This window comes from Streptomyces sp. R35 (genome assembly GCF_041053035.1).
In the GTDB taxonomy this organism is placed as follows: Bacteria; Actinomycetota; Actinomycetes; order Streptomycetales; family Streptomycetaceae; genus Streptomyces; species Streptomyces lutosisoli.
The window spans coordinates 1,703,113-1,815,260 of record NZ_CP163440.1 but is presented as its reverse complement, the minus strand read 5'-3'; the positions used below and the strand labels follow the sequence as shown (position 1 = coordinate 1,815,260).

General features: G+C 70.9%; 104 protein-coding genes, 3 pseudogenes and 1 riboswitch (2 of these 108 only partly in view). Of the genes and pseudogenes, 45 read left to right on the top strand and 62 right to left on the bottom strand.

Annotated features, from left to right (window positions below; genetic code table 11):
• The 3 genes from AB5J50_RS08610 to AB5J50_RS08600 form a co-directional block, all read left to right on the top strand.
• Positions 1-1,895: the 3' portion of a beta-glucosidase gene (locus AB5J50_RS08610; RefSeq protein ID WP_369256446.1), read on the top strand. It extends 574 nt beyond the left edge of the window; 1,895 of the gene's 2,469 nt are visible here — the last part of the coding sequence; its start codon lies beyond the left edge, outside the window; the stop codon is at positions 1,893-1,895.
• A complete protein-coding gene (locus AB5J50_RS08605; RefSeq protein ID WP_369256444.1) occupies positions 1,892-3,466 on the top strand; it encodes a carboxylesterase/lipase family protein in 1,575 nt (524 codons plus the stop codon). Before AB5J50_RS08610 ends, AB5J50_RS08605 begins: the two co-directional genes overlap by 4 nt.
• A 109-nt stretch (positions 3,467-3,575) precedes the next feature.
• Positions 3,576-4,226 carry a DedA family protein gene (locus AB5J50_RS08600; RefSeq protein ID WP_369256442.1) on the top strand — a complete coding sequence of 217 codons (651 nt, stop codon included), beginning with the start codon at positions 3,576-3,578 and terminating at the stop codon, positions 4,224-4,226.
• 114 nt (positions 4,227-4,340) lie between these two features.
• On the opposite strand, the gene AB5J50_RS08595 is transcribed toward AB5J50_RS08600, so the two are convergent.
• The gene (locus tag AB5J50_RS08595; protein ID WP_369256440.1) at positions 4,341-4,868 is read right to left on the bottom strand and encodes a gamma carbonic anhydrase family protein; all 528 of its coding nucleotides are present in this window, start codon (positions 4,866-4,868) and stop codon (positions 4,341-4,343) included.
• Positions 4,869-4,962: 94 nt separating this feature from the next.
• Here AB5J50_RS08595 and AB5J50_RS08590 point away from each other — a divergent pair, with 94 nt between their 5' ends.
• A complete protein-coding gene (locus AB5J50_RS08590) occupies positions 4,963-5,793 on the top strand; it encodes an acyltransferase (protein ID WP_369265336.1) in 831 nt (276 codons plus the stop codon).
• 15 nt (positions 5,794-5,808) lie between these two features.
• On the opposite strand, the gene AB5J50_RS08585 is transcribed toward AB5J50_RS08590, so the two are convergent.
• Positions 5,809-6,666: an EamA family transporter gene (locus AB5J50_RS08585; protein WP_369256438.1), complete on the bottom strand. Its 858-nt coding sequence runs from the start codon at positions 6,664-6,666 to the stop codon at positions 5,809-5,811.
• A 93-nt stretch (positions 6,667-6,759) separates the two neighbouring features.
• Here AB5J50_RS08585 and AB5J50_RS08580 point away from each other — a divergent pair, with 93 nt between their 5' ends.
• Positions 6,760-7,332, top strand: coding sequence for a helix-turn-helix domain-containing protein (locus AB5J50_RS08580; RefSeq protein ID WP_369256436.1), 573 nt, complete (start codon positions 6,760-6,762; stop codon positions 7,330-7,332).
• Between the two features lie 44 nt (positions 7,333-7,376).
• On the top strand, positions 7,377-8,039 hold the full coding sequence (locus AB5J50_RS08575) for a YbaK/EbsC family protein (RefSeq protein WP_369256434.1): 663 nt from the start codon (positions 7,377-7,379) through the stop codon (positions 8,037-8,039).
• Between the two features lie 87 nt (positions 8,040-8,126).
• Here the strand turns inward: AB5J50_RS08575 and AB5J50_RS08570 are convergent, their stop codons facing one another.
• Positions 8,127-9,302 (bottom strand): cation diffusion facilitator family transporter, encoded by a 1,176-nt coding sequence (locus tag AB5J50_RS08570; protein ID WP_369256432.1) that lies wholly within the window; start codon positions 9,300-9,302, stop codon positions 8,127-8,129.
• 62 nt (positions 9,303-9,364) lie between these two features.
• On the opposite strand from AB5J50_RS08570, the gene AB5J50_RS08565 reads away from it, so the two are divergent.
• Positions 9,365-9,724 carry a metalloregulator ArsR/SmtB family transcription factor gene (locus AB5J50_RS08565; protein ID WP_327427070.1) on the top strand — a complete coding sequence of 120 codons (360 nt, stop codon included), beginning with the start codon at positions 9,365-9,367 and terminating at the stop codon, positions 9,722-9,724.
• 42 nt (positions 9,725-9,766) lie between these two features.
• On the opposite strand, the gene ppk2 is transcribed toward AB5J50_RS08565, so the two are convergent.
• Positions 9,767-10,651 carry a polyphosphate kinase 2 gene (ppk2, locus tag AB5J50_RS08560; RefSeq protein ID WP_327427069.1) on the bottom strand — a complete coding sequence of 295 codons (885 nt, stop codon included), beginning with the start codon at positions 10,649-10,651 and terminating at the stop codon, positions 9,767-9,769.
• Positions 10,652-10,949: 298 nt separating this feature from the next.
• Here ppk2 and AB5J50_RS08555 point away from each other — a divergent pair, with 298 nt between their 5' ends.
• Positions 10,950-11,798 (top strand): alpha/beta fold hydrolase, encoded by an 849-nt coding sequence (locus AB5J50_RS08555; RefSeq protein ID WP_369256429.1) that lies wholly within the window; start codon positions 10,950-10,952, stop codon positions 11,796-11,798.
• A gap of 47 nt (positions 11,799-11,845) precedes the next feature.
• Here the strand turns inward: AB5J50_RS08555 and AB5J50_RS08550 are convergent, their stop codons facing one another.
• The 3 genes from AB5J50_RS08550 to AB5J50_RS08540 all read right to left on the bottom strand — a co-directional run bounded on the left by AB5J50_RS08550 (position 11,846) and on the right by AB5J50_RS08540 (position 14,627).
• Positions 11,846-12,286 (bottom strand): GNAT family N-acetyltransferase, encoded by a 441-nt coding sequence (locus tag AB5J50_RS08550; RefSeq protein ID WP_369256427.1) that lies wholly within the window; start codon positions 12,284-12,286, stop codon positions 11,846-11,848.
• 65 nt (positions 12,287-12,351) lie between these two features.
• Positions 12,352-12,759, bottom strand: coding sequence for a CoA-binding protein (locus AB5J50_RS08545; protein WP_369256425.1), 408 nt, complete (start codon positions 12,757-12,759; stop codon positions 12,352-12,354).
• A 53-nt stretch (positions 12,760-12,812) separates the two neighbouring features.
• Positions 12,813-14,627 carry a TIGR03767 family metallophosphoesterase gene (locus AB5J50_RS08540; protein WP_369256423.1) on the bottom strand — a complete coding sequence of 605 codons (1,815 nt, stop codon included), beginning with the start codon at positions 14,625-14,627 and terminating at the stop codon, positions 12,813-12,815.
• 330 nt (positions 14,628-14,957) lie between these two features.
• Between AB5J50_RS08540 and AB5J50_RS08535 the strand changes: the two genes are divergently transcribed.
• Complete coding sequence (locus AB5J50_RS08535) at positions 14,958-15,683, top strand: hypothetical protein (protein WP_369256421.1); 726 nt, start codon at positions 14,958-14,960, stop codon at positions 15,681-15,683.
• Complete coding sequence (locus AB5J50_RS08530; protein WP_369256419.1) at positions 15,680-16,222, top strand: histidine phosphatase family protein; 543 nt, start codon at positions 15,680-15,682, stop codon at positions 16,220-16,222. The genes AB5J50_RS08535 and AB5J50_RS08530 overlap by 4 nt, the downstream gene beginning before the upstream one ends.
• A gap of 73 nt (positions 16,223-16,295) precedes the next feature.
• Here the strand turns inward: AB5J50_RS08530 and AB5J50_RS08525 are convergent, their stop codons facing one another.
• On the bottom strand, positions 16,296-18,281 hold the full coding sequence (locus AB5J50_RS08525; protein ID WP_369256417.1) for an amino acid transporter: 1,986 nt from the start codon (positions 18,279-18,281) through the stop codon (positions 16,296-16,298).
• 209 nt (positions 18,282-18,490) lie between these two features.
• On the opposite strand from AB5J50_RS08525, the gene AB5J50_RS08520 reads away from it, so the two are divergent.
• The 3 genes from AB5J50_RS08520 (at position 18,491) to AB5J50_RS08510 (ending at position 23,525) form a co-directional block, all read left to right on the top strand.
• On the top strand, positions 18,491-19,117 hold the full coding sequence (locus AB5J50_RS08520; protein WP_369256415.1) for a YigZ family protein: 627 nt from the start codon (positions 18,491-18,493) through the stop codon (positions 19,115-19,117).
• Positions 19,118-19,282: 165 nt separating this feature from the next.
• Positions 19,283-20,446: an exonuclease SbcCD subunit D gene (locus tag AB5J50_RS08515; protein ID WP_369256413.1), complete on the top strand. Its 1,164-nt coding sequence runs from the start codon at positions 19,283-19,285 to the stop codon at positions 20,444-20,446.
• Between the two features lie 76 nt (positions 20,447-20,522).
• Positions 20,523-23,525, top strand: a complete 3,003-nt coding sequence (locus AB5J50_RS08510; protein WP_369256411.1) for an AAA family ATPase — start codon at positions 20,523-20,525, stop codon at positions 23,523-23,525.
• A gap of 57 nt (positions 23,526-23,582) precedes the next feature.
• On the opposite strand, the gene AB5J50_RS08505 is transcribed toward AB5J50_RS08510, so the two are convergent.
• Entirely contained in the window at positions 23,583-24,029 is a 447-nt protein-coding gene (locus AB5J50_RS08505; protein ID WP_327427059.1) for an Lrp/AsnC family transcriptional regulator, read from the bottom strand.
• A 183-nt stretch (positions 24,030-24,212) separates the two neighbouring features.
• On the opposite strand from AB5J50_RS08505, the gene AB5J50_RS08500 reads away from it, so the two are divergent.
• Positions 24,213-24,719, top strand: coding sequence for a rhodanese-like domain-containing protein (locus AB5J50_RS08500; RefSeq protein WP_369256409.1), 507 nt, complete (start codon positions 24,213-24,215; stop codon positions 24,717-24,719).
• Positions 24,720-24,820: 101 nt separating this feature from the next.
• Entirely contained in the window at positions 24,821-25,336 is a 516-nt protein-coding gene (locus AB5J50_RS08495; RefSeq protein WP_327427057.1) for an immunity 21 family protein, read from the top strand.
• 117 nt (positions 25,337-25,453) lie between these two features.
• Here AB5J50_RS08495 and AB5J50_RS08490 read toward each other — a convergent pair whose 3' ends face one another.
• A complete protein-coding gene (locus AB5J50_RS08490) occupies positions 25,454-27,145 on the bottom strand; it encodes a DUF885 domain-containing protein (protein WP_369256407.1) in 1,692 nt (563 codons plus the stop codon).
• Positions 27,146-27,177: 32 nt separating this feature from the next.
• Entirely contained in the window at positions 27,178-27,672 is a 495-nt protein-coding gene (locus AB5J50_RS08485) for an Lrp/AsnC family transcriptional regulator (protein ID WP_369256405.1), read from the bottom strand.
• 144 nt (positions 27,673-27,816) lie between these two features.
• Between AB5J50_RS08485 and AB5J50_RS08480 the strand changes: the two genes are divergently transcribed.
• Complete coding sequence (locus tag AB5J50_RS08480) at positions 27,817-28,941, top strand: PLP-dependent aspartate aminotransferase family protein (protein ID WP_369265335.1); 1,125 nt, start codon at positions 27,817-27,819, stop codon at positions 28,939-28,941.
• A 102-nt stretch (positions 28,942-29,043) separates the two neighbouring features.
• Here AB5J50_RS08480 and AB5J50_RS08475 read toward each other — a convergent pair whose 3' ends face one another.
• From AB5J50_RS08475 to AB5J50_RS08455, 5 genes are all read right to left on the bottom strand, one after another.
• Positions 29,044-30,465 carry a GNAT family N-acetyltransferase gene (locus AB5J50_RS08475; RefSeq protein ID WP_369256403.1) on the bottom strand — a complete coding sequence of 474 codons (1,422 nt, stop codon included), beginning with the start codon at positions 30,463-30,465 and terminating at the stop codon, positions 29,044-29,046.
• 148 nt (positions 30,466-30,613) lie between these two features.
• Entirely contained in the window at positions 30,614-33,265 is a 2,652-nt protein-coding gene (locus AB5J50_RS08470; RefSeq protein ID WP_369256401.1) for a DUF6493 family protein, read from the bottom strand.
• On the bottom strand, positions 33,262-34,668 hold the full coding sequence (locus AB5J50_RS08465; protein ID WP_369256399.1) for an SWIM zinc finger family protein: 1,407 nt from the start codon (positions 34,666-34,668) through the stop codon (positions 33,262-33,264). Before AB5J50_RS08465 ends, AB5J50_RS08470 begins: the two co-directional genes overlap by 4 nt.
• A 236-nt stretch (positions 34,669-34,904) precedes the next feature.
• Complete coding sequence (locus AB5J50_RS08460) at positions 34,905-36,500, bottom strand: alkaline phosphatase (protein ID WP_369256397.1); 1,596 nt, start codon at positions 36,498-36,500, stop codon at positions 34,905-34,907.
• Positions 36,501-36,657: 157 nt separating this feature from the next.
• Positions 36,658-38,109, bottom strand: coding sequence for a PLP-dependent aminotransferase family protein (locus AB5J50_RS08455; RefSeq protein ID WP_369256395.1), 1,452 nt, complete (start codon positions 38,107-38,109; stop codon positions 36,658-36,660).
• Between AB5J50_RS08455 and AB5J50_RS08450 the strand changes: the two are divergent.
• Positions 38,100-38,993 (top strand): annotated as a pseudogene (locus tag AB5J50_RS08450) (DMT family transporter); the annotation flags it as partial. The gene AB5J50_RS08455 and the pseudogene AB5J50_RS08450 sit on opposite strands and share 10 nt — an antisense overlap.
• A gap of 45 nt (positions 38,994-39,038) precedes the next feature.
• Here the strand turns inward: AB5J50_RS08450 and AB5J50_RS08445 are convergent.
• Both AB5J50_RS08445 and AB5J50_RS08440 read right to left on the bottom strand, forming a co-directional pair.
• Complete coding sequence (locus tag AB5J50_RS08445; protein WP_327427049.1) at positions 39,039-39,869, bottom strand: alpha/beta fold hydrolase; 831 nt, start codon at positions 39,867-39,869, stop codon at positions 39,039-39,041.
• 166 nt (positions 39,870-40,035) lie between these two features.
• Positions 40,036-40,689, bottom strand: a complete 654-nt coding sequence (locus AB5J50_RS08440; protein WP_369256393.1) for an NADPH-dependent F420 reductase — start codon at positions 40,687-40,689, stop codon at positions 40,036-40,038.
• 113 nt (positions 40,690-40,802) lie between these two features.
• On the opposite strand from AB5J50_RS08440, the gene AB5J50_RS08435 reads away from it, so the two are divergent.
• Both AB5J50_RS08435 and AB5J50_RS08430 read left to right on the top strand, forming a co-directional pair.
• The gene (locus AB5J50_RS08435) at positions 40,803-41,687 is read left to right on the top strand and encodes an RNA polymerase sigma-70 factor (RefSeq protein ID WP_369256391.1); all 885 of its coding nucleotides are present in this window, start codon (positions 40,803-40,805) and stop codon (positions 41,685-41,687) included.
• Between the two features lie 292 nt (positions 41,688-41,979).
• Positions 41,980-42,741, top strand: a complete 762-nt coding sequence (locus tag AB5J50_RS08430) for a GntR family transcriptional regulator (protein ID WP_369256389.1) — start codon at positions 41,980-41,982, stop codon at positions 42,739-42,741.
• An 84-nt stretch (positions 42,742-42,825) separates the two neighbouring features.
• Here the strand turns inward: AB5J50_RS08430 and AB5J50_RS08425 are convergent, their stop codons facing one another.
• The 3 genes from AB5J50_RS08425 to AB5J50_RS08415 form a co-directional block, all read right to left on the bottom strand.
• Positions 42,826-43,983 carry an ROK family transcriptional regulator gene (locus tag AB5J50_RS08425; RefSeq protein ID WP_327427045.1) on the bottom strand — a complete coding sequence of 386 codons (1,158 nt, stop codon included), beginning with the start codon at positions 43,981-43,983 and terminating at the stop codon, positions 42,826-42,828.
• Between the two features lie 122 nt (positions 43,984-44,105).
• Positions 44,106-44,774, bottom strand: a complete 669-nt coding sequence (locus AB5J50_RS08420; RefSeq protein WP_327427044.1) for a response regulator transcription factor — start codon at positions 44,772-44,774, stop codon at positions 44,106-44,108.
• Between the two features lie 14 nt (positions 44,775-44,788).
• Entirely contained in the window at positions 44,789-45,955 is a 1,167-nt protein-coding gene (locus tag AB5J50_RS08415; RefSeq protein ID WP_369256387.1) for a sensor histidine kinase, read from the bottom strand.
• Positions 45,956-46,063: 108 nt separating this feature from the next.
• On the opposite strand from AB5J50_RS08415, the gene AB5J50_RS08410 reads away from it, so the two are divergent.
• The 3 genes from AB5J50_RS08410 to AB5J50_RS08400 all read left to right on the top strand — a co-directional run bounded on the left by AB5J50_RS08410 (position 46,064) and on the right by AB5J50_RS08400 (position 48,280).
• Positions 46,064-46,999, top strand: coding sequence for an ABC transporter ATP-binding protein (locus AB5J50_RS08410; protein ID WP_327427042.1), 936 nt, complete (start codon positions 46,064-46,066; stop codon positions 46,997-46,999).
• A gap of 2 nt (positions 47,000-47,001) precedes the next feature.
• The gene (locus AB5J50_RS08405; RefSeq protein WP_369256385.1) at positions 47,002-47,727 is read left to right on the top strand and encodes an ABC transporter permease subunit; all 726 of its coding nucleotides are present in this window, start codon (positions 47,002-47,004) and stop codon (positions 47,725-47,727) included.
• 109 nt (positions 47,728-47,836) lie between these two features.
• Positions 47,837-48,280 (top strand): hypothetical protein, encoded by a 444-nt coding sequence (locus tag AB5J50_RS08400; RefSeq protein WP_369256383.1) that lies wholly within the window; start codon positions 47,837-47,839, stop codon positions 48,278-48,280.
• 1 nt (position 48,281) lies between these two features.
• Here the strand turns inward: AB5J50_RS08400 and AB5J50_RS08395 are convergent, their stop codons facing one another.
• Complete coding sequence (locus AB5J50_RS08395; RefSeq protein WP_369265334.1) at positions 48,282-48,635, bottom strand: mismatch-specific DNA-glycosylase; 354 nt, start codon at positions 48,633-48,635, stop codon at positions 48,282-48,284.
• Positions 48,636-48,732: 97 nt separating this feature from the next.
• On the opposite strand from AB5J50_RS08395, the gene AB5J50_RS08390 reads away from it, so the two are divergent.
• Positions 48,733-49,929, top strand: a complete 1,197-nt coding sequence (locus AB5J50_RS08390; protein ID WP_369256381.1) for a tyrosine-type recombinase/integrase — start codon at positions 48,733-48,735, stop codon at positions 49,927-49,929.
• A 247-nt stretch (positions 49,930-50,176) separates the two neighbouring features.
• A complete protein-coding gene (locus tag AB5J50_RS08385; protein ID WP_369256379.1) occupies positions 50,177-52,372 on the top strand; it encodes a tyrosine-type recombinase/integrase in 2,196 nt (731 codons plus the stop codon).
• Between the two features lie 32 nt (positions 52,373-52,404).
• On the opposite strand, the gene AB5J50_RS08380 is transcribed toward AB5J50_RS08385, so the two are convergent.
• From AB5J50_RS08380 to AB5J50_RS08310, 15 genes and pseudogenes are all read right to left on the bottom strand, one after another.
• Entirely contained in the window at positions 52,405-53,223 is an 819-nt protein-coding gene (locus tag AB5J50_RS08380; RefSeq protein ID WP_369256377.1) for a barstar family protein, read from the bottom strand.
• Between the two features lie 156 nt (positions 53,224-53,379).
• Positions 53,380-53,547: pseudogene (locus AB5J50_RS08375) on the bottom strand (uracil-DNA glycosylase family protein); the annotation flags it as partial.
• Complete coding sequence (gene purB, locus AB5J50_RS08370; protein ID WP_369256375.1) at positions 53,544-54,986, bottom strand: adenylosuccinate lyase; 1,443 nt, start codon at positions 54,984-54,986, stop codon at positions 53,544-53,546. The gene purB and the pseudogene AB5J50_RS08375, both read right to left, overlap by 4 nt.
• 125 nt (positions 54,987-55,111) lie before the next feature.
• The gene (locus AB5J50_RS08365; protein ID WP_369256373.1) at positions 55,112-56,347 is read right to left on the bottom strand and encodes a cytochrome P450; all 1,236 of its coding nucleotides are present in this window, start codon (positions 56,345-56,347) and stop codon (positions 55,112-55,114) included.
• A gap of 24 nt (positions 56,348-56,371) precedes the next feature.
• Positions 56,372-57,766, bottom strand: a complete 1,395-nt coding sequence (locus AB5J50_RS08360) for an NAD(P)/FAD-dependent oxidoreductase (RefSeq protein ID WP_369256371.1) — start codon at positions 57,764-57,766, stop codon at positions 56,372-56,374.
• Positions 57,756-57,995, bottom strand: a complete 240-nt coding sequence (locus tag AB5J50_RS08355) for a ferredoxin (RefSeq protein ID WP_369256369.1) — start codon at positions 57,993-57,995, stop codon at positions 57,756-57,758. Before AB5J50_RS08355 ends, AB5J50_RS08360 begins: the two co-directional genes overlap by 11 nt.
• Before the next feature lie 100 nt (positions 57,996-58,095).
• Positions 58,096-58,728, bottom strand: a complete 633-nt coding sequence (locus tag AB5J50_RS08350) for a hypothetical protein (RefSeq protein WP_369256367.1) — start codon at positions 58,726-58,728, stop codon at positions 58,096-58,098.
• 117 nt (positions 58,729-58,845) lie between these two features.
• Positions 58,846-59,184, bottom strand: coding sequence for a DUF4326 domain-containing protein (locus AB5J50_RS08345; protein WP_369256365.1), 339 nt, complete (start codon positions 59,182-59,184; stop codon positions 58,846-58,848).
• Between the two features lie 59 nt (positions 59,185-59,243).
• Positions 59,244-60,026: an SGNH/GDSL hydrolase family protein gene (locus AB5J50_RS08340; RefSeq protein WP_369256363.1), complete on the bottom strand. Its 783-nt coding sequence runs from the start codon at positions 60,024-60,026 to the stop codon at positions 59,244-59,246.
• 102 nt (positions 60,027-60,128) lie between these two features.
• Complete coding sequence (locus tag AB5J50_RS08335; RefSeq protein ID WP_369256361.1) at positions 60,129-61,142, bottom strand: hemolysin family protein; 1,014 nt, start codon at positions 61,140-61,142, stop codon at positions 60,129-60,131.
• Positions 61,139-62,482: a hemolysin family protein gene (locus AB5J50_RS08330; protein ID WP_369256359.1), complete on the bottom strand. Its 1,344-nt coding sequence runs from the start codon at positions 62,480-62,482 to the stop codon at positions 61,139-61,141. The genes AB5J50_RS08335 and AB5J50_RS08330 overlap by 4 nt, the downstream gene beginning before the upstream one ends.
• 160 nt (positions 62,483-62,642) lie before the next feature.
• Entirely contained in the window at positions 62,643-63,068 is a 426-nt protein-coding gene (locus AB5J50_RS08325; protein WP_369256357.1) for a GNAT family N-acetyltransferase, read from the bottom strand.
• A 78-nt stretch (positions 63,069-63,146) separates the two neighbouring features.
• Entirely contained in the window at positions 63,147-64,073 is a 927-nt protein-coding gene (locus AB5J50_RS08320; RefSeq protein ID WP_369256355.1) for an LLM class F420-dependent oxidoreductase, read from the bottom strand.
• 80 nt (positions 64,074-64,153) lie between these two features.
• Complete coding sequence (locus AB5J50_RS08315) at positions 64,154-66,721, bottom strand: ABC transporter permease (RefSeq protein ID WP_369256353.1); 2,568 nt, start codon at positions 66,719-66,721, stop codon at positions 64,154-64,156.
• A 7-nt stretch (positions 66,722-66,728) separates the two neighbouring features.
• The gene (locus AB5J50_RS08310; protein ID WP_369256351.1) at positions 66,729-67,640 is read right to left on the bottom strand and encodes an ABC transporter ATP-binding protein; all 912 of its coding nucleotides are present in this window, start codon (positions 67,638-67,640) and stop codon (positions 66,729-66,731) included.
• Between the two features lie 218 nt (positions 67,641-67,858).
• Between AB5J50_RS08310 and AB5J50_RS08305 the strand changes: the two genes are divergently transcribed.
• Positions 67,859-68,098 (top strand): toxin-antitoxin system HicB family antitoxin, encoded by a 240-nt coding sequence (locus tag AB5J50_RS08305; protein ID WP_369256349.1) that lies wholly within the window; start codon positions 67,859-67,861, stop codon positions 68,096-68,098.
• A gap of 4 nt (positions 68,099-68,102) precedes the next feature.
• Positions 68,103-68,477 carry a fic family toxin-antitoxin system, toxin component gene (locus tag AB5J50_RS08300; protein WP_327427024.1) on the top strand — a complete coding sequence of 125 codons (375 nt, stop codon included), beginning with the start codon at positions 68,103-68,105 and terminating at the stop codon, positions 68,475-68,477.
• On the opposite strand, the gene AB5J50_RS08295 is transcribed toward AB5J50_RS08300, so the two are convergent.
• Both AB5J50_RS08295 and AB5J50_RS08290 read right to left on the bottom strand, forming a co-directional pair.
• The gene (locus AB5J50_RS08295) at positions 68,478-69,164 is read right to left on the bottom strand and encodes a class I SAM-dependent methyltransferase (protein WP_369265333.1); all 687 of its coding nucleotides are present in this window, start codon (positions 69,162-69,164) and stop codon (positions 68,478-68,480) included.
• A 79-nt stretch (positions 69,165-69,243) separates the two neighbouring features.
• Positions 69,244-69,930 carry an esterase/lipase family protein gene (locus AB5J50_RS08290; protein ID WP_369256347.1) on the bottom strand — a complete coding sequence of 229 codons (687 nt, stop codon included), beginning with the start codon at positions 69,928-69,930 and terminating at the stop codon, positions 69,244-69,246.
• A 243-nt stretch (positions 69,931-70,173) separates the two neighbouring features.
• On the opposite strand from AB5J50_RS08290, the gene AB5J50_RS08285 reads away from it, so the two are divergent.
• Positions 70,174-72,264, top strand: a complete 2,091-nt coding sequence (locus tag AB5J50_RS08285; RefSeq protein ID WP_369256345.1) for a LuxR C-terminal-related transcriptional regulator — start codon at positions 70,174-70,176, stop codon at positions 72,262-72,264.
• Between the two features lie 75 nt (positions 72,265-72,339).
• Here AB5J50_RS08285 and bioD read toward each other — a convergent pair whose 3' ends face one another.
• From bioD to bioB, 3 genes are read right to left on the bottom strand one after another with little or no spacing between them, the layout of a single operon-like run.
• Entirely contained in the window at positions 72,340-73,056 is a 717-nt protein-coding gene (gene bioD, locus AB5J50_RS08280; protein WP_369256343.1) for a dethiobiotin synthase, read from the bottom strand.
• 1 nt (position 73,057) lies between these two features.
• Positions 73,058-74,356: an adenosylmethionine--8-amino-7-oxononanoate transaminase gene (locus tag AB5J50_RS08275; RefSeq protein WP_369256341.1), complete on the bottom strand. Its 1,299-nt coding sequence runs from the start codon at positions 74,354-74,356 to the stop codon at positions 73,058-73,060.
• Positions 74,349-75,569, bottom strand: a complete 1,221-nt coding sequence (gene bioB, locus AB5J50_RS08270; protein WP_369256339.1) for a biotin synthase BioB — start codon at positions 75,567-75,569, stop codon at positions 74,349-74,351. The genes AB5J50_RS08275 and bioB overlap by 8 nt, the downstream gene beginning before the upstream one ends.
• A 160-nt stretch (positions 75,570-75,729) precedes the next feature.
• Between bioB and AB5J50_RS08265 the strand changes: the two genes are divergently transcribed.
• Complete coding sequence (locus tag AB5J50_RS08265; protein WP_369256337.1) at positions 75,730-76,854, top strand: 8-amino-7-oxononanoate synthase; 1,125 nt, start codon at positions 75,730-75,732, stop codon at positions 76,852-76,854.
• 12 nt (positions 76,855-76,866) lie between these two features.
• Here AB5J50_RS08265 and AB5J50_RS08260 read toward each other — a convergent pair whose 3' ends face one another.
• Positions 76,867-77,091: a DUF397 domain-containing protein gene (locus AB5J50_RS08260; RefSeq protein WP_327427017.1), complete on the bottom strand. Its 225-nt coding sequence runs from the start codon at positions 77,089-77,091 to the stop codon at positions 76,867-76,869.
• Between the two features lie 12 nt (positions 77,092-77,103).
• Entirely contained in the window at positions 77,104-77,961 is an 858-nt protein-coding gene (locus tag AB5J50_RS08255; RefSeq protein WP_369256335.1) for a helix-turn-helix domain-containing protein, read from the bottom strand.
• A 212-nt stretch (positions 77,962-78,173) separates the two neighbouring features.
• Here AB5J50_RS08255 and AB5J50_RS08250 point away from each other — a divergent pair, with 212 nt between their 5' ends.
• Positions 78,174-78,632 carry an ATP-binding protein gene (locus AB5J50_RS08250; RefSeq protein WP_327427015.1) on the top strand — a complete coding sequence of 153 codons (459 nt, stop codon included), beginning with the start codon at positions 78,174-78,176 and terminating at the stop codon, positions 78,630-78,632.
• 34 nt (positions 78,633-78,666) lie between these two features.
• On the opposite strand, the pseudogene AB5J50_RS08245 reads toward AB5J50_RS08250, so the two are convergent.
• The 5 genes and pseudogenes from AB5J50_RS08245 to AB5J50_RS08225 all read right to left on the bottom strand — a co-directional run.
• Positions 78,667-78,937 (bottom strand): annotated as a pseudogene (locus AB5J50_RS08245) (DUF6328 family protein); the annotation flags it as partial.
• A 13-nt stretch (positions 78,938-78,950) separates the two neighbouring features.
• Positions 78,951-79,424 (bottom strand): C40 family peptidase, encoded by a 474-nt coding sequence (locus AB5J50_RS08240; protein ID WP_369256333.1) that lies wholly within the window; start codon positions 79,422-79,424, stop codon positions 78,951-78,953.
• Positions 79,425-79,427: 3 nt separating this feature from the next.
• A riboswitch (cyclic di-AMP (ydaO/yuaA leader) is annotated at positions 79,428-79,613 on the bottom strand.
• Positions 79,614-79,960: 347 nt separating this feature from the next.
• Positions 79,961-80,266 (bottom strand): hypothetical protein, encoded by a 306-nt coding sequence (locus AB5J50_RS08235; protein WP_369256331.1) that lies wholly within the window; start codon positions 80,264-80,266, stop codon positions 79,961-79,963.
• Between the two features lie 7 nt (positions 80,267-80,273).
• Positions 80,274-80,909, bottom strand: coding sequence for an ATP-dependent Clp protease proteolytic subunit (locus tag AB5J50_RS08230; RefSeq protein ID WP_369256329.1), 636 nt, complete (start codon positions 80,907-80,909; stop codon positions 80,274-80,276).
• A gap of 132 nt (positions 80,910-81,041) precedes the next feature.
• Entirely contained in the window at positions 81,042-81,203 is a 162-nt protein-coding gene (locus AB5J50_RS08225) for a hypothetical protein (RefSeq protein ID WP_369256327.1), read from the bottom strand.
• Between the two features lie 112 nt (positions 81,204-81,315).
• Here AB5J50_RS08225 and AB5J50_RS08220 point away from each other — a divergent pair, with 112 nt between their 5' ends.
• Entirely contained in the window at positions 81,316-81,594 is a 279-nt protein-coding gene (locus AB5J50_RS08220) for a type II toxin-antitoxin system Phd/YefM family antitoxin (RefSeq protein WP_369256325.1), read from the top strand.
• A 213-nt stretch (positions 81,595-81,807) separates the two neighbouring features.
• Here the strand turns inward: AB5J50_RS08220 and AB5J50_RS08215 are convergent, their stop codons facing one another.
• Positions 81,808-82,836 carry an ABC transporter permease gene (locus AB5J50_RS08215; RefSeq protein ID WP_369256323.1) on the bottom strand — a complete coding sequence of 343 codons (1,029 nt, stop codon included), beginning with the start codon at positions 82,834-82,836 and terminating at the stop codon, positions 81,808-81,810.
• Between the two features lie 176 nt (positions 82,837-83,012).
• Between AB5J50_RS08215 and AB5J50_RS08210 the strand changes: the two genes are divergently transcribed.
• From AB5J50_RS08210 to AB5J50_RS08175, 8 genes are all read left to right on the top strand, one after another.
• Positions 83,013-83,642 (top strand): TetR/AcrR family transcriptional regulator, encoded by a 630-nt coding sequence (locus AB5J50_RS08210; RefSeq protein WP_369256321.1) that lies wholly within the window; start codon positions 83,013-83,015, stop codon positions 83,640-83,642.
• A 130-nt stretch (positions 83,643-83,772) separates the two neighbouring features.
• Positions 83,773-84,075, top strand: a complete 303-nt coding sequence (locus AB5J50_RS08205; RefSeq protein ID WP_121416835.1) for an urease subunit gamma — start codon at positions 83,773-83,775, stop codon at positions 84,073-84,075.
• Positions 84,076-84,091: 16 nt separating this feature from the next.
• Complete coding sequence (locus tag AB5J50_RS08200; RefSeq protein ID WP_054228979.1) at positions 84,092-84,403, top strand: urease subunit beta; 312 nt, start codon at positions 84,092-84,094, stop codon at positions 84,401-84,403.
• Positions 84,396-86,117, top strand: a complete 1,722-nt coding sequence (locus AB5J50_RS08195; protein ID WP_369256318.1) for an urease subunit alpha — start codon at positions 84,396-84,398, stop codon at positions 86,115-86,117. Before AB5J50_RS08200 ends, AB5J50_RS08195 begins: the two co-directional genes overlap by 8 nt.
• Positions 86,117-86,791 (top strand): urease accessory protein UreF, encoded by a 675-nt coding sequence (locus AB5J50_RS08190; RefSeq protein ID WP_369256316.1) that lies wholly within the window; start codon positions 86,117-86,119, stop codon positions 86,789-86,791. Before AB5J50_RS08195 ends, AB5J50_RS08190 begins: the two co-directional genes overlap by 1 nt.
• A 441-nt stretch (positions 86,792-87,232) precedes the next feature.
• Positions 87,233-87,916 (top strand): urease accessory protein UreG, encoded by a 684-nt coding sequence (ureG, locus tag AB5J50_RS08185; RefSeq protein WP_327427005.1) that lies wholly within the window; start codon positions 87,233-87,235, stop codon positions 87,914-87,916.
• Entirely contained in the window at positions 87,913-88,671 is a 759-nt protein-coding gene (locus tag AB5J50_RS08180) for an urease accessory protein UreD (protein WP_369256314.1), read from the top strand. The genes ureG and AB5J50_RS08180 overlap by 4 nt, the downstream gene beginning before the upstream one ends.
• A 138-nt stretch (positions 88,672-88,809) precedes the next feature.
• The gene (locus tag AB5J50_RS08175; RefSeq protein WP_369256312.1) at positions 88,810-90,405 is read left to right on the top strand and encodes an alpha/beta hydrolase; all 1,596 of its coding nucleotides are present in this window, start codon (positions 88,810-88,812) and stop codon (positions 90,403-90,405) included.
• 65 nt (positions 90,406-90,470) lie between these two features.
• Here AB5J50_RS08175 and AB5J50_RS08170 read toward each other — a convergent pair whose 3' ends face one another.
• Positions 90,471-91,196 (bottom strand): lysophospholipid acyltransferase family protein, encoded by a 726-nt coding sequence (locus AB5J50_RS08170; protein ID WP_369256310.1) that lies wholly within the window; start codon positions 91,194-91,196, stop codon positions 90,471-90,473.
• A gap of 469 nt (positions 91,197-91,665) precedes the next feature.
• Between AB5J50_RS08170 and AB5J50_RS08165 the strand changes: the two genes are divergently transcribed.
• Positions 91,666-92,406, top strand: coding sequence for a hypothetical protein (locus AB5J50_RS08165; protein ID WP_369256308.1), 741 nt, complete (start codon positions 91,666-91,668; stop codon positions 92,404-92,406).
• Here the strand turns inward: AB5J50_RS08165 and AB5J50_RS08160 are convergent.
• Positions 92,361-93,089 carry a hypothetical protein gene (locus AB5J50_RS08160; RefSeq protein WP_369256306.1) on the bottom strand — a complete coding sequence of 243 codons (729 nt, stop codon included), beginning with the start codon at positions 93,087-93,089 and terminating at the stop codon, positions 92,361-92,363. The genes AB5J50_RS08165 and AB5J50_RS08160 overlap by 46 nt on opposite strands.
• A gap of 752 nt (positions 93,090-93,841) precedes the next feature.
• On the opposite strand from AB5J50_RS08160, the gene fxsT reads away from it, so the two are divergent.
• Positions 93,842-96,127 carry an FxSxx-COOH system tetratricopeptide repeat protein gene (gene fxsT / locus AB5J50_RS08155; protein ID WP_369256304.1) on the top strand — a complete coding sequence of 762 codons (2,286 nt, stop codon included), beginning with the start codon at positions 93,842-93,844 and terminating at the stop codon, positions 96,125-96,127.
• Between the two features lie 126 nt (positions 96,128-96,253).
• Here the strand turns inward: fxsT and rocD are convergent, their stop codons facing one another.
• The 3 genes from rocD to AB5J50_RS08140 form a co-directional block, all read right to left on the bottom strand.
• A complete protein-coding gene (rocD, locus tag AB5J50_RS08150; RefSeq protein ID WP_369256302.1) occupies positions 96,254-97,480 on the bottom strand; it encodes an ornithine--oxo-acid transaminase in 1,227 nt (408 codons plus the stop codon).
• A complete protein-coding gene (gene ddaH / locus AB5J50_RS08145; RefSeq protein ID WP_369256300.1) occupies positions 97,477-98,298 on the bottom strand; it encodes a dimethylargininase in 822 nt (273 codons plus the stop codon). The genes rocD and ddaH overlap by 4 nt, the downstream gene beginning before the upstream one ends.
• A 124-nt stretch (positions 98,299-98,422) precedes the next feature.
• Positions 98,423-98,926 (bottom strand): Lrp/AsnC family transcriptional regulator, encoded by a 504-nt coding sequence (locus AB5J50_RS08140; protein WP_330302936.1) that lies wholly within the window; start codon positions 98,924-98,926, stop codon positions 98,423-98,425.
• 120 nt (positions 98,927-99,046) lie between these two features.
• On the opposite strand from AB5J50_RS08140, the gene AB5J50_RS08135 reads away from it, so the two are divergent.
• From AB5J50_RS08135 to AB5J50_RS08120, 4 genes are read left to right on the top strand one after another with little or no spacing between them, the layout of a single operon-like run.
• Positions 99,047-99,802 (top strand): LytR/AlgR family response regulator transcription factor, encoded by a 756-nt coding sequence (locus AB5J50_RS08135; RefSeq protein ID WP_369256298.1) that lies wholly within the window; start codon positions 99,047-99,049, stop codon positions 99,800-99,802.
• A gap of 11 nt (positions 99,803-99,813) precedes the next feature.
• Entirely contained in the window at positions 99,814-100,173 is a 360-nt protein-coding gene (locus AB5J50_RS08130) for a hypothetical protein (RefSeq protein ID WP_327426994.1), read from the top strand.
• A 45-nt stretch (positions 100,174-100,218) separates the two neighbouring features.
• Entirely contained in the window at positions 100,219-101,961 is a 1,743-nt protein-coding gene (locus AB5J50_RS08125) for a cation acetate symporter (RefSeq protein ID WP_369256296.1), read from the top strand.
• Positions 101,958-103,163 carry a sensor histidine kinase gene (locus AB5J50_RS08120; RefSeq protein WP_369256294.1) on the top strand — a complete coding sequence of 402 codons (1,206 nt, stop codon included), beginning with the start codon at positions 101,958-101,960 and terminating at the stop codon, positions 103,161-103,163. The genes AB5J50_RS08125 and AB5J50_RS08120 overlap by 4 nt, the downstream gene beginning before the upstream one ends.
• 13 nt (positions 103,164-103,176) lie before the next feature.
• On the opposite strand, the gene AB5J50_RS08115 is transcribed toward AB5J50_RS08120, so the two are convergent.
• From AB5J50_RS08115 to AB5J50_RS08085, 7 genes are all read right to left on the bottom strand, one after another.
• Positions 103,177-103,335, bottom strand: a complete 159-nt coding sequence (locus tag AB5J50_RS08115; protein WP_369256292.1) for a hypothetical protein — start codon at positions 103,333-103,335, stop codon at positions 103,177-103,179.
• A 130-nt stretch (positions 103,336-103,465) separates the two neighbouring features.
• The gene (locus AB5J50_RS08110) at positions 103,466-105,523 is read right to left on the bottom strand and encodes a protein kinase (RefSeq protein ID WP_369256290.1); all 2,058 of its coding nucleotides are present in this window, start codon (positions 105,521-105,523) and stop codon (positions 103,466-103,468) included.
• A 38-nt stretch (positions 105,524-105,561) separates the two neighbouring features.
• Positions 105,562-107,007: a DUF6777 domain-containing protein gene (locus AB5J50_RS08105; RefSeq protein ID WP_369256288.1), complete on the bottom strand. Its 1,446-nt coding sequence runs from the start codon at positions 107,005-107,007 to the stop codon at positions 105,562-105,564.
• Positions 107,008-107,316: 309 nt separating this feature from the next.
• Complete coding sequence (locus AB5J50_RS08100; RefSeq protein WP_327426988.1) at positions 107,317-108,270, bottom strand: cytochrome c oxidase assembly protein; 954 nt, start codon at positions 108,268-108,270, stop codon at positions 107,317-107,319.
• Positions 108,271-108,449: 179 nt separating this feature from the next.
• Positions 108,450-109,475 carry a 6-phosphofructokinase gene (locus AB5J50_RS08095; protein ID WP_369256286.1) on the bottom strand — a complete coding sequence of 342 codons (1,026 nt, stop codon included), beginning with the start codon at positions 109,473-109,475 and terminating at the stop codon, positions 108,450-108,452.
• 189 nt (positions 109,476-109,664) lie between these two features.
• The gene (locus tag AB5J50_RS08090) at positions 109,665-110,393 is read right to left on the bottom strand and encodes a glutamine amidotransferase (protein ID WP_327426986.1); all 729 of its coding nucleotides are present in this window, start codon (positions 110,391-110,393) and stop codon (positions 109,665-109,667) included.
• Positions 110,394-110,412: 19 nt separating this feature from the next.
• Positions 110,413-111,651, bottom strand: coding sequence for a MurT ligase domain-containing protein (locus AB5J50_RS08085; RefSeq protein ID WP_369256284.1), 1,239 nt, complete (start codon positions 111,649-111,651; stop codon positions 110,413-110,415).
• Positions 111,652-111,805: 154 nt separating this feature from the next.
• Here AB5J50_RS08085 and def point away from each other — a divergent pair, with 154 nt between their 5' ends.
• Positions 111,806-112,148: the 5' portion of a peptide deformylase gene (def, locus tag AB5J50_RS08080; RefSeq protein WP_369256282.1), read on the top strand. 197 nt of this gene lie beyond the right edge of the window; the window shows 343 of its 540 coding nt (coding positions 1-343); its start codon is at positions 111,806-111,808; its stop codon lies off the right edge, out of view.

The following is a 112,148-nucleotide window of genomic DNA, read 5'->3' as shown; positions in this document are numbered from 1 at the left end:
ACAACCAGGAGAAGGACCGCAACTCCATCGATGTGCGGGTCGGCGAACAGACCATGCACGAGGTCGAGCTGCGCGGTTTCGAGGCAGCCGTCGCCGCCCGCACCGGCGCCGTCATGGGCGCGTACAACAAGGTCAACGGCACCTTCGCCTGCGAGAACAAGACGCTCCTCACCGATGTCCTGCGTGACCAATGGGGCTTCGAGGGCTGGGTGATGACCGACTGGTTCGCCGCCCACAGCACCGACGCCGCGATCACCGCGGGCCTCGACATGGAGATGCCCGGCGGCACCTACTTCGGCGACGCCCTGAAGACTGCCGTCCAGAACGGCAGCGTCTCCGAGACGTACGTCGACCGTGCCGTGCGCCGCATCCTCGCGGTGATGGACCGCTTCGGGCTGCTCGACGGGAGCGTCCCGCCCCGCCCGGCCCGCGACCCCGAGGCGGGCGCCGCCGTCGCCCTGGAGGTGGCCAAGGCCGGGGCGACCCTGCTGCGCAACGAACACCACGCGCTGCCCCTGACCGGAGCCGCCGCCCGCAGCATCGCCGTCGTCGGACCCACCGGATCGCTTCCGTTCGTCAGCGGCGGCGGCAGCGCGCACGTCGTCCCCGACCACGCCGACAGCCCGCTCGACGCCATCAAGTCCCGCGCGGGACGCGGCGCTCACGTCTCGTACTCCCTCGGTGAGGACCTCTTCGGGAAGCCCATCCCCGCGAGCGCGCTGAGCCCGGCCTTCACCACCGAGGCCCAGGCCGTCGCCGCCGGGCAGACCTGGACCTACGAGGGGATGCTCACCGCCGCGGACGACGACGAGTGGACCTTCGTCATCCACTACTCGGGCGTGCGGCCCAAGGTGCTCCTCGACGGCGAGGACCTGTTCCCGGTGGCGCCCGGCTACGGCGAGTACTTCTCGGGCGGACTCGTCTCCGCCGCACCCGACGGCCTGTCCGTACGCCGCAAGGCGCTCAGCCTCACCACGGGTGCGCACAAGCTCCAGATCACCGCGCAGGGCGGCACCGGCGGGCAGCTGTTCCGGCTGCGGCGCATCACCGGGGCGACCCGCGCGCAGGACGTCGCCGAGGCGGTCGAGGCCGCGCGCGCCGCGCACAGCGTCGTCGTCTTCGCCTACGAGGACGCGACCGAGGGCCTGGACCGCACGACCATCGCGCTGCCCGGTCACCAGAGTGAGCTGATCGAGGCGGTCACGGCGGCGAATCCCCGTACGACCGTCGTCCTCAACACCTCCTCCTCGACCTCCATGCCGTGGCTGCGGAGCACGGGCGCCGTGCTCCAGATGTACTACCCGGGCCAGGAGGGCGCGGCCGCCACCGCCGCCGTCCTGTTCGGGGACTGCGATCCCGGCGGCCGGCTCACCCAGTCCTTCGCGGTCGACGACGACCACCACCCGGTCGCCGGGGACCCACGCCGCTACCCGGGCGTCGACGGCACCGAGGAGTACTCGGAGGGCATCCACGCCGGCTACCGCTGGTACGACGCCGAGGATGTGCGCCCGCTGTTCCCCTTCGGTCACGGATTGTCATACACCTCCTTCACGTACGACGATCTGCGTGTCCGCCGGGCCCGCCAAGGCCTCGAAGTGAGCTTCACCGTGCGCAACACCGGGCGGCGCGACGGCATCGAGGTCGCGCAGGTCTACGTCGGTCCGTCACCGGATCTCCGACTCGACCAGGCCGTACGGGTGTTGGGCGGCTACCGGCGGCTCGCGCTGCGCGCGGGGGAGCGGCGCCGGGTCACCGTGGTCGTCGAGAAGGGCACGCTCTCCTCCTGGGACGCGAAGCGGCACGACTGGGTGCTCGGCACCGGGCGCCGCACGGTGTGGGCGGGTGCGTCCTCGCGAGATCTGCGACTGCGGACGACCGCGGAGGTGAGCGCGTGATACGCCGCCTGGCCATCGGGCTCACCGCCCTCGCCACCTTCCTCGTCGCCCCGGCGCCGGCCCAGTCCGCGTCCGAATCCACCGCCCAGCACACCCTCGTGCGTACGGAGGCGGGCTGGGTCCGCGGCGAAACCACCACCGAGGGACGACAGTTCCTCGGCATCCCGTACGCCGAGCCGCCCGTCGGCGACCTCCGCTGGAAGAACCCGCAGCCCGTCGAACCCTGGAGAGGTGTACGCATCGCACAGGACTTCGGCAACCGTTGTGTACAGACGGCGAGTTGGGACCCGGGGTACGAACAGCCCACCCACACCGAGGACTGCCTCGACCTCAATGTGTACGTCCCCGACGGCGCCGGACGGCGACCGGTGATGGTCTGGCTGCACGGTGGCGGGCTCACCGCGGGCGCGGGCGCGGACATCGTGCCCGACACTTTCGCCCGGCAGACCGGCGCGGTCGTCGTGACCGTCAACTACCGCCTGGGCGCGATGGGTTTCCTCGCCACGGCCGGACTCGACGGCGAGGCGCGCGACGGGGTCTCCGGCAACTTCGGGATGCTCGACCAGCAGGCCGCGCTGCGCTGGGTGCGCGCCAACATCGGCCGCTTCGGCGGCGATCCGGGCCGCGTCACCATCGCGGGCGAGTCGGCGGGCGGCCGTTCGGTCTGCACCCAGATGGCGTCGCCGACCTCAAAGGGCCTGTACCGGGCGGGAATTGTCGAGAGCGGCGCGTACGGGAACTGTGCGGCACGCACGCACGAAACGGCCGTCGCGGCCGGTGCGGCCTTCGCGAAGAAGGCGGGCTGCGCCGATCTCTCACTCGCCTGTCTGCGGGGCAAGTCCTCCGAGGAGATCCTCGCGGCCCAGGCCGGCTTCGACTGGGGGCCCGTCGTGGGCGGTGACTTCCTGCCCGTGCAGCCCTTCGAGGCGTACGCGAAGGGGGCTGCCGCCCGGGTCCCCGTGCTGAACGGGGCGAACCAGGACGAGGGGCGTCTCTTCGCCTTCGGGCAGTTCGACGCGAGTGGCACGCCGCTCACCGCCGAGCTGTATCCGGTGGTCGTGAAGGCCGTCTTCGGCGCGGACCAGGGCGAGCGGGTGCTCGCGCGCTACCCGCTGTCGGACTACCCCTCCCCGACCATCGCCTATGGCACCGCCTTCGGCGACTACCTGATGGCCTGCCCGGCGCTCCGGCTCGACGGCGCGCTCGCGACCCGGGGTCCTGTCTACTCGTACGAGTTCGCCGACCGCACCTCACCGCCGTTCGCCTCGCTGCGCAATCTGCACACGGACTTCGACTTCGGCGCGACCCACGTCAACGAGGTGCAGTACCTCTTCAAGCACTTCGGGCTGGAAACACCGCTGAACGCGGAGCAGCGGGTGCTCTCGCGGCAGATGGTGCGGTACTGGGGATCCTTCATCCGCGGCGGTGTGCCGCGGGCGGACGGTCAGCCCGCGGTGCCCGCGGGCACCGGGCGGGTGCTCTCGCTGCGGACGGCCTCCGCGGGCGGGAACATCCTCAGCACCACCGTCCACAGCGAGCACCGGTGTGACCTCTGGGACTCCGCCACGTGAGGCCGACCAGGTAGGCTGCCCGGCGTGCGCTCAGGGGGGAGCGCACGCCGGGTGATCATGCGCAGCGCAGGTGCCCGGGTCAGGCACAGCGAAACGGGAGGAACTGGCGTTGCACGTCCAGGAGTGGCTCGAGACGGTGCCCGCGGTCAGCATCTACGCGCTGGTGGCCCTGGTCATCGGCCTGGAGAGCCTGGGCATCCCGTTGCCCGGCGAGATCATCCTGATCTCGGCGGCGCTGCTCTCCTCCCAGCACGACGGCATCAACCCGGTCGTCCTCGGCGCCTGCGCCAGCGTCGGCGCGATCGTCGGCGACTCCATCGGCTATGCCATCGGCCGCAAGGGCGGACGCCCGCTCCTCGCCTGGCTCGGCGGGAAGTTCCCCAAGCACTTCAGCGAGGGCCACATCGCCACGGCTGAGCGCTCCTTCGAGAAGTGGGGCATGTGGGCCGTCTTCTTCGGCCGCTTCGTCGCCCTGCTGCGGATCTTCGCGGGGCCGCTCGCGGGTGTGCTGAGGATGCCGTACTGGAAGTTCCTGATCGCCAACGTGCTCGGCGGGATCATCTGGGCCGGGGGTACGACCGCGGTCATCTACTACGTGGGTGTGGTCGCCGAGTCGTGGCTCAAGCGGTTCTCGTACCTCGGCCTCGTGGCGGCGCTGCTCATCGGGCTCGCTTCGATGCTGATCGTCAGGCGGAAGGCGAAGAGGGTCTCGGCCGAGCGGGAGACGGCGGAGCGAGAGCCCGTTGCAGCCGCCGAGTAAGTTCCGTCGGATCGGAAACTGCGGGACGTTTGTGGCTGGTCGCGCCCACGCGGCGGAGCCGCACAATGTCACAGCCTCGCGCCCCTGAGAGGGGCGCGTTTCCCTCCCGCCGGGTTACTCGTGGGCCTCTTTGTGGGCCTTTGCCAGGTCCACGTACAAGGTGCCGTTGAGGGAGATGCCCTCGCGTTCCTCGGCCGTCAGCCGGCGCTTGACCTTGGCCGGGACACCCGCGACGAGGGAGCCCGGAGGGACCTGCATGCCCTGGGGGACCAGGGCCTGGGCGGCCACCAGTGAGCCGGCGCCGATCACCGCGCCGTTGAGCACCGTGGCGCCCATGCCGATCAGGCAGTCGTCCTCGACGGTGGCGCCGTGCAGCACGGCGTTGTGGCCGATGGAGACGCGCTCGCCGACGGTGATGGGGAAGCCGGGGTCCACATGAAGGCTGCAATTGTCCTGGACATTGCTGCTGGCGCCGATGACGATCGGACCGCAGTCGGCGCGCAGCACCGCGCCGTACCAGACGCTCGCGCCCTCGTGCAGCGTGACGTCCCCGATGACCACGGACGTGGGCGCCGCGAAGGCCTCCGGGTCCACCTGCGGTTCCTTGCCGCCGATCCCCATGATCAGCGCCTGATGCGTCATCACCGTCTCCGTGTCTCGTCGTAGTGCGGTACACGGGCACCGTATGCCATCGTTCCCTGCCCCGGTGGGGTGAAGATCACAGCCGTACGAGCTCATCGGCGCACCTCGCGCTGAGTACCGTGAGCGGGTGCCCAAGAGCAAGAACACGTTCTCATCATGGCGGCGCCGCCTCGCGCAGCGCGCCGTCCACGCGGGCTGGGCTTGGGTGCAGCGCACGGGGGCGGTCACGGCCGAGCACCCGGGACGGCTCCGCTTCGGGGCCATAGGAACACATACCAGGCTGGCCTTCCCGCTGGGCACGGTCTTCGGCGAACCCTGGATCCACCTCGGCTCCCACTGCATCGTCGCCGAACAGGTCACGCTGACCGCCGGTCTGATGCCCGACCTCGACCTCGGCGCCGACCCGATCCTGCGCATCGGCGACGGCGTCGTGCTCGGCCGCGGCAGCCACGTCATCGCCGACACGACGGTCACCATCGGCAGCGACTGCTACTTCGGGCCGTACGTCTACGTCACGTCGACGAACCACTCGTACGACGATCCGCACCAGCCCATCGGCAAGCAGTGGCCCCGGATGGAACCGGTGGAGATCGGGCCGGGCTGCTGGATCGGGACCGGGGCCGTGATCCTGCCGGGGGCGCGGATCGGGCGGAACGTCGTGGTGGCGGCCGGTGCGGTGGTACGCGGTGCGGTGCCGGACCACTCGGTCGTGGCGGGCGCTCCCGCGCGCGTCGTGCGGCGCTGGGACCCGGTGGAGGGATGGCAGCCGCCGTTGCGGACCCCGGCGCCGGTGCCGATTCCCGACGGGGTGACGCCGGAGCAGTTGCTGGCGCTGTCGGGGCTGGATGAGGAGGCCGCGGCGCGGCTGGCGGAGCTGGACCTCGATGCCGAGGGCTCCTCCGGGGACGTACGCGCGGAGTCCTGAGCGGGTCGCCCCGCCTCAGCCCGTCGCCAACAGCACTGTGCCGACCAGGGCCAGACCCGCTCCCGCCGCCTGCACTCCGCGCAGCCGTTCGCTGAGGATGCCGCGCGCCGCCAGGGCCGTGACCACCGGATAGAGCGAGGCGAGGACGGCGGCCACGGTGACCGGGCCGTGCTGGGCGGCGACCGAGTACGTGCCGTTGGCCGCGACATCGGCGAGGCCGACGAAGGCGAGCGCGGGCAGGGAGCTCCAGGGGAAACCGCCTTCGGGGACGGCCCGGGCGCCCCGCTTCACCGAGACGTAGAGGGCCGTGCCGCCCACCGCCACGTTGGTCACGCGCTGGACGAACAGCGCGAGGAACAGCCCGGTGACCGACGACGACGCCTCCGCGATCAGCGCGAACACCGTGCCGAAGCCGAGCGCCGCGAGCAGCGTGAGGAGGATCGCCTGCCGCTGCACGGGGGCGCCCCGCAGTTGGGGCCCGCCCGCGAGGACGACACCCGCGACGGCGACCGCGATGCCCGCGATCTGCAGCAGCCCAGGACGCTCGCCCAGGACGAGTCCCACGGTGATCGGGACGGCCACGGCGAGCGAACCGAGCGGGGAGACGACTCCCATCGAGCCCAGGGCGAGCGCCTTGTAGAAGGAGAGCAGGGCGACCGGGCCCACCAGCCCGGCGGCGAACGCGAACCACAGCTGCGGTCCGGCCGCGCTCCAGCCGCCGGTGGCGACCACGATGGCGCCAAGGACCGCCGCCGCGATCGCCTGGGAGACGACGACCACCGTGAGAGCGGGCGTACGCCGGGTCAGCAGTCCTCCGCCGAAGTCGGCCAGGCCCCACAGGAGGCTGGTGGCCAGGGCGAAGAGTGCTGTCACGGGATGCCTCGCAGTACAGTTCGGTGAACGATCAGGTGCACCACACCATAGTTCACCTGATTGAACTCTGTCATCCAGAATATTGGACGGAATGTGTCGGATCTCGACCTGCTGACTCAGTCCCTGGCGCGCAACGTGAAGCGCTGGCGCACCGAGCGCGGCTTCACCCTGGACGCACTCGCCGCGCGCGCCGGAGTCAGCCGCGGCATGCTCATCCAGATCGAGCAGGCCAGGACCAACCCCAGCATCGGCACCATCGTCAAGATCGGTGACGCGCTCGGCGTCAGCATCACCACCCTCCTCGACTACGAGCAGGGCCCCAAGGTCCGGATCGTCCCGGCCGACCAGGCCGTACGGCTGTGGCACACCGACGCGGGCAGCTACAACCGGCTGCTCGCGGGCACCGAGGCACCCGGCCCGCTGGAGATGTGGGACTGGCGGCTCATGCCCGGCGACGGCAGCCCCTCGGACCCGCACCCCGCCGGCACCGTCGAACTCGTCCATGTCATGGCGGGCGAGATGACCCTCACGGTCGACGGGGTCGAGTACCTCGTGCCCGAGGGTGCGAGCGTGTCGTTCGAGGCCAACACCCCTCACACGTACGCCAACAAGGGCGATGCGCCGGTGGAGATGATCATGGCCGTGTCGGTCCCACTCGTGCACTGAGACACCCGACGGGCGCGCACGGACGCGGCTGTTAGCGTGCCGTCATGCGCGCACCCCTCGGACACTTCGGCCACGCCATGCCCGCCCCCGACTGCCTCGGTGAACTCATCCGCCCGGTCGCCGACGCCGTACGCGACTGGCGGGGCAGCATCCCCGCCGACCAGATCGTCTACGTCGACACGGACCCCGAGTGGGCCGACACGGCCACCTTCGTCGAGCACTACGGTCAGGAACTGCTCGACCAGTCCGCCAACTGCGTGGTCGTCGCGGGCAGGCGCGGCGGCGACACCACGCTCGCCGCGTGCGTCGTCCTGTCCACCACCCGCGTCGATGTCAACGGCGCCGTGCGTCGCCAACTGGGCGCCCGCAAGGCCTCGTTCGCGCCGATGGACGCGGCGCTCGCCGCGTGCGTCGTCCTGTCCACCACCCGCGTCGATGTCAACGGCGCCGTGCGTCGCCAACTGGGCGCCCGCAAGGCCTCGTTCGCGCCGATGGACGCGGCGACCGGCGAGACCGGCATGGAGTACGGCGGCATCACTCCGCTCGGACTCCCCGGCGACTGGCCCGTGTTGGTGGACTCGGCCGTGGTGGAGTTGCCGTATGTACTGGTGGGCAGTGGCCGGCGGCGCGGGAAGCTGCTGGTCCCGGGGAAGGTGTTCGCGGAGCTGCCGAACGTGGTCGTGCTGGAGGGGCTGGGGATTGCCTGAGCCCCTTCGCGGACAGGGAAGTTGGCTGTACGCCCGGTCTCCCTGTCGTGTCGCGGGGAGGCCGGGCGTCCGCCTCGCGGGCCCTGATCAGGCGGCCGTGTGATGGGCCAGAGCCAGGTGTGGGTCCGTTTCCCCGGGCGCGGGTGTCGGATCGGCGTGCACCAGGGCCGCGGTGAGCTTCGGTACGGCGTGCAGCAGCGCGTGTTCCGCCTCGACCGCGATGTGGTGGGCCTGACGCACGCTCACCTCGCCGTCGACGACGACCGCCACCTCGGCGCGCAGCCGGTGCCCGATCCAGCGCAGCCGCAGTTCCCCCACCTCGCGTACGCCGGGCACCTCCCGCAGCGCCTGCTCGGCCCGGTCCACCAACTCCGGGTCCACGGCGTCCATCACGCGCCGGAACACCTCGCGCGTGGCATCGCGCAGCACCAACAGGATCGCGGCCGTGATCGCCAACCCCACCAGCGGGTCGGCGAGTTGCCAGCCGAGCGCCGCGCCGCCCGCGCCCACCAGTACGGCAAGTGAGGTGAACCCGTCCGTACGCGCGTGGAGTCCGTCCGCGACGAGCGCGGCGGAGCCGATCTCGCGGCCGACGCGGATGCGGTGCCGGGCGACCCACTCGTTGCCGAGGAAGCCGATGAGCGCGGCCGCCGCGACGACCGGGACGTGCCGCATGGGCTGCGGGTCGAGCAGCCGCTCGACCGCCGTCCAGGCCGCGAAGGTCCCGGAAGCGGCGATCGTCAGCACGATCACGATGCCCGCGAGGTCCTCCGCCCGCCCGTAGCCGTAGGTGAAGCGTCGCGTCGCCGCGCGCCGGCCCAGCACGAAGGCGATCCCGAGCGGTACGGCGGTCAGTGCGTCGGCGGCGTTGTGCACGGTGTCGCCGAGCAGTGCGACCGAGCCCGAGACCACGACAACGACCGCCTGCGCCAAGGCCGTTGCGCCGAGGACGGCCAGGGAGAGCCGGAGCGCCCGCATGCCCCGGGCCGACGACTCCAGGGCGGAGTCGAGTTTGTCGGCGGTTTCGTGGGAGTGCGGGGTGATGAGGTGGCGCAGGCGACTCGCGAGGGTGTGGGGATGGGGATGGGCGTGCGGGTGCTTGTGTGTGCGGTCGTGACCCTGCGGGTGGGTGTGACCGTGCTGATGGGCGTCGCCGTGCGCGTCGCGGCCGTGCTCGTGACCGTACGAGTGGTCGTGGCCGTGCTGGTGACCCTCCGCGTGGTCGTTTTCCAGGCCGTGCTCGTGGTGGTGCCGGTCGCTCACGGGGGACCCCTTCCGGTGCGCGGGAGTGGACGTGTCGGCGTCCACAGGGCCATTATGTGCGTATGAGCGCACGCATGCACCTGTCATCTGCGCATGATGCGCACCCGCGCACCCCCGGCGAGGAACAGTTCGCGCTCGCCGCCGAACTCCTCGCCCTCCTGGGCGACCGCACCCGTCTCGCGCTGCTCCATGCCCTGACCGGCGGCGAGGCCGACGTCACCACCCTCACGGAGGCGTGCGGCGCCGCACGCCCGGCCGTCAGTCAGCATCTGGCGCGGCTCCGTCTCGCCGGGCTCGTGAACACCCGGAAGGAAGGCCGCCGGGTGATCTACTCGCTCGGCGACGGCCATCTGCGCCGGGTGGTCGACGAGGCGCTGAGCCTGGCCGACCACCGCATCAGCGACCGGCCCGCGCACGACTGAGGGCGACCAGGAGGCCGTACGCCCCCACGGTCGTCGTACCCCTCAGTCGTCGCTGTCGTCCTCGCCCGCCTCCAGCAGGTTCGCCGCCGCGCCCACGACGCTCGGGTCCGGGCTGCCGACGACCTCCTCGTCCTTGTCGGCGTAGTCGAACCGGGCCAGGACGCTGCGCATGGCCTCGACGCGGGCCCGCTTCTTGTCGTTGCTCTTCACCACGGTCCAGGGCGCCTGTTCGGTGTCCGTCTCGCGGAACATGGCGACCTTGGCCGCCGTGTAGTCGTCCCAGCGGTCCAGCGAGGCCAGGTCCATCGGGCTCAGCTTCCACTGCCGCACGGGATCGACCTGGCGGATCGTGAAGCGCGTGCGCTGCTCGCCCTGCGACACCGAGAACCAGTACTTGATCAGATCCACCCCGTCGTCCACGAGCATCCGCTCGAAGGCGGGCGCCTGCCGCATGAAGCGCCGGTACTCGTCGTCCGTGCAGAAGCCCATCACGCGCTCCACGCCCGCGCGGTTGTACCAGGACCGGTCGAACATCACGATCTCGCCCGCGGTCGGCAGATGCTCCACATACCGCTGGAAGTACCACTGGCCGCGCTCGCGTTCGGTCGGCTTCTCCAGGGCCACCACCCGGGCGCCGCGCGGGTTGAGGTGCTCGGTGAACCGTTTGATCGTGCCGCCCTTGCCGGCCGCGTCCCGCCCCTCGAAGACGATGACGAGACGCCGGCCGGTCTGCTTGATCCAGCTCTGCAGCTTCAGCAGCTCGATCTGCTGGAGCCGCTTGTGCCACTCGTATTCCTTGCGCTCCATACGCTGCGGGTACGGGTAGTTCTCCCGCCAGGTCTCCACCGGGCTGCCGTCCGGCCGGATCAGCACCGGGTCGTCATGATCGCTGTAGTCGACCCGCATGCCTGTCAGCAGTTCCGTCATCCGGCACTCCCCTTCCCCGCGATGCCCGTGTCCGTGCCCGAGTCCCTGCCCGAGTCCGCCCGTCTACGTATACGTGCTCGTGACGGTGACACTGGAACTGGGGCACGATCAGCGAAGGTCCGTCTCCCGATGGAAGCAATCGGAGGTGTACACGCGGCGAACCTGAGGCGAAGGACACCCGTGCCGGAGCAGAGGTGAACATGTGTTGCGGGCGTATCGGACGGAGTCCAGGTAGCCAAGGGATGCGGCGCGCGTAAACCGCTTGCCGTGATCGTCGCGCGGTCGTCAGCATGGCGTCATGCCGACCTTCACCGCACCTGACGGGACCCAACTCGCCTACCACGTACGGGGCGAGGGCGAGCCGCTGCTCTGCCTGCCCGGTGGGCCGATGCGCGCCTCCGCCTACCTCGGCGATCTCGGCGGGCTGGCGCGGCACCGCCGGCTGATCCTGCTCGACCTGCGGGGCACCGGCGACTCCGGCGTCCCGGCCGACCCGGCGACCTACCGCTGCGACCGACAGGCCGGCGACGTCGAGGCACTCCGCGCGCACCTCGGCCTGGAACGCGTCGATCTGCTCGCCCACTCGGCGGGCGGCGACCTCGCCCTCCTGTACGCGGCCCGGCATCCGCGGCGCATCCGCTCCCTCACCCTGGTCACCAGCCGGGCGAGGGCCCTCGGCGTCGACTTCACCGAGGAACACCGCAGAGAGGCTGCCGACCTGCGCAAGGCCGAGCCGTGGTTCGAGACCGCGTACGAGGCCTACGAACGTGTCTGGGCGGGTTCCGCGAGCGACGCCGACTGGGACGCCATCACCCCGTTCTTCTACGGCCGTTGGGACGCGGCCGCACAGGCGCATGCCTCGACCGACGCCGAGCAGAGCAATGAGGCCGCGGCGGAGCTCTATCCGGCCCCCGGAGCCTTCGATCCCGCCCAGGCCCGCGCGGCCGTCGCCTCGTGGGACGCGCGGGTGCTGCTCCTCGCGGGCGCGCTGGACAGCGGCCCGCTGCCACGCGTCGCCGCCGCCGTCGCGGAACTGTTTCCCCGGGCCGAGCTGACCGTGCAGCCGGGCGCCGGACACTTCCCGTGGCTCGACGACCCACGTGCCTTCAGTGAGACCGTCGCCGACTACCTCGACCGGGGGAAGTGACCGGCTCGGGTGGGCCGCGGGCCGCGGGCCGACCCGTCCGGACCGGCTCAGGCCAGCCGCAGGTCGACCCACTCGGCGGTCTCGCCCGGCAGCACATAGCGTTCGATCTCGATGAACCCGTGCTTCCGCGCGAACCGCAGTCCGTCCTCGTTGGCGGCCAGCACGACGGTCTCGATCGCCTCGGCGCCCAGCTCGCGCGCCTGCTTCAGCCCCCGTACGTACAGCTCCTCGCCGAACCCCTGACCGCGGTGCTCGGCGAGGACGCGCGCGATCACCGTTGCCGTGGCGGTGTCGTCCGTGGGCGGACGCACGGTCGTGCAGCCCACCAGGACGTCGCCGAGATACGCGACCTCCAGGTGGTTGCGCCGGACACGCTCGCGCACGTCGTCGAGCGACATGGCGGCGGGCGGGACGATCACATTGTGGACATCCTGCCAGTCCTTGAGACGGGCTTCGTTGTCCGGCTGTTCGATACGAAGAGTGGGCACCGGAGCAGGAAACCGGTCAGGTCCACGGGACGTCAACCGCATTTGGACGCACGGCAGTTCGAGGGTCAGCCGAGCCGGGGGATCTCGATGGCCGGGCAGAAGTCCATGACCATGTCGAGTCCGGTGGCCCGGGTCCGGTCGTACGCGGCCTCGTCGATGACGTCGAGCTGGAACCAGACGGCCTTGGCGCCCTTGGCGACCGCCTCGTCGGCGACGGGTCCCGCGAGATCGCTGTTCACGAAGACGTCGACGACATCGATCTCGAAGGGGATGTCCGCCAAGGAGGCGTATCCCTTCTCCCCGTGGACGGTCTCGGCCTTCGGGTGCACCGGAACGATGCGCTTGCCGTAGCGCTGGAGGACGTCGGCGACGCCGTATGCCGCGCGGCGCTGGTTCGAGGAGAGGCCGACGATCGCCCAGGTGTCACCGAGCTCGGTGAGGATCTTGCGGATCGTTGCCGGGTCGCCGTACATGGTCGGCCTCCTAAGGGTCCCTGTCATGGCTGCTCAGGGAGAAACAGCGGGCGTCACGGACTGATTCCCACCAGCTCCGTGTTGCGGTCGCCCGCCCCGCCCGCCCAGGCCTCCTGAACGCCGGCCCGCGCGCCGGCGGCCAGGCCCGGAGCGTTGTACGCCAGCTCCCGGTACAGGGAGGCGAGGCCCACCGCCGAGAGGTCGTCGAAGCCGGGGGCGGTGCGGTGCGGGGCGGCCGACTCGATGAGTGTGGTGAACAGGGACACCGTGCCGTCTCCGTTGTCGACCAGTTCGAACAGCCGGGCGTGGTGCGGATAGTCCACGTGGGAGGCGGTGTTGACCTCCCAGAAGGAGCGGGCGGGCGTCGCGTGCGCGTGGGGAGTGATCCGGTTGACGTGACTGTGGCCGTTGATCCAGGCGACCACGTTCGGGAACCGGCCGAGCAGGGCGATGACCTCGGCGCCGTCGTGGCGCGGTTCGTCCGTGCGGGCGGCGTCGGGGCGGCGGGTCATGCTCGGGCTGTGGTGGTGGCTGAAGACCAGGATGCGGGCGTCGTCGGCGCTCGTATTGCGTACGAGACGGCCGTCCGCGTCGTAGGACCGGGAACTGTGCGCGGCAAGTGTCTGTTCCAGCCAGCGGAGTTGGCCGGTGCCGAGCGAACCCTCGTAGTGGCCGCTGCGGTACGTCGTGTCGATGCTGATGCCGATGACGTTCTCGGCGATCCGGAAGCTGTAGTACATCCGCTCGCCGTCGAGATGGTCCTCGGTATAGCCGTGGCCGACCGGCCCGGCGCCCGCGTGGGCGGGGTCGAGATGCGCGGCCAGGTAGTCGTGCGGGGTGCACAGCCGTCGTCGCGCGTCGGCCGTCACGGTCCGGGCCGAGGCCGCGTGTCTGCTCAGGATCGCCTTGAGCACCTCGCTCTTGGGGTCGTCGCCCGACCCGAGAGCCCTGGCGTAGGCGGCCGCGTCCGCGGCGGGCACCGACAGCAGCTTGCGGGAGCCGACCGCGAAGTCGCCGAGCGTGAGGGAGAGACACCCGCCGGGCAGATCGTCGTGGTTGCCGACCGTGGAGTACCAGGGGATACGGAGTCCCGGGCTGCTCACCGGCCGGGTCACGGCGTCGAGGAAACCCGGGATCAGGGGCAGCCCGCGCCGCTTGTCCAGGTCGCGCAGGGCCGAATCGCCGGGGTGCCAGTACAGGGGAAGCCCGGAGTTCTGGACGCCTTCGTACGCCGTCGGGTCACCGGTGTTGGGGGTGATCCGGCCGCCGCTCATCAGCGTGAGGAACCACTCCAGCTCGATCGCGGAGTTGTTGTCGACGTTGTCGCCCGTGGTCATCACGAACGCGGGCGGCAGATTGGTGTGCGGGCCCCCGCCGAGCGCGTTCACCTGCTCCACGAGCGCGACCGCGCCCGCGACGGTCAGCGCCTCCTGCGCCCGCCACGCGGTGGCCGTGCGGGACCGCAGGAACTCCGTGCGCAGCGGGTTCTGCACGTCGGCGAGGTGCAGGTCGGTGAACTGCACGAAGCACGCGAGCGCCGTACGCCGGTCCTCGCGGCCGGCCCGGGGAGGGGCGAGTTCTCCCCGTACGACGAGGGGCCAGCCGGGGCCCGGGACCAGCCGCCGGTAGGTGCCGGTGTGCGGGGCGCCGCCGAGGCGGGCCGTCGTCTCCAGGGTGGTCGTCCCGTACGGCGCGGGGCGCCTGGTGGTGCGGGCCTGCATGCGGGAGCCATCCCTTGCAGAGGGATGTGCGCGCTGCCTGGGCAGGAGCGCCCCCGCCGTACCGTGCGCCCCGGCTGCCACGGCGGCGGCCGAGGCGAGCAGGAAACGACGGCGGTTGATCGCGGACGCGGGTTCGGTCCCGGTCATGGGGCAGCCCTCCGGTGCCTCCGAGTGACGCACTGAGCGGAACCACTCATTCAGGCGCCGGGGGCACATGCGTGGCCTTGCCATGAACGCCGCGTGATGGCTTGCCGAAGCCAGTCGAACCCCTGTACGTGGGGCAGGGAATCCGGTGCACATCCGGAGCTGATCGCCGAGGTGTACGGGGTACGGGCCGCCGTCGCCCGCTCCGGGCCGGAAGACCGCCCGTACGTGCGGTACTTGGGGAGCATCGCCTGAGGCCGCCGTGCGTGTACGCGTGACCGGAATGGGTCCCACCTCCCTGCGCCCGGCCTCCGGTCCGCCTACGCTCACCTCGTGCTCCGTATCATCGACGCCCGAACGGGCGAGCCCACTGACGCCGCCCGCGCCCGCCGGAGTCTGGTCCGCGTCCACGCACGCGTGTCCGGGTCCGACACCACGGGTCTACGGGTGCTCCTCGTCGCCGACGTCCTCGTACGGGCCCTGGAAATCGGCGGAACACCGGTCTGGGCGACCTTGAGCGGCCCGGCGGACCAGGCGGAACTCCTGGCGAGTGCCGCGACGCTCGGTATCCGGCCGTTCGAGGACCACCACGACACCGCGCCCGGGCCGGGGGACGCGCGGACCATCCATGTGGTGGGCCCGGACCGGGACGCGGCAGTCGGCGCGCCGGCCGGCGACGTCCGCGTCCAGGTCGCCCCCGTGGAATCCGGCAGCGGTTCCGTGGATCCCACCGTCCTGCGCCTCGCCCTGCTCGCGCACCGCAGGGACGCCCCCCTGCGGCTCGACGCGGCCGTCCTGGACGACGCCGACGACACACTCACGCGGTGGCGCGCCGCGGTCGCCGGGTGGGCGACCCGGCCGTCCCGTCCCGTCCCCGATGACGTACGCCAACGGCTGCGCGCGGCCTGGGAGGACGACCTGGACGTACCCGGAGTCCTGAGCGTGCTGCGGTGGGTGGAGACGTCCGACGTGCCGGAGGGCGCCCGCTTCGAGACGTACGCCTACGCGGACCGGCTCCTCGGGCTCGAACTCACCCGGGAGATCGGGGCGGCGCTGTGATGGCGCGCGCCGGAGCCGGCCCGCTGCGCAGACTCGTCGTCCTGCGGCACGCCAAGTCCGCCTGGCCCACGGGCGTGCCCGACCACGAGCGGCCGCTCGCGCCGCGCGGCCGCCGCGACGCCCCGGCGGCCGGGCGCGCCCTCGCCGAGGCCGACTGTCTGCCGGACCTCGCCTTGTGCTCCACCGCCGTACGCGCCCGCCAGACCTGGGAGCTGGCCGCCGAGCAGTGGGGCACCCCGCCACCCGTACGGTTCGACGAGCGGCTGTACGGGGCGGACGTACCGGAGTTGCTGGAGGCCGTGCGCGAAGTCCCGGACCAGGTGCTGACGTTGCTGCTGATCGGGCACAACCCGGGCCTTGAGGAGCTGGTCCTCGAACTGGCGGGGGACGGCCTCGACGACGCGCTGGACGAGGTACGGACGAAGTTCCCGACCTCGGCCGTCGCGATCCTCGCCTGGCACGGCAACAGCTGGCAGGAACTCGCCCCCGGCACAGCCCTGTTGACGGACGTGACGGTGCCGCGAGGCAAGAAGCACTGACCTGCCGTGCGGTGTCGTGCCGCGACGCACAAGGCGCTGACCTGCCGTGCCCAGGGGCACGAAGGCCGGCCGGTCAGCCGACGTGGACCCGGGGCCTGCGATCGGGGTCGGGCTCGGCGCGGCGGAGCACCTCGCGGGTGACCGGAGCGACCTCGCCCTCGCCGAAGACGAGGAACCGCACGAGGTGGCTCAGCGGATTGCCCTCGGTCCAGTTGAAGTAGGCGTTCGGGACCTGGCCGGTGCGGTCGCGCAGCTGCATGAGGACGGCGGCGATGGTGTTGGGCACCGTCGCGCCTCCCACCCGCAGCCTGCGCACACCGTGCTTCTCGTCGCCGTGCACCGCGAGGTCGGCCGTGAAGTCCGAGGAATCCGTCACGAAGACCTCCAGGAACAGCACGGGGCGGCCGTCGGGGATGTGAGTGTGCTCGCGCTGGTTGTACTCCTTGGCGCGGTACGCCGTGGTGCTGTGCTCCTGCGGCTCGTTGGCGATCAGCTGCAGTGGTCCGCTCGCCGCGGCCTCGTCGATGAACCGGGCCGCCGCGTCGTCGAACGTGACGGCCGCGGCACGCAGCTCGAAGGCACGATGGACGCGCGAGGCGAACGACGTGATCAGGATCGCGAGGATGAAGATCAGCGCGATCTTGATGCCGTCGGGGCGCTCGATGACATTGGCGACCAGCGTGTACCCGAAGACCGCGGTGATCACGCCGAAGCCGAGCGCGGCGGCGCGACGGCCCTTCCTGTGCACGGCGACCGTCGAGGCGAAGGACGCGGAGAACATCAGGACCAGCACACCGGTCGCGTACGCGCCGCTCTGGTCGTCGACGTTCGCGTTGAACCACAGCGTGATGAGGACCGCGGCCGCCATGAAGACCAGGACCAGCGGGCGCACCGCACGGGTCCACTCCGGGGCCATGCCGTAGCGGGGCAGATAGCGCGGTACGAGGTTGAGCAGCCCGGCGAGCGCGGAGGCGCCCGCGAACCAGAGGATGGCGATGGTCGAGATGTCGTAGACCGTGCCGAAGGCCTCGCCCAGGTGCTCGTGCGCGAGATACGCGAGCGCGCGCCCGTTCGCCGGGCCGCCGCTCTTGAACGCGTCCTGCGGGATCAGGATCGTCGTCGCGAGGCTGGACAGCAGCAGGAAGCCGCTCATGATCACGGCGGCCGTGGTGAGCAGCCTGCGGGTCTCCCGGATCCGGCCCGTCGGCTTCGCGTACGTGTCCGTCGGGTCGCCCTCGACCTGCGGCATCACCGCCACACCCGTCTCGAAGCCGGACATGCCGAGCGCCAGCTTGGGGAAGACGAGGAGTGCCACGGCGATCATCGCGAGCGGCGAGGAGTGCTCGGCGGTCATCGCGTCGGTCCAGTCGCCGATCCTGACCGGGTGGCTCAGCACCTCCCAGGCGGCGACGGCCAGAACGACGACATTAAGTGTGAGATACGTCGCCACGAGCGCCACCGCGATGCCGATGGCCTCCTTGAAGCCTTTCAGGAAGACCGCACCCAGCGCGGCGACCAGGACGAGGGTGATCCAGGTGTTCCCGCCGTGCATCCAGTGCGGAGCGAACGGGTTCTCCACGACGTGCGCGGAGGCGTCCGCCGCCGACAGGGTGATCGTGATCAGGAAGTCGGTGGCCGCGAAGCCGAGCAGCACGAGAACGAAGATCTTCCCCGACCACCAGGGCAGCAGCCGCTCCAGCATCGCGATCGAACCCTCGCCGTGCGGGCTCTCGTGCGCGACCCGGCGGTAGACCGGGAGCGCGCCGAGCAGGGTCAGCGCGATCAGCACGAGTGTCGCGAGCGGGGAGAGCAGTCCGGCGGCGAGCGCGGCGATCCCCGGCTGGTAGCCGAGCGTGGAGAAGTAGTCCACGCCGGTGAGGCACATGACCCGCCACCACTTGTGGCCCCGGTGCTCGGCGTCCGGGGTGGCGTGCGGGCCCGGGTGACGGGCCGACTGCTCGCTCAGGCCCTCCAGTAGCCACGCCCGCCAGCGGGGCGTGGAAACGGAGGGCTCCGGATGGTCGGGCGTGTCCGCGCTCTCCACCTGAGTGCCGGTCATGCTGCGATCTCCCTGCGATCGGTCGGGCCACGGACGGGCCGTCGGCAAGGCCCGCGGTCCTCGGTGCGGCCTGGGGCTTTTGGTGTCGCCCAGGGGCTCCGGGCAACGAGGAGCGAGTATCCACCACCTCGCTGTCCGCCCCGCCCCCGGGGCGACCGCGTGGGGACGGGGCGTGCTGCACGCGCGCGTGCAGCACATACGCTGGCGTGATGCAGGACGAGTACCGCACAGTGGCCCGCGCGGGCGTGCACGAGACCGAGGTCAACCGCTCCCGGTTCCTGTGCGCTCTCGCCCCGGCCGCCACCGAGCAGGAGGCCCAGGACTTCATCGCCGGAGTCCGCAAGGAGCACGCCGACGCCACGCACAACTGCTACGCGTACGTCATCGGTGCCGACGCGTCCGTGCAGAAGGCGAGCGACGACGGCGAACCGGGCGGCACCGCGGGCGTCCCCATGCTCCAGATGCTGCTGCGCCGCGACATGCGGTACGTCGTCGCCGTCGTCACCCGCTACTACGGCGGGGTCAAGCTGGGCGCGGGCGGACTGATCAGGGCGTACGGCGGCTCGGTGGGCGAGGCGCTGGACACGCTGGGCACCCTCACGCGCCGGAGGTTCCGGCTGGCCACGGTGACGGTCGACCATCAGCGCGCCGGCAAGGTGCAGAACGACCTGCGGTCCACCGGGCGCGAGGTGCGTGACGTGCGGTACGGCGAGGGGGTCACCATCGAGATCGGGCTGCCCGACTCCGACGTGGAGGCCTTCCGGGCGTGGCTCGCGGACGCGACAGCGGGCACGGCGGGGTTCGAACTCGGGGGAGAGGCGTACGGGGACGCGTGAGCGGGGGCGGCGGTCCGACCGTCCTGCGGCGTGACGTGGGGCACGCGCGCGAGGGCAGGGACGCATGAGGTACGCGCGCGTGGAGCATGCGCGGCGTGACCTGCCGATGGCCGATACGGGAGTAGCCGCCCGTGATGTCCGACCCGCCCGTTAGTCTCGGGGATCATGAGGCTTCTGCACACTTCCGACTGGCATCTCGGCCGGGCGTTCCACCGGGTGAACATGCTCGGCGCCCAGGCCGAGTTCATCGGCCATCTCGTCACGACCGCGCGCGAGCGCGACGTGGACGCGGTGGTCGTGTCGGGGGATGTGTACGACCGGGCGGTGCCGCCGCTCGCCGCCGTCGAGCTCTTCGACGACGCCCTGCACCGGCTGGCCGACCTCGGTGTGCCCACGGTGATGATCTCGGGGAACCACGACTCGGCGCGCCGCCTCGGAGTCGGCGCGGGCCTCATCGGGCGCGCCGGCGTCCACCTGCGCACCGAGGCCTCGGCGTGCGGCACCCCCGTGGTGCTCCCCGACGCCCACGGCGACGTCGCCTTCTATGGCCTGCCGTATCTCGAACCGGCGTTGGTGAAGGACGAGTTCGGGGTCGAGAAGGCCGGGCACGAGGCGGTGCTCGCCGCCGCCATGGACCGGGTCCGCGCCGACCTCGCCACGCGCGCGCCGGGCACCCGGTCCGTCGTCCTCGCCCACGCCTTCGTCACCGGCGGCGAGGCCAGCGACAGCGAGCGGGACATCACCGTCGGCGGTGTCGCCTCCGTGCCCGCAGGGGTCTTCGACGGCGTCGACTACACCGCGCTCGGACATCTGCACGGCAGCCAGACCATCACCGAGCGCGTGCGCTACTCGGGCTCCCCGCTGCCGTACTCGTTCTCGGAGACCGACCACCGCAAGAGCATGTGGCTCGTGGACCTGGGCCCCGAGGGCTCCGTGACCGCCGAGCGGATCGACTGCCCCGTCCCCCGGGCGCTCGCCCGCATCCGGGGGCACCTGGAGGACCTGCTCGCCGATCCGGAGCTGGAGCGCCACGAGGAGGCGTGGGTCGAGGCGACCCTCACCGACCCGGTCCGCCCGGCCGATCCCATGGCGCGGCTGACCGAGCGCTTCCCGCACACGCTCAGCCTGGCCTTCGACCCGGAGCGGGCCCCCGAGGACCCGGACATCTCCTACGCCCGGCGGCTGGCCGGCCGCAGCGAACAGCAGATCGCGGAGGACTTCGTGGCCCATGTGCGCGGCGCGGGCCCCGATGTCGACGAACAGGTCGTGCTGCGGGACGCGTTCGACGCCGTCCGCGCCGACGAGGCCGTACGGGAGGTCGCCCGGTGAGGACACACCCGCTGGACATCAAGGCAGCCCCGGACGCCGGGCGGCCTGCGCACCGACTCGACTCCGAGGTGGCCCGATGAGGCTGCACCGCCTGGACATCACCGCCTTCGGGCCCTTCGGCGGCGCCCAGAAGGTCGACTTCGACGACCTCTCGGCCGCCGGGCTCTTCCTGCTGCACGGGCCGACGGGCGCGGGCAAGACGTCCGTCCTGGACGCCGTCTGCTACGCGCTGTACGGAGCGGTGCCCGGCGCCCGCCAGAGCGGCCAGGGCCTCGGCCTGCGCAGCGACCACGCGGAACCCGCCACGCGCACCGAGATCCGCCTCGAACTCACCGTCGCCGGACGCCGGTTGGAGATCACCCGGCAGCCGCCCTGGGAACGCCCCAAGAAGCGCGGTGCCGGCACGACGACCGAAAAGGCACAGAGCTGGCTGCGCGAGTACGACGCGTCGGCGGGCTCCTGGAAGGACCTCAGCCGCTCCCACCAGGAGATAGGCGAGGAGATCACCCAGCTGCTCGGCATGAGCCGCGAGCAGTTCTGCCAGGTCGTGCTGTTGCCCCAGGGCGACTTCGCGCGCTTCCTGCGGGCCGACGCCGAGGCCCGCGGCAAGCTGCTCGGCCGCCTCTTCGACACCCACCGCTTCGCCGAGGTCGAGAAGCGCCTGGCCGAGCGACGGCGCGCGGCCGAGGCCGAAGCGCGCGCCGGCGACACGGCCCTGCTGGCCGACGCGCACCGGATGCAGCAGGAAGCCGGTGACAGCGTCGACACACCGCTACCCGACCTGGCACCCGGCGATCCGGGCCTCGCCGAGTCCGTCCTGGCCTGGGCCGCCGTCGCCCGCAGCACCGCCCGCGAACGCCTCACGATCGCCCACTGCGCGCGCGTGGCCGCCGAATCCGCGCAGGCCGCGGCGGACCGCGTACTCGGCGAGGTACGGGAAGTGGCCCGGCTGCAACGCCGGTTCACGGAGGCGCGGGAACGCGCCGCGCGCCTGGACGAGCGGGCCGACGCTCACCGGGACGCCCAGGCGCGGATGGAGCGGGCCCGCAAGGCCGAGGCGGTGGCCCCCGCGCTCGACCTGCGCGAAGCCGCCGAGGCCGAGCACCGGCGCGCCGCCGCCCAGGAGACACGCGCGTGTGCCGCCCTGCCGGAGACCTTCGCCGGCGCCGGCGCACCCGGGCTCGCGGCAGCGGCCCGCAAGGCGGCCGAGGAGCTCGGCGGCCTGGAATCGGCACGCAGGGCCGAACGCCGACTGGCCGAACTCGCCAAGGAACGCGCCGACCTGGACCGGCAGGAGCGCGCCGACGATGACGTCCTCCAGGAGGCCGAGAGCTGGCTGGCCACATGGGAGGCGACCCGCACCGGCATCGAGGCACGGATCGAGTCCGCGCAGGAGGCCACGACACGCGCCGAACAGCTCGCCGTCCAACGCGAACCGGCGCTCAAGCGGCTGGGCGCGGCCCGACAGCGCGACCACCTCGCCCAGGACACCGACGACGCCCACGCACAGGCCCTCGCCTCACGCGAACGCGCCACGGAGGCCCGCGACCGCTGGCTCGACCTGAAGGAACAGCGCCTCAAGGGCATCGCCGCGGAACTCGCCGCGGGCCTCGTCGACGGCGAGCCCTGCGCCGTCTGCGGCGCCTGCGAACACCCCGCTCCCGCACGGAAGATCGCCGGACACGTCGACCGGGACGCGGAGGAGCGGGCCCTCGCCGCCCATCGGCGCGCCGACGAGCAGCGCACCGAGGACGAGCGGCGGCTCGGCGTCGTCCGCGAGGCGCTGGCCGCCGCGACCGCGGAGGCGGGCGACACGCCCACGGCACAACTCGCCGAGCAGGCCGAGGCGTTGGAGCGGCAACACGCCGAGGCCCGCGCCATGGCGTCCGGGCTGCACGCCGCGCGTGAGGCGCGGGAACAGGCCGAGCGCGAGCACCAGCGGCGGCTGGCCGCCCAGCAGGAGGCCGCCCGCAGCGTCGCGTCACGCGCCTCGACCAGAGATGCCCTGGACCGCGAAAAGGCCGGTCTGGAGGGGGAGTTGGAGCAGGCGCGGGGCGCCACCGGGAGCGTATCGGCGCGCGCCGCTCAGCTGGAGCGGCAGGTCGCGCTGCTCACCGACGCCGCGGACGCCGTGCGCGGGGCCGAGGACACCGCGCAGCGCCTCAAGGACGCCGACGCGCGACTCGCCGACGCGGCCTTCCGTGCCGGGTTCGACACACCGCAGGCGGCGGCCGCCGCGCTGCTCGACGACGCGGCCCACCGGGAACTCCAACGGCGGCTCGACGCCTGGCAGTCGGAGGAGGCCGCGGTGCGTGCCGTACTCGCCGAGGCCGACACGGCTGCCGCCGCCCAGCAGCCGCCCGCCGATCTGCGGGCCGCGGAACAGGCCGCCGAGTCCGCCGCCCGGGGCCTGCGGCACGCCGCCTCCGCGCAGGACGCGGCCGCGCGGCGCTGCGCGCAGCTCGACGGGCTCTCCGCGCGCGCGACCAGAGGCGTACGCCGTCTGGCGCCGTTGCGCGAGGAGTACGACCGGGTGGCCCGACTGGCCGGCCTCGCGGCGGGCACATCGGCGGACAACGAGCGCAAGATGCGCCTGGAGGCGTACGTCCTCGCCGCACGCCTGGAGCAGGTCGCCGCCGCCGCGACCGTACGGCTGGAGCGGATGTCCTCCGGGCGCTACACCCTCGTGCACTCCGACGACCGCGCAGGACGTGGCCGCAGCGGGCTCGGACTGCATGTCGTCGACGCCTGGACCGGGCGGGAGCGCGACACGGCGACGCTCTCCGGCGGTGAGACGTTCTTCGCCTCCCTCGCCCTGGCCCTCGGCCTCGCGGACGTCGTCACGGACGAGGCCGGCGGGGTGCGGCTCGACACGCTCTTCATCGACGAGGGCTTCGGCAGCCTCGACGACCAGACCCTCGACGAGGTCCTCGATGTGCTCGACTCGCTGCGGGAGCGCGACCGCAGCGTCGGCATCGTCAGCCACGTCGCGGACCTGCGGCGGCGCATCCACGCCCAGCTGGAAGTGGTGAAGGGGAGAACGGGGTCGGTCGTACGGCAGCGGGGCGCCCAGGACTGAGGCGGTGGCCAGGTGGCCCGGCGCTCTCACGGCCCGGTGGACGGGTGTGCTCCTGGGTCAGTGGCCGAGCGGGCGCCGCGGCAGCGGTGAGGAGTAGACGACGCTCGTGGTCACCGAGCCGAGGGTGCCGATCTTGCCCGACACCTCCTCCAGGTGGCTCATCGAGCGCGCCGCGACCTTGATCACGAAGCAGTCGTCGCCCGTGACATGGTGCGCCTCCAGGATCTCCGGGGTCGCCTCGACGAGGTCATGGAACGGCTTGTAGTTGCCGTTGGGGTACCTGAGCCGGACGAACGCGAGGATCGGCAGGCCCAGGCTCTCCGGGTCGACGACGGCCGAGTACCCCCGGATGACGCCGGCCTCCTCCAGGCGGCGCACCCGCTCGGTGACCGCGCTCGCGGACATGGAGACGGCCCGGGCCAGCTCGGCGAAGCTGGACCGGCCCTCGCGCTGGAGGACATCGAGGATGCGCCAGTCGGTGGCGTCCGGGGAATACGCGGTCATCTGCGATGGATAGCAGGGAAAACCCCGGCCGATCAAGAGTGATGCCGTGGATCGCCACTTCAGGAAGTGGATCACGCGACGTAGATTTTTGGCCAGGAAGTCCCGCGGGGCCGGTGCGGAGGAAGCACCGGGGGTGCCGGAATCGGCACCGGTTCGACGGGACTCGGGAGGGAAGGCCAGACCATGACTGTGACCGCTGACACCACGGTGACCGGCACCGCGACCGCGACGAACCCCGTTCTGCGCGTGGCGCCGGCGTCCCCGGCCGCGGCCGCCGCCTACTTCGGCGCGAGCCTCGCCTTTCACGCCGACGTGTCCGACGTCGCCGCCGCCCTCGCCGCCGGCGGCGACCCCGGCTTCGTCGTCCTCGACTCCCGCTCCACCGAATCCTGGGACCAGGGACACATCCCCGGCGCGATCCACCTGCCCACCGCGCTCATCCCCGAGCAGGCCGAGCAGCTCCTCGACAAGTCGGTGCCCGTCGTCACCTACTGCTGGGGCCCCGGCTGCAACGGCGCGACCCGCGCCGCCCTCGCCCTCGCCGAACTCGGCTTCCAGGTCAAGGAGATGCTCGGCGGCTTCGAGTACTGGGCGCGCGAGGGCTTCGAGTTCGAGACCTGGGAGGGCCGCGAGCGGCGCGACGCGGACCCGCTGACGGCGCCGCTGGACGCGGAGAACTGCGGCTGCTGAGCCGGCTCGGGCAGTGCTGCTCATCGGGGGCGAGGGCCGCGTATCGGACAGGGGAGGGGACACCGGATTTCGCACGGATCCCTGCCGTGTAGCTTCTGCGCATGGCCAGATACGCGGACCCAGGTGCGGTCGAGTGGGTGGAGTCGGGCGGCGGGCCGCTCATAGCGATCCCGGAAGTCGTGCTGCCGTTCTGGGCGGGCGCGGACGGCGACGACATGTCCTCCGACTACGACCGTGCCTGTGACGTGGACGGGTTCATCGGCCTCGTGCCCGTGGGCGACACCAGGGCCCTGGTCCTCGGCGACGAACCCGCCTCGACCTCCTACCTCCCCGAACACGGCACCTTCGTACGGTGGTGCGCCGCCGAGTCCGAGGAGGAGCTCCTCGCAGGCGTCCCGGCGGCGCTCGAAGCGGCCGTGTGGGAACCGGAGGTGCAGTGGAGCGTGCCCGGTCCTGTGGTCCTCTTCGACGCGGCCTGGCCGGGAACCGCGACGGGCCGCACGGACCACCTGAGGGTCCCGCTGGAGCCGGGGCGGTACGCGGTGCGCGCGGCCTACGCGGAGCCGGGGCCCGAGACGTGGCTCGGCCTCGTGCAGCTGCGCCGGCTCACGCAGTAGGCCGCGGGCCGGCGGCCTGACACGCCGGGGGCGCGTCGCCCGGCGGCCGGGCTCGGACTCGCGCTGTCTCGCACAGTCTCGCGCTGTGAGTCCAAGCCCGGCCGCCGTCGCCGGCCGTCAGAGCTGGGACAGCTCGTCCACCAGGTCGTCCAGGCCCAGGGAACCCTGCGAGAGGGCCGCCATGTGCCAGGCCTTCGCGTCGAAGGCATCGCCGTGCCGCTTCTTCGCGTTCTCGCGGCCCAGCAGCCAGGCACGCTCACCGAGCTTGTAGCCGATGGCCTGACCGGGGATGGTGAGGTAGCGGGTGAGCTCGCTCTCCACGAAGTCGGCCGGACGGCTGCTGTGCGCGCCGAAGAACTCCTGCGCCAGCTCAGGGGTCCACCGCTCGCCCGGGTGGAAGGGCGAGTCGGCCGGAATCTCCAGTTCCAGGTGCATGCCGATATCCACGATGACCCGGGCGGCACGCATCATCTGCGCGTCGAGGTAACCGAGCCGCTGCTCGGCGTCGGTGAGGAAGCCCAACTCGTCCATCAGGCGCTCCGCGTACAGCGCCCAGCCCTCGCAGTTGGCGCTGACCCGGCCGACGGTGGCCTGGTAGCGGGAGAGGTCGTCGACGACGTACACCCACTGTGCGAGCTGGAGGTGATGACCGGGGACGCCCTCGTGGTACCAGGTCGAGACGAGGTCGTAGACGGGGAAACGGGTCTGCCCCATCGTCGGCAGCCACGTACGTCCCGGCCGTGAGAAGTCCGCCGACGGCGAGGTGTAGTACGGGGCCGCCGCGCTGCCCGGCGGAGCGATGCGGGACTCCACCTTCCGTACCGGTTCGGCGAGTTCGAAGTGGGTGCCGTCCAGGGTCTCGATCGCCTCGTCCATCAGACCCTGGAGCCAGGCCTGGACCTCGTCGACGCCCTCGATGTGCTTGCCGTGCTCGTCGAGGTGCGCGAGCGCCACCCACGGGGTCTCGGCGCCGGGCAGGATCTTCTCGGCCTCGGCCTTCATCTCGGCCAGCAGCCGGTGGTACTCGGCCCAGCCGTACGCGTACGCCTCGTCGAGATCCAGATCCGTACCGTTGAAGTAGCGCGCCAGACGCGCGTACCGCTCGCGGCCCACCGTGTTGGGCGCGCCCTCGATCGTCGGCGCGTACACATCGCGCATCCAGTCCCGCAGCGCGACGAGTGCCCCGGTGGCGGCGCGGGCCGCCGCATCCAGCTCCTCGCGCAGCGCGTCCGGGCCCGTCGACGCGAAGTCCTCGAACCAGCCGCGGCCCTGCCCGTCCGCGTCCGACCACTCGGTGAGCTGCCCGACGAAGGTCTCGGTCGGGCGCGGGGCCGCGTACAGCTTGCGCTCCAGGCCCTCGGCGAGGGACGCGCGGTACCCCTCCAGCGCGGCCGGCACCGCGCGCAGTCGCTCGGCGACCGCGGCCCAGTCCTCGTCCGTCTCGGTCGGCGTGAGGGTGAACACCTGGCGCACCGCATGCGCGGCCGTGTGCAGATTGCCGACCGACCGCAGCCCCTCGCCGGACTCGTGGACGGCGAGTTCCGCGGTGAGGCGCTCACGCAGCAGCCGGGTACAGCGGCGCTCGATGTCGTGGTCCGCGCCGGGCTGCCGCTCCGCCTCGTCCAGCCGGGCGAGCGTCGTCCGCGCCAGCTCCGCGACGGCCTCCTGGCCGGCGGGCGAGGTGTCGGGGAGCCTGCTGTAACTCTCCTTCACACCGAGGTACGTACCGAGGACCGGGTCGAGGGCGATGAGGTCGTCGACATAGGCGTCGGCGACCTCGCGGGGCAGCGGGCTTTTCGTCTCTGACATGCGGACATCCTCATACGGGGATGCGGTCGGCGTCAGCAGGATTCCGCTGAGGGCTTGGCCGGTGGCAGCAACGGGCCGCAGTCCCACTGCTGGAAGATCAACCGCGTCTCGACCCGCGCCACTTCACGCTGCGAGGTGAACTCGTCGAGCACCAGTCGCTGCAGATCCGCCATGTCCGCGACCGCCACATGAACGAGGTAGTCGTCGGGCCCGGTGAGATGGAAGACGGTACGGGACTCCGGCAGCACCCTGATCCGCTCCACGAAGGGCCCCACCAACTCCCGCCGATGCGGCCTGACCTGCACGGACAGCAATGCTTCGAGGCCTCGTCCCAGCTTCGCCGGGTCCAGCCGCAGCTGATGGCCGAGAATCACTCCCGCCCGGCGCAGCCTCGTCACCCGGTCCAGGCAGGTCGAGGGCGCGACACCGACCTGCGCCGCGAGATCGCGGTACGTGGTCCGTGCGTCGTTCTGCAACAGCCGCAGCAGATGGAGATCCACCGGATCGAGTACGACAGAATCGGCCATGGCGCGAACGTAACACGGGATTCGGCGCTCGGACCCCGGTCGGTGTTCAGGCTTCCGGCCATGGATTCCGTTGTGTACGACACGTACGACGCCTACGAGGCTCAGGACCGACTGAACAGAACCGGCCAGGTCGCGCTCGCGCCCATGACCCGGACGCTCGCCACCGAGGCGGTGCACGCCGGGCGGGAGGATCTCGCCGGGCAGGGGCTGCACGCGGTGCCGATCGATCTGTCCACCACCTATCCCTCGTACGACAGCCGCGGTGAGGCCGCCCGGATCGACGCGTTCGCGACCGACGGCGCCGAACCGGAGGGCCCGCCCGTCTACGGCCGTCTCGGCAACCCGACCGTCGCCCGTTTCGAGACCGCCCTCGCCCGCCTCGAAGGCACCGAGAGCGCGGTCGCGTTCGCGAGCGGCATGGCCGCGCTGAGCGCCGTACTGCTCGTACGGAACGCGATGGGTCTGCGCCATGTCGTCGCCGTTCGTCCCCTGTACGGCTGCAGCGACCATCTGCTGACCGCCGGGCTGCTGGGCTCCGAGGTGACCTGGGTCGACCCGGCGGGCATCGCGGACGCCCTGCGCCCCGACACGGGCCTGGTGATGGTGGAGTCCCCGGCCAATCCGACGCTCGCCGAACTCGACCTCCGGGCCGTCGCGCACGCCTGCGGCTCCGTTCCGCTCCTCGCCGACAACACCTTCGCGACACCCGTACTGCAACGCCCCGCCGAACAAGGTGCGCGCCTGATCCTGCACAGCGCGACCAAGTACCTGGGCGGGCACGGCGATGTGATGGCCGGAGTGGTGGCCTGCGACGAGGAGTTCGCCCGGCGGCTGCGCCAAGTGCGGTTCGCGACGGGCGGTGTCCTGCATCCGCTGGCCGGCTATCTGCTGCTGCGCGGCCTGTCGACCTTGCCGATACGGGTCCGGGCCGCATCCTCGAACGCCGCGGAACTGGCCCGCCGTCTCGCCGCCGACCCGCGCGTCGACCGCGTCCACTATCCGCGCATCGGCGGCGCCATGATCGCCTTCGAGGTCCACGGCGATCCGCACGATGTCATCGCCGCGGTCCGCCTGATCACCCCCGCCGTGAGCCTCGGCAGCGTCGACACCCTCATCCAGCACCCGGCTTCCATCAGCCACCGCATCGTGCCCGCGGAGGACCGCCACGACGCGGGGGTCGGCGACCGGCTGCTCCGGCTGTCGGTGGGGCTGGAGGACGTGGAGGACCTTTGGGCCGACCTGGACGGGGCGTTGGGGATCGCGGGCTAGGGGGAAGGGCGGGTTCGACGGCGGTCGAGGGGCAGCGGAGGCCGGGCTCGACGGCGGTCGGGGGCGGGTGGCCCCCGTCGCCCGGCCCCGCCCCCTCCCGAATTAGTCCCGCACCACCCGCTGCCCCTCGTCATACGGCAGCCGTGAAGCAACCGGAGTCGCGTCCAGGCGGGCGGTGATCACCAGCGTGCCTTCCTCGATCTGGTAGTCGAGGGGGAGGCTGAGGCCGCGCATGGCGGCGACCATGCCCGTGTTGGAGGCCTGCGTGACGGCGTACACGCTCTCGCAGCCGGCCTCGACGGCCATCGTCACAAGGCGGCCGAGCAGTTCGCTGCCGACGCCGCGCCGCTGCCAGTCGTCCTCGACGAGAAGCGCGATCTCTGTCTCGTCGCCGTCCCAGAGCAGGTGGCCGAGCCCGACGATCCGTCCGGATGCCGTCTGCACGGCGAGAGTCCGTCCGAAGCGGGGGCTGAGCAGGTGGTTGAGGTAGCGGTCCGCGTCGCCGACCGGGCCGTGGTAGCGCATGCTCAGCGTGCGGGACGAGCAGCGCTCGTGCATCGCCTTGGCGGCCTCGACGTCCGAGACGTCGGCGCGCCGCACCGTGATGGCGTTGCCCTGCGGCAGCGTCAACATGTCCTGGCCGTGCGGGATCCGCGGACCGAGCCGCGTGTCCAGCTCCACCAGCGCCCGCGCCCGCGCGAACTCGGTCGGCGTGAACGGCAGATACGGCCGCTCCACCGTGATCACCCCACCCTCCGGCGCCCGCAGCCGCATCACTGTGTCCTCCAGCGCGCCCTCCACGGGAGCACCCTCCTCCGCCCGCCCGGAACCCGGGGACTTGGCGGGCAGTGAGCGGATGGTGCAGCGGCCGAGCAACTGGCGTAGCGCGAGCGGCAGTTCCGCGGCGTCCAGGGCCGTGCGGGTCGCCAGGCCCAGCACTCGGGTCGGCGCGTCCACCAGGTCGTGGGCGTCGGCCCGCTCGATCCAGGTCTCGGTGCCGCCCGCCTGTGCCACCGCACGGGTGATCTCGGACGCCTCCAGCTCCGCGGGGGCGCGCAGCAGGAACTCGTCCACCGTGCCCTCGGCCAGCGGGTGTGTCTGCAGGCTCAGGATGTCGACCTGCCGCTGCGCCAGCGCCGTGCACAGCGCGGCCAGCGAACCCGGCGTGTCCTTCACCGTCGTCCGCATCCGCCAGAGCACGGTCGCCCCGGCGACGGCCTCCGGCATCGCGGCGGAATCCTCGGAGGGCCCGGCCCGTCGCCCGTCGGCGAGCGGCCGGGCGCCGGTATCGTCCGCCGGCGGTGCGTGACCGTGGCGGCGTGCCCACCATGTGTGGAATCCGGCCGTGGCGACCAGGATCATCGCCGAGATCACCAGCAGGGCGGACCCGTCCGGGCCGTGCCCGATCAGGTTGGCCACGGCGTCCGCGACCGCGACGGCCGTGAACAGCGCGGCGAGTTCGACGACGTCCCGCCGCCAGTGGTGGACGGGGCGACCGTGCCTCGCACGCGTCACATCAGTCATGTCTGGAGTCATGCAGCCCACTGTGGCGGAAGGGTGTTGCGTGATCACGAACGGTTTGTGACTGATCGGTTAAGTGTCCTTCTGCCCCTTTTGTAGTTCTTTTTACGGGCCTTTTGCTTCGAACGGACGGGATGAGTCAAACCCCTGATCAGGCGGCCACCCCCTGGGTCAGCGCCGTCCGCAGCCGACGGGCCTGAGTCACCAATTTGGACGAGCCGCGCCGCTCGGCAGCCTGCGCGAGATGCGAGAGGTCGCCTCGCGCCCCGGACCGTTCGGCGCAGTCGGCGGCGACCGCGAGCAGATCCCCCAGCCCGCGCGCGGGCGTACCGCTCGACGCGTCCGTCGCGAGATCGGCCAGCAGGATCGGCAGCGCGTCGCGGAGCACCGACCAGACGGTGGCGTACGCGCCCGTGGCCGCCGCCGTCCGTATCGCCTCGGCGAGCCGCAGCGGCTTCACGGCCCCCCGGCGCACCAACTGCCCGAGGTCGCCGCCGAGCCGCTCCGCGTCCAGCTGTCCGCGCGCGGCCAGGACCAGCAGCGCGTCCACGGCGGAGAGCCGGTCCTCCGTATGCCGTGCCCCGAGCCCGTACGCCACGCACAGGTGCACAGCCTCGCCCGCCTCACCGTCCGCTTCGGCGAGGAACGGCAGAATCGCGGCGCCTCTGCGGCTGTCGTCCACGGCGACCGAGGAGAGGTCACCCAGCACACGGGCCGCCACCAGCTCCCGCCGTCCGGGCACGACGGCCGACCAGTGCTGCCGATCCGCCTCGTCCCAGTGCGGGCAGTACCAGCGGTCCTTGAAGACGGACAGCGGACGCCCCAGCCGGCGGAAATCCTGCGGGAACTGCCCCTGTATCTCTTCGAGTTCGCCGAGCTCCAGCAGGATGCGGACGCCCGAGGTCCGCCGCCGGCTCGTGGGCAGGTCCGGCCCCTCGGCGGTGAGCCACTGGGCCAGCCGGTACCCCTCGGGAGAGCCGAGGGTGCGGGCCCGCACCGCCGCTGCCGCCGCCGTTGCGCGGCCGTCGCGCCTGACCCGAAGCAGCGCCTGCGCGAAGTCGGCCGTCCCCGGCCGGGCTTCGAGTCGTCGGTACGCGGTGAGGCGGTCCACCAACTCCTCCGGCTCCAGCAGCCCCGTGTCCCAGGTGGGTGTGGCCAGCAGGAATGGCAGCGGCTCGGCCAGGACTCGGTAGGCCACCTCCCACAGGCGCGCGTCGAAGGCGCGCGAGAGGGCGCCGTGCTGGCAGTCGCCTCTTGTCGTGCCCTGCTGGACCGCCGCGTGAAGCGTGTCCATGGGCACATGCCCGAGCAGGGTCGCGAGGATGACCTCCACCCCGTACGGGGCCTCGCGGAAGTGCTCGGGCACGTGGGTGTATTCCGGATCCTCGTCGGCCCACCAGCGTCGGGCGACCACGGGCCGCAGGGCTTCCACCAGACCGTCGCGATCGCCGTACGCATGACGGACGAGACCGTCCAAGGTGCGCTCGAACGCGGCCACATCGCCGCCGGACGCCAGCAGGGCGCCGACCTCCTCCGCCAGCTCGGCCGCCGAAACCGGCGCCGGCGCGAGCCGCGTCCGCTCCGGCACGGGCGGCAGCACCTCTTGGAGGACCGCCGGCGCGGAGTCCAGCGCCCCGGCGCCGAGCAGCCGCTCCGCGCGGATCCGCACCCCTGGGCTCAACTCGGCCGCTGCCTCGACGAGTTGCTCGCGGACACCGTCCGACGCGCTGAGCGCGGCGACATGCCGCTCCACGAGCTTCAGCGCACGCTCCTGCACCTCGGTGTCCTCGTGTCCGAAGGCCTGCGCCACGGCGGGCAGCAGCTCGGCCGCGGTGGACGGATCGCGTTTGAGTACCTTGCCCAACAGGATGAGCTGCGCCCGGACGAGCTTCTTCTCGGTGCGGAAGAGCACCCCGGACGACATCTCGGCGAGCCGGCGCGGCGTCAACTCGTCGTCCAGCGCGAGGGAGGCGAGCACGGACTGGGCGTGCCACGCCACCGTCGATGTCGCCTCGCAGGCGAGCGCCGTCCAGTCGGCCGAGCGCTCCCGCTGCTCGTCCCGCGTCAGATCGAGGCACGTCAGCAGCTTCAGGAAAACCCGCTGATCGGCGGGAACGCCGCCGCGCAGCAGCCGGGCCACACAGGCGTCGACGATCACCTTGCGGTCCAGGGTTCCTTCCCCGGTCAGCTGCGCGAGCGCGTGGTACCAACTGCCCGGCCCGTCGCCGAACAACCAGGCGGCCCGGCCGGACACTTCCAACGAGTCGAAGAGTGCGGCGATCATCCGGTCCAGGTGCGGATCCTGACGAAGGCGCTCCACCACGGTTCCCCCGTGGTGCCCCGTACTGCCGATGTGCTCGAACCAGCCCTCCACATAGGCGTCGGTGGTGGGCACCTCACAACCGGCCAGTCGCACGAGCCCGGACAACAGCAGGTACGGGATCCGGGAGGTGACCGGCCGCTCGGCGAGCCGGTGTGCCACATCGCCGAGCCAGTCCGGCTCCCGGTCGCCCAGCACATGGAGGAACACACCGGGGGAGGCCTGGGACCAGCGCATGTCGGCTGCCGCGATCCAGTTCGCCGCCCCCGCGGCGCCCGTGTGACACGCGGCTCCTGCCGCGTGCAGCGCGGGACCGGCCATACGGGACGACGCGCTCCACCGCGCGGCGCGCAACTCCTTGCGGAGTTCCTTGAGCCCGGGCAGACAGGCCCGGCGTTCGGCATCGGTCATCCCGTCCAGGAGACCCGCGGCCTCGACGGTCTGCCCCGCCCGTACGGCCTTCAACAGCGCTTCACCGCTCATCGCACATCGCCCCCGTCGACCAGAACCTCTTCGTGTCGTGTCCGCGTTCCCCGCCGCACCATGCGCACCGCCAGCGCGTGCTTGCAGGGGCCGCGTCCTCCCCGGTACTTCGCCCACCACAGGCAGGAGCAGCTCAGCGGCCCCGCGTTGTCGCGGACCCGGTGCACATGCCCGTCATCGGCGGTCACCGTCCCCAAGGAGCCGTCCAGAGCGACCGCCCCCGCGGCGACCAGGGCGCGGGCGGAACGCAGCCGTGGATTGTGGCGCTCCACGCGCTCGGCGTCGTAGGGCAGTTCGCGGTGGAAGTAGGCCGCCTCCGCCGTGTCGTACCCCACGCGCCCCGACGTGCCCAGCCGGACCAGGGCGGCCCGTACCCGCTCGGTCGGCAGGCCGGAGGCGGCGGCCAGCTCGCCGACGTCGATGCGCGGCTCCCACGCCAGGAGCACGGCGATCAACTCCGCGTCCTCGGCGGCCTCGTCGGTGGCCAGTGCGTCCAGCACACCGCCCTCCCCGGAGAACCCGCGCGAGGCGTCCGGCGACAGCGTGAGCGTCAGCCGCATGCCGGGCAGGACGGCCTCCCAGGCGCCGGCGGCGGTGGCATCACCGGTGACCGCGGGGCCGTACACCCGCAGGGCCGTCGCATGGCGCAACACCCGTTGCAGGGCGATCAGCCGCTCCGGACCGGGCAGGCACACCGCCCCGGGCACCGGCCGGGTCGTCGGCCGCAAGCCGCGCCCGGCGGGCACCACCCACTGCGCGCCGCGCGAGGCCCCCCGCGCGGTGCCGCGCGGAAGCGAGCGCAGGAACCGCACGGCCTCGGCCGCCGGCAATTCGGCCCGCAGGTCGAAGCCCGCCGCTGTCACCTGGGCCTCGGCGAAACCGCGCAGCCAGCGGTCGGGCAACGGCACCTTCTTCTCCACCACCGAGCCGTCGAGGGTGGTCACGGCCATCTCGTCGGGGCCGACCCGGAGGTGCAGCGGATCGTCCGTGCCGATGCGCGAAAGCGCCTCGCGCAGAGGGTTGTTGACGTCGACGTTGGTCGTTCCGTGGCCCACCTCGCCGCCGTCGAGGCCCGCCGTCAGCACGTCCAGGCGCGCGTACACCCCGCCGCAGCCGGAGAAGGACTCGAAGCGGAGCCGGTCGCCGTTGCCCGTGACCACCGGGTCCAGCGAGGCGCGCAGCTGCCGCTGGTAGTAGCGGGCCGCCGCCACGTCCGCGACCGCGAGCAGCCCGGCGGCCGCGATCTGAGGTGACGTCAAAAAGCCCGCGAAGAACCGAGGATGGTCCTCGAACCCCGTGGGTGTCGCACCCCGCGAGGTCTCAAGTCCCAGGCGCCGTCCGCCCGGCGCGGATTCCAGCACGGAGGGTCGGGTGTAAGCCACGGCCTGCAAAGATCGCGTCATGGAAAAACCGTAGAGGCGACCACTGACAATCGGCTCTGACCTGCGGGAACTTGCTCGCGAGCCGGTTTTGGCGGACGGCGGACGGAGCCGCGCACCGGGGGATGACTCCGGTGCGCGGCCCAGCGCTTCGAGGGTACGGGAGTCGGACGGACGATACGGCCGCCCATGTCCTGCGCTACTGCCTCCACGCCCCTCGCTTCCGCCTCCCGGCCCCGCGCTGCCGCTCCCGCCCAGCGTTACTGCCCCACACGCCCCGGCTGCAGCACCTGCGTGAACAGCACGGTCCCGTCCTGCTCGCGCAGCCGCACCGTCAGCTCGCCGCTGTCGCCGTCGATGTCGACCTCGCCGAAGAACTGGTAGCCGCCGGCGGGGGAGACGTTCGCGGCGGTCGGCGCCTTCACGAACACCCGCTCCGGACCGAACGTGTTGTCCAGCGCGTTCGCCGGGAACGCGCCGGCGTTGAGCGGGCCCGAGACGAACTCCCAGAACGGCTCGAAGTCGGTGAAGGCGGCCCGCGACGGCTGGTAGTGCTGGGCCGAGGTGTGGTGCACATCGGCGGTCAGCCAGAGGGTGCCAGTGATCTTCCGGTGCTTGATGAACCGCAGCAGCTCGGCGATCTGCAGCTCGCGCCCGAGCGGCGCGCCCGGGTCGCCCTGCGCCACGGCCTCGATGTTCGGCTTCCCCTCGGTCGTGTCCGGGACGACCAGGCCGAGCGGCATGTCCGCGGCGATCACCTTCCAGACGGCACGCGACCGCGACAGTTCCCGCTTGAGCCACTCCAGCTGCTCCGCGCCGAGGATGCCCTGCGGGTCGGTGGTCTGGTCGTCGGGCGAGTTGGCATTGCGGTACGTGCGCATGTCGAGCACGAAGACGTCCAGCAGCGGGCCGTGACGCATGACCCGGTACACGCGGCCGTCCTCGCTGCCCGGCCGCAGCGTCGAGACGGGGAAGTACTCGCTGAACGCGCGACGGGCCCGGGAGGCCAGGACGTCGACGCTCTTCTCGGTGTACCGCGTGTCCGAAGACGCGATCACCTCGCCCGGGTACCAGTTGTTGCGCACCTCGTGGTCGTCCCACTGGATGATGGACGGCACCTGGGCGTTGAAGCGCTTCAGGTTCTCGTCCAGCAGGTTGTAGCGGAAGTTGCCGCGGAACTCGGCGAGCGTCTCGGCGACCTTGGACTTCTCCGCAGTCGTGATGTTCCGCCAGGTGCTGCCGTCGGGGAGCGCGGCGGTCGCCGCGATCGGCCCGTCGGCGTAGATGTTGTCACCGCTGCACAGGAAGAAGTCCGGGTCGAGCTTGGCCATGGCGTCGTAGATCCGGTAGCCGCCGATGTCCGGGTTGATGCCCCAGCCCTGCCCCGCCAGGTCGCCCGACCACAGGAAGCGCACTCCGTCGCGCCGCCCCGCCGGCGTCGTACGGAAGGTGCCGGTCACCGGTTCTCCGGTGCGCCGGGAATCGTCGGGGTCGGCGAGCAGCACGCGGTAGTGGATCTGCTCGCCCGCGGGCAGTCCGCGCAGCCGTGTCGTCCCCGTGAAGTCCGTGTCCGCGCCGAGCAGCGGACCGTGCCATCTGCGGGGATTGCGGAACGACTCCGTCGCGGACGTCTCGACGATCATCCGGGCCGGGCTGTCGGACCGGACCCATACCAGGCCGGAGTCGGCGGTCACGTCTCCGGCCTGGACACCCCACCCCGCCTTCGGCCGCCCGGACAGGGCGAACGCCGGCGCCGCGCCGAGGGCGGTGGGCAGGGCCAGCGCCGCGGACGCGGCGAGTGAGCCGCGCAGAACGCTGCGGCGACCGGGGAAGGGGCTCTGCGGACGGTGTGACATGAATGCGCCTCCGGGGACGGATCCGGCCAGTGTGCAATGCCACAACTACTGGTGCGCCGCAGCGCACACGGAAACCACAAGTGAACAACTGACCCCAGGGACAAGGGAACCGGTGTGCGACTCCGGCCGGGCGGCACCGGGACGTGAAGGGGGCGGCTCAGTCGCGGACGGCGTCCGCCATCAGCCGTACACCGTCGCGGATGCGCGCGGGCGACAGATGCGCGTACCCCAGTACCAGCCGTACGCCGTCCTCGACCGCCTCCCCGTAGTGCGCCAGCGGACGCACGGTCACCCCGGCCGCGGCGGTCCGTGCCAGGAAATGGTCCAGCGGCCCGAACCGGTCGGGCAGCGCGGCGATGACATGCAGACCCGCCGCGATTCCGGACACCTCCGTGCCCGGGAAGTGCTCCTCCAGCGCGGCCGCGAGGGCGTCGCGCCGTTCCCGGTAGGCGCGCTGGCAGCGGCGCAGCTGCCGGTCGTAGTCGCCCCGCTCCATGAAGCGGGCGAGGAGTGCCTGGTCGACGACCGGGTTCCCGAGATCCATGGTCCGCTTGCGCTCGACGACCTCCTCGGAGAGGGACGCGGGGACGAGCAGCCAGCCGAGCCGCAGTCCCGGTGCCAGGGACTTGCTGACCGACCCCGTGTAGGCGACGTGCTCGGGATCGAGACCTTGCAGGGCGCCCACCGGAGCACGGTCATAGCGGAAGTCCCCGTCGTAGTCGTCCTCGATCACCAGCCCGTCCACCGAGCGCGCCCAGTCGAGGAGTTCCGCGCGACGCCGCGCCGAGTACGCGATCCCGGACGGGAACTGGTGCGCGGGCGTCGTCACCACCGCGCGTACCCCAGACGCCTCCAGCGGACCGGTGGCCAGCCCTTCCTCGTCGAGGGGCAGCGGTACGGTGCCCACGCCGGCCGAGGCGTACAGGGCGCCGTGCTCGGGGCTTCCCGGATCCTCGACCCCGACATCGCGTACCCCGCGCGCGTGGAGCACGAATCCGAGCAGCGCCATCGCCTGCGCGACTCCGGAGACCACGACGATCCGCTCCGGGTCCGCGACCACGCCGCGGCGTCGGGAGAGCAGCTCGGCGAGGGCGGTACGCAGCCGGGGCAGCCCCCGCGGATCCGGGTAGCCCAGTGCGTGGTGGGGGAGTTCGGCCAGTACCCCGCGCTGCGCGGCGGCCCACGTGGAGCGCGGGAACAGCGACAGGTCCGGCGTCCCGGGAACGAAGTCGGCCCGGGCGCCGGCGGGCCGCGGGGCCAGATCACGCGCGCGCGGGCGCGCCGCCCGGGCCGCGCCCCCGACCCAGGTCCCGGCACCTCGGTCGCTGCGCAGATACCCCTCGGCCGTCAACTGCTCGTACGCCTCGGTGACCAGCCCCCGCGACACTCCGAGGTCTGCGGCGAGCTCACGGCTGGACGGCAGCCGGGTGCCCGGGGTGAGGCGCCCTGAGCGGACCGCCTCGCGCAGTGCCGCCTGAAGCGTGCGGCCACGCGCGCGTGCCGGGGCCGAGGCGGCCGGCAGGAGCAGCTCCCAGGCGGCGGCCCACGGCGCGGCGCCGGAGGGGGCGGGTCCCTGCGGCCGGTCGCGATTGGTCCCCGATGACGTCATGGAAGTGGACCTTAATCCGGGCCACGTTCCTTCATAGCGTCACCGTCATGAACGCCACCACCACCCGGGGCGCGCTGTTCGCCGCCCTCGCCTGCGTCCTCGTCGGAGGCTCCTTCACCGCCAACAGCCTGCTGGGCCACTATCCGTACGCGGGCGGCCAGTTCCTGCGCTACGGCCTCGCCTTCGTGCTGCTCCTGCCGCTGGTCGGCCGGGGTGGCGCGGCCCCGCTGCGGCGGCTCCTGGTGCGTCAGTGGGGGCGCCTCGCGCTGCTCGCGGCCGTCGGTATGGTCGGGTTCAACCTCGCGGTGATCGCCGCAGAACGCACGGCGGAACCGGCTGTTCCGGGCGTCTTCGTGGGCTGCGCCCCGGTCGTCGTGGCCGTTGTCGTACCCCTTCAGGAGGGCCGTCGTCCGCAACGCCGTGTCCTGTACGGGGCGTCGCTCGTCGCGCTGGGCGCGTTCACCGTCCAGGGGTGGGGGCGCACGGACGCGGCCGGGATCGGGTACTCCGTGTGCGCGCTGGCCGGAGAGGTCGGCTTCGCGGTTCTGGCCGTGCCCGTCCTGCGGCCCCTGGGACCACGGCTGCTGTCGGCCACCGTCTGCGGGATCGCCGCGGTCGAGTCGGCGGTGGCCGGCCTGCTCACCGGCGGCGCGGCGTGGCTGCGGATGCCGGACGCCACCGAGGCGACCGCGCTGCTGTGGCAGGCGGCGGTCGTCACGGTGGTCGGCTTCGTGTGCTGGTACATGGGCATGCAGCGCATCGGCGCGGAGCGCGCCACGCTCTTCTCCGGGCTCATCCCCGTCGCGGCCGCCTGCACCGCGCCGTTCGTCGGCACGGGCGCGTACGGTGCCGCGCAGGCCGTGGGGAGCGCCCTGGTCGGCGCGGGAGTCGCCCTCGGATCCGGTGCGTTGGGCCTGGTGACGCGCCGGTCAGCGGCTGCCGTCGAGGATGACGCGGGCGACGAGCGCCGGGTCGTCGTTCATCGGGACGTGCCCGCAGCCGGGCAGCCGCACCAGCCGCGCCCGGGGAATGATGTGCTTGGCGCGGATCCCCTGGCGGCGTACCAGCAGCCGGTCGCGGGTACCCCAGGCAACGGTGACGGGAAGCCCGGGGATGTCGTCCGTGAACTGGACGGAGGTGCCCGCCCGGAGGGTCTCGGTGAATCCCTCGGCGTGGGCCAGCGCAAGGGTCTCGGCGACGACGGCCTCGGGTGAACGGCGGCCGGGACGGGCGTAGATGGTGCTGGTCAGTACAGTCCGCCCGGCCGCCGTGCGGGAGAGCCGCTCGACCACCGGGAGCGGCAGCTGCCGCGCTGCCTGCCGCATGGCGATCAGCACCCCGAAGGCGTAGCGCCGCTCGACAGGCGACCAGAAACCGGCGGGCGAGAGCGCGGTGACGGACCGTACGAGCTTCTCGCGGCCCAGCTCCAGGGCCAGCAGCCCGCCCAGCGAGTTGCCGGCCACATGCGGCCGTTCGATCTCCAGGGCCTCGCACAGCGCGCCGAGCGCGGGCACCACCGTCGACAGGTCGTGCGTCAGCCCTTCGGGCAGTGCCGGTGACTCGCCGAACCCGGGAAGGTCGACCGCGATGACCTCGCGCTCGGCCGCCAGGATGTGGATGACCGGGTCCCAGGCCTGCCGGTGGTGGCCGATGCCGTGCAGCAGGAGCAGCGGCTCACCGGTGCCCACGCGCGCGTAGGACATGGTCACGGTCCTCGGGCCGCGCGAAGAGGGGAGGCTGAAGGAGACCGTGGCGGACATGGGGCTGCTCCTCGTCTGGGACACGCTGACGGACAGTCTTGTAGACAGCTTGTCAGCAACTGCTACCGACGGGTAGCCCCTGGCCGCCACGAGCCGCACGAGCCGCGCACGCCCGGCGTGGTACGCCCGCGCGCCCGGCGTCGTACTCCACGCGCGCGTGCGTTCCTCAACGCGCCCTGCGGATCTCCACGTTGAACTCCGGGTGCCCGACGTTCTGCATCAGGGTCAGCCACAGCGGCAGGTACATCTCCGTGGCACGCGCCGTCCGGATCCCGCCCAGGTCGAGCACGCGGTGCGACGGCCAGCCGAACTCGCCGAGCAGCTCCGTCACCTGCTCCTTCGCGCTCTGGTCCTCGCCGGAGACGAAGATCTGGTGCTCGCCCGGCACCAGCGCGGGGTCGACCATCAGATAGCAGTTGATGGTGTTGAGGCTCTTCACCACGCGCGCGTGCGGGAAGGTGCGCTGGATCTGCTCGCCCACGCTGTCCGACTCGACGGGCGAAAGACGCACCTGACCGTCCTCGAACGCGATGGGGTTGGAGACGTCGAGGACGACCTTGCCGTCCAGATTCTCCGCGCCCGCCGTTTGCAGCACGGTGACAGCCACCCGCCCGCCCACCGCGTTCACGACCACCTCACCGAACGCCGCCGCTTCCGCGAACGTACCGTGGCCCGCCCCGGGCCCCGCGCTGTCGGCCCACTCCACAGCGGCCGGATTGTCCTTCGTGCGCGAACCCAGCGACACCTCGTGACCCAGTTCGATCAGCTTGCCGCCGAGGGTGCGCCCTACTTCGCCCGTGCCCAGAACCGCGTACCGCATCGTCGCTCCTCCAGTGGTGAGGCCGCCGGCCACCGACGGCCCGATGGTCATTGTGCTCCGGCGGGCGCCCCTTCCGCCTGGACACGACGAGACGCGTCGGGTGGGATGGAACGGTGGCAATCGACACCGCAACCGACGTCTTTGAAGAGCACCGTCCCGTCCTGATGGGCGTCGCCTACCGCATGCTGGGGCGGGTGGCCGACGCGGAGGACGTGGTCCAGGAAGCCTGGCTGCGCTGGTCCGCCGCCGACCGGACCGACGTGCGTGAACCGCGCGGCTATCTGGTCCGCGTCACCACCCGCCTCGCCATCGACCGACTGCGCCAGGTGCAGTCGCGCAACGAGGCGTACGTAGGACCCTGGCTCCCCGAGCCGTACATCACCGACTTCGAGGAAACCGTCCCCGACACGGCGGAGCGCGCCGTGCTCGCCGACACCGTCTCGCTCGCCGTCCTTGTCGTCCTGGAATCCCTGTCACCCCTGGAGCGCGCGGTGTTCGTCCTCAGGGAGGCGTTCGGCTACCCGTACGCGGACATCGCCGCCGTCCTCGACCGGGGCGAGCCCGCGGTGCGCCAGCTCGCCGGGCGGGCGCGCAAGCACGTCGACGAACGGCGGCCGCGCTACGAGGTCGACCCGGCCCAACGCCGCGATCTGACCGAGCGGTTCCTCGCCGCGGCCGCCGAGGGCGACCTGGAGGGGCTCATGTCCCTGCTGGCGCCGGACGCACGGCTGGTCGGCGACAGCGGCGGCCTGTCCCAGGCGCCGCTGCGGGTCCTCGATTCCGCCGACAAGGTCGGACGGTTCCTCATCGGCGCGGCCAAGAAGGGTGTCCCCGACATCTCGTTCCGCTTCCTGGAGATCAACGGAGGCTTCGCGGTGCTCGCCCTCTCCGCGGGCAAGCCGGACAGCGTCTTCCAGTTGGACGTCGTGGACGGCCGCATCCAATGTGTCTACATCCTGCGCAACCCCGAGAAACTGGTGTCCCTGTCCGCCGGATAGCCACTGCGGCCGGCATCGGTTCCTCAGCCGTCCCTGCCGGCCGTCCCTGCCTGTACGACGCCGAAAGCCCCTGTCTTCTGGACGGGGGCTTTCGGCGTCGTGTCACGAACATCGCCCAGCACGAACGCCCTGTGAACGCTCTGCGGCAACACGCCTGTGCAATCCGTAAGGGATCGAGGATTGGTCTTGACCAAGGGTGGGGGCCGCCCTATGGTCGCAGGGATAGTGCAAGAACCTTTAATAAACAAGGGCGCTAAAACGCCGCCGGGCCACGGCGATTGCGGAGGACAGGGTGGGGACCACGCAGTTGGAATCGGTGCCGGAACCTAAGTACTGGCATCTCAAGACCGTGCTCAGTGAGGCACTGGACTCCGAGTTCTCCGTGGGCGAGATCCTGCCCAACGAACGCGACCTGGCGGCCAGGTTCGGCGTCGCCCGGGCCACGCTGCGCCAGGCTCTTGAGCAGCTTGAGCTGGAAGGACGCCTGCAGCGCCGCCGCGGAGTGGGCACCACCGTCGCCCCGCCGCGTATGGGTGTGGCAGTGGGATCCGAGCAGCACGTGTGGCCGGGCGCGGCCGGCGACGCCTGGCACCCCGCGGACTGCACGGTGGCGGTCCCGCCCGCATCGGTGGCCGACATCCTGGAGACCGTCCACGGCGAGCAGGTGCACACTGTGCGCCGCTCCCGCGTGACGCACGGTCAGCCGGTCGCCGCCGAGCTGCTCTACATTCCGGCGTCCTCGGTGCCCGACCTGTCCGCGATCGACGCGCCCTCGGGTGCGGCACGCGCGCGTGCGGTGCTGCGCGAGCTGCAGCGCCTGGAGTTGGAGGGACAGGACCGCGCCGTGGAGCTCGGCTCGGCCCGCGCGGACGACGCCAAGGAACTCGACCGGCTTCCCGGAGCGCCCGTCCTCGTCGTCACGACCCGCTTCTTCGCCGCGGGGCGCACCGCGGCGGTCTCCGTGGCCACGTACCGCGCCGACACCTGCCGGCTGACCTTCGGCGGCTCCGGCGGTGTGGAGATCCACCACGACCCGGAGCGCCGCGCTTCCTGAGCCACGCGCCAGGCAGTCCGCCGAACCGCACCCGTCGCGCCCCGGAGAACTCCGGGGCGCGACGTCGTCTCACGGTGCGCTCGCTCAGCGCCGCGCCGTCACGGTCCCCTCCACCGCGAACAGCTGCTCCTCGACATGGTCGAGAGCCAGCCGCAGCGCCCCCGTCGCCACCGCCGCCTCGCCCAGAAGCGAGAGCGTCACCTTGGGCGGGCGCAGACAGTAGCGCGCCAACTCGCGCCGCAGCGGCTCCAGTACGCCATCCAGGCCGGCCGCCCAGCCGCCGATGACGACCAGTTCGGGGTCAAGGGCGAGGACGAGTGCCGCGACGTCGTGCACGAGACGCTGGATGAAGCGGTCGACCGCCGCCCGGGCCCGCAGGTCGCCGCCTTTGGCGAACGCGAAGACCTCGGCGACGGCCTGCTCGTCGAGCGGGTGCAGCGGCTCGTCGGTGGTGGAGAGCAGCGTCTCGGGAGTGACCTCGCGGCCCAGCAGATGCAGTGCGCCGATCTCGCCGGCCGCGCCCCCGTAGCCACGGTGCAGCCGCCCGCCGATCAGGGAACCGGCGCCCGGGCTCAACCCCGCCAGCACGAACACGACGTCGTCGGACTCGGTGGCCGCGCCCTTCCAGTGCTCGGCGACCGCCGCCGCGTTGGCGTCGTTCTCGACCAGCACCGGGCACTTGAAGGAACGACTGAGCCGTTCGCCGAGCCGCAGGCCCGTCCACTCGGGCAGCGCCGTGCCCAGGCGTACGGTGCCGTCCGCCTCCACGATGCCGGGGCTGCCCACGCCGACCGCGCGCAGGGAGCTGCGGGCGACACCAGCCCTGCGCAGCAGCTCGGCGACCGCCATACGCAGCCGTTCCAGCCGCTCGTCCGCCGACGCCGTCTCGTCCACGTCCTTGGCCATGGCACCCATCACGCGGCCGTCCAGATCGGCCAGCAGCGCCGCGACGCGGTGCGGGCCGATCTCCAGGCCCAGCAGATGCCCCGCCTCGGCCCGGAACCGGAACCTGCGCGCCGGACGCCCCTGGCGCCGGGCGGCGCCCTCCTCGGCCGCCTTCTCGACGACGAGCCCGTTCTCGATCAGCCCTTCGACGACGCCCTCGACCGTAGGCCGGGACAACCCCGTCACCCGGGTGATCTCGGTGAGGGTCGCGCAGTCCGTGGCACGCAACGCGTGCAGCACCACCGCGGAATTGATCCTTCGCAGCAGAGAGGGGTCCCCGCCGGTCAACCGCCCCAACGTCCGTCCTCCCAGCTCGTGCGCGTGTTGGCCGGATCGTACTCGGCGCCGCGCACCCCGGCGAGTGCCGGGGACCCCCAACCTACCGACGGGTCGGAATCGTCACCTGCCGACGGGCCTGCTCAGCCGGGCGCCACGAACCCCGACTCGTACGCCGCGATGACCGCCTGCGTACGATCCCGGGCACCCAGCTTCGCCAGTACGGCGCTGACGTGGGACTTCACCGTCTCGGTCCCGACGATCAGCCGCGCGGCGATCTCCGCGTTCGACAGCCCCCGGGCCATCAGCCGCAGCACCTCCGCCTCCCGCTCGGTCAGCGCGGCCCGCTCCATGGCCGCCCGCGCCACTGGATTCCCGGCGCCGTCCCCGTCCCCGTACTCGGCGGCCAACTGCCGTACGGAGGCGGGAAACAGCAGCGACTCGCCCTCGGCGACCAGCCGCACCGCGTGCACGATCTCGGCGGGCCGCGCCCGCTTCAGCAGAAAACCGTCGGCACCCGCCCGCAGCGCCTCGTAGACGTACTCGTCGTTCTCGAACGTCGTCACCACGAGGATCTTCGGCGGATCGCTCACGGTGCGCAGCACCGCGCGCGTGGCCTCGATGCCGTCCAGGAGCGGCATGCGTACGTCCATGGCGACCACGTCGGGCCGCAGCTGCCGTACCAAGGGGATCACCGCCGCACCGTCGGCCGCCTCCCCGACGACCGTGATGTCGGGCTGCGCCTCCAGGACGGCGCGCAGACCCGCGCGTACGAGGGGTTCGTCGTCGACGAGGAGAACGGTGACCGGCATCTGGCCAGCGTAGATCAGCGCAACGGCAGCTCTACATGCACCTGCCAGTCACCTTGGTCGGGGCCCGTCCGCGCGCGACCGCCGAGCAGCGCTGCACGCTCCCGGATGCCGCGCAGACCGCTGCCCCGGCCGGGCCCAGGTATCTCCGCGGTCAGCGGATTGCGGACCTCCAGGCCGAGTGTCCCGTCCGCGACCTCGATGCGGACCCGGACCGGCACGCTCCCCGCATGCCGCAGCACATTGGTGAGTGACTCCTGGAGGATGCGGTAGCCCTCGCGGGACACCGGTCCCGGCACGGTCTCCACCGGACCCGTCACTTCTGCGTCGACCTTGGCACCGGAGGTGCGCGCCGAGTCCAGAAGCCGGTCGGCCTCGGTCAGTGTGGGGCGACTGCTCGCGGGGCGCTCCGCCTCGCGCAGGATGCCCAGCACCCGGTCCAGGTCTTCCAGGGCCGCCCGGCCGGTGTCCTCGATGGCCACCAGAGCACGGGCGGTGAACGCGGGGTCGCCGGCCGCTCGTGCCGCGCCCGCCTGTACCACCGCGACCGTCAGCGCGTGACCGATCGAGTCGTGCAGCTCACGGGCGAGGCGGCTGCGCTCCAGGAGTTGCTCGGTGCGCTCCTCCAGGGCGGCGAGCCGCTCGGCGGGGGAGGGGCCCAGGAGACGGCGCGCGATCGCCGTGATCAGCTCGCCCAGGCCGACCACCGTGCCATAGAGAGCGAGCAGCGGCAGCGGGACGAGCAGCGCGTAGGCCCAGTGCTGGTGCACCGTCACCGTCACGAGCGGGGTTTCGAGAGCTGCCGGGCCGAACGACGCCTGAACCAGGATGACGGACGAGGCCGGCAACCAGACGGTGAGGAAACCCGCCACCCACCCGAGGACCATCCGTACTTCCAGCCAGAGGACGGTCCGCAACCGGTCCCACCAGGTGACCGAAGGAACGACCGAGATCTCCGCGGCCGGGCCGCCTCCCTCGCCCGGCGCCAGCATGAACCGCGCCTGCACACCCTCGCCCCGCCGCACGGCCGGAATCAGCCCCAGCGGAATCAGCAGCACCGCGGGCACCCACGGCTTAGACATGTCGATGAACAGCCACACGCTTTCGAACAGCATCGGCACCCACAGGTGCAGCAAGCGTGTGTACGTCGTCCCCCGGACCAGCGGGCGCAGAAAGCGGGCCATTGCGTCATGGTGACAGGCGGCACTGACAACGGGCCTCCCCCGAGCGGGGGAGACGATCTCCACGCATGGGGGAGGTGACGACCCCCCAACGGCAGCCAGCCTGGGGACATGACCAGCATCGACGTCCAAGACCTGACCAAGGAGTACGGCAGCAAGCGCGCCGTGGACCACCTCACCTTCAGCGTCCTGCCCGGCCGTGTCACCGGCTTCCTGGGCCCCAACGGCGCCGGTAAGTCCACCACCATGCGGCTCGTGCTGGGCCTGGACCGGCCCACGTCCGGCACGGCCACCCTCGGCGGGCGCGCCTACGCCACCCTCCACGAACCGCTGCGCGAGGTGGGCGCGCTGCTCGACGCGGGGGCCGCGCACGGATCGCGGACCGCCCGCGACCATCTGCGGGCGCTCGCGGCGAGCAACCGCATCCCCGAACGCCGCGTGGACGAGGTGCTGGAGGAGGCGGGGCTCGCCTCCGTCGCGCGCCGCAGGGTGAAGACGTACTCCTTGGGCATGCGCCAGCGCCTGGGCATCGCGGCAGCGCTCCTCGGCGACCCACCCGTGGTGCTGCTCGACGAACCGTCGAACGGGCTCGACCCCGAAGGCATCATCTGGATCCGGGAGTTGATGCGTCGGCTGGCCCAGGAAGGCCGGACCGTCCTCGTCTCCAGCCACCTCATGAACGAGACCGCGTCCTTCGCCGACCACCTCGTCGTCCTCGGCAAGGGCCGACTCCTCGCCGACATGCCCATGCGGGAGTTCATCCACGCACGCGTGCAGCCCCGAGTACGGGTGCGCACCACGGACGGCGGCGCCCTGAGCGACCTGCTCACGCGGCACGGTGTCGAGGCCGTCGAGGGCGAGGACGGACGCTGGACCGCGCTCGACGCGCGCGTGGAGGACATCGGGCGCCTCACGTCCGCCGCGGGCCTGCCGATCCTCGAACTCGCCGCGGAGGAAGGCACCTTGGAGCAGGCCTATCTGGATCTGACCGCAACCGAGACCGAGTTCGCCGCCACGCCGGCCCCGACGCAGCCTCAGGAGGCCTGACCATGACGTTCGCACCCGCACTCCGCGCGGAGTGGATCAAGATCCGTACCCTGCGGTCGCTCATGTGGGGACTGCTCGCCGTCCTCCTCGCCACCGCGGCGTTCTCCGCGCTCGCCAGCCTCGACGACTCCGCGGATCCGGACTTCGACCCGCTGTTCTCGGCGTTCTTCGGCGTCAGCTTCGGACAGATCGCGGCGATCACCTTCGGAGCACAGGCGGTCTCGGCGGAGTTCCAGGGCGGCGCCCTGCGCGTCTCACTCACCGCGGTCCCCGACCGGATGCGGTGGTTCGCGGCCAAGGCGGTGGCGATCGGCGTACCGGCCTTCGCCGTCGGGCTGTTCACCGGAGGCGTGAGCCTGGTCGTCGGCAAGGCGGTCCTCGGGGACCGGGCCAGCGGGCTCACCTGGGGCGACGAGCTGTGCGCAGTGATCGGCTGCGGGATCTATCTGACGCTCATGGCCCTGCTCTCGGCAGGACTCGCAACTGTCCTGCGCAGCGGGGTCGCCACGCTGAGCATCTTGATCCCGTTCCTCCTGATCGTCTCCTTCGTCGTCGGGAACGCGTCGGGCACCGTGGCCGACTTCCTGCCGGACAAGGCGGGGCAAGTGGTGCTGCACGAGACCTGGGACGGCTCCCTGGGACCGTGGACGGGGCTCGCCGTGACCGCGGCCTGGGCGGCGGCGGCCCTGACGGCCGGTGCGTGGAGCCTGCGCCGCCGCGATGCCTGACGGCACAGAGCGGAATGCAACGGCATAGAGCGGCACGGAACGGCACCGACGGCACAGGACCGCACTGACGGCACGCCAATTGTCAGTGGCAGCCGCTTTACTGGATCTCATGACCAGCGCGCGACAACTCGCCACCATCCTGCGGCTGTGCTCCGAGGACTTTCCCCTGGAGCACGGCCGGTCGGGCGTCGGCGACGCGGGACCCGGCTATCACATCGCCGAGTTAGCGACGAGCGAGGAATTCTGGGAGGACGACGGCACGGCTCGGGAGGAGACGGAGGAGCAGTACGAGGCTGATCGGGACGGACTCTCGGAGCTGCTCAGCAACCGCTGGGGGCGTCCCCAGATCTTCAGTCTGGCGAGCACGTTCGAGCGGTCGGCGGACGGCGAGGACATACCCGAGCCGTGGGGCACCCTGAGTTCGCATGTGCCGGACCTGCACCTCTGGAGGGCGGACGGGCACGACCGATGGGTTGCCCTCGGCGTCTCGCAGTGGGACAAGGAACTGCCGTTCCAGCTGCTGGCCGTCGTCACGGAGATCGACCCGCCCTGACCTACTGAGCCTGCGCGGCCTCACGAAGCCGCCCGAACTCCTCGGCCATCGTCGCCGCCGTCCAATGCGCGTTGAGCCCACTGGGATTGGGCAGCGCCCACACCCGGCTCGCCCCGATCGTCCGCTCCTGCGGGCCGATTTGGGCCTTGCGGTCGCCGAACGCCGCCCGGTACGCGGTCACACCCACCACCGCCAGCCAGCGCGGCCGCAGCCGCTCCACCTTGGCGCTCAGCAGCCGCCCGCCCTCGACGTACTCCTCGGCGCTGAGCTCGTCGGCCCGAGCGGTCGCGCGCGCCACCACGTTCGTGATGCCGAGCCCGTACGAGAGCAACTCGCCCTGCTCCGACGGCTTCATCAGCCGGGGCGTGAACCCTGACAGGTGCACAGTTATCTGCACTACGTCTCCTCGTTGGTCTTGGTGCTGGTACCCGAGACCAACGAGGAGACTGCAAGTGGATCTGCGCCACGAACTGATGGAAGGCCGAGCGGACGTTCCCCGAATTGGGACGGTAGTCCCTGCCAGGAGGGCGCATCCTCCGTACATTGTCCTCAACGGGTACGACGACGAGATCGAGCCGGTCACTGCGCACTTGCGGGACCTGGCCCTGAACGACAGCAGTCCGCTGACGGTCCGCAGCTACGGGTACGGGCTGCTGCGTTGGTTCCGCCTGTTGTGGCTGCTCGGGGTCGGTTGGGAGAAGGCGACTGAGGCGGAGACGGCGGTGCTGGCCGGGTGGCTGCGGACCGCGCCAAACCCCCAACGACAGCGCAAGTCCGCCGATGGCCCGGCCCCGGGGTCGGTGAACCTGCGCACTGGGAAGCCGGTCCTGCGCGCCGGCTACGCGCCACGGACGATCAACCACGCCTTCTCTGTGGTCAGCGGGTTCTACGAGTTCCACGCTCACCAGGGCAACGGTCCGGTCACCAACCCCGTCCCTGTCTCCCCGCAGCGGCGCCGCGCCCTCGCCCATCGCAGCCCGCTGGAGCCGAGGCCGGTGCTCGGCCGGGCCCGGCTGCGGCAGAAGGTGGCGGACCGGCCGCCGCGGTCGATGCCCGATCATCTGTGGGACGAATTGTTCGAGCTCATGGGATGCGAACGCGACCGCGCCCTACTGGAGTTCTACGTCTCCAGCGGCGCCCGTGCCGAGGAATTGCTCGGCGTTGGCATCGGCGACCTTGATTGGGCTGGTCAGCGCGTCTATGTGACCTCGAAAGGCACGCGGGAGCGTCAGCCCGTCCCGGCTTCGCCGCAGGCATTCGTGCGGCTGGCCCGCTATCTCGATGAGATCACCATCCCGCCCCCTGACGAGCCGTTGTGGCGAGCTCGCCGAGGTGCAGACCGGCCCTTGTCCTACTGGGCGATGCGGCGCATCCTCCAGCGGGCCAACGAGGCGTTGGGCACCAACTGGACGCTTCACGACCTTCGGCACACTGCCGCGAGCCGAATGGCCAACGGCGGCAAGCTCACGCTGCCCGAGGTGCAGGCCATCCTGCGGCACGCCAACATCCAGACGACCAGCCGCTATCTGGCGGTGCGCGTCGAAGAGCTCTTCGACAAGCTCACCGAGCATTACAACACTCCGCGCGTTGAACGGAGCTACCCCACTGGCTACGACGCCGCCGACATCGCGGCGGTGTTCGGTGCCTAAGTCCCGGCTCAGCCCAACCACGGGAGCCAGCCGGCGCCACGGCCCGGTTGCAGAAGGTCTCGACTTCGCGAGCCGATTCGTTGGAGGGCCGATCAAGCCCGAACCAGCCGTCCCCGCGATCCCGCCCCGCCCGCATGGGGAGCTCTCCACGGCCTCGGTCGCTCACATCGCCCGGCTCGCCGCCACAGTCTGGATGGACGCAGCCCCGGCGACCCGGAATCAGCGAGCGCAGGCCACGCAATGTGTCTTGGAGTACTTGCTCGACTTCCCAGGTCAGACCTGGCAGGAGCGATGGGATGCCAGCCCTATCGGGCAAGGGCTGGTGGGCGCGAGCACGCTGGGCACCCGGCGCTCTACTGGCCTGGCCATTCCCCCCGGCGTTCGGGCGCTCTACTGCCTGCGCGTGATCCAGCCGTCCCTGCTCACCTTCCGGCGCAACGTCCTTCACAACTTCGCGCTGATGTTCGTCGCCGCCCAGGACGACCCGCTCCTGCACAAGTACGCCGCGCAGGTCCAAGCCCACCCACTACGGCACATCCACCGCCGGGAGGCGCTGGTCGAGCTGTGCGCTTTGCTCGCAGTTCAGGGGGTCGCCCTCAGCGATGTGACGCCCCCCGCTGTTCTGCACTTCACCCAGGAAAACCGCCGGGCTCGCAGCGTTCTCCAACCGGGGAACAAGGTGGCCAACCGGCTAGTCGGCCAGGGGATGTGGAACATCCTGCACGCCATGGGGCACTTCCCGCCCTCGACACCCGTCACGCTGAGGGCCGCCTTGATGCGCGGCCAGCGCACCGTCGAGGAATTGGTCGATCAGTACCCCATCCGCAGCCGATCAGTGCGGGGACTGTTGATTGAGTACTTCACACGCCGCCGGGTCGACACGGACTACTCCACACTGAAGCAACTTGTCCTGCTGGTCGCCCATCACTTCTGGGAGCGGATCGAGCGCGTCAACCCTGAACAGACCGATTTGCGGATCTCTCCCGAGCACTATGCCGCCTGGCGGCAGACCATCATGGTCAAAGAAAACGGCAAGCCTCGCGCCGGCCAGGACAGCATCATCATCGCGGTCCGCAGCTTCTATTACGACCTACACACCTGGGCCGCCGAAGAACCTGAACGCTGGGCCGCATGGGTCGCACCCTGCCCCGTCCCGCCGAGTGAACTCCACGGTCTGGGCACCCGCCGTCGCCGGATCAACGAACGCTCAGCCAACCGCACCCGCCAACGACAGCCGCTGCTGCCCGTCCTGGTCGAGCATGTCGAGACGCGCTACGACCGCGCCCGCTTGCTCTTGGAACGGGCCAACCAAGCAGTCGACGGCGAACTCTTCACTCACGAAGGAACCGAGTACCGGCGCATCACCACGGAGTCCGACCGCAAGCTCCTCCGCCACGGCGACGCGGTTCCGACACGCGTTATCGAGGAGGCCACCGGCCAGATCGTTCACATCGGGACCGAGGAGGAAGCAGCCTTCTGGGAGTGGGCCATGGTGGAGACCCTGAGGCACTCTGGAGTGCGAGTGGAAGAGCTCGTTGAACTCACGCACATGAGCGTTCGACAATACCAGCGGGCAAACGGCGAGGTCATCGCCTTGCTGGTGGTCGCCCCGTCGAAGACGGACCGTGAACGCGTGATCCCGATGTCTGCCGAGCTGTTCCATGTCGTCGCATCAGTCATTCGCCGGCACACCCGGACCGGCCGTCCGATCCCACTCGTCAGCCGGTATGACTCCCACGATAAAGAGTGGAGTGCCCCCCTGCCGTTCCTCTTCCAACGGCAGAACGGCACAACACCCGCCGTGTTCAGCACGGCCGCCGTCCAAGAGATGATCGGCCGGCGTGGCCAGGCTCTCGCCGAGGTCCACCCCGGCTTCCGCGGACTGAAGTTCACTCCGCACGACTTCCGCCGAATCTTCGCGACCGAGCTCGTCAATAGCGGTCTGCCAATCCACATCGGAGCGGCCTTGCTGGGCCACCTCAACATCCAGACCACCCGTGGTTACGTCGCCGTCTTTGACGAGGACGTCGTCCGCCACTACCAGGAGCATCTCCACCGCCGACGTCAGGTTCGGCCCGAGGGTGAGTACCGCGACGCGACGATCGCAGAGTGGTCCGAATTCGAAGAGCATTTCGACCGCCGCAAAGTCGAACTCGGCTCTTGCGGGCGCCCCTACGGCACCCCTTGCCAGCACGAACACGCCTGCATCCGCTGCCCAGTACTGCACATCAACCCGAAAATGCTCGGCCGTCTCGAAGAACTGGAAACCGACCTCCTGGCCCGTCTGCAGCGGGCCGAAGGGGAGAACTGGCTCGGGGAGATCGAAGGCATCAACCTCACACTCACATTCCTCCGCACCAAGCGGGAGGAGACCCAGCGACGGGCACGGAGGCCATCCGTCGACCTGGGAATCCCCACTCGTCGTCGCCCGGAGTCAACGTGAATCAGCCCGAGGCTGCTGCCAGCCACATGCAGTCACCGCAGGTGGACCCGGATGCCCTGCGCGCCGAAGATCTCCAGCAACAGGTCGAAGAGAGTGCCCGCACCATGGTCGGTGTTCCGGCTCTCCACCAAACGAGCCCTGGCCTCGGCCGAATGCTGCCAGTGCAGAGTGAAAGGCGGGGTGGCACCCCAACCACCTCTCAGGCAGTCGACCAGGGCGTCGAGGTTCCAGCCGAAGTAGCCGCCGGGGCCGTTGATGGCTTCGCCGAGTGCGCAGTAGAAGCTGTCAATGTCGGCGACGTGTCCGCCGTCCAGGGTGAACACCTGGTGGGCGGGAGCATCAGGTTTGCCTCCACGCCGGTACTCCCGAGACCACAGCGCCACCGACAGCCAGGCGTGTCGATCCTCGGGATCGAGTTCGTGCCACATGCCGGTGCGTTTCAGCCGGCCCGCGCGGATCAGGTCCCACAGTCTGTCCGCTCCGGGCAGGGCTTGGTCGCACCACAACGTCACCGTGAGGTCGACGAGGCCGGCTTCCCGGGTGGACGGCTGGACATCGACGACGGTGGCCTCGTTGACGAAGTAGGACCCCATGGAGGCACCGTCAGCGTCGAGGAGGTCCATCCAGGCGTTTCCCGCCACGGCGCGACGACTGCCGACGTGGTCAAGGCTCGTCAGGAGGCGCCCCTGCGGGAGACAACCCGCGAGGTGCACTCGACGTGCTCCCTCCCCTTCCGGCAGCGGGGCGAACAATCCCTCGGCCTCATGAGCGAAGCCCCAGAAGTCGGCGTCGTCCTCGTCAGAGGTCAGCGCGTACTTCTGTCCCTCGCTGCCCCGGCCTGATGTTCGCATCACCCTCCCCATGAGAGCGCTGATCGTATCGGCATCCCGTGACCTTCGGGGCCGTCGCTCGCCACCCTCATCCCGCTCGATTCAACCCACCGTTCTCGGAGGCCCTTTAACGAGCCACATACTCCCGTTCACCCGTGAGAGTGAAGTGCAGAGAAGCAGCACCGGCCAGAAGCGGTTGCCGGGCCGGGCGAAGTGATGCCCGGTCGCAGCCGTCATCAGACCCGGGTTGATGCCGCAGAACAGAACATGGAGGCCGTCCGCGACGACATCCGGCACGAGCCGGTCGCGGGCGGCCTCCAGGTCCGCGGAAGTCAGCCGCGTCAGAGGATCGCCCCCGGCGTGTAGCCGGCGGCCTCCGGGTGCTGCTTCGCGATCTCCTCGATGCGGCCGACGACGACGGCGACCTGGTCGGCCGCGGCACCGGTGAACGACAGCTTGTCGGCCATCAGCGCGTCGAGCTGGGCGCGGTCCAGCGGGATGCGCTCGTCCGCGGCGAGCTTGTCGAGCAGCTCGTTGCGCTCGGCGCCCTGCTCACGCATGGCGAGCGCGGAGGCGACGGCGTTCTCCTTGATGGCCTCGTGCGCGACCTCGCGGCCGACGCCCGCGCGCACCGCGCCCATCAGGACCTTGGTCGTCGCGAGGAACGGCAGGTAGCGGTCCAGCTCGCGCGCGACGACGGCCGGGAAGGCGCCGAACTCGTCGAGGACGGTCAGGAAGGTCTCCAGCAGACCGTCCAGCGCGAAGAACGCGTCCGGCAGTGCGACACGGCGGACGACCGAGCACGACACATCGCCCTCGTTCCACTGGTCGCCCGCCAGCTCGCCGGTCATCGAGGCGTAGCCGCGCAGGATGACCATCAGGCCGTTGACGCGCTCGCAGGAGCGGGTGTTCATCTTGTGCGGCATCGCGGAGGAGCCGACCTGACCGGGCTTGAAGCCCTCGGTGACGAGCTCGTGCCCGGCCATCAGCCGGATCGTCTTGGCCGTCGAGGACGGCGCGGCCGCCAGCTGCACCAGCGCGGTGACGACCTCGTAGTCCAGCGATCGCGGGTAGACCTGGCCGACCGAGGTGAAGGCCTGCGAGAAGCCGAGGTGCCCGGCGATGCGCTGCTCCAGCTCGGCGAGCTTCGCCGCGTCTCCGCCCAGCAGGTCCAGCATGTCCTGCGCCGTGCCGACCGGGCCCTTGATACCGCGCAGCGGGTAGCGGCCGAGCAGCTCCTCGACCCGGCCGTACGCGACGAGCAGTTCGTCGGCGGCGGTCGCGAAGCGCTTGCCGAGGGTGGTGGCCTGGGCGGCCACGTTGTGCGAGCGACCGGCCATGACGAGCTCGGCGTACTCACCCGCGAGCTTGCCGAGGCGCGCCAGGACGGCCACCGTGCGGTCGCGCATCAGCTCCAGCGAGAGCCGGATCTGCAGCTGCTCGACGTTCTCGGTGAGGTCCCGGGACGTCATGCCCTTGTGCACGTGCTCGTGCCCGGCGAGGTCGTTGAACTCCTCGATCCGCGCCTTCACATCGTGCCGCGTGACCTTCTCGCGCTCGGCGATCGAGGCCAGGTCGACCTGGTCGAGGACGCGCTCGTAGTCGGCGATGGCGGCGTCCGGCACCTCGATCCCGAGGTCCTTCTGGGCCCGCAGCACGGCGAGCCAGAGCTGACGCTCCAGCTTCACCTTCTGCTCGGGGGACCAGAGCGTGGCGAGCTCGGCGGAGGCGTAGCGTCCGGCGAGGACGTTGGGGATACGGGGCTTTGCAGGCGCGGCAGTCACGTGGACGGAGTTTACCCGCCGTGCGGAAGGGCTCCGGAACGCCCGCGCAGTCCGGAGCCCAGGTCAGCGGCGGTGGCTCCGGCCAGAAGCTCTGGCCGGAGGCTCTCAGGCGGATGCCGTCGGCTCTACGGGCGGATGCCGTCGCAGGTGATCGGCAGATGGCGCGGGCCGCGCAGGACCGCGTTCTGACGGTAGGGCGGCGGGTCCTCCAGCAGCCGGGGGTTCTCCAGTCTGCGGGCCAGCTCACTCAGTGCGAGCTGGGCTTCCAGCCGGGCCAGCGGGGCGCCGAAGCAGCTGTGGATGCCGCTGCCGAAGCCCAGGTGCTCGATGTTCTCGCGGTCCGGGTCGAACCGCTCCGGGTCCTTGAAGCGGTCGGGGTCGCGGTTCCCCGCCGCCAGCATCAGCCACAGCGACGCGCCCTTGGGGATGGTGACGCCGCGGACCTCGATGTCGGCGAGCGTGGTGCGCTGCGGCACCAGCTGCACCGGCGGCTCGAAACGCAGCAACTCCTCGACGATGGGGACGGCCAGCTTCGGGTCCTCGCGCAGCCGTCCGAGGACGTCGGGGTTGCGCAGCAGGGTCAGCATGCCGTTGGTGATGAGGTTGACCGTCGTCTCATGGCCGGCGATCAGCAGGAGTGCCGCGGTGCTCAGCACCTCCATCGTCGTCATCGCACCGTCCGGCCCCTGCGCGGTGGCCAGCTCCGACAGCATGTCGTCGCCGGGCGTCTTGCGGCGCTCCTCGATGAGCCCCGCCAGATACATGCCCAGCTCCGTGCGCGCGCTGTGCGACACCTTGGCGCGCTCCTCGGGATCGGCGCCCGGGTCCGGGTCCAGGCTGGCGGCGATGGTGTCCGCCCAGCTGTGGAAGCATGATTCGTCCTCGCGGGGCACCCCCAGCAGCCGGCAGATCACCGACACGGGGAAGGGGTACGAGAACTGGTCGACCAGATCGATCCGGTCCGGGGTGTCGATCCCGTCGATGAGCCCGGTGACGATGTCCCGCAGGTCGCCGTGCATGTCGTAGACACGCCGCGGGGAATGCGGGGGCCCGAAGGACCGGTTGGTCATGCGCCGCAGCCGGTCGTGCTCCGGAGGGTCGAGCCGCAGGAAGCTCGGCGGCAGGGCCGACTCCTCCTGCGTGTCGGCGGCCAGCGGATCGCCCGCAGTCGCCTTCAGATTGCGGGCGTCGGAACTGATCCGCGGATCGTGGAGAAGGCTCTGGATGTCGTAGTACCCGCTGACGACGTACGGCCCGTCCGCGTCGTGGTACACCGGCGTCTTACGGAGCTCCTCGTACAGCGGATACGGATTGGCACGGTGGGCGTAGTCGGTGATCTGCCGCAGGATGGCTTGCGTCATGAGTGCGTCCTCGTGAGCGTCGGATCAGTGCCTGGCGGGGGTGAACGTCAGCCGTCGGTCGTCCGGCGCATATCCGCTGAGCGTGACGGTCGGGCCGTGCGTGGGCACTGACGGGTCGGGGAATTCCGCGTCCACCGGTTGCTGCCCCTCGGGGCGGCGGTCCACGGTGGGGAAGGTCGGCGGGAACGGTGCCGTGGTCTCGATGAGCTGCTGGTAGAACTGCAGCCACTTCGACTGGTCGAAGGTGACGGCGCCGATGACGCGGTCCTGATATCCGTAGACGCCGGTGAATCTGCGCTCGCTGAGGGAGCCCTGCGCGATGACGATCTCCGTCCCCATCGTCGGCACCCCGACGGACTTGATGTTCACGCCGAACTGGGAGGACCAGAAGGCGGGCACCCAGATGTGGGGGCGGCGGTCCGTGCTCTCGCTCAGCATGTTGTGCGCCGCTGTCTCGGCCTGGGAGACGGCGTTGCCCCAGTGCTCCAGGGACAGGAACTGGTAGCCGAACAGCGGATGCGGCGATCGGGCGACATCGCCGGCGACATAGATGTCGTCGGTCACGATGCCCCGGATGTCGAAGGCCCGGCAGCCGGCGTCGCAGGCGATGCCCCGGGGGCCCGCGCCGAGTCCCGATCCGGCGAGCCATTCGGTGTTGCGCATGGCGCCGAGGGACACGATCACCACGTCGGTCTCGACGGTGTTCCCGTCGGAGAGATGGGCGGCGCGGACACGCCCCGAGGAGTCGCCCTCCAGGCTGGTCACCATGACACCGCAGCGCAGGTCGACGCCGTGCTCGCGGTGCATCTCGGCCGCGACCTCGCCGATGACTCCGCCGAGCGCTCCGACCAGGGGCGCGGCAGCCCGTTCGGCCACGGTGACCGCGATCCCGCGTTCACGGCAGGCGGAGGCGATCTCCGAGCCGGTGAACCCGGCGCCGATGACGAGCACACGGTGGGGGGCCTGCGCGAGCGAGCGCTCCAGCGCGTCGGCGTCGTCGCGGGTCCGCAGGACGAACACCCCGTCGAGCTCCGCCTCGTCCTCCATCGGCCAGGGTCTGGCCCGTACACCGGTGGCGATGAGCAACCGGTCGTACTCCACCTCGTCGCCGTCGGCCAGCCGTACCCGCCTGGCCGCCATGTCGAGCCCCGTGGCCGGGACCCCGAGGCGCCACTGCGCGTCGAGCGTCCGGCGCCGGGGGAGGTCGGTGCGGTCCGCCGTCGCCATGCCCAGCAGGACCTGCTTGGACAGCGGGGGCCGGTCGTACGGCTCGTACGGCTCGTCCCCGATCATCGTGAGCGAGCCGGCGAACCCCTCCTCGCGCAAGGTCTCCGCACCGCGGAGACCCGCCAGAGACGCGCCGACGACGACGATGCGCCCTTCGCGCTTGAGCCGGTCCAGAGATCCGTTAACGGTCACTGGTCGCCTCCCGGGCGGGTCCGGGGGCCTCTTCCGCGGCGTCCGCCTCCAGGAGGATGGCCTGGACGGGACACGCGGCGACGGCTCGCGCCACTTCGTCGCGCCGCTCCTGTGCGGCCTGCGGGTTGTAGAGCAGGGATTCGTCCCCGTGCATGGCGAAAACGTCGGGAGCGAGGAACGCGCACTGCGCGTATCCCTGGCAGCGGTTGAGATCGACGACAAGCCTCACCGAGGATCAGCCTTTCCGTGTGCCCCTCTCGCCCCCTCCTTGCCAGCATGCGCGTGAGGGCGTGGAGATGCGCGCCGAGCCGCCCGACGGGACGGCGAACTCACCCCGTGCCCCCGGAAGGGGGCGGCTGGCGCAGACCGACGCGGAGGATGTGGATGCTGACGACCAGAGCCCAGACCGGGAAGACCAGCTCGGACCAGGGCACGCTGGAGGCCAGGAAGAGCAGGACAAGGGCCGCGAGGTATCCGAAGAGGGTGAGCGGACGGGGGAAGACGCCGAGGCGGTGCCCGATGGTCGAGGTCGTGAGGATGAACACGGCTGCCATCCGGAGCCCGTACGTCGTCATCAGGGTGTACGCGAAGTGGCGGCCGAAGCCCGAGGGTTGAGTCTCGTTGAGTACGGTGCCGGCCGCGGCGCCGGCCCCGAACGTGGTGGAGACGAAGACCAGTCCGCTGCCCAGGAACACGGTGGCGACGAATCTGTCCTCGGCATCGCCGACGTGTGCGCGCAGGGCGCCCATGAACCACAGGAAGAAGATCCCCGCGAACGGGAGGACCTCCAGTGCCGTGCTCACCGCCCACCGCTCGTCCGGCTCGACCGCCGCGTCGGCGGCGTTCCCGGAGGGGATGGCGATCCGGATCAGCACGATGGCCAGCGCCAGCAGCACGGCGAACACCGCCCCCGCCATACCGGCGGCCCGCGGCGTCCGCAGCCGCTCTTCCCTCGGCTCCATCGATGCCCGCTCTCTGTCCCGATTCCCCTTTCGGTCCAGCAAGCAGGCACGGGCGTGCCCCCGCCACCGGGGACACCCACGGGGGTGACCTACGGGGGTGACCCCTGCGGGGGAGACCTACGAGGCGTCGGCCAGCTCCGCCAGGATGTCGCCGTGACACAGCTCGGGCGCGCACCAGCACGCCAGCGTCCTGCCGCGCAGGGCGGGCACCTGGGCGAGCAGCTCGGGGCGTTCGAGGAGATACGCCCGGTACTTGGCCATGACCTCGGCGCGGGTGCCGTCGCGTTTCTTGGTGGGCGTGTCGTAGGCGAACGGGTTGTAGAGCGCGTGCTGCGGGAGATCCCAGTGGCCCATGGTCCAGCGGCGGCCGATGTAGACGAGGTCCGCGGGCGCGCTCTCCAGCCGGGGGCCGAAGTCGTGGATGCGGCCCTTGAGGTTGATCACGGTGGTGGGCATGCGGCTCCCTTCAGCCCGAGGTCTCCTGTCTACCCCACCAGCCCTCCCAGTCGTCGTGCCTACCCCACGGGCCCCTCGTACGGCAGCAGTTCCGGCCGCTTGGCCGGGAGCCCGTCACCCGACGAGCGGCCCGTCAGCCGCCGTCCGATCCACGGCAGCAGGTGCTGCTTGGCGAACCGGGCGTCGGCGGTCCGGCGGGCGACCCAGCCGGGCGGCGCCGTGGCCGCGATCGGCGTACGCCACTCCGCGTCCTGCGGTTCGTAGCCGAGCGTCTGCCATACCGCCTCGGCGACGCGACGGTGCCCCTCCGGCGTCAGGTGCAGCCGGTCCACGTCCCACAGACGGGGGTCGGCGAGCGAGGGCGCTCCGTACAGGTCGACCACGAGCGCGCCGTGCCGCTCCGCGAGGGCGTCGACGACGGTGAAGAGCTCCTCCATGCGGGGCCTGAAGCGTTCGAGCACCGGGCCGTTGCGGCCCGGGCTGCGCATCAGGACGAGCTGCTCGCAGGCGGGGGCCAGCCGCTCCACGGCCTCTTCGAGGAGACCGCGGACGCGTCCCATGTCGACCTTGGGCCGCAGCGTGTCGTTGAGCCCGCCGACCAGCGTGATCACGTCGGGCCGCATCGCGGCCGCCACGTCCACCTGCTCGTCGACGATCTGCCCGATGAGCTTGCCGCGCACCGCGAGGTTGGCGTACCGGAATCCGGGTGTCCGCGCGGCCATCCGGCCCGCGAGGAGATCGGCCCAGCCGCGGTACGAGCCGTCGGGCAACAGGTCCGACATGCCCTCGGTGAAGGAGTCGCCGACCGCGACAAGACTGGTGTAGGTGGCATTCGTCTGCATGGCGGAAAAGATGGTAACCCGCACACATACTCGTCGGTCGGTCGGGCCACCGACTCCGGCCGGCGGCCGGCCGACTCAGGCCGACCGCCAACCCCAGGTTCCTCACACCGGCTGCCCGAACAGCTCCCTCAGCACGTCCTCCATCGTCACGAGCCCCGCCAGCCGCCCGTCGCTGCCCATGACGGCCGCCAGATGCGTACGGCTGCGCCGCATCGCCGTCAGCACGTCGTCCAGTGGAGTGCTCTCCCGGACGCGGGCGATGGGCCGCATGTCCTCCACCCGGAACGGCACGTCGCGCGGCATGGCGTCGAGCGCGTCCTTGACGTGCAGATAGCCGACGATCCGGCGGCCGTCGTCGACGACGGGGAAGCGCGAGAAGCCGGCCTCGGCGGACAGCCGCTCCAGCTCGTCAGGAGTGACGCCCACGCGCGCGTAGACGACGCTTTCGAGCGGCAGGACGACGTCCTGCACGGGCCGGCGGCCCAGCTCCAGCGCGTCGTGCAGCCGTTCCTGGGCGCGGACGTCGATGAGCCCGGCGGCGCCGGAGTCCTTCACCAGCCGGGCCAGTTCGTCGTCCGTGAAGGTCGCCGCGACCTCGTCCTTCACATCGACCTTGAGCAGCTTGAGCAGCCCGCTCGCGAAGGCGTTGATCGTGAAGATGACCGGACGCAGCGCGCGCGAGAGCGCGACCAGCGGCGGGCCGAGCAGCAGCGCGGTACGCACCGGCTCCGCGAGGGCGATGTTCTTCGGCACCATCTCGCCGAGCAGCATGTGCAGATACGTCGCCAGGGTGAGCGCGATGACGAACGAGACCGCGTGGCCCGCGTTCTGCGAGATGCCCACCGCGTGGAACACCGGCTCCAGAAGGTGCGCGATCGCGGGCTCGGCCACGATGCCGAGGACCAGGGTGCACAGGGTGATGCCCAGCTGCGCGGCCGCCAGCAGCGCGGACACGTGCTCCAGACCCCACAGCACGCTGCGCGCCCGCCGGTCGCCCTGCTCGGCGTGCGGCTCTATCTGGCTGCGGCGCACCGAGATCAGCGCGAACTCGGCGCCCACGAAGAAGGCGTTCACGACCAGGGTCGCGAGGCCGATCAGCAGTTGTACGGCGGTCATCGCGCCCTCTTCCCCTCGTCGCGCGGCTGCTCGTCCTCACGCGGCGCGTGCAGCAGCACCCGCGCGGCCCGCCGCCCCGAGGCGTCCACCACGTCGAGCCGCCATCCGGCGGCCTCGACGGTGTCCCCGACGGCGGGAATGCGGCCGAGCTCGGTCGCCATGAGACCGGCCAGCGTCTCGTACGGTCCGTCGGGCACCCGCAGCCCGACGCGTGCAAGCTGGTCGGTGCGGGCCGACCCGTCGGCCGAGTACAGCGCGCGGCCCTCGTCGTCCGTGCCGACCGGGGCCAGGTCGGGCGTCTCGTGCGGGTCGTGCTCGTCCCGCACCTCGCCGACGACCTCCTCGACGATGTCCTCCAGGGTGGCGACCCCGGCCGTACCGCCGTACTCGTCGATGACCACGGCCATCGTGCGCTTGCCGGCCAGCCGGTCGAGCAGCCGGTCGACGGTCAGGGACTCCGGGACGAGCAGCGGCTCGCGCAGGATCTGGGCGACGGATGTCTGGGCCCGGCGCTCGGCGGCCACGGTCAGCACGTCCTTGATGTGGGCGACGCCGACGACCGAGTCGAGATTGCCGCGGTAGACCGGGAAACGGGACAGTCCGGTGGCCCGCGTCGCGTTCGCCACGTCCTCGCAGGTCGCCTGGACGTCCAGCGCGATGACCTGCACGCGCGGGGTCATCACGTTCTCGGCGCTCAGGTCGGCGAGGTTCAGTGTGCGTACGAAGAGCTCGGCGGTGTCCGCCTCCAGGGCGCCCTCCTTGGCGGAGTGCCGGGCGAGGGCCACCAGTTCCTGGGGACCGCGCGCGGAGGCCAGCTCCTCGGCGGGTTCCAGGCCGAAGCGGCGTACGACATGGTTCGCCGTGTTGTTGAGATGCGTGATGAACGGGCGGAACGAGGCGCTGAACCAGCGCTGCGGCGCGGCCACGTGTTTGGCCACGGCGAGGGGTGAGGAGATCGCCCAGTTCTTGGGCACGAGCTCGCCGACCACCATCAGGAACACCGTCGACAGGCCCGTACCGATGACCAGCCCCACCGACCGCGACGCCGAGGGGGAGACGCCGATCGACTCCAGCGGGCCGGCGATCAGCTTGGCGATGGACGCCTCGGAGAGCATGCCGACGACAAGGTTGGTGACGGTGATGCCGAGCTGGGCCCCGGAGAGCTGGAAGGTCAGATTCCGTACGGCCTTGAGAGCGCCCGCCGCACCGCGCTCACCGCGTTCCACGGCGCGCTCCAGCTCGCTGCGCTCGACCGTGGTCAGCGAGAACTCCGCCGCGACGAAGCCGCCGCAGGCCAGTGAGAGCAGAACCGCCACCAGGAGGAGGAGCACTTCGGTCATCGGGTCACCTCCGTCCCATGATCGGCCAGGGGCGGGGGGATCGCGCGATGTCGGGTACTGGGAGGCTCGCCCATGGGTGGACGCTCACACCTTTCATTGGAGGATCGAATGATCCTCCAATAGTAAAGGGTCGGCAAAGGGTTCTTGTAGGTTGCGGGCCCTAGTCGGTGAGCGGCTTCACCCAGCGGCGCCACTGCTCCTCGGGCGCGTACCCGGCGGCCTGCCACGCGTGCTGCGCGGTCTCGTTGCGCTGGAGCACCATCGCATCCCCGCGACGCCCTCCCAGCGTTACGAAACGTTCCTCGGCGGCGGCGAGGAGCGCCGAGCCGATGCCGAGGCGCCGCCGCCCGGGGTGGACCGCGAGCCGGTAGAGATGGCACCGCCAGCCGTCGAAGCCGGCGATCACCGTGCCCACCAGCTCGCCGTCGTGCTCCGCGAGGATCAGCGCCTCGGGATCGCGGGCGACGAGCCGCTCCACGCCGTTCCGGTCGTCACTGATGCTCGTGCCCTCGGCGGCCACCTTCCAGAAAGCCAGCACGGTGTCGAGGTCGTCGGGCGTCGCGGCCCGTATGCGCAGGTCATTCATGTGCCGATCCCATCACTCGATCCGGATGGCGACACGGAATTCCACGATCCGGACGCCATCGCGGCGGGAGGCCGACGGTCACTCGCCGCGCAGTGCCTCGACGACGGGAGCGAACGTCTCCATGTTCGGTTCCAGGACGGTCAGATACGAGATTCCGTACCGCTCCCGCCGCGCCCGCAGCTGCTCCACGATCTGCTCCAACGTCCCCGCCAGGACGATGGGCAGCTCCAGGACCTGTTGTTCGGTCAGGTGGGGAATGCGGGGCAGCCATGGCTGGATGGCGGCACCGGGGTCGTCGGTGACGAGGACGATCTGGATCAGCAGGTTGAGCTCGGCGGGCTCCTTGCGTCCGGCGGCGAACTCCCGGTACAGGGCGATGCGTTGGTCGAGTTCCTCGGGGGCGATCGGTGCCAGTGTGCCGCTGTCCAGAGTGCGAGCGCCGGTGAACGCGGCGACGTCCGCGTGCTCGGCGGTGAGCCGCAGCATCCGGTCGCTGTTGGCGCCGATCAGCAACGGCACCCGAGGCCGCTGTACAGCTTGCGGCATGGGGGTCCCCCCGCTCGAGCGCAGTCGAGAGTGGGGGAGTTCGTCCGAGCCGAGCAGCCGCTCCAACTCCTCGACCGTACGCCGGAGATGGTCGACCCGCTCGCGTGGCGAACCCCAGGGCAGACCCGCCGTCTCGTGCTCCGCCTGTACGTAGCCGGTGCCCAGGCCGAGTTCGAGGCGGCCGCCCGTCAGGGCGTCCGTGGTGGCCACCTCGCGGGCCAGCAGCGCGGGGTTCCAGAAGCCCGCGTTGAGCACGAACGTGCCGAGGCGGGGCCGCTCGGTCGCCTCGGCGGCGGCGACCAGGGCGGGGAACGGGGCGGGCATGCCGAGATGGTCGGCCACGGTGATCACGTCGTAGCCGAGCTCCTCGGCCCGGCGGCACTTCGCACGCCACTCGTCGGCCGGCGCGGGGGTGAGCATGTTGACGCCGAAACGGAAGGGACGTGAGGGCTGCGGCATGAACTCTCCTTATTCACCAGCGACTTGCGCGCGAGGGGCGGACAGGGCGCGAGTGCATCGGCGGACCTGGCGCGAGTACATCACTCGTGCGCGATCGCCGCCAGCACATTCATGCGGGATGCACGCAACGCCGGCAGCAGCGCCGCCACGATGCCCACGACCGCCGAACCGACCACGACCGCGATGAGCGTCGTCCAGGGGATGGCGAACGCCTTCATGCCTTGCAGCGCCAGCACTTGCTGCACACACACGCCCCAGACCAACCCCAGCGCCAGGCCGAGGACCGCGCCGAACACGGCGATCACCACCGACTCCAGACGGATCATCCGGCGCAGCTGCCGCCGGGCGAGCCCGATGGCGCGCAGCAGCCCGATCTCCCTCGTGCGCTCGACGACCGACAGGGCGAGGGTGTTCACGACGCCGAGCACCGCGATGACGATCGCGAGCCCGAGCAGTGCGTACACGAGGTAGAGCAGCACGGCGATCTGATCGTGGATCAGCTTCTTGTAGTCGGCCTGGTCAAGGGCTTGCACCTGCGGATACGGGTCCAGCGTCTTCTTCAGCTGCGCGCGCAACTGGTCGGCGCTGGTGCCCGAGGCGGCGTTCACATACAGCGCGGAGTCCTGTCCGCCGGGCAGGTACTTCTCGATCGTGCCGAAGCCGAAGTACAGGCCGCCCTGCATGCCGAAGCCCTCGGCGGCGTCCTGATCGCTGAGCGCCCCCACGGTCAGCTCGGTCTTCCGCCCGGCGGGGAATTCGACGGGGATCGTGCTGCCGAGGCGCACGCCGTGCTTCCGCGCGAACTTCACGTCCATGGCGATGTGCCCGTCGGCGAGCGCCGCCGCCGTGTCCCCCTGGGCATACGTGATGTGGGCGACCTCGTCGAGCCGTGGATCGTAGGCGGCGGCGGTCGTCTCGATCCTCTTGCCGTCCGGCAGTCGCACGGCGACCGGCGTGAACCGCTGGCGGACCACGAGTCCGGCGCCCTCCGTGCCGCGCACCTTGTCGGTGAGCTCCTGGGTGAACGGCACGAAGTTGCTGTTCTGGATCACGAAGTCGGCGCCCAGCGTCTTGTCGATCTGCTGGTCGAAGGACTTGCTCATGGACGCGCTGGCCACGGACATCCCGCCGACCAGGGCGAGTCCCACCATCAGGGCGGCCGCGGTGGCGCCCGTGCGCCGTGGATTGCGCAGCGCGTTGCGCTGGCTCATCCGGCCGACCGAGCCGAAGAGTGCGGGGAAGGCCCCGCCCAGGACCCGGATCACCGGCCTGACCAGGAGCGGCCCCGCGATCACCGTCGCGATGAGCGTCAGGACGACCCCAAGTCCCAGCAGGGAGGCGGCCGTCGATGTCTTCGACGAGGCCACGCACCCCGCGAGCGCGGCGACGCCGGCCGCGCCGACGACCGAGCCCACCACGGCGCGCACCCGCAACGGCCGTCCCACACCGGCGACTTCGGCGTCCGCGAGGGCCGCCATGGGGGAGACGCCCGCCGCGCGCCTGGCCGGGAGGTACGCCGCCACGAAGGTGACGCCGACCCCGACGACGTACGCGGAGACGGGTGTCCCCCAGCCGATCACCATCTCGGTGGACTTGAGGTTCATGCCGAACGCGGTCATGAGCTTGATCAGCCCCACCGCGAGCCCGATTCCCGCGGCGAGTCCCAGCGTGGAACCGACCAGGCCGAGCAGCAGCGCCTCGGTCAGCACGGAGCGGCGCACCTGGCGCCGGTCGGCGCCGAGCGCCCGCAACAGGCCCAGTTCTCGCGTGCGTTGGGCGATGAGCATCGAGAAGGTGTTGACGATGAGGAAGACGCCGACGAGCACGGCGATCCCGGCGAAGCCGAGCATCACGTACTTGATCACGTCGAGGAATCCGCCGAGCTGGGCGGCGGCGGACTTGGCCTGCTCGGAGGCCGTCTTCAAGTCGTAGGTCTTCGTGTTGAGTTCGGCGGCGATGCGCTGCTTGAGCTGGGCATCGCTGACACCCGGCGCCGCGTCCACGGAAATACTCGTGGCGGCGTCCGGGCTGCCCAGCAGTCTGGTCTGTGCGGTCGGGGTGTCGAGGAAGATCAGCGCGGCGCCGGGGTTGGTGGTGGTGAAGGTGGCGATGCCGACGATCCGCACTGTGAACTGGCCGGGCTGCGCCTGCACCGTCAGGGTGTCACCGATACGGACGTGCTTCTTCTTGGCGGTGTCCGCGTCCAGGAGTGCCTCGCCGTCTCCCTGCGGCTCGTGCCCGGAGGTCAGCTTGACCGGACTGCGTTTGGTGACCTCCCAGTTGGTGACGATGGTCGGCGCGCCCGTCGTCGGTCCGACCGAGTGGTGCTCGCTGTCCACGACCGTGGCGTTCTCGACATCCACGTCCACATGGGTGGCGGCGACGCCGTCGACCTTCGTCAGCCGGTCCGCGAGCGCGGCGGGTACGGTCTGGGTGGCGCCGGTCGGGATCTGCGAGGTGAGGTCGTTCTTCGGCTCCACCGTCACATCGGCCGCGGTGGAGGCGAACAGCCGGTCGAAGGTGCGCGTCACTGTGTCCGAGAAGATGAGACTGCCCGCGACGAACGCCACCGAGAGCACGACGGCCAGCGCCGAGAGCAGGAGCCGCCCCTTGTGCGCGAGAAAGCTCCGCAGAGTCGCTTTGAGCACGACCGCCTCAGTCCTTGTCGAGGATGATGTCGCCGGCGCCGCCGTCGGGCGATACGGCACCGGACGCGCTGTCGGAAGCCGCCTCACCCGGGCCGCCCGCACCGTCGAAGGTCACCCGGATGGTGTCGAACCCGGGGGTCTGGGGGTGTCCCCCGGAAAAGAGGCGCATTCTCTCCAGCACCGCCTCCGCCGTGGGCCGCTCCATCTCGTCCACGATTCGCCCGTCCCCGAGGAAGAGCACCAGGTCGGAGTGGGCGGCCGCGCCGGGATCGTGCGTGACCATGACGACGGTCTGGCTCAGCGTGTCGACCGCCTCGCGCAGGAAGCCCAGGACTTCGAGCCCCGCGCGGGAGTCGAGGTTGCCGGTCGGCTCGTCGGCGAAGATCAGCTCGGGGCGCGAGGCGAGCGCCCGGGCGCAGGCGACGCGCTGCTGCTGGCCGCCGGACAGCTGCGAGGGCCGGTGCTTGAGTCGGTCGCGCAGACCGAGCGTGTCGATGACCTGGTCCAGCCACTTCTGGTCGGGTTTCTGGCCCGCGATGTCCATGGGCAGTGTGATGTTCTCGGCCGCGTTCAGCGTCGGGATCAGGTTGAACGACTGGAACATGAAGCCGATCCGGTCCCGCCGCAGCTGGGTCAGCTCGCGGTCCTTCAGTCCGGTGATCTCGGTGTCGCCCAGCCACACCTGTCCGGCCGAGACGGTGTCGAGTCCCGCCAGACAGTGCATGAGGGTGGATTTTCCCGAGCCCGACGGGCCCATGACCGCGGTGAAGCGGCCACGCGCGATGTCCACGTCGACCGAGTCGAGGGCGAGCACCGCCGTCTCGCCCGAGCCGTACGCCTTCGTCAGACCGCGGGCGCGGGCGGCGATTCCGTCCGCCTCCGCGCGGCCGACGGCGTGCTCCGCAGCAGGTGTGGACAAGGCCGCCTCCTTGGTCATGGACGTCCCGACTCCCTTGTCCCGGCCGAGCCTAATGTGATCCGGGGCACAGTTGGTATCCCCCCGAGGTGTCGGCCGGTCTCCGTCCCAGGTCGTGCCCCCGATACCCGTGTAAGGGGCACTCTCCACCGGCGCTCTCCACCCTCGCATCCACCGGGGTCCTCTTGTCGGTGCTAGCAATCCGGCGCTAGCTTGAAAGCATGGCGAAGACTCAGCTGAACGTACGGGTGGACGAGGGCACGGCCCGCGCCGCCCGCGAGCGAGCCCTGGAGCGCGGGATGAGTGTGAACCGCTACATCGAAGAGCTGGTCAGACAGGACACAGGGGAGGTGGGCCACACCTTCGTGGAGGCCGCCGCCGATTTCATGAAGCAGTACGAGAACGTCTTCGCCGAGGAATTCGGCGCGGACCGAGAAGGCGCGCGCGAAGGTCGTCGTTGATCCCTTGAGCAGTCTCAGAGTCGACCTTGCCTGGCTCCTCATGATCGCCGAACGGAACACGCCCGGAGATCCCCAGGTCACCGACTGGGGAGCCCTCGTCGCCGCCGTCAGCCGGCACGAGGCGGAGATATTCGGCATTCCCGTCTACGACAGCCCGCACGCCCGCGCCGCCGCGCTGCTCCAGCTCCTGTTGCACGTACCGGCGCTCGAACGCTCCAACGCGATGTTCGCCTCGGCCGTCGCGTACGCCTATCTCGTCGCCAGCGGCCTCAAGGTCGTCACCTCCCCCGAGCAGGTGCGCGAACTCGCCCGCCTGGTGAAGGGCGGCGAGGCCACGGTGCAGGACATCGCTCACGTCCTGCGGCAGTGGAGTCTGTGACTACGTGTCGGCCTCGGGGCGGCGCGCGGTGCCCAGTACGCAGTACGAGGTGGGCAGCCGAGGCCCCTTCTCCGGCATCAGCATCCGCCGGTACGGGCCGAGTTCGAACCCGGCGTCACGCAGTGCGGCGATCGGGTCGCGGGACAGATGGCAGCCGCCGTTCAGCCGCGGCCACACGGTGCGGTCCAGGCCGCGCTGCGTGTACGTCATCGCGCGCCCGCCGCCCTTGCCGTGCTCGAAGAACCGCAGGGTGCCGCCGGGTCGCAGCACGCGCCGCAGTTCGGCGAGGGCGCGCGGCACATCGCGGACGCTGCACAGGACCAGCGAGACCACGGCCGCGTCGAACGCCTCGCTCTTGACCGGCAGGGCCTCCGCCGCGCCCGGCACCACGTCGACGGGGACGCCGGAGCGGAGGGCGGCCTCCACCGCCAACTGCCGCAGCAGCCGCTCGGGTTCGATGGCGACGACCTCCGAGACGGTGCTCGGATAGTGCGCGAAGTTAAGACCGTTGCCCGCGCCGATCTCGATGACCCGCCCGGACAGCCCGGCGAGCAGTCGCTCGCGTACGTCGCCCACGCCCCACCGGGTCTCGGCGGTCACGCTGATGCGGGCGTAGTAGCGGGCGAACAGCGGATGGTGCACGGTGTCCCGCGTCACCTTGCCGGAGGCGGCTGATCCGAGCGGCATGAGCGGCATGGCGGACCTCCCGGGAGGACGGGCCTTACCGTGATTGTCCCCCCAGGACGCCCGCCGCACGCGTCGCGCGTCAGGCGATGAAGTCGCGCACCTGTTCGTAGACGCCGTAATCGTTGTTCATGTCGGTGTGCGAGATGCAGCCGACCTCCACATTGGTGGCGCCGGACAGGATCGCGGTGGTGTCCGGGGTGAGCGCGTCGTCGCAGTTCGACCAGTAGCTGGCGTAGGTGACGCTGCCCGGTGTCTCGTCACCGGAGTTCAGTGATGTCAGGAACGAGCTGCCGGTGTACATCTCGGCGCAGGATGTATACAGCCACTTGCACCACGAGGCGACGGTCGTCCCGTGGTTCACCCCCGCGGAGGAGACGAAGTCGTCGACGTACGACGTCCCGCCGAGGTTCTTGAGGTAGTAGCGCGCGCTGAGCGCGCCCATGGAGTGCACGACCAGGTCGACCTTCGAGGCACCGGTCTGCGCGAGCACGCTCTTGACCTCGGTGGCCAGTTGCTGGGCGGTGGTCACGTTCGACTGCGACCAGTCGTACGACCAGGCGAACAGCTCGGAAGAGGAGTAGCCGTCCGCCTCGAAGTCGGCGATCCAGTCGTCCCAGCTGCTCGACGAACTACTGAGGCCGTGCACGAAGACCACGGGGTTGTGGGTGGCGGCCTGGGCGGGCGCGGCGGACAGGGAGAGCGACAGAAGGAGCGCGGCGGCCACGGCGGAGAAGAACGTGGCCATACGGCGCATGCGGCGTTGCATGGTGCCTCCTGGAACGGGTGGGGTTGCCTGGAGTGTCAGGCGGGTCTACGCGCGCCGCATCGGTGAAATCGCCGGTCTTTACTTGCCAGTTAACTCGCCAGTAACGTCTTACGTGTGGTGACTTCGGTGAACCCCCCGCCTCTCCCGCACGCTTCGCCACCGCAGCTCCCGCGCGCGTGGCAGCGTGTCGGCACCCCACTTCCTGAAGGCGTACAACAACGCCCCGAAGGACTCCCGGAGGGTGTGCGCGTACGGATCCTGCGCGCCGCCCACGGAGACGCCCGTGCTGCCGCCGAGCTCGCCTCGGTGCTGACCGAGCGTCAACGCGCGGGCCTGGACCCGCTTCCCGCGCAGCCACCGGCGCTCCTGCGCAGCAGCCGGCAGGAAGTCCGCGCCCTGCCCGACGGCACCCGCCTCCTGCTGCTCCTCGCGGCGGCCGACCAGTACCCGGTCGCCACCCACGCCTTCCTGCGCGCCGTCACCGCGGCCCGGCTCGACACGCGGCCGCTCGACGTCGCCGATGTGGCCGGGCTCGCCCACACCACCGCCGGCGGACTCGTCTTCCGCGATCACTGGACCCGGATCGCCGCCTACGAGACCGCCTCCGCGACGGACCGGCGCGCCGTCCATCAACTGCTCGCCCGCGTCCTGCGCGGAGAGGGCGAGTCACCCCGGCGGTCCTGGCACCGGGGTGCCGCCGCGCTCGGCCCCAGCCGACGGCTCGCGGCGGAACTCCGCGCCGCCGCACACACGGCGCGCGGCGCGGGCGAACACGCCCTGGCCTGTGCCCTCGTCGAACGCGCCGCCACGCTGTCGCCCGACCCGCAGGAGCGGAGCCGGCTGCTGTCCCGCGCCGCCGCCGACGCCTGGCGGTCCGGCGACGGCGACCGAGCCCGCCGCCTCGCCGTATACACCCACGACGAGGCCCTGAGCGGCCTGCTCGCCCTGCGCGCGGGCGACGCGACCGAGGCGTTCGACGCGCTGCTCACGGCCGCGGTGCGGTACGCGAGCGGCGACGCGGGGGCGTCCCATGCCCCCGACGCCCCCGCCCACCTCCTCGCCCGGGCCACCGAAGCTGCCATCTACACCGGCGACTTGCGGCGCTGCCGGGAGGCGGCCGCCGTCGCCGACCGGCTCGGGATCGTGCCTCCGGGCACACTGGGCGGCCTCGCCGCCGCCTTCGAGGGCCGCTACGACGACGCGCGCGACGTGCTGAAGGCCGCCGCCGGACGGTGCGGACCCGGCGGCGACCCCACCCTGCTGATCCACTCCGGGATCGCGGCCCTGCTGCTCGGCGACCACACCGGAGCCGCCACCGCGACCGTCCGGGCAGCCGCCGCGGCCAAGGCCAGGGGAGAGTCGGCCACCGTGCCGCAGGCGATGGAGTTCCGTGCCTACGCCGACTTCTGGACCGGGCGCCCGCGGGCCGCCGAGGCCGCCGCCCTGGAGGCACTGCACCAGGCGTACGCCACCGGTCAGGACAACGGGGCCTGTCATCTCCAGGCCGCCCTCGCCATGTTCGCCGCCATCACCGGCGACGAGGACGTCTGCCGGGAGCGCGCCGAGGCCGCCCGCTCCTACGCCCTGGAGCGCGGGCTAGGCCTCCCCGCCGCGCTGGCCCTGTTCGCGCTCGCCCTCCTCGACCTCGGCGCCGGCCGCTTCGCCGCCTCCGCGGCCCGGCTGCGCGCCCTCGCCGGGTTCGGCCCCGGCCACGGACACCGGGCCATCCGGCACCTCGCGACCCCGCTCTACGTCGAGGCCGCCGTCCGCACCGGCGACACCCGGGTCGCCCGGGCCGCCCACGCCGACTACGACCACTGGGCGCGCACCATGCGCAGCGCGGACGAACTGGCCCTCAGCGCGCGCTGCGACGCCCTCCTCGCGGGTGGTGACGAGGCCGTGGAGTACTACCGCACCGCCCTCGACCTGCACGCCTCCGGAACGCGCGACTTCGAACGCGCCCGTACGGAGCTGCTGTTCGGCGGGGCGCTACGGCGGCTGCGGCGCCGTACGGAGGCGCGTGACCGGCTGCACAGCGCGCTCGAAGCGTTTGAGTACTTCGGGTCGCCGCGGTGGGCCGCGGAGGCGCGCGGCGAACTTCGGGTGCTGGGGGAGCCGGCCGGGCCCGCGGGGGGCGCCGGTGATCTGGCGGGACTGTTGACCGCGCAGCAGTTGATGGTGGCGCGGATGGCTGCGGACGGGGCGACCAACCGGGAGATCGCGGCTCGGCTCGCGTTGAGTCCGCGGACCATTGACCACCATCTGCGGGGAGTTTTCGCGCGGTTGGGGATTCGGTCGCGGATCGAGTTGGTCAGGTTGCTGGGGGAGGGGTGAGCGCTCTCCGGTTGTTGGCCGGCTGCGGGTCGGTGGGGGTTGCTCGCGCAGCTCCCCGCGCCCCTTACGGGGCGCTCAGACTGCCTGTGCCGAAGTGAACGTGTTCGCGTTCCAGGTGCCGCCCAGTTGGGGTGCGAGCCAACTCGGTGATCCTGCGCGGAAGTCGGCCGGGGTGTAGGCACCCGCGCCCGACGGCACCGCGCCGAGCAGGGGGGCGGCGGACACCTCCGGGAGGTCCGCGAGGTTGCAGCGGGACGCCAGGTCCGCCTCGTTGGGCCAGCTGCCGATGACTACGCCGACGAAGTCCAGCCCCCGGAACCGTAGTTCATGGGCCGTCAGTTCCGTCGTGTTCAGCGTGCCCAGGCCCGCCGACGCGACCACCAGTACGGGCGCGTCGAGGAGCCGCGCCGCGTCCGCCAGTGTGCCGCCCTCGTCGTCGAAGCGTACGAGCAGGCCGCCCGCGCCCTCGACCAGTACCAGGTCGTGCTCGGTGGCGAGCTTGGCCGCGGCCTCGGCCACCTGCTGCGGGCGCACGGCCGGCATACCCGCTCGGCGGGCAGCCGTCGCGGGGGCCAACGGCTCAGGATAGCGGGCGAGTTCGAGCGTGGTGACGGAGCCCGCGAGCCGGGCCACCTCGTCGGCGTCACCGCGCTCGTCCGGACGTACACCGGTCTGTGCGGGCTTGAGCACGGCCACGGACCGCCCGGCGGCGACAGCCACCGCGGCGACGGCGGCGGTCGTGACCGTCTTGCCGACCTCCGTGCCCGTCCCTGTGATCACCAGTACCGGCATGTCATCCCTCCCGCGCCGCCGCGCACACCGCGCGCGCGATCCGTGCGACGTCCGTGTCGCCCGTGACGTACGGCGGCATCGTGTAGACGAGGTCGCGGAACGGCCGCAGCCACACGCCCTCGCGCACGGCGGCCGCCGTTGCCGCCTTCATGTCCACCTCGTGGTCGAGCTGGACGACACCGATGGCGCCGAGAACGCGTACGTCCCGGACACCGGGCAGGGACGCGGCCTCCGCCAGTCCTTCCCGCAGCCCTGCCTCGATGCGCTTGACCTCGGCCTGCCAGTCCTGGCCGAGCAGCAGGTCGATCGAGGCGCAGGCCACCGCGGCGGCGAGCGGGTTGCCCATGAAGGTCGGGCCGTGAGCGAGGACCGGGACCTCGCCGCGCGAGATGCCGTCGGCCACACGCGAGGTGCACAGCGTCGCCGCCATCGTCATATAGCCGCCGGTCAGCGCCTTGCCCACGCACATCACGTCCGGCGTCACGCCCGCGTGGTCCGCCGCGAACAGCGCGCCCGTGCGGCCGAAGCCGGTCGCGATCTCGTCGAAGACCAGCAGCACGTCGTGCGCGTCGCACGCCTCGCGCAGCACCCGCAGGTAGTCGGGGGAGTGGAACCGCATCCCGCCCGCGCCCTGCACCACCGGCTCCACGATCACCGCGGCCAGTTCGTCGGCGTGCCGCTCGATCAGCTCGCGCAGCTGATCGGCGTACGACTCCTCGTACGCGGCCGGCGGCGCGTCGGCGAACACCTGCCGTTGCAGCACGCCCTGCCACAGCTCGTGCATCCCGCCCTCGGGGTCGCACACCGACATCGGCTGCCAGGTGTCGCCGTGGTAGCCGCCGCGCCAGGTCAGGAGCCGCTGCTTGCCGGGTCGGCCGAGCGAGCGCCAGTGCTGGAGGCACATCTTGACGGCGACCTCGACGGAGACCGAGCCGGAGTCGGCGAGGAAGACATGCTCCAGCCCGGCGGGTGACATGTCGACAAGACGCTTCGCCAGCTGAACGGCGGGCTCGTGCGTGAGCCCGCCGAACATCACATGGCTCATGCGCTCCAGCTGGCCGCGCGCCGCGTCGTTGAGCACCGGGTGGTTGTAGCCGTGGATGGCCGACCACCAGGACGACATGCCGTCCACGACCTCGTCCCCGGCTCCGTCCGCCGTGCGCAGCTTCAGACGTACGCCGCTCGCCGACTCCACGACGAGCGGCTCCTGGCGGCCGGGCATGGGGCCGTACGGATGCCAGACGTGCCGTCGGTCGAGGTCGAGCAGCTCAGGCACCGACAGCCCGGACGGCTCAGGCATTGGGCGCGAGATCCGTTCCGGCACCTCGGCGGCGTACGGCGACGAGGTCGGTGCGCGCGTCGGAGGGCTTCTCCGCGGGAGCCGCAGCAGCCGAGGCGGCCACCGAAGCTGAACCGCACACACCGCCCCCCGCGTGGGATCCGCATCCCGCACCCTCGTGCGAGCCGCACCCGGCCTCCGCGTGCGAGCCGCAGCCCCCGCCCACCGGAACTCGGTGCTCGGGCAGCGTCACCTCGCCCGCGCCCTCCACCTCGAAGCCGGCGTCCGCGATCATGTCGAGGTCCGCCTTGCCGGCCTGGCCCTCACTGGTGAGGTAGTCGCCGAGGAAGATCGAGTTGGCCAGGTTCAGGGCCAGCGGCTGCATGGTGCGCAGATGGACCTCGCGGCCGCCCGCGATGCGGACCTCGACGTCCGGGCAGACGAAACGGACCATCGCGAGGATGCGCAGACAGCGCTGCGGGGTGAGGTTCCACTCCTTGGCGAGCGGGGTGCCCTCGAAGGGGATCAGGAAGTTCACCGGGACGGAGTCGGGGTCGAGCTCGCGGAGCGAGTAGACGACGTCGACCAGGTCCTCGTCCGACTCGCCCATGCCCGCGATCAGACCCGAGCAGGCGGACAGACCCGCCGCGTGTGCCTTCTCGACCGTGTCCACCCGGTCAGCGTACGTGTGCGTGGTCGTAATGTCCCCGTACGTCCCCTCGGACGTGTTGAGGTTGTGGTTGTACGCGTCCGCGCCCGCCTCGCGCAGCCGCTCGGCCTGGCCGTCGGAGAGCAGGCCGAGGCAGGCGCACACCTCGACGTTCTCGTTCTGGTCCTTGATCGCCTTGATGGTGTCGGACACCCGGGCCACGTCACGGTCCGTCGGACCGCGGCCGCTGGCCACCAGGCAGACCCGCTTGGCGCCCCCGGCGAGCCCGGCCGCCGCGGCCTGCGAGGCCTCGTCCGGCTTGAGCCAGGTGTACTTCAGGATCTCGGCCTTGGAGCCGAGCCGCTGCGAACAGTACGAGCAGTCCTCGGGGCACAGGCCCGACTTCAGGTTGACGAGATAGTTCAGTTTCACCCGTCGGCCGAACCAGTGCCGGCGTACCTTGCCGGCCGCGGCCACCACGTCGAGCACGTCGTCGTCGGAGGTGGCCAGTACGGCCAGCGCCTCGTCGCGGGTCGGCAGCTCGCGCCGAAGCCCCTTGTCCACCAGCGTGTTCAGCAGGTCCATGAGATCCGATCCTTGCCTATGCGACCGCTCCCGGCCAAGGAGACTTTGCACAAGAGACACGGTTCGACGTGTGGGTATTGCCACATCCTGCCCGGCTGGCCCGGCCGCTAGGGTCTGTGCACTGCCTACAAAACACCCGTCACCACGGCCCGGAGGACACATGGCGTTCGGCTGGATCGACGAGCAGGCTGAGGCGCGTCGCCGGGCCGGACTCGTCCGCACTCTGCGCCCGCGCCCCGCCGACTCGCCGCTCCTCGATCTCGCGAGCAACGACTACCTCGGTCTCGCCCGTCATCCGGAGATCACCGGGGCAGCGGCTCAGGCCGCGCGCCGGTGGGGCGGCGGCGCGACCGGCTCCCGGCTCGTCACGGGCACCACTGAACTGCACGGCGAACTGGAACGCGAGCTGGCCGACTTCTGCGGCTTCGAGTCCGCGCTCGTCTTCTCCTCCGGATACGCGGCCAATCTCGCCGCCGTCACCGCGCTCGCGCCGCACGGCTCGCTCGTCGTCTCGGACGCGGGCAACCACGCCTCGCTGATCGACGGCTGCCGGCTGGCCCGCGGCACGACCCAGGTTGTCGCGCACGCCGACCCCGACGCCGTACGCAAGGCGCTCGGCACCCACGAGGGGCCCGCCGTCGCCGTGTCCGACACGGTCTTCTCGGTGGACGGGGACGCGGCGCCGCTGGCCGAACTGGCCGTCGCCTGCCGGGAGTACGGGGCAGGACTGATCGTCGACGACGCGCACGGACTCGGCGTGCTGGGCGACGGTGGCAGGGGCGCGCCGCACGCGGCGGGGCTCGCGGGCGCCCCGGACGTCGTCGTGACCGTCACGCTCTCCAAGTCGTTCGGCAGCCAGGGCGGCGCCGTCCTCGGCCCCGCTCCGGTCATCGACCACCTGGTCAACGCGGCGCGCACCTTCATCTTCGACACCGGTCTCGCGCCCGCGGCGGCGGGCGCGGCCCTGGCGGCGCTCAGGCTGCTGCGCCGCGAGCCGGAGCGTGCCGCACGGGCGCGCGCGGTGGCGACGGCGCTGCACACCCGCCTTACGGCCGAGGGCCTCGAAGCGGTACGACCGGACGCCGCCGTCGTCTCCGTGCGCGCGCCGTCCCCCGAGCGGGCCGTGCGGTGGGCGGCCGGCTGCCGTGAGGCGGGACTCGCCGTCGGCTGCTTCCGTCCCCCGTCGGTGCCCGACGGCATCTCGCGGCTGAGGCTGACCGCCCGCGCGGACCTCACCGACGCGCAGATCGAGCACGCCGTACGCGTGATCAGCCAGCAGCGGTGAGTGTGGCGGCGGTCAGCTCAGTCCGGCGATGAATCCCTCCCAGGCGGCAGGGGCGAAGAGCAGGGCGGGTCCCGCCGTGTTCTTGGAATCGCGCACGGCCACCAGTTCGGCCCAGGGTCCCGGGCCGGGGCGTGCTGTCTCGACGCAGTTGTTCATTCCCGTGCTGCGGCTGCTGCGCAGCCATCGCACGTCGTGCAGCGAAGTACTGGATGGTACGTACCGAGGCAGTGCAGACATGGGGGTGCCTCCTTACGCGCCGTCACCTATCCCGGCGATGTAGTCCAACGAGTCCTCGGGCGAAAGGGCGTGGAACTGAAGGGCGTTGAAAGCTTCGCTGTAGGCCTGCAGGTCTTCTTTCCGTTCGAGGTAGAGGCTACTCGTCAAGTGGTCGAGAACAACCACATCCAGATCAGTTGTGTTCGGAAATGAGAAGATAACGAAAGGCCCTGTGACTCCGATGTGTGCTCCGGCGGCGAACGGCAGGACCTGAAGCCGCACTTGAGGCAGGGCGGCGGCCTCTCGCAGACGCTCCAGCTGCCGTGCCATGACCTCCGGTCCGCCGACCTCACGCCGTAACACCGCTTCGTCCAGAACGGCGCTCAGTTCCAGCGGTGGATTCGAACGCAGCACGTCCTGGCGGGCGAGGCGCACCTCGACGAGCGCGTCCAGCTTGTCGTCCTCCAGCCCGTCCACGGCGGCCCGCGTCACCGCCCGGGCGTACTCGGGCGTCTGCAGCAGCCCCGGCACGACGGAGGTCTCCAGCGTGCGCATCCCGCTGGCCTGCGACTCCAGGCTGATGAAGTCGCGGTACGTCGACGGCAGCACCCCGCGATAGGCGTGCCACCAGTGGTGCCGCCCGTTGCCCTCGGAGCCCGCCAGCACGACCAGGAGATCTCGTAAGTCGGGGTCCTCGACGGCGTACGCGTCCAGCAGCCGTGCTACGTCCGAGGGCTTCACCCCGCTGGTGCCGGTCTCGATCCGGCTCACTTTCGACTGGTGCCAGCCCAAGCGGCGGGCCGCCTCACCACTGGTGAGGCCCGCATCGGCGCGCAGCGCGCGCAGTTCGGCACCGAGCTTGCGGCGGCGTACCGCGGGACCGTGCTGCATGGCCGTACTCCTTACTCCTTACGAGCCGCCCAAATACGGTCTGGGGTCGCAGAGTTCACCGCTTCGAGCGACAGATATATGCATATCTTGGTGGATCGCACCCGTGACCGGCCCGGTAATGGCAGTCTGGCGCGAAGCACCAGTCCGGGACCGTACTCGAACCATCCGCTCCGTGTCGGACTCCGGTCCCGTGGGAAAGGGACGACGTCGCCATGGCAGATCACCAGGAAGCATCCGTCACTCTGCCGAGCGATCCCGCCTCGGTTTCCGCGGCCCGGAAATTCGTCGCCGATGTGCTGGCCGAATGGGGCCTGCCGTGCGACTCCGAAGTCGCGGACACCGTACGCCTGATCGTGTCCGAACTAGCAACCAACGCCGTCCAGCACACTTTCGGGCAGTCGCCCACCTTCACGGTGGACGTCCGGCTCGACCGAGACGAACACCTGCGCCTCGGCGTCACCGACAGCCACCCGCGCTTTCCGAAACGGCTGCCCGCAGCCGTCCAACAGGACAACGGCCGCGGCATGGTGATCATCCGCTGGCTGACCGCGGAATGCGGCGGCAGACTCGCCGTCCGGCCCACCAGGGAAGGCGGCAAGACGGTTTCCATCGAACTGCCGTGGACGGCATCGGTCCAGCCGGTGGCGGCCGGGGGACCTCAAGAGCCGTAGGAGGCGGCTCAGTTGTCGTGTCCGTACGACTCCGCTCGACGTTCTGCCGGAACAGGGAACGGTGCAGCGCGGCGGAGGCCGTGAACAGGGCGGCGACCGGCATCGAGAGCAGCGGCGTGGTGACGTGGGCGGCGCGCCGCACGGTGTCGGGCGAGGGGAAGCGCTGGGTGAAGGCCAGGGGAAGCAGGAAGGCGAAGCGGATCCGCACCGCCGGTCTGGCTGAGGCGCGGCTCCTGGAGCAGCTCGCTGAAGTTGTGGCCGGCGCGTTCACGCCCCGAGGGGGTGACGGCGGTGTGCGCCGTCACCCCCTCGGGCGGGTCAGCTGACGCGGCCGTACCAGACGCTCTTCGTCCAGATCTTCTGGAGCTTCACGACCTCCCCGGTCTTCGGGGAGTGCCAGATCTTTCCCTTCCCGGCATAGATGCCGACGTGGTACACGCTCCGGCCCGAGTGGAAGAACACGAGGTCTCCGGCCTTGCGGTGCGTGGCGGAGACATGGTGCGTCTTGTTGTACTGCGCCGCGGCCGTACGAGGCAGCTCCTTGCCCGCCTTCTTGTACGAGTAGAGCGTGAACCCGGAGCAGTCGAAACGGCGCGGCCCCGTGGCGCCCCACTGGTACGGGGAGCCCTTCTTGGAAGCCGCGACCTGAAGTGCCTTCGTCGCAGGAGTGGCCGCCGCGGCGTCGGGCGCGACGCCCGGGACCACGAGGCTGCCGCCCACGGCGGCAATGGTGAGAGCCGAGGCCGTACCGGCCCTGGTCCACAGCGACGGGACACGATTGAGCGCAGTCATGCGCAACCCTTCGTCAGCCGCCTGTGAAGGATGACCTGTCGGATTCGGGCTGGCGAAGTAGCCCGGCCGCTTACGCGGCTTCACCCCAAGGACCGTCCGGATCTCTCCGGCGGCCCGTCGTGCTGGGTCCTCCACTCCTGCCGATGCACTTCTGTCGACCGGACATCCGGGCAGCGGCAGGACTCGGCGTCCGCCCGGACCGCCCCGCCGTTGTGGCGGGGGCTTGTCGTCGGAAGGGATCTTCACGCATGAGTGTCCGAAAAACCGAGTGGAACCGGTGATTTGTGGGGTTACTCACCACTCACCCGTTCGGGTGGACACCCCTCCGTTCGAGGGGGTGTTGAGGAAGCCGACCACGCCCGTACCTGCATTGGAACGTCTCGTTCCGCCTTTCCGCTACGCGCGTTGCGCAACTTCTCCGCGCTCCAGGAAGGAGCAGCGTCTACTCCATCGGGGGGTACACCATTTGGTCCGTTTGAAACCCGGGCCGGACGCTTCGCCGGCTCGGCGCGTGCCGCGGCCCGGGTGCGCCTGCGTCAACTGTGGGAGTCGGGCGGCAGGGTGACCCGGGCCGCCCGCCGCTCCCCGTCGAGGACGCGCAGGGCCTGTGCCAGGGTCGGCGCGTGCACCTCGCTCTCACCCCGCTGATGCATCAGCGTGAGGGCGTCACGCAGCGCCGTCGCCTTGCCGACCAGCGCCTGAGCGGCCCGCAGGCCGCGGTAGGTGTCCCCGGGGCGGGCCGGGTTGATGCGTCCGAGCAGATCGACCACGTCGAGGTAACGGTCGATCAACTCGGCCTCGGCGCGCGTCAGCGCGGGCAGCGGGGGCAGTTCGGGGACCATCGGGCGATCACCTCGCGCCGGGCGCGGTGCGCGAGGTCTTGCGGCTCGGGACGATCCGGTCGATCAGTCCGTACGCCAACGCCGCCGGCGCGTCCAGGATCTTGTCCCGCTCGATGTCCGCGGCGACTTGCTCCGGACTCTGCCCGGTGTGCCGTACGAGCATTTCCTCCAGCAGCTTCCGGGTGCGCACCAACTCCTCGGCCTGGATGGCCAGATCGCTCGCCTGACCCTGGATCGGCTCGGAGACCGACGGCTGGTGGATGAGCACACGGGCACCCGGCAGCGCGAACCGCTTGCCCGGCGTGCCCCCGGCCAGCAGCACGGCCGCGGCCGACGCCGCCTGCCCCAGGCAGATCGTCTCCACGTCGCACGTGACGAACTGCATCGTGTCGTAGACCGCCGACATCGCGCTGAACGAGCCGCCGGGGGAGTTGATGTACAGCGAGATGTCCCGGTCCGGTGCCAGGTACTCAAGGTGCATGAACTGCGCCATCACATCGTTCGCCGACGTGTCGTCGATCGGCGTCCCGAGGAACACGATCCGCTCTTCGAGCAGCTTCGAGTACGGATCCAGGGTCTGGTGCCCCGTGCTGGTCCGTTCCGTGAACGTGGGCAGGACATAGTGGGCGGACGGGCTGTGCATGGTGCGCGCCTCCTCGGATCGACGTCTGTAAAAAATGTACAGGACGTACGTTCGCGATGGGGGCTGCCTCGCTCACAGCGAAAAACCCCGCGGAGCGAACCGCTCCACGGGGTCTGCCGCTGTGCTCGACGATCAGGTGAGGGGCGCCTCGGCCGGAGCGCCGTAGAAGGTGAGCGTGGGCCAACCGCGGGAGGTGGCCGTCTCGTTGAGGGCGTTCGCGATTTCAGGGGGGGTGGGGGTGAGCGACGCGGGGGTCTCCGAGTGCTGTAGGACACGTTCCCTCCTCGTTGTCATGCACGCCTCCATGGGTGAGGCCGCTTGATCGTACGAATGAATCGTTTTCGACGGAGCTGAATGAGATCGTCCGCTCTGCGGGGGTGTCGGAGGCCCGGTCTAAGCTGGGGGCATGGCCTACGAGATTCCGGTGACGCAAGCCAGGGCTGAGCTCGCCGATCTGATCAACCGCGTGGTGTACGGCGGTGAGCGCGTCGTCGTGACGCGGCACGGGAAGCCCCTCGTCGCCCTGGTCTCCGCCGCCGACCTGGAGCGCCTCGAAGAACTCCAGGACCCCGCGGACGAGCAGGTGATCAGCGCCCTCTCCAGCGTCCGCGAGGTCGCGTCCGCACCGCGCGAGCGACAGCGGTTCGGCATCGCGGCGGAGCATCGGGGGCCCAACGCCTCGTAGGCATAAGGGTGTTCACCAGAAACGTGGGCGCGCGGACCTGCTGACATGCGGAGACGCGGAGACGCGGAAGCGCAGGAACGCGGCCACGCAGAGGCGTAGCGGCGTAGCGGCATAGCGGCATAGCGGCATAGCGGGACAGAAACAAGGAGACCGTGCGCCCCCGTCCGCTACTGCGGGGGCGCACGGTCCGTTCCGTGGGTGGTCAGTCGGTGGTCAGTTCACCAGGGCGGACTCCCGCTCGGCGACCGTCTCCGCGGCTGTCTCGCGCTGCTTGAGCGTGCTGCCCAGCAGGACAGCGCCGAGGCCGAGCACGGCCCACCAGGCCAGGGTCAGCGCCGGGCCGGTAGCGGCGGCGCCGTCGAAGAACGACACCGAGCGCAGCAGTGACGCGCCCGCGCCCGGCGGCAGCCACTGGCCGATCGTCCCGACGGGCTCGGGCAGCATCTCCGGGGCCGAGGCCGCTCCGGAGAACGGGTTGCCGAGGAGCATGACCACGAAGCCGCCGAGCCCGATCCCGGGAGTGCCGATCAGCGCCGCGAGTCCGGCGACGGCGGCGCTCACGGCCAGGGTCGACAGCCCGAGCGCCGCGGCCTCCGTCCACCAGTCGCCGGTGAAGACCCCCAGCCAGCTGTGCGCGATCGCGGCCGCGACCATGCCGACCAGTGCCGCCGCGCCGACCAGCGCGGAGGCGGCGCGTGTGCCGCGCAGGCCCAGCAGCGTCACGACGGCTCCCGCGGCGATGCCGACCAGGGCGAGCGGCAGCACGCTCGCGCTCAGGGCCGCGCCGCGCGGGTCCTTGGCGGAGGCGGGCACGACATCGACGGTCGGCACCTTCGTGCCCTCGGGGGCCTGCTGGGCCACCGCCTGCTGGAGCAGCTGGGCGACAAGCGGGCTCGCGGCGGAGGCGGTGAGCAGTTTGGGTCCCTGCGCGGTGGCGACGACCGCGCCGTATACGGTCCGGTCCTCGATGGCGTCCCGGGCGGCGGCCTCGTCGGCGTAGCGGTGGATCTCGAAGGCGCCTCGGTGCTGCGCCAGTTGCTTCTGTATCGGTGCGGTCGCGGTCGCGGACCCCGCCACGCCGAGCGGCAGGTCGCGGGGTGCGGTGCGGGCGGCGGGCCAGGCGAAGGCCCAGAGTGCCAGTGCCACCAGCGCCGGGATGAGCACGATCACGGCGACCATGCGGCGGCCTTGCGGCAGGGGTCGTGCGGCGGTGCCGCCGGGCGTAGCGGAGGCAGCGGACATGATCTTCCTCGTTTCGCGGAAGCGTGGGTCGGGCGAGGGGCTGGTCGTCGGTCGGGCGAGGGCCGGTGTGGCAGGCGCCGATCTAAAAGAAGGATCGTTCGTTTTAGGGGCAGCCCACACTGTCCTGCGGCCTCTCCACCTTGTCAAGAAGGAATGTTCGTTTTACGTTGGATGCCATGGCCCGCGTATCCCAGGAACACCTAGACGCCCGCCGCCGGCAGATCCTCGACGGCGCCGCCCTCTGCTTCGCCCGCAACGGGTTCCACGCCACGTCGATGCAGGACGTGCTCAAGGAGGTCGACCTCTCCGCGGGGGCCGTCTACCGCTACTTCAGCGGCAAGGAGGAGCTGATCGGAGCGATCGTCGCCGAGGTGCTGGAGACGGTGCGCGACACCTATGAGCGCGCGGCCCTGGAGAGCCCGCCCCCGCTGCCGGACGTGCTGATCCCCAGGGTCCTGGAGCAGCTGAAGGCGGTGCGGCCGGGAGTGCTGGACGGCGGGGAGTGGGTCTTCCCCCGGCTGGTGATCCAGGTGTGGACCGAGACCCTGCGCAATCACGAGCTGGCGGTCGCGATGAACACGGGATACGACAAGGTGCGCGCCGCCTGGGCGAAGGTCGTCGAGCGCTACAAGGACGCGGGGCTGATGCCCGAGGACGCCGACGCCGACGCCATGGCCCGGACGATGATCGCGCTCGCGCAGGGGTTCGCGGCGCAGCAGGCCCTGTTCGGCACCGCACCCATAAAGACTCTCCAGGACGGGCTGCGGGCCCTGATGAGCATGGAGGCGTCCACCGCGCGGCGGTGAATTGATCACAGGCTGGTTAACGTCCTTGAAACTCCGGCCAACTAGCGTGCCCATCCACGCCACCAGGGGTTTTGGTGGCTGCGGCCACCGGACCCCGCACGGTCCGGAGCGAGGACTGAGGTGGGACGCCGTGCAACTGACCCCGCACGAGCAAGAGAGGCTGCTGATTCATGTGGCCGCCGACGTGGCCGAGAAGCGGCGGGCCCGCGGGCTGAAACTGAACCACCCCGAGGCCATCGCGCTCATCACGTCGCACATCCTCGAAGGCGCGCGTGACGGCCGTACCGTCGCGGAACTGATGTCCTCCGGACGCAAGATCCTCACCCGGGACGACGTCATGGAGGGCATCCCCGAGATGATCCACGACGTCCAGGTCGAGGCGACCTTCCCGGACGGCACCAAGCTCGTCACCGTCCACGACCCGATCGTCTGACGGGGGAGCGAGAGCCATGATTCCCGGAGAGATCCTGTTCGCCGACGGACCCGTCGCCTTCAACGAAGGCCGCGAGGTCACCCGGCTGACCGTCCTCAACGCCGCCGACCGGCCCGTCCAGGTCGGCTCCCACTACCACTTCGCCGAGGCCAACCCCGGTCTGGACTTCGACCGCGCCGCCGCGCGCGGCAAGCGGCTCAACGTCGCCGCCGGCACCGCCGTGCGCTTCGAGCCCGGGATCCCCGTCGACGTCGAACTCGTTCCGCTCACCGGCGCCCGTGTGGTGCCCGGCCTGCGCGGTGAGACCGGAGGTGCCCTCGATGCCTGAGATCTCGCGTGCCGCGTACGCCGATCTGTTCGGCCCCACCACCGGCGACCGCATCCGGCTCGCCGACACCGATCTCCTCGTCGAGATCGAGGAGGATCGTTCCGGCGGGCCCGGACTCGCCGGTGACGAGGCGGTGTTCGGCGGTGGCAAGGTCATCCGCGAATCCATGGGCCAGGCGCGCGCTACGCGCGCAGATGGCACCCCGGACACGGTCATCACGGGTGTCGTGATCATCGACCACTGGGGGATCATCAAGGCCGACGTCGGTATCCGCGACGGCCGGATCACCGGACTCGGCAAGGCAGGCAACCCGGACACCATGGACGGTGTGCACCCCGACCTGGTGATCGGTCCGGAGACGGAGATCATCGCGGGCAACGGGCGCATCCTGACCGCGGGCGCCATCGACGCGCACGTCCACCTGATCTGTCCGCAGATCGCCGACGAGGCGCTCGCCGCCGGCATCACGACGCTCGTCGGTGGCGGCACGGGTCCCGCCGAGGGTTCGAAGGCGACGACGGTCACCCCCGGCCCCTGGCATCTGGCCCGGATGCTGGAGGCGATGGAGGAGTACCCCCTCAACTTCGGTCTGCTCGGCAAGGGCAACACCGTCTCGCACGACGCGATGCTGTCGCAGATCCGCGGCGGTGCGCTCGGCCTCAAGCTGCACGAGGACTGGGGCACCACGCCCGCCGTCATCGACGCCGCGCTCACCGTCGCCGACCGCACCGGCATCCAGATCGCCATCCACACGGACACCCTCAACGAGGCCGGGTTCGTCGGCGACACGCTCGCCGCGATCGGCGGACGCGGCATCCACGCGTACCACACGGAGGGTGCGGGCGGCGGGCACGCGCCGGACATCATGACCGTGGTCTCCGAGCCGCACGTACTGCCCAGCTCCACCAACCCGACCCGGCCGTACACCGTCAACACCGCCGAGGAACACCTCGACATGCTGATGGTGTGCCACCACCTCAACGCGGCCGTTCCGGAGGACCTGGCGTTCGCCGAGTCGCGCATTCGGCCGTCGACCATCGGGGCCGAGGACATCCTGCACGACCTGGGTGCCATTTCGATCATCTCGTCCGACGCCCAGGCCATGGGGCGGGTCGGCGAGGTCATCATGCGGACCTGGCAGACCGCGCATGTGATGAAGCGGCGGCGGGGCGCCCTCCCGGGTGACGGCCGCGCCGACAACCACCGCGTACGTCGCTATGTCGCCAAGTACACGATCAACCCGGCGCTCGCGCAGGGCCTCGCCCGCGAGGTCGGCTCCGTCGAGACCGGCAAGCTCGCCGACCTCGTGCTCTGGGAGCCCGCGTTCTTCGGGGTCAAGCCGCATCTCGTCATCAAGGGCGGACAGATCGCGTACGCGCAGATGGGCGACGCCAACGCGTCCATCCCGACGCCGCAGCCGATCCTGCCCCGGCCGATGTACGGCGCGATCGGGCGGGCCCCGGCCTCGAACTCGTTCAACTTCGTGGCGCCGCTCGCCATCGAGGACGGGCTGCCGGAGCGGCTCTCGCTCGGGAAGCGGTTCGTCGCCATCGACTCGACGCGTGCGGTGACCAAGGCCGACATGCGGGAGAACGACGCGCGGCCGCAGGTGCGGGTCGATCCCGACAGCTTCGCCGTGCACATCGACGGCGAGCTCGTCGAGGCGACTCCGGCCGCCGAACTGCCCATGGCCCAGCGCTACTTCCTCTTCTGATGACCCGCGCGGCACTACTCGTCCTGGCCGACGGCCGCTTCCCCGCCGGAGGACATGCCCACTCCGGCGGGGCGGAGGCGGCCGTCAAGGCCGGGCGGATCACCGGGGCGGCGAGCCTGGAGGACTTCTGCCGGGGGCGGCTGCACACCGCCGGGCTCGTCTCGGCCTCGCTGGCCGCCGCGGGCGCGCTCGGGATCGATCCGGTGGCGTTGGACACGGCCGCGGACGCCCGTACGCCGTCGCCCGCACTGCGGGTCGCGGCGCGCAGGCTCGGGCGGCAGCTGATGCGGGCGGCTCGGGCGACGTGGCCTTCGGCGGAACTCGACGCGCTGGCTCGGGCGTTTCCCAAGGGGGCGCATCAGCCGGTCGTGCTGGGGCTGGCGGCGCGGGCCGCGGGGCTCGGGCCCGAGGACGCGGCTCATTGCTCCGTGTACGAGTGTGTCAGCGGGCCGGCGTCGGCCACCGTACGGCTGCTCAGTCTCGATCCGTTCGACGCGACGGCGGTGCTGGCTCGGCTCGCGCCGGAGTTGGACCGTGTCGCTCAACAGGCGGTCGATGCCGCGCGGCGTGTGCTCGACGACGGGGTCGAGGCGTTGCCTGCGGCTTCGGCTCCGTTGCTGGAGATCAGTGCGGAGGTGCATGCCGCTTGGGCTGTACGGCTGTTCGCGTCGTGAGGGGTTTCTCGCCCCCGCCGCCCCTACCCGTCCCATCCCTGGGGGCTTCGCCCCCAGACCCCCGTATCGGCCTGAACGGCCTCGTCCTCAAACGCCGGACGGGCTGAAAAGACCAAGGTCCGGCCGGAGTCAAAAGGTTCGCTTCGGCCGATACCGACAGGTCAGCCTCAGCCGCAGCTGAAAGACCAAGCTCCGGCCGGAAGCCGAACAGACCAAGCCCGGCCGGAGCCGAAGAGACCAAGCCCGGCCGGAGCCGAAGAGACCAAGCCCCGGCCGGAGCCGAAGAGACCAAGCCCCGGCCGGAGCCGAAGAGACCAAGCCCCGGCCGGAGCCGAAGAGACCAAGCCCCGGCCGGAGCCGAATGACCAAGCTCCTGCCGGAGCTGAAAGGTCCGCCGAAGCCGCAGGATGCCGCCCTCGGCCGCGAAATGGAGCCGCAATCATGCACCTCGATCACGATCACTCTCACGACGGGCCCTCCGCCATCAGTGCCGATGCCCACCGTCCGGACGGCTCGCGCCGTGCGCTGCGCATCGGGCTCGGCGGTCCCGTCGGTTCCGGCAAGACGGCCACCGTCGCCGCGCTCTGCAAGGCGCTGCGCGACGAGTTGTCGCTCGCCGTCGTCACGAATGACATCTATACGCGTGAGGACGCGGAGTTCCTGCTGAGGGAGGCCGTGCTGCCGCCCGAGCGGATCACCGCCGTCGAGACGGGGGCGTGTCCGCACACCGCCATCCGGGACGACATCTCCGCCAACCTCGAAGCGGTGGAGGACCTGGAGGACGAGATCGGGCCGCTCGATCTGATCCTCGTCGAGTCCGGGGGAGACAACCTCACCGCGACTTTCTCCAAGGGGCTGGTCGACGCACAGATCTTCGTCATCGACGTGGCCGGCGGGGACGACATTCCGCGCAAGGGCGGACCCGGAGTCACCACCGCCGATCTGCTCGTCGTCAACAAGACCGACCTCGCGCCGTACGTCGGGTCCGATCTCGGGCGTATGGCGGCGGACGCCAAGGCGCAGCGGGCCGAACTGCCCGTCGTCTTCCAGTCGCTCCGGGCCGAGGGCGGGGTCACGGATGTCGCGATGTGGGTGCGGGGGCAGCTCGCCGCGTGGACGGCATGACGACAGCGGGAGTACGGGCCACCGCGCGGATCTCGGCCCGGGACGACGGACGGGGCGGGACCTCGCTGCCCGTGCTGGACGGGCAGGGGCCGCTCGCCCTGCGCCGTACGCGGGCCAGTGGCTCCGAGGCGCGCGTCATGCTGGTCGGCGCGATGAGCGGTCCGCTCGGCGGCGATCACTTCACCGTCGAGGCGGAGGTGGGTGAGGGCGCGCGACTGCACGTCGGGTCGGCCGCCGCCACCATCGCGCTGCCGGGGCAGGCCAAGGGGGAGGCGCGCTACGACGTGCGTCTCGACGTCGCCGAAGGGGGCGAACTGCGCTGGCTGCCCGAGCAGTTGATCTCCGCGGGTGGCAGTGATCTGTACGTCTCCTCGCGCGTCGAGCTGGCGGCGGGCGCTCGGCTCGTCTTCCGGGAGGAGCAGGTACTCGGGCGGTCCGGTGAGGAACCCGGGCGGCTCACCAGCCGTCTTACCGTGCGGCTCGGCGGGCGGCCGCTGCTGGACCAGGAGTTGGCGTGCGGGCCCGGTGCGCCCGGCGGCTGGGACGGGCCCGCCGTCCTCGCGGGCCATCGGGCTCTGGGGCAACTCGTCGTCGTACGACCGGAGTTCGAGAAGGAGCCGCCGAAAGCGCGACTGCTGGGGGAGTACGCCGCACTCACCCCGCTCGCGGGGCCCGCCGTGCTCGTGACCGTGCTCGCGCCCGACGCGCTGCGGCTGCGGCGCGTGTTGGACGAGGCGCTGCGGGTGCTCGGCTGAGGGAGACGTCTCCGCTCAACGGGATGCCGTGCACCGGTTATCGGATTGGCAAAGAAAAGCTGTTTACGTCTGTTCTCAGGGACCTCACAGCCGAAAGGATCGCCGTACCAATCGCAACGATGTACGGGGAGGTCCCACTTGAGGTCCAAGAGACCGACAAGACGGGTGACAGTGCTGGGTTCGGCCGGAGCGCTCATCACGGCGACCCTGATAGCCGGAGCCGTGGCGGCCCCGTCGGCCACCGCCGACTCGCGCCGCGGTCAGGACCGCGAGCAGCGCGGGGCGGCGATCGCCGCGGAACGGGCCGCCAAGGCAGGGATCGACTGGCAGGACTGTCCCGCGGACTGGGGCTTCGAGAAGCCGATCCAGTGCGGTTATGTCAGCGTCCCGCTCGACTACGCCCACCCGAACGGCAAGCAGATCAAGCTGGCCGTGGACCGCATCGGGAACACGGGCACCGCGGACGAGCGCCAGGGCGCCCTCGTCTACAACCCGGGCGGACCCGGTGCCTCGGGCATGCGCTTCCCGCGCCGCGTGACCACCAAGAACCCCGTCTGGGCCAACGCCGCCAAGGCGTACGACTTCGTGGGCTTCGACCCGCGCGGTGTCGGCCACTCGGCGCCCATCTCCTGCATTGACCCTCAGGAGTTCGTGAAGGCGCCCAAGGCCGACCCGGTTCCGGACACGGAGGCGGACAAGCAGGCCCAGCGCAAGCTGGCCGCCGAGTACGCGGACGGCTGCGCCGAGCGCAGCGGCGACATGCTGCCGCAGATGACCACGCCGAACACCGCGCGCGACCTCGACGTCATCCGCGCCGCCCTCGGCGAGAAGAAGCTGAACTACCTGGGCGTCTCGTACGGCACGTACCTCGGCGCCGTCTACGGCACGCTCTTCCCGGGGCACGTCCGCCGCATGGTCGTCGACAGCGTCGTCGACCCGTCGCGCGAGAACATCTGGTACCAGGCCAACCTGGAGCAGGACATCGCCTTCGAGGGCCGCTGGAAGGACTGGGAGGACTGGGTCGCCAAGAACGACGCGGCCTTCCACCTCGGCGACACCCGCGCCAAGGTCCAGGACCAGTGGCTCAAGCTCCGTGCCACCGCGAAGAAGAGCCCTCTCGGCGGGGTCGTCGGTCCGGCCGAGCTGATCTCCTTCTTCCAGAGCGCCCCGTACTACGACTCCTCGTGGGTACCGACCGCGCAGGTGTTCAGCAAGTACGTCGCCGGTGACACCCAGGCGCTGATCGACGCGGCCTCTCCCGACCTGTCCGACACCGCGGGCAACATCTCCTCGGAGAACGGCAACGCCGTCTACACGGCCGTCGAGTGCGCCGACGCCAAGTGGCCCACGAGCTGGAAGCGTTGGGACCGCGACAACACGCGGCTCCACAAGGACTACCCGTTCATGACCTGGGCCAACGCGTGGATGAACCTGCCGTGCGCCACCTGGTCGGCCAAGCAGCAGACCCCGGTCGACGTGAAGACCGGCAAGGGCCTGCCGCAGGTGCTGATCGTGCAGTCCACGCGTGACGCCGCCACCCCGTACCCGGGCGCCGTCGAACTGCACAAGCGCTTCAAGGGCTCCCGTCTGATCACCGAGAAGGACGCGGGCTCGCACGGTGTGACCGGCCTGGTCAACCCGTGCATCAACGGGCGGGTGGACACCTACCTGCTCACCGGCAAGACCGACGCCGCCGACGTGACGTGCACGCCGCACGCGACGCCGACGCCGTAACCGCAGGGCCCTGAAGTGAGGGGGCGGCCGGGACTCCCGGCCGCCCCCTCACTCATGACATACCGTCAACTCAGCGGCATCCGCGGGAACTTGCGGGCCGTCGCCGCCTTCTCCTCGGCCTCCTCGGCCTTGACGACCGCCGCGTACCGGTCGACGTACTCCTGCTCGGAGAGGGTCAGGATGGCGTACATGATCTCGTCGGTGACGGCGCGCAGGATCGCCTTCTCGTTCTCCATCCCGGCGTAGCGGGAGAAGTCCATCGGCTTGCCGAAGCGGATGACCACGCGCCGGAAGTTCGGGATGACCTGGCCGGGCGGCTGCGCCTCGAACGTGCCGATCATCGCGCAGGGGATCACCGGCACCTGGGCCCTGAGCGCCATGACGGCGACGCCGACCTTGCCCTTGTAGAGGCGCCCGTCGTGCGACCGCGTCCCCTCCGGGTAGATCCCCAGCAATTCCTCCTTGCGCAGCACACCGAGCCCCTCACGGATCGCGGCCTGGCCCGCCTCCTTGCCGGAGCGGTCCACCGGGATCTGCCCGGCGCTGCGGAAGAACGCGGCCGTGAGGCGTCCCTTGATGCCGGGGCCCGTGAAGTACTCCGCCTTCGCCAGGAAGGTGATGCGCCGCTTGAGAACCGCGGGCATCAGGAAGTGGTCCGAGAACGACAGATGGTTGCCCGCGACGATGGCCGGCCCCGACGACGGGATGTGCTCAAGACCCTCGATCCGAGGCCGGAAGACCAGCCTCAACAAGGGCCCCAGCAGCACGTATTTGAGCAGGTAATAGAACAAGGGGTCGCTCCTCACTCCGTCGGATCGGCTCAACCGCCGCGTTCTAGCAGGTCAACGGGCATGCGATGGGCTGTCAGTGTAGGCGCAGGCGTGGCCCGCCGGAACCGGGCCCGACCGGACTCGCACCGATTCCCCGCACGTTTCTGAAGGTTCGCCGTAGAGACGAAAAGGGGTCGCTCAGCACGGGCGGGAACGACCGCCGGACCAGGGTGCTGCTACTGGCGGGTAGAGATCAACCTTGCCGACGCGGCGTGACGCAAACACAGTTGGTAGCTGGCACACATGCGCCCCTTGATTCCCGGCAGCATTCCTGAAGCGACCCGCGGCGCCGGTACCGGGCACGCGTCACGTGGATTCCCTCGCCATCGCGGACCTGGCCGAGCAGCGTCACCGTCCTGTGTATTACCGTTCAGCGAATGCCCGGGTTCGCCGGATCAAGGAGCGGCTCGGATCCACTCAGCCAGAGGCCGTGCCCGTGGGAAGTCAGCCGCGCATCTGGATCGCGGTGGCGCTGTGCGTGGGTGGACTCGCCGCGCTGATAGACCAGTTGGCGCCCTCGGCGCAGCTCTTCGGCCATGCACGCGACTGGTGTCCGATGCTCCTTGTGCTGGCCGGCCTCGGGGGTGCTGTCCGTCTCCTTCTGGAGACCCGGAACGTCCTTCGGGGGCCGGTCTTTCTGACCCTCACCGGCATGGTGCTCCTGCTGGTCACGCTCGATCCACTGCCTTCTGCCGTACGCCCGTTGCTGGTGCCCGCGCTGCTCGTCTTCCTGGGGGTTGCCATGTTGGTACGACTGGCCGCGGCGGGCCACGGCGTTCCGGAACGGCCGGTGACACGGCTCGTCTGCATCGCCGAGGCCCGCCGAGTCGCCTGGCCGCGGGGCGAGTTCTCGCTCGGCACGATCACCACGGTCGCGAGCGGGTGCGTCATAGACCTCACCCGGGCCACACCCTTGGACAACGTGGCGCGATTGGACATCACCACGGCGCTGAGCGGCGTCGACCTCCGGATCCCGGACGGATGGCGGGTCACCTTCGACTCCCGCCGTGTGGCGGGACGTTGCCCCGGGTCGGCAGACGATCGACCCGGTGCGCCCGGTGCGCCGACCCTTGAGGTGAAGGCGCTGGTCATAGGAGCCGGCGTCGAAGTCCGCTACGAGGGTGGCTACGCGGGATCCGACGAGGTGTCGGAATCTCCGGCGGGCGCGTAGTCCACGGGCGCGGGCCAACCGCCCCTGCGCTCCCACAGGGCCATCAACTTGCCGTTGATGTCACGTTCCTCGTCCGTGTTGGCCGGCATCTTCAGTGACATGTCCCGCAGGAGCTTCATGCGGTACACGGCGATGGCGGCGGTGAAGGCGATGCCGTACGTCGTGGCCGCGTGCAGGGCGGCGTGGTAGGCGAACCAGGACAGCAGGGCGCAGATGGCGGGGACGGCCGGCCACAGGGGGTGCAGCACCAGAAGTGCTGTGGTGATGAGCGCGCCCAGCCCGAAGGTGATGCAGAGGCGTACCGCTATGTCCAACTGATTGCGGTACTCGGTCACTTTCTGCAGGGCGTCTTCGGGCAGCGAGAAGAACAGCCGCGGCCATGCCATGACAGCGTCGAGCCCGTAGGGGGCGCCTGCCCGGTCCTCCGCCGCGCGCAGCCGGTTCCCCAGCTTGGTCGGCAGCAGATTCGCGTCCGGCAGGAGGTCGAGCTTCTGCGCCGCCGAGTCCGCGAGCAGGGGAAGGCGGTCGGTCAGGTGGTCGATGACCCAGTCGAGCCGGGACTTGCGCCGCTCCTGCATCCAGCTTCCGAATGCCGCCAACGGGGCCAGCGGCCCGGAACGGCCCCAGTAGCCCTCCAGGACCTGGATCGACGCGAGTTCGAGCGGCTGGAGGAGGAGCCCCACGACGAGCGACCCGGCGGTGGCCAGTGCGGCGCCGACCCATCCGAATCGCAGGATCGAACGACGAGACCGTCACGGGTTGCTCGCAGTCTTTGGTGAAGCACCACACCGTGAAAGCCTGCTTCGGCCGCGCGAATTCACAGATCCCGTGCTCCTGACAGCAGTGCTTGGGTGTTATCCGATAGACGAAATCTCCCCAAATGCAGTCGGGGTCTCGGCAGAGAGCCAATTTGGGGCCAGGCGGCTTGTCGCTCGGCAGTCTCATCACGGCGCAGGAGACCAGCACGAGCAACAAGACCGCGCCGGGTCTGCCCAACAGGCGCGTCCTGCGCGATCTGTGCGACGGCATGCGGAACTCCTGGGCCACGGGAGTCGGGTCTCGACGGTAGGGCGGAGAGGTGGCTCGTGTCGAGAGCACGGCGACTCACCCTGCTCGCACTGGTTTTGCGTACTCGCGCAGATGTGGCGAACTGTGGTGATATTCATGGCACTTGGGCACCATGGCAGCAGGCGCGGAGCACCGCGCGGCCGGTCTCCCTCGGAGGTCTGTTGTGGGGCACGGAGCCCGCTGGACGGTTGTGGTCCTGGCCACCATCGGCGCCTTCGGTGTGCCGTGGATCGCGCTGACACTCGCGGGATCCACGGCGGACACGACGCTGGCCCTGGCATCGACCACAAGCGCCGCGGTGCTCAGCGCCGGAGGGTGGTACGCCGCTCGCGATCCGCATCGCCCGGCAACTGAACCACCTTCACCCATGCCGGCAGAGGGAACCCTGGTGGTGGGTCCCCTGCCGCAGGAGCCGCTCGCTTTCCAGGAGCGGTTGCGACTCATGGAGGAACTCGACCGCGCCATGGAGTTGCGCGGCGCCTCCACCGCGTGTGCGCTGACCGGAGGCAGGGGTGTCGGCAAGACACAGTTGGCCGGCGCCTACGCGCGCTCCCGGATCGAGGCCGGATGGCGCGTCGTGGCGTGGATCGTGGCCGAAGAGCCCGGACAGATCATCGCCGGGCTCGATGAGCTTGCGGAGGCCGCGGGCGTCAAGGGTTCGATCCAGGACGCCGAACTCGCCGCGGCGGCGGCCCGGCAGTGGCTCGAACGGTTGCCGGAACCGTCGCTGCTGGTACTGGACAATGTCGGGGATCCCGACGAAGTCAGGGAGTGGCTTCCGCGTCTCGGCCGGACCCGCACCCTGATGACCAGCACCACGCGCTCCGTGGCCCACCTCGGAGCCACCGTGGACATCGGGATGTTCTCGGTGGACGAGGCGGTGGCCTTTCTGCGTGAGGTGTCGATGGTCGGCGAGCCCGAGACGGGCACAGCGGCTGCCGAGGAACTGGTCCTGGAGCTCGGCTGTATGCCGCTTGCCCTGGCCCAGGCCGCATGGGTCATCCGTATGCAGGGTCTGGCCTTCACGGAGTACCTGGAACGGTTCCGCCACCGTCCGACGAAGGAGGCCACCTGGCGCGTGCCGGGCGAGCCGTATCCGAGTGGTGTGGCCGAGGCATTGCTGTCCGCGATCGCGCATGCCGAGACGGGTGATCACTCCGAGACCGTCCGTCGGGCCACCGAGTACATCTCGCTGATGTCTCCGTCCGGGGTGCACCGGGACGACCTCCGTGCGGCCATGCCGGACCGGGACGCGGACGAGATCGCCGCCGTTGTCGGGCAGTTGACCGAAGCCTGCCTCGTGACACTGAGCCTGGACGGCGGCACCGTGGTGATGCACCGCCTGGTACAGCGCATCGTCCGCGACCGTCTCCAGGACGACGGGCGGTTGCAGGCGCGGATGGAGGAGATGGCCACGATCCTGAGCGGTCTGCTGCCCGACACGGACGGCACCCTGATGCTCAACGACGGGGACCATGGACTCACGGATCACATTCTTGCTCTGTGGGCTGCGGCCGAGCCTCTGGGGGACGCGGCTCGTCGCGGTCTCCTGCAACTGCGCCGAACTGCCGTGTGGCTCCTGGTGAACAGGGCCGAGTTGGACCGTGCCTGTCGACTCGGCCGCGAGGTGCTCGCCGATCACGAACGAATATTTCCGTCCTCCGACTCCAGCAGAGAAGCGAAGGAAGAGACGCTCGATGCCCGGGAATCGCTGATGCGGGCCTATATGGCAGCGGAGCAGTACGCCTCAGCCGTTCCCCTGGCGGAGCAGTCCGTGGTGGACCACGGTGGACTCTTCGGCCCGGACGACCGCAGGACGCTGGAAGCCGTCAACACACTTGGTTATGTGCTGGAAGTGGCTGGACGCCTGGACGAGGCGCTCACGGTCCATACGCGCAATCTGGCCGACAGCATCCGGGTCAACGGGCCCGGGCACGAGACGACACTGCGCGCTCAGATCAACTTGGCCAGCACGTTCAGGTCCCAGGGCGACAGCCCGCGGGCACTGGTGCTCTTCGAGAAGAACGTCGCTGACAACGAGCGTTGCATGGGCCCGGATCACCGCTCGACGCTCAATGCCCGAGGCGAACTCGCGCGCATGTATGAGCGGGTCGGGCGATCCGCGGAGGCGGTGGTGCTCTACGAGAGTCTCCTCGCTGACCTGCGGCGTCTGTACCCCGACGCGCACCGGTCGTTTCTCTGGTGGGGTCGCTATCAGGCACAGGCGTTGCAGAGTTCGGGTCGGACCGAGGAGGCGATCGATGAACTCGAACGCCTGCTGGAGCGCAGCGAACACGGACTCGGCAGCGACCATCCGGAGACGCTGTCCATCAGGATCTTTCTCGCCCGAGCCCTCATGACGGCCCGGCAATACAGCAACGCCATCGCATTGTTCGAGCGGTGCGTCGCCGACCGGGAGCGGGTTCTCGGGCCTCACAACCGACGTACCCTCAACGCCCGTCGCAACCTCGGGCTCACCCTGCTGGCCGCCGGCAGACGCTCCCACGCGATCGGCTGTCTGGAATCCGTGCTGGCCGATTACGAGCGGGCGATCGGAGCGCACCATCCCTTCACTGAAGGAGCTCGCGCCGATCTCGTCCGGGCCCGCGCTGCCCGGTCGCCGCTGCGGCGATTGCTGTTGCCCGCGCCGTAGACCCGCTGCCGGGGCCGTGCGCCGGTGCGGTTCACCCCTAGGAGGCGGTGGACGCGTCCTTCGGGGTGAACGCACTCGGGCGGCTCGGCAGGGCGGGGGCCGAGGCTCGGTAGAACGGGGCCGAGGTCAGACCCCGCGCGTCAGAACCTTCTCCAAGGACGCCAGCGCCGATTCGAGTTCCTCGCCCGTGATGGTCAGCGGCGGGGCCAGGCGGATCGTCGAGCCGTGGGTGTCCTTGACGAGGATTCCCTCGCGCATGAGGCCCTCGCTGATCTCGCGGCCCGTGCCGATGGAGGGGTCGATGTCGACGCCCGCCCAGAGGCCGCGTGAGCGGAAGCCCTCGACGCCCTTGCCCACGAGTGCCGCGAGGCCGTCCCGCAGGACGACGCCCAACTGGGCGGCCCTGCGCTGGAATTCACCGGTCTCCAGCAGCCCGACGACGGCAGAGCCGACCGCCGCGGCGAGCGGATTGCCGCCGAACGTCGAACCGTGCTCGCCGGGGCGCAGCACTCCGAGTACATCCCGGCGGCCGACCACCGCCGACACCGGCACGATGCCGCCGCCGAGCGCCTTGCCGAGGAGGAGCAGGTCCGGGACGACGCCCTCGTGCTCGACGGCGAGGGTGGTGCCCGTGCGGCCGAGGCCCGACTGGATCTCGTCCGCGATGAACAGGCAGCCGGTGCGGCGGGTCAGTTCGCGTACGCCGGTGAGGTAGCCGTCGTCGGGGATCACCACGCCCGCCTCGCCCTGGATGGGCTCGATCAGCACGGCCGCGGTCGTCTCGTCGACCGCGGCTTCGAGCGCGGCGAGGTCGTTGTACGGGACGACACGGAAGCCGGGCGTGAAGGGGCCGAAGCCCGCCCGGGCCGTCTCGTCCGTGGAGAAGCTGACGATGGTCGTCGTACGGCCGTGGAAGTTATCGGCGGCCACGACGATCGTCGCCTGGTCGGGAGCGACGCCCTTCACCTCGTACGCCCATTTGCGGGCCACCTTGATGGCGCTCTCCACCGCCTCCGCACCCGTGTTCATGGGCAGGACCATGTCCAGGCCCGTCAACTCCGCGAGGGACTCCGCGAATTGGGCCAGCTGGTCGTTGTGGAAGGCGCGCGAGGTGAGTGTCAGGCGGTCGAGCTGGCGGTGCGCCGCCTCGATCAACTCGGGGTTGCGGTGGCCGAAGTTGAGGGCCGAGTAGCCCGCCAGCATGTCGAGATAGCGGCGGCCCTCGACGTCCTCGACCCAGGTGCCCTCGGCGCGGGCGACGACCACCGGCAGCGGGTGGTAGTTGTGCGCGAGGACGGGCGCCTCGGCGCGGATCAGGTCGGCGGAGGTGCGCGTACGTGCGGGAGCGGTCATGAACGGATCTCCTGAGTACAGCACTTGATGCCTCCGCCGGCCTTCTGGAACTCCGAGAGGTCGACGGGGACGGGGACGTAACCGCGGCGCGCGAGCTGGTCGGCGAGAGCCGTCGCCCCCGGCGCGATGAAGACGTGGCGGCCGTCGGAGACGGAGTTGAGGCCGAAGGCCATCGCGTCCTCCCGGGTGGCGAGCACCGCGTCCGGGAACAGGCGGGCGAGCACCTCGCGGCTGCCGGGGGAGAAGGCCTCCGGGTAGTACACGATGTTCGCTTCGTGCCCGCCGTCGAGGACGAAGAGCGCCGTGTCCAGGTGGTAGAAGCGCGGGTCCACCAGCTGGAGGCTGATCACCGGGACTCCGAAGAACTCCTGCACCTCGCGATGGGCCTGGGGGGTCGTACGGAATCCGGTGCCCGCCAGGACGTACCGGCCCGCCGGGACCAGATCGCCCTCGCCCTCGCACACCGACTCGGGGCGGTAGACGTCGAAACCGGCCGCCTTGAACCAGGTCTCGTACGCGGTGGACTCGGGGCGGCGCTGCGGCGCGTGGAACAGCGAGCCGAAGACACGGCCCGCCAGGACGAGCGCGGAGTTCGCCGCGAACACCATGTCGGGGAGGCCGGTGACCGGCTCGACGGCGTCGACGGTGTGGCCGTGGGCGCGGTAGGCGCGGATCAGCGCCTGCCACTGACCACGGGCGAGGTCGACGTCCACGGGTGTGTCGGGATGCATCCAGGGATTGATCGCGTACTGCACGGCGAAGTGTCTGGGTTCGCAGACGAGAAAGCGCCGGGGGCGCGGCACACGGCTGTCGGGCACAGAGGGGTTCCTCCGCTTTCCTGCGGTGTCGGCTGGGGATGCCTCCACGGTAGGAAACGGGGGATACGGGCGACAAGCGACGAGAGCTGCGCGTGTGCGCAGTATCGCTGCGTTGAGTGGCGGGTCAGCGCACGTTTGATGCGTCCTCTGGGGCGGCGTGGGTCGCGCCGGCCTCCGGGGCCTCCGGCAGCAGGTGGGACAGCACCATGTAGCTGATGGTCTTCCGGATGAAGGGCTCGGCGCGGATGCGCTCCAGCACCTCCTCGAAGTGCTCCACGTCCGTGGCCCGCACATGCAGCAGCGCGTCCGCGCCCCCGGTCACGGTCATCGCCGCGGTGATCTCCGGATGGTTGCGCACGACCTCCGCGAGCCGCCGGGGCGGGGCCGCGCCCTCGCAGTACACCTCGACGTACGCCTCCGTACGCCAGCCGAGTGCGGTGGGCTTCACCGTGGCCGTGAACCCGGTGATCACGCCGGTCTCGCGCAGCCGGTCCACGCGGCGCTTGACCGCGGTCGCGGACAGCCCGATCTCCGTGCCGATCTCCGCGAAACTGGTCCTCGCGTTCGCCATCAGGGCCGTGATGATCTTGCGGTCGAGCTCGTCGAACCCCGCGGGCTTGCTGTTCATGGCGGCACTGTATCCAGCGAAAACGTGCACGCCGTCCAGCGACAACGTCCACGCCGGCGCCGACAACGTCCACGTCCCGCAGATGTCCAGTCGTACGAATCGCTCTTACACTCCACTCTCATGCTGCGCGCGCTCGCCGTCGACGACGAACAACCGTCCCTTGAGGAGCTCCTCTATCTGCTGAACGCCGATCCACGCGTCAGCAGCGCCGAGGGCGCGAGCGACGCGACCGAGGCGCTGCGCCGGATCAACCGCGCCCTGGAATCCGGACCCGACGGGCCGGAGGCGATCGACGTCGTCTTCCTCGACATCCACATGCCCGGCCTCGACGGCCTCGATCTCGCCCGGCTGCTCACCGGGTTCGCCCAGCCCCCGCTCGTCGTGTTCGTCACCGCCCACGAGGGCTTCGCCGTGCAGGCCTTCGACCTCAAGGCCGTCGACTACGTACTGAAGCCGGTACGGCGGGAACGGCTCGCCGAGGCCGTACGGCGGGCAGCCCAGCTCAGGGACACCGCACCGCTGATTCCCGTGCACGAGCCCGACCCCGACCACATCTCCGTCGAACTCGGCGGCGTCACCCGCTTCGTGGCCGTCGAGGACATCACCCATGCCGAGGCGCACGGCGACTACGCCCGGCTGCACACCGCGCAGGGCAACCACCTCGTCCGCATCCCGCTGTCCACCCTCGAAGAGCGCTGGCGCTCCCGCGGCTTCGTCCGCATCCACCGGCGCCACCTCGTCGCGCTGCGCCACATCGGCGAACTCCGCCTGGACGCGGGCACGGTGAGCGTCCTCGTCGACTCCGTCGAACTCCAGGTCAGCCGCCGGCACGCGCGCGAACTGCGCGACCTGCTGCTGCGCCGGACCACGAGCTGAGGAGTACGCGCGTGCCCCAAGACCCGACCGAGCGCCGTGTGGTCGTCACCGGAGTGCCCCGGCGCACCCGGCGAACGTCCGGCTACTATCGGCCCAGGACCGAGATCGACGAACAGACCACCCTCGGCCACACCTACGTCCGCTCCCTGATGCGCAGTCAACTCCGCGTCGCCCTCGTGGTGTTCGCCGTTCTCGTACTGCTCGTCGGCCCGCTGCCCCTCGTCTTCGCCGCGATGCCGGACGGCGCGAGCCTGGAATGGGCCGTGCTCGGATTCTGCGTGTACCCGCCGCTGGTGCTGCTCGCCCGCTGGTACGTACGCCGGGCGGAGCGCAACGAGAAGGACTTCGTGCGGCTGGTCGAGGACCGCTGAGCCGTGCACGACGACCGCCGAGCCATGGACGAGGATCGCTGAGCCGTGAACCAGAACTACTCCGTCCCCGCTGTCGCCCTGGTCGTCGTGGCAACCGTCCTGGTCGGCGCGTTCGGCCTGCGCATATCCCGGACCACCTCCGACTTCTACGTCGCCTCGCGCACCGTGGGTCCCCGGCTCAACGCGGCCGCGATCAGCGGCGAATACCTCTCCGCCGCCTCCTTCCTGGGCATCGCGGGCCTCGTGCTGGTCCAGGGCCCCGACATGCTCTGGTACCCGGTCGGCTACACGGCCGGCTATCTGGTACTGCTCCTCTTCGTCGCGGCCCCGCTGCGCCGCTCCGGCGCGTACACGCTGCCCGACTTCGCGGAGGCGCGGCTCGGCTCCCAGGCGGTGCGCCGCCTGGCCGGTGCCTTCGTCGTCGGCGTCGGCTGGCTGTATCTGCTGCCCCAACTGCAGGGCGCGGGGCTGACGTTGGCCGTGCTGACCGACGCGCCGGACTGGTTCGGCGGAGTGCTGGTCGCGGTCGTCGTGGTCGCCACCGTCGCCGCGGGCGGCATGCGCAGCATCACCTTCGTCCAGGCCTTCCAGTACTGGCTCAAGCTCACCGCGCTGCTGGTTCCGGCCTTGTTCCTGGTCCTCGCCTGGCAGGCCCACGGCGCACCCCGCGACGCCTTCGACGAACCGGCGACCTTCCGCGAGCAGCGGGTCGTACGCGTCGACGACAGCCTCGACCTCAAGCTCGCCCGACCGCTGGGCGTCACCGCGACGGGCCGCGTCGACGGGCGGCGCTACGAGGACGAGCGCGTCGAACTCCCCGCGGGCGTCCACCACATCGAGCGCGGCACCCGGCTCACCTTCACCAAGGGCGATCCGGTCCCGGTGGCCGACCGCGGCACCAACGGCGGCATGTCGACCTCGCTGGCGGCCGGGCGCGAGGAACGCCCGCTGTACGCCACGTACGGACTGATCCTCGCCACCTTCCTCGGCACAATGGGACTGCCGCACGTGGTCGTCCGCTTCTACACCAGCCCGCACGGAGTCGCCGCCCGCCGCACCACGGTCGCCGTGCTCGGCCTGATCGGCGCCTTCTACCTCCTCCCGCCCCTCTACGGCGCGTTGGCCCGCCTGTACGCCCCCGAGCTCAGCCTCACCGGGGACGCGGACGCCGCCGTACTCCTGTTGCCCGACCGGATGATCGGCGGGCTCGGCGCGGATCTCCTCGGCGCGCTGGTGGCGGGCGGTGCCTTCGCGGCGTTCCTGTCGACCGCGTCCGGGCTGACCATGGCGGTGGCGGGCGTGCTCACCCAGGATGTGCTGCCCACGCGCGGAGTACGGCACTTCAGGCTCGGCACCGTGCTCGCGATGGCGGTGCCGCTGGCGGCGAGCGTGCTGGTGGGCGGACTCCCGGTCGCCGACGCGGTGGGGCTCGCGTTCGCCGTGTCCGCGTCCTCCTTCTGCCCCCTGCTGATGCTGGGTATCTGGTGGCGGCGGCTGACCCCGCCGGGCGCGGCCGCCGGGATGGTCGTCGGGGGCGGCTCGGCGCTGGTCGCGGTCGGCGCGACCATGGCGGGCTATCCGGGCTCGGGTTCGCTGCACGCGCTGCTCGCCTGGCCCGCACTGTGGTCGGTGCCGCTCGGCTTCGTGACGATGGTGCTGGTGTCGCTGGCCACTTCGGGGCGGGTTCCGGCCGGGACGGCGGCGATCCTGGCCCGGTTCCATCTGCCGGAGGAACTCTCCGACGGCCAGGTGCGCGCGGCCGTGAACGCGAAGGGGGCCGAGGCATGAGCGGGTTCCTCGCCGGGCTCTGCGTCGCCGTACTCCCGCTGCTCGCCGCCGGTTTCTGGCTCGGCAGACGCACCGCGCGGCCCCAGAACCTCGGCGGACTCGGCACGCCGGTCGAGCATGCCACCTTCCAGACCCTGCACACCGCCTCGCTCGCCGCACCCCCGCTGCGCGCGGGCCTCACGGAGGAGACGGCGGGCCGGTCCGCGCGCCGGCTGCGCACCCTGCTCGGCACGGACGCGCTGTGCCTCACCGACCAGGAGACGGTCCTCGCCTGGGACGGCATCGGGGCCCACCACCGCGCCGAGATCATGGAACGGCTCGGCGGCCCGCTGGAGACCGGCCGCGGTGAGGCCTTCCGGCTGACGTGCGACGAACCCGACTGCCCGCTGCGCTGGGCCGTCGTCGCCCCGCTCACCGTCGATGAACGGGTGCACGGAGCGCTCGTCGCCTGCGCGCCCCGCGAGTCCGCCGTCCTCGTACGGGCCGCGGGCGAGGTTGCCCGCTGGGTCTCGGTCCAGCTGGAACTCGCCGACCTCGACCAGTCCCGTACGCGTCTGATCGAGGCGGAGATCAAGGCACTGCGCGCCCAGATATCACCGCACTTCATCTTCAACTCGCTCGCGGTGATCGCCTCGTTCGTCCGCACCGACCCCGAGCGCGCCCGCGAACTGCTCCTGGAATTCGCCGACTTCACCCGCTACTCGTTCCGCAGGCACGGCGACTTCACCACTCTCGCCGACGAACTCCACGCCATCGACCACTACTTGGCACTGGTCAGGGCCCGCTTCGGGGAGCGCCTCTCGGTCACGCTGCAGATCGCGCCCGAGGTGCTGCCGGTCGCGCTGCCCTTCCTCTGCCTCCAGCCCCTCGTCGAGAACGCCGTCAAACACGGCCTGGAAGGCAAGACCGACAAGAGCCACATCAGCATCACGGCCCAGGACGCGGGCGCCGAGGCGCTGGTCGTCATCGAGGACAACGGCGCCGGAATGGACCCGGACCGGCTGCGCCGCATCCTCGCCGGAGAGGTCAGCCCCTCCGGCGGCATCGGGCTGTCCAACGTCGACGAACGTCTGCGCCAGGTCTACGGGGACGACCACGGCCTCGTCATCGAGACCGCGGTGGGCGCGGGAATGAAGATCACCGCCCGGCTGCCCAAGTACCAGCCGGGCGTGCACTCGGCGGGACGGCTGCCCAGGGAGTGACCCCTATGCACCCTTACGTACTGCGCGACGCGACCATCCCCAGCGTGATCAGGCCGAGTACGACCCAGCCGAACCACAGCCAGCCGTTGCTGCCGAGCGCCACCGTGTAGGCCGTCACCATGACGAGCCCGCCCACGGTGATCACCCCCATCGTCTTCGTCGAACCGGGCATCGCAACACCCTCCTCGAAGGCGGGTCCGCGACGCGGGCCGTGGCCTTGGGCCCATTTTCACCCGGAGGGACGGTGTTTGCCAGAGGCGGACGAGCCAGCGGGTGCTTGGTGGCTCATCCGAGGGCATGGGCTAGCTCGCGTAGGTGCAGACCACCCAGTAGAAGCCCTTGCCCCACAGGCCCTGGCTCTGCACGCCGTGGTTCGCGGTGTGGTCGGTCGTGGCGCCGAACTTGCCGTCCAGGGAGGCCTGGTGGCACTCGTCGTTCATCACGGTGTTGGCCTCCGCCATCGGTACGGAGTGGTCGAGCTGGGTGAAGCCCACGACCTGGTCCGAGTGCTCCTTGTCGCAGGCGACCAGCTTGTATTCCTTGATGTTCTTCGCGTCTTTGCCTGTAGCGCGGAGACAGTCGCCCTTCTGCATCTGGGCCGGGTCGTGAAAGATCATCGCGTACGGGCGGAACGACCCGAGCGGGCCGTACACGGGGCCGTGTATCCCTGCCAGCAGGCACGCCACCTTGCCGCCGGTGGCCTCGAAGCCTGCGGCCGAGGGGATGACGGCAACACTCTCCACGTTGGAGCCCATCTTCTCGGCGGTGCTGTGCGTCATCTTGCGGCACAAGCCCGGACCGAAGGTTCGGGCATTCTCCAGGGAGGAGGCCTTGTAGAAGTTCATTACCTGGCCGTCGGGGACCCGCTGGTCGCAGCTGGGATCCACTTCCATGTACGAGAGGGGGGTCACCCTTCCTCCGGTCCGGGAGGCGACGACGCAGTCCCCGGGTTTCAGCGGCTTGGCAAGTCCCACCTGGGACCCGTAGGGCAGCCCGACCTTGTGCGCCGTCGCGTACCCGTAAACCCCGCCGGCCAAGCCCAGCCCGAGGACCACGGACGACAGCGCGATCAGCAGGCGCGGGCGCCTGCCCCGACGCCGGCCCGAGGGCTGCTGCCACGGGGCGACCGGCGGTGTCGGGTATCCGGGCGGCGGGCCGAATCCATGGCCTGGTTGCGGGGTGCTCGGTGTCGGCGGGCCGAAGCCCGTGGGCACGGGTGTTTCCACAGAGGGGCGGTTCGAGCCGAGCGCGGTCGGGGAGTACGGGGCAGCGCTGCCGACGTCCTGGGCCCCTGGGGAGTACGCGGTGGGGGAGTACGGCGCCGGGCCGCCGGGGTCGAGGGCGGTGGGGGTGTACGGGGCCGGCCTGCCGGAGTCCAGAGCGGTGGGCGTGTACGGAGCCGGGGCGGCGCCGTCGGGATTGCCGTCGGAGGTCACGAACCCCGCCCAGGGCGGCTGCGAGCCCGTGTCGGCCTGGGTCGGCGGACGGAGCTCGGGCGTGATGATCCGGGCCAGAGCCGCCGCCGTGTCCTCGGCGGAGAGACGGCGGGCCGGGTCCTTGACCAGCAGCGCCTCGATGAGCGGGCGCAGGGCACCGGCCCGTACCGGCGTCCGCGGGTCTTCGAGTACCACCGCGGTGAGCGCGGCGAGGTCCGTGTCACGGTCGAAGGGGCCGACGCCCTCCACGATGAAGTACAGGGTGCAGCCCAGCGAGAACAGGTCGGCCGCGGCGGTCGGCGGCCCGCCCGTCGCACGCTCGGGAGCCAGATAGCCGGGCGTGCCCACCAGCACGGACGTCCGCGTCCAGCGCGTCTCCAGCGAGTCGGGCTGCACGGAGATGCCGTAGTCGGTGAGCAGGATGCGGGAAGCAGGGGTGCCGGTGCGGTCCGGTGCCAGCAGGATGTTGGCGGGCTTGACGTCCCGGTGCATGATGCCGTGCTCGTGCCCGGCGGTCAGGGCGTCCAGGACCGCGAGGCCGATGCGGGCGGCCTCGTACGGTGCCAGCGGACCGCGCCGGGGGAGTACGTGGCGCAGGTCCTCCGCGCCGGCCACGTACTCCATCACGATCCACGGAAGCCCTTCGTCCTCCAGGACGTCGTGCACGGTCACCACATGCGGGTGGCCGCGCAGCACCGCCGCGTGCCGGGCCTCGGCCCGGGCGCGGGCGATCTGGGCCTCCTGCTCCTCCGGGGCCTCCGAAGGATTGCGGAACCTGATCTCCTTGAGGGCGACGTCGCAGTCGAGACGCTGGTCGTGGGCGCGCCAGACATGGCCCATCCCGCCGGAGCCGATCCGGTCCAGCAGCAGATACCGGCCGGCGATGATCCGGCCCACTCCCGACTGCGATGATCCTGTTGCCATCCGGTGTGCTCCCGGGTTCTGCGTGGGGTCGTACACGGTCAGGCCGTGGCCACGGTGGGCTCGACGGACGTCGAGTCGACCGGGTCGGGCGAGGAGGAGGACGAACCGCCGTCGGTCGGTGAGCTCGACCCACCGCCACCTGTGTCGGAAGGCGAGCTGCTGTTCGTCGGTCCGGTGCCACCGCCTGTGTCTGCGGTCCCGCCCGTGTCTGCGGTCCCGCCCGTGTCTGCGGTACCTCCGGTGTCTCCGGTTCCGCCGGAGGTAGGGGTGCCGGTGTCGGCGGTGCCTCCGGTGTCGGCGGTGCCTCCGGTGTCTGCGGTCCCGCCCGTGTCTGCGGTACCTCCGGTGTCTCCGGTTCCGCCGGAGGTCGGGGTGCCGGTGTCGGCGGTGCCTCCGGTGTCGGCGGTGCCTCCGGTGTCGGCGGTCCCTCCGGTGTCAGCGGTCCCTCCGGTGTCTGCCGTCCCGCCCGTATCGGTTCCTTCGGTGGGCGACTCCGAGCCTGTGGTGCCTCCGTCGGTGCCGTCGGATGCCACGAACAGCGTCACCGGCGTCTGCCAGGGCTGCTCGCGGCCCTCGGCCGGGTCGCTGCCCGTGACGATCGCGTCGTCGGAGGGCGGTTCGCTGCCCTCATACGCGGGGACCAGCCCTGCGGCGGCCAGGGCGTTGGCGGCATCGGCGTACGTCCGGTCCCTCACGGGCGGCACGATGACCGGCTCATCCGTCTGGAACGTCTGGTCCTCGGCGTCGAGGCCGATGTCCCGGGTGATCCTCTGGTCGGGGTCCTGGACGTCGATGAGCTGAAGGTTGTCGATCTTCGCGTCCCTGGGCGGCGCCTGGACGACCGCCGCGTCGTGCGGCTTGTAGCCCGCCCACTTCTTGTTGCCGTCCTGGAACTTCACCGAGACTTTTTCGGCACTATGCGTGAAGGGGCGCAGTGGATTACCGCATGAGCACTTCACCGCGGGAAGTCCCTGCTGGTCGACCAGAATGGCGATTCCCGCCTGCAGCAAGGAGTCGTAGGAGACGGCCTTTCCGTCCTTGTAGTCGTGATTCTTCACGAGTGTGTCGTGGCGTAGTACGACGGGTGTGAGCTGGTCGATGTAATCGCCGATCTGGTCCTGGCGGATATGCAGGACCTTCGCCCATTCCCGCGCCTTCGCAGAGTTCTTGGGGTCGGTGAGGAAGGCCTTGAGCTTGCCCACCAAGCAGGTGCCGGGCTTCGTGGACCCGCCGAACCGGCCCGTCCCACCGCCGCCCTGGTCGTTGCCTTGGTCGTCGTCCTGGCCGGACGACCCGTCATCCTGACCTGCTGGGTCGCCCTGGCCCGGTGTGCCGCCGTACAGCCCCGGCCTGTTGCTCGCCTGGACGCCACCTGGCGTCCGGCCCTCGTCGAGGTTGGGCACGTCTTTGCCGAGGCCGCTGGTCTCCTTGAAGAAAGGAGAGAGCGCCGGAACGTTCGCTGCGACGGCCCGTACGGCGAACATTTGATCGGATGTGCATCCGCTGGCTCCGGCGGTAATCAACACGAAAACCAGCAGTAGAGCGGTCTTGCGGGCTATTGATATTCCAGCCCTTTGCATAGACGTCTTGAATGTCATGACCGCTCCCCCTGCGGTTCCCCCGTGACCCCCACCGATCGAAGCGCGCCGAACGCAGGGCTTAGTGCTTCATGCTCCGAGGCGAAACGCCTTTCAGTCAAGAGCGGTTACCGTTTTGTCGATGAAACCGATGTGTGCTCTTGGGGGGCGTGAGAAAAGCAAATATGGGCGGAGGGGAAAGGAAATAGAGTAACGTCAGCGCCCGCGTGCGTTGAGTGAGGCCAGATAGGCGTTGTACGCCTCGAGTTCCTTGTCGCCATCGCGGTCCGCGGCCCGGTCCGTGCGCTTGGCCTGCCGCTGCTCGGAGCCGTACCACTGGAACAGCAGCGCGATCAGCACGAGGACGGAGGGGATCTCGCTGAACGCCCAGGCGATGCCGCCCGCCGCGTTCTGGTCGGCGAGTGCGTCGATGCCGAGGGAGGCGGGCGGGTTCTTGTACGTGTTGATCATCGGCTCGGACGCCATCATCAGCGCGATGCCGAAGAACGCGTGGAACGGCATGCCCGCGAACAGCTCCAGCATCCGCATCAGATAGCCGGGTCGGTGCGGACCGGGGTCGACGCCCATGATCGGCCAGAAAAAGACCAGGCCGACGGCGAGGAAGTGGCACATCATCGCGATGTGTCCCGCCTTGGAGCCCATCAGGGAGTCGAAGATCGGCGAGAAGTACAGCGCGTACAGGCTCGCGATGAACAGCGGGATGGTGAACGCCGGGTGCGTGATGATCCGCATGTACCGGCTGTGCAGGAACATCAGCAGCAGCTCACGAGGCCCCTTGCTGCCCCGCGTCGACGCGACCGGCAGAGCGCGCAGCGCCAGCGTGATCGGCGCCCCGAGCAGGATCAGGATCGGCGACAGCATGCTGATCACCATGTGCTGCACCATGTGGACGCTGAACATGACCATGCCGTAGTCGTTCAGCTTGGTGCACATCACGAGCATCACGGTCAGCACACCGATGACGAAGGCGGAGGTCCGGCCCCACGACCACTTGTCGCCGCGCCGCGCGAGCCGCACGACCCCCCAGCCGTACAGGCCGAGCCCCACCAGGCAGGCGACGAGGAAGAACGGGTCCGCGGACCATTCGAGCCCCCGCCCCAGCGTGAACGGCGGCAGATCCATGGTCATGCCGTGCCCGCTGTGATCCATCCGCCGGCTCCTGATTCGTACGGGTTGTGCTGTCTGTCCGAACCAGACTAGAACTGCCCCCGGCCACACTTATGACCGGGGTCAGCATCAGCGTCCCCGACAGGGGCGCGGGGCTGTGACATTGGGCGCTCCGCCGCGTCGACGCGACCAGCCACGACGAACCCGCAGTCGCCGAACGGCTAAAGCACGCACTCCGCTTCCGCGTACCGCTCGTCCGGCACTGTCTTCAGCGTCTCAACGGCCTCAGCAAGCGGCACCATGACGATGTCGGTCCCGCGCAGCGCGGTCATCCGACCGAACTCCCCGCGGTGCACAGCCTCCACGGCATGCCAGCCGAACCGCGTCGCGAGCACCCGGTCGTACGCGGTCGGCGTACCCCCACGCTGGACGTGCCCGAGAATCACCGGCCGCGCCTCCTTGCCGAGCCGCTCCTCCAGCTCAAGGGAGAGCTGCCGGGCAATCCCCGCGAACCGCTCATGCCCGTAGACGTCCTTGCCGCCCTCGTCGAAGGCCATGGTCCCGGCCTTCGGCTTGGCCCCCTCGGCGGCCACGACGATGGCGAACCGCTTCCCCGCCTGGAACCGCTCGCCGACCTTCGCGGCCAGCTCCTCGATGTCGAAGGGGCGTTCCGGTACGACGATGGCGTGGGCGCCGGCCGCCATGCCGGAGTGCAGTGCGATCCAGCCGGTGTGGCGGCCCATGACCTCCACGATCAGGACACGCTGGTGGGACTCGGCGGTGGTCTTCAGCCGGTCCAGGGCCTCGGTCGCGACGCCGACGGCGGTGTCGAAACCGAAGGTGACGTCCGTGACCGCGATGTCGTTGTCGATGGTCTTCGGCACGCCGACGATCGGCAGGCCGCTGTCCGAAAGAAGACGGGCCGCCTTGAGCGTGCCCTCGCCGCCGATCGGGATGATCGCGTCGAGGCCGAGCTCCGCGACATGCCCCTTGGCCCGCTCCACGCCGTCACGCAGATGCGCCGGCTGGACCCGGGAGGAGCCGAGCATGGTGCCGCCGCGAGCCAGGATGCCGCTCACCGCGTCGAGGTCGAGCTTGAGGTAGTCGCACTCCAGGAGGCCTTTCCAGCCGTCCCGGAAGCCGATGACCTCGTCGCCGTGGTCGACGACGGCACGGTGCACGACGGACCGGATGACGGCGTTCAGGCCGGGGCAGTCGCCGCCGGACGTGAGGACACCAATGCGCATAGCCCGAAATACCTTCTCAACGTGGGCCGGAGACCGGACCACGCTGTCCGGCTGGACCCCGCCACCCTACCGGCGGCAGGGGGCGGGTCCGCATCGTGCGTCCGCCTGCTGGACGTCCCCGCACACGTGAGCGGAAGTCCTGTCAGACGGGCCCTCGCCGGGGCCCTGCGGAACCGTTTCTCAAGCAGGTCAGGCGGGCTGCTGAGCCGAGGCGATGCGCTCATTGCGCAGTGCCTCGTACCACCGGTCGTCGATCGGCGGCAGTGCGTTCACGTCCAGCGCCAGCTTCAGCAGCAGGTCCGCGATCTGCGGGTTGCGGGCGAGCACGGGCCCGTGCATGTACGTACCGAAGACGGTGTCGTTGTACGCGCCCTCGGTGCCGTCGCCCGTGCCGTTGCCCTTGCCGAGCCGCACGTTCGCGAACGGACGGGCGGTGGGGCCGAGGTGGGTGACGCCCTGGTGGTTCTCGAAGCCGGTCAGCTGGGGCAGGCCCAGGCGCGGGTCGATGTCCGCGAGGACGTCGCCGACGCACCGCTCGCCCTCGCCGCGCACCGAGACCACGTCGAGCAGACCGAGGCCCGGCTCGCGCTGCCCGAGGTCGTTGATGAACTCGTGGCCGAGGATCTGGTAGCCCGCGCACACCGAGAACACGATCGCGCCGTTGCTGACCGCGCGGTGCAGTCCGCCGTCGCGGCGCAGGCGCTCCGCGGCGAGCCGCTGCGGGCGGTCCTCGCCGCCGCCGATCAGGTAGATGTCGCCGGAGGTCGGGATCGGCTGGTCGCTGCGCACGTCGAGACGGGCCACGTCGAGGCCGCGCTGGCGGGCCCGGCGCTCTACGACGAGGGCGTTGCCCTGGTCGCCGTAGGTGCTCAGCAGGTCCGGGTAGATCCACACCAGACGCAGGCTGTTGTCACTCATTCTCTTCGTCCTCCGTGGCTCAGTTGCCGACACGACGCCTCAAGTCCTGGAAAGCGGTGTAGTTCGCGATGACCTCGATGCGTCCGGGCGGTGCCAGCTGCACGGCCTGGTCGAGGTTCTCGCAGACCTGGAAGTGCTGGTTCGCGACTTCCAGGCGCACGGCGAGGTCGAGCTTCCGGTCGCCGAGCACGAAGATCGGGTGCCCGGTCAGCCGCGTGTAGTCGACGTCCCACAGCCAGGAGGTGTCGGTGCCGTCGGCGCCGCGCGCGTTCACCGAGAGGATCACCGGAGTCGGCGGCGGGTCGATCAGGGAGAACGTCTCCAGCCAGCCCGCGGGGTTCTTGGCGAGCAGCAGACGCAGGTCGCGCTGCATGAACTGCACCACGTCGTAGCGCCCGGCCACCGCCTGCACCTGGTACATGCGTTCCAGGGCGACCTGCGGCGGCACCCCGAAGACGGCGGCGACGGCGGCCGACGAGGCGGCGTTCGCCTTGTTGGCGCGGCCCGGCAGCTGGAGGTGGATCGGCCAGGCGGAGCCGTGCGGGTCGAGGACGTGGTCCCCGGACAGCGCCCAGGTCGGCGTCGGACGGCGGAAGCCGCACTCGCCGCAGAACCAGTCGTCACCGGGGCGCTGCATCACACCGCCGCAGGACGGGCACGACCAGGCGTCGTCCTTCCACATCTGCCCGGCGGCGACCCACATCACATTCGCCGAGGACGACGCGGCCCACACGACGAGCGGGTCGTCGGCGTTGGCGACCACGACGGCCTTGGAACCGGCCAGCCCCTCGCGCCAGTGCTCGGCCATCATCCGGGTCTCGGCGGCCCGGTCGAGCTGGTCGCGGGAGAGGTTGAGCAACGCGATGCACTTCGGGTCGGTGTCGCGTGCGACACCGGAGAGGTACTTCTCGTCGACCTCGATGACCGCGTACTTGGCGTCCGAACCCCCGGCGAGCGCCGAGGTGATACCGGCCGGCATGTTGGCGCCGAGCGCGTTGGACACGACCGGGCCCGCGGCGCGCAGCGCCTCCGCGATCAGCCGGGTCGTGGTGGTCTTGCCGTTGGTCGCCGACACCAGGATGACGTCCAGGTGTGTGGCCAGCCTGGCCAGCAGGTCGGGGTCGAGCTTGAGTGCCACCCGGCCGCCGATCACCGATCCGCTGCCGCGTCCGGCGGCCCGCGAGACGGCCGCCGCCGCCTTGCCCGCCGTCACGGCCAGCTTGGCCCGCGGCGTCAGCGGGTCCGAGTTGCCTGACATCGTTTCTCGATCCTCCTTGCGTACGCGCCGCGCCTCTGCCCCCGGCACCGTGTGGGCCTCAGCCTATCGAGATCCACTCACGTGCCCGAATCGCGGCACCTCCACGGTGCCCGCGCGACCTGCGCGCGCCCTTGAGGACCGTACCCTTGCCGCCATGCGACACGGCTCCATCCCGGGCACCCACGGGCGCGTCCGGCCTCTCTCCCTGCTCGGCGACCCCGTCCTGCGTGCACCGTGTGAAGAAGTCACCGACTTCGGTCCCCAACTCGCCCGGCTCGTCGAGGACATGTTCGCGACGATGTACGCCAGCGAGGGGGTGGGCCTCGCCGCGAACCAGGTCGGCGAGGCGCTCAGGGTCTTCGTGTACGACTGCCCGGACGACGAGGATGTCCGGCATCTGGGACATGTGGTGAACCCGCGGCTCGTCCAGGCCGACGGTCTGGTCCTGCGTGGGCCGGAGGGCTGTCTGTCGCTGCCGGGTCTGGAAGCGGGCACCG

Excerpts from the sequence above, each read along its gene's own strand:
- AB5J50_RS08330 (WP_369256359.1), bottom strand. The coding sequence starts at position 62,482 with ATGACCGAAGTGCTCCTCCTCCTGGTGGCGGTTCTGCTCTCACTGGCC.
- AB5J50_RS08225 (WP_369256327.1), bottom strand. The coding sequence starts at position 81,203 with ATGACAACGAGGAGGGAACGTGTCCTACAGCACTCGGAGACCCCCGCG.
- AB5J50_RS08350 (WP_369256367.1), bottom strand. The coding sequence starts at position 58,728 with ATGGAGCCGAGGGAAGAGCGGCTGCGGACGCCGCGGGCCGCCGGTATG.
- AB5J50_RS08240 (WP_369256333.1), bottom strand. The coding sequence starts at position 79,424 with ATGACTGCGCTCAATCGTGTCCCGTCGCTGTGGACCAGGGCCGGTACG.
- AB5J50_RS08415 (WP_369256387.1), bottom strand. The coding sequence starts at position 45,955 with ATGGCCCGCTTTCTGCGCCCGCTGGTCCGGGGGACGACGTACACACGC.
- AB5J50_RS08405 (WP_369256385.1), top strand. The coding sequence starts at position 47,002 with ATGACGTTCGCACCCGCACTCCGCGCGGAGTGGATCAAGATCCGTACC.
- AB5J50_RS08500 (WP_369256409.1), top strand. The coding sequence starts at position 24,213 with ATGACTGTGACCGCTGACACCACGGTGACCGGCACCGCGACCGCGACG.
- AB5J50_RS08420 (WP_327427044.1), bottom strand. The coding sequence starts at position 44,774 with ATGCCGGTCACCGTTCTCCTCGTCGACGACGAACCCCTCGTACGCGCG.
- AB5J50_RS08320 (WP_369256355.1), bottom strand. The coding sequence starts at position 64,073 with ATGCCGCAGCCCTCACGTCCCTTCCGTTTCGGCGTCAACATGCTCACC.
- AB5J50_RS08250 (WP_327427015.1), top strand. The coding sequence starts at position 78,174 with ATGGCAGATCACCAGGAAGCATCCGTCACTCTGCCGAGCGATCCCGCC.
- AB5J50_RS08440 (WP_369256393.1), bottom strand. The coding sequence starts at position 40,689 with ATGCGGTACGCGGTTCTGGGCACGGGCGAAGTAGGGCGCACCCTCGGC.
- AB5J50_RS08460 (WP_369256397.1), bottom strand. The coding sequence starts at position 36,500 with ATGTCACACCGTCCGCAGAGCCCCTTCCCCGGTCGCCGCAGCGTTCTG.
- AB5J50_RS08465 (WP_369256399.1), bottom strand. The coding sequence starts at position 34,668 with ATGACGCGATCTTTGCAGGCCGTGGCTTACACCCGACCCTCCGTGCTG.
- ppk2 (WP_327427069.1), bottom strand. The coding sequence starts at position 10,651 with ATGACGGAACTGCTGACAGGCATGCGGGTCGACTACAGCGATCATGAC.
- AB5J50_RS08485 (WP_369256405.1), bottom strand. The coding sequence starts at position 27,672 with ATGGCCGATTCTGTCGTACTCGATCCGGTGGATCTCCATCTGCTGCGG.
- AB5J50_RS08335 (WP_369256361.1), bottom strand. The coding sequence starts at position 61,142 with ATGACCGCCGTACAACTGCTGATCGGCCTCGCGACCCTGGTCGTGAAC.
- AB5J50_RS08400 (WP_369256383.1), top strand. The coding sequence starts at position 47,837 with ATGACCAGCGCGCGACAACTCGCCACCATCCTGCGGCTGTGCTCCGAG.
- fxsT (WP_369256304.1), top strand. The coding sequence starts at position 93,842 with ATGCCGGCAGAGGGAACCCTGGTGGTGGGTCCCCTGCCGCAGGAGCCG.
- AB5J50_RS08305 (WP_369256349.1), top strand. The coding sequence starts at position 67,859 with ATGGCGAAGACTCAGCTGAACGTACGGGTGGACGAGGGCACGGCCCGC.
- AB5J50_RS08090 (WP_327426986.1), bottom strand. The coding sequence starts at position 110,393 with ATGAGTGACAACAGCCTGCGTCTGGTGTGGATCTACCCGGACCTGCTG.
- AB5J50_RS08120 (WP_369256294.1), top strand. The coding sequence starts at position 101,958 with ATGAGCGGGTTCCTCGCCGGGCTCTGCGTCGCCGTACTCCCGCTGCTC.
- AB5J50_RS08475 (WP_369256403.1), bottom strand. The coding sequence starts at position 30,465 with ATGACTGATGTGACGCGTGCGAGGCACGGTCGCCCCGTCCACCACTGG.
- AB5J50_RS08480 (WP_369265335.1), top strand. The coding sequence starts at position 27,817 with ATGACCCGGACGCTCGCCACCGAGGCGGTGCACGCCGGGCGGGAGGAT.
- AB5J50_RS08565 (WP_327427070.1), top strand. The coding sequence starts at position 9,365 with ATGAGCGCACGCATGCACCTGTCATCTGCGCATGATGCGCACCCGCGC.
- AB5J50_RS08525 (WP_369256417.1), bottom strand. The coding sequence starts at position 18,281 with ATGACCGGCACTCAGGTGGAGAGCGCGGACACGCCCGACCATCCGGAG.
- ureG (WP_327427005.1), top strand. The coding sequence starts at position 87,233 with ATGCACCTCGATCACGATCACTCTCACGACGGGCCCTCCGCCATCAGT.
- AB5J50_RS08290 (WP_369256347.1), bottom strand. The coding sequence starts at position 69,930 with ATGCAACGCCGCATGCGCCGTATGGCCACGTTCTTCTCCGCCGTGGCC.
- AB5J50_RS08395 (WP_369265334.1), bottom strand. The coding sequence starts at position 48,635 with ATGAAGCCGTCGGAGCAGGGCGAGTTGCTCTCGTACGGGCTCGGCATC.
- AB5J50_RS08510 (WP_369256411.1), top strand. The coding sequence starts at position 20,523 with ATGAGGCTGCACCGCCTGGACATCACCGCCTTCGGGCCCTTCGGCGGC.
- AB5J50_RS08490 (WP_369256407.1), bottom strand. The coding sequence starts at position 27,145 with ATGTCAGAGACGAAAAGCCCGCTGCCCCGCGAGGTCGCCGACGCCTAT.
- AB5J50_RS08255 (WP_369256335.1), bottom strand. The coding sequence starts at position 77,961 with ATGCAGCACGGTCCCGCGGTACGCCGCCGCAAGCTCGGTGCCGAACTG.
- AB5J50_RS08575 (WP_369256434.1), top strand. The coding sequence starts at position 7,377 with ATGCGCGCACCCCTCGGACACTTCGGCCACGCCATGCCCGCCCCCGAC.
- AB5J50_RS08105 (WP_369256288.1), bottom strand. The coding sequence starts at position 107,007 with ATGTTCGCCGTACGGGCCGTCGCAGCGAACGTTCCGGCGCTCTCTCCT.
- bioD (WP_369256343.1), bottom strand. The coding sequence starts at position 73,056 with ATGCCGGTACTGGTGATCACAGGGACGGGCACGGAGGTCGGCAAGACG.
- AB5J50_RS08520 (WP_369256415.1), top strand. The coding sequence starts at position 18,491 with ATGCAGGACGAGTACCGCACAGTGGCCCGCGCGGGCGTGCACGAGACC.
- AB5J50_RS08200 (WP_054228979.1), top strand. The coding sequence starts at position 84,092 with ATGATTCCCGGAGAGATCCTGTTCGCCGACGGACCCGTCGCCTTCAAC.
- AB5J50_RS08100 (WP_327426988.1), bottom strand. The coding sequence starts at position 108,270 with ATGGATCACAGCGGGCACGGCATGACCATGGATCTGCCGCCGTTCACG.
- AB5J50_RS08345 (WP_369256365.1), bottom strand. The coding sequence starts at position 59,184 with ATGCCCACCACCGTGATCAACCTCAAGGGCCGCATCCACGACTTCGGC.
- AB5J50_RS08470 (WP_369256401.1), bottom strand. The coding sequence starts at position 33,265 with ATGAGCGGTGAAGCGCTGTTGAAGGCCGTACGGGCGGGGCAGACCGTC.
- AB5J50_RS08455 (WP_369256395.1), bottom strand. The coding sequence starts at position 38,109 with ATGACGTCATCGGGGACCAATCGCGACCGGCCGCAGGGACCCGCCCCC.
- AB5J50_RS08325 (WP_369256357.1), bottom strand. The coding sequence starts at position 63,068 with ATGAATGACCTGCGCATACGGGCCGCGACGCCCGACGACCTCGACACC.
- AB5J50_RS08230 (WP_369256329.1), bottom strand. The coding sequence starts at position 80,909 with ATGCACAGCCCGTCCGCCCACTATGTCCTGCCCACGTTCACGGAACGG.
- bioB (WP_369256339.1), bottom strand. The coding sequence starts at position 75,569 with ATGGACCTGCTGAACACGCTGGTGGACAAGGGGCTTCGGCGCGAGCTG.
- AB5J50_RS08445 (WP_327427049.1), bottom strand. The coding sequence starts at position 39,869 with ATGTCCGCCACGGTCTCCTTCAGCCTCCCCTCTTCGCGCGGCCCGAGG.
- AB5J50_RS08275 (WP_369256341.1), bottom strand. The coding sequence starts at position 74,356 with ATGCCTGAGCCGTCCGGGCTGTCGGTGCCTGAGCTGCTCGACCTCGAC.
- AB5J50_RS08295 (WP_369265333.1), bottom strand. The coding sequence starts at position 69,164 with ATGCCGCTCGGATCAGCCGCCTCCGGCAAGGTGACGCGGGACACCGTG.
- AB5J50_RS08380 (WP_369256377.1), bottom strand. The coding sequence starts at position 53,223 with ATGCGAACATCAGGCCGGGGCAGCGAGGGACAGAAGTACGCGCTGACC.
- AB5J50_RS08195 (WP_369256318.1), top strand. The coding sequence starts at position 84,396 with ATGCCTGAGATCTCGCGTGCCGCGTACGCCGATCTGTTCGGCCCCACC.
- AB5J50_RS08210 (WP_369256321.1), top strand. The coding sequence starts at position 83,013 with ATGGCCCGCGTATCCCAGGAACACCTAGACGCCCGCCGCCGGCAGATC.
- AB5J50_RS08110 (WP_369256290.1), bottom strand. The coding sequence starts at position 105,523 with ATGGCAACAGGATCATCGCAGTCGGGAGTGGGCCGGATCATCGCCGGC.
- AB5J50_RS08555 (WP_369256429.1), top strand. The coding sequence starts at position 10,950 with ATGCCGACCTTCACCGCACCTGACGGGACCCAACTCGCCTACCACGTA.
- AB5J50_RS08235 (WP_369256331.1), bottom strand. The coding sequence starts at position 80,266 with ATGGTCCCCGAACTGCCCCCGCTGCCCGCGCTGACGCGCGCCGAGGCC.
- AB5J50_RS08410 (WP_327427042.1), top strand. The coding sequence starts at position 46,064 with ATGACCAGCATCGACGTCCAAGACCTGACCAAGGAGTACGGCAGCAAG.
- AB5J50_RS08180 (WP_369256314.1), top strand. The coding sequence starts at position 87,913 with ATGACGACAGCGGGAGTACGGGCCACCGCGCGGATCTCGGCCCGGGAC.
- AB5J50_RS08265 (WP_369256337.1), top strand. The coding sequence starts at position 75,730 with ATGGCGTTCGGCTGGATCGACGAGCAGGCTGAGGCGCGTCGCCGGGCC.
- AB5J50_RS08095 (WP_369256286.1), bottom strand. The coding sequence starts at position 109,475 with ATGCGCATTGGTGTCCTCACGTCCGGCGGCGACTGCCCCGGCCTGAAC.
- AB5J50_RS08115 (WP_369256292.1), bottom strand. The coding sequence starts at position 103,335 with ATGCCCGGTTCGACGAAGACGATGGGGGTGATCACCGTGGGCGGGCTC.
- AB5J50_RS08515 (WP_369256413.1), top strand. The coding sequence starts at position 19,283 with ATGAGGCTTCTGCACACTTCCGACTGGCATCTCGGCCGGGCGTTCCAC.
- AB5J50_RS08215 (WP_369256323.1), bottom strand. The coding sequence starts at position 82,836 with ATGTCCGCTGCCTCCGCTACGCCCGGCGGCACCGCCGCACGACCCCTG.
- AB5J50_RS08140 (WP_330302936.1), bottom strand. The coding sequence starts at position 98,926 with ATGAACAGCAAGCCCGCGGGGTTCGACGAGCTCGACCGCAAGATCATC.
- AB5J50_RS08365 (WP_369256373.1), bottom strand. The coding sequence starts at position 56,347 with ATGACGCAAGCCATCCTGCGGCAGATCACCGACTACGCCCACCGTGCC.
- AB5J50_RS08545 (WP_369256425.1), bottom strand. The coding sequence starts at position 12,759 with ATGTACGGCGACCCGGCAACGATCCGCAAGATCCTCACCGAGCTCGGT.
- AB5J50_RS08220 (WP_369256325.1), top strand. The coding sequence starts at position 81,316 with ATGGCCTACGAGATTCCGGTGACGCAAGCCAGGGCTGAGCTCGCCGAT.
- AB5J50_RS08340 (WP_369256363.1), bottom strand. The coding sequence starts at position 60,026 with ATGCAGACGAATGCCACCTACACCAGTCTTGTCGCGGTCGGCGACTCC.
- AB5J50_RS08595 (WP_369256440.1), bottom strand. The coding sequence starts at position 4,868 with ATGACGCATCAGGCGCTGATCATGGGGATCGGCGGCAAGGAACCGCAG.
- AB5J50_RS08495 (WP_327427057.1), top strand. The coding sequence starts at position 24,821 with ATGGCCAGATACGCGGACCCAGGTGCGGTCGAGTGGGTGGAGTCGGGC.
- AB5J50_RS08505 (WP_327427059.1), bottom strand. The coding sequence starts at position 24,029 with ATGACCGCGTATTCCCCGGACGCCACCGACTGGCGCATCCTCGATGTC.
- AB5J50_RS08085 (WP_369256284.1), bottom strand. The coding sequence starts at position 111,651 with ATGTCAGGCAACTCGGACCCGCTGACGCCGCGGGCCAAGCTGGCCGTG.
- AB5J50_RS08260 (WP_327427017.1), bottom strand. The coding sequence starts at position 77,091 with ATGTCTGCACTGCCTCGGTACGTACCATCCAGTACTTCGCTGCACGAC.
- rocD (WP_369256302.1), bottom strand. The coding sequence starts at position 97,480 with ATGACCGCTCCCGCACGTACGCGCACCTCCGCCGACCTGATCCGCGCC.
- AB5J50_RS08540 (WP_369256423.1), bottom strand. The coding sequence starts at position 14,627 with ATGACCGGGACCGAACCCGCGTCCGCGATCAACCGCCGTCGTTTCCTG.
- AB5J50_RS08190 (WP_369256316.1), top strand. The coding sequence starts at position 86,117 with ATGACCCGCGCGGCACTACTCGTCCTGGCCGACGGCCGCTTCCCCGCC.
- AB5J50_RS08135 (WP_369256298.1), top strand. The coding sequence starts at position 99,047 with ATGCTGCGCGCGCTCGCCGTCGACGACGAACAACCGTCCCTTGAGGAG.